The following is a 115,343-nucleotide window of genomic DNA, read 5'->3' on the forward strand; positions in this document are numbered from 1 at the left end:
CTTTGTCAATTTTGGCTTGATTCCATTCAGGATAATCTTTCAGCATCGCAACGGCTAATTCTTTAGCCATTTTTACATTAATACAACCGTGGCTGAAAGTTCTTTTTTCAAAATCGAACAAAGTTTTAGATGGCGTATCGTGCATATAAATATCCTCTTTATTCGGAAACATAAATTTTACTAATCCTAAAGAGTTGTCTGGTCCTGGTTTTTGTCTTACTTGGCCGTTAATCATTTCCATATTTTTCTCTGCAAGATAATTTGGATCTGCAGCGATTTTAGATTTTAACTCGTTTTGTACAATGCTTTGAGGTACTGTCCAATACGGACTAAAAACGATTCTGTCAATTTCGCCATTAAAAATGGTTGTTTTAGTTAAAGGCGCTCCAACAAATACAGGTGAAGTCAATTGAATTTTTCCGTCTTTCACATAAATCAATTCGTAAGAAGGAACATTTACCAAAACATACTCATCGCTAGCGGCAATTTGAGCCGAAATTTCACGGCATCTTTCCATGTTTAGTTTTAAAGTCGCAACCTTATCTTCAATCGGAATATTCATTTCTTTAATATGATCTTCTGCTAAAATATAATTAGGTTTAAAACCATTACGAACTTTATATTTCATTACAGCATCCATCAATTCACGATCATAAACATCGCTTTTAGAATCGCTTTTTAAATCACCTAACAAATATAAACGAGTTCTAACTTGAGCAATCGTACTCGAAACCGCATCTGGACGAAGATCTTGGTAAGGAGTTTCTGCTGGAACGATTGGTTTCCATTTGCTAGATTTTTCTAATCTTTTGTATTTTTTAAGAACGTCTTGCAATTTGTAATATTGATCATATTCTACTTTTGCATTCGCATCAACAGTAGCGGTATTTTCTTCTAGCGTACTGTAGTTTAAGAAATCTTTTAGCATTACATCATAAGCTAGTCTTTTCTTGTCAGCATTGCTTTTTTTAGTGTATACGACATACAAAGAACTTAAAAGCATATCTGCATCAGTTTGAGAAAGAGCACTTTTGTCTGATGAAGAACTAAATAATTGGTCAATTTCTTTTTGATAAGGAATTACCAAATCATTTGTTTTTTTTGCTTTTTCATACAAAACAGATCCGAATTCATTGATTTCTTGCTCATCAAACCAAATTGATCCTAGCGTTCTGTTTTTGTATAACGACATGACATCTGATTTATATTTTTTTAAATCCGAATATCTTTTAAAGAAGTCGTTCGAAATTTTGTCTACATCATTTTGGTTGTTGTTGTAAACAGTTAAATGGTTTGAAGCTTTATATGTAAGTTTATTGTTTTCAATCTTATTAAAAGAAAATACAAAAAAACTCAAACCTAAAATTACGGTGAATGAATAAAATGTTTTCATTTTTTTAATTTTTACGTTACTACTTTTCTACGTAAGTCGTTGGTAAAAATTTGGGGCTTTTCTACAATGCTAAATTACTTTAGGAGTGTTTCAAACACGTTTTCATATTTTATTTAAATGTTGCGAAATTGCCATGTTATTAAGCTTTCTTTAACAATATCAGTTACTTAGCTTAAATATCGGCTCAAGAGGTCACGAAATCGATTTATTTTTGTTAACATAAAGCTAGAACATTAATCAAATATTAAAATATTTTGTACATTGGTCGCTTAAAATTATCATATTCATAAAATGGAACAACAAATACCATATATTCCTAAAAATAAAGTAAGAATTGTTACTGCTGCTTCGCTTTTTGACGGACATGATGCTGCCATCAATATCATGCGTCGTATAATACAGTCTACGGGCGTTGAGGTGATTCACCTTGGCCATGACAGAAGTGTTGAAGAAGTGGTAAATACCGCAATTCAAGAAGATGCTAATGCGATTGCAATGACATCTTATCAAGGCGGGCACAATGAATACTTTAAATATATGTATGACTTGCTTAAAGAAAAAGGAGCAGGGCACATTAAAATCTTCGGTGGTGGCGGAGGTGTAATTCTTCCAAGTGAAATTTCAGAATTGCACGAATATGGTATTACGAGAATTTATTCTCCAGATGATGGACGTTCTTTAGGACTTCAAGGAATGATTAATGATTTGGTGCAACGTGCTGATTTTCCTATTGGAGATAAATTAAACGGAGAAATTGATCACATCGAAAATAAAGTTCCAACTGCAATTGCACGTTTGATTTCAGCAGCAGAGAATTTCCCAGAAATTGCAAAACCTGTTTTTGATAAAATTCACGATAGTAACGCCACTTCTAAAATTCCAGTTTTGGGAATTACTGGAACGGGAGGTGCAGGAAAATCTTCTTTGGTGGACGAATTGGTTCGCCGATTTTTAATTGATTTTCCAGAAAAAACAATCGGATTGGTTTCTGTCGATCCTTCGAAAAGAAAAACCGGAGGAGCGCTTTTAGGAGACAGAATCCGTATGAATGCAATTAATAATCCGAGAGTTTATATGCGTTCGCTGGCAACACGTCAGTCGAATTTGGCTTTGTCTAAATATGTAGCCGAAGCGATTCAGGTTTTGAAAGCAGCAAAATACGATTTGATTATTTTGGAAACCTCAGGAATCGGACAGTCTGATACCGAAATTATGGATCATTCAGACGTTTCTTTATATGTAATGACACCAGAATTTGGAGCGGCAACGCAATTAGAGAAAATCGACATGCTTGATTTCGCCGATTTAGTGGCTTTAAACAAATTTGATAAACGTGGTGCTTTAGACGCTTTACGCGATGTAAAAAAACAATATCAGAGAAACCATAATCTTTGGGATAAAAATCCTGATGAAATGCCAGTTTTCGGTACAATTGCTTCGCAGTTCAACGATCCGGGAATGAACACGCTTTATAAAGCGATCATGGATAAAGTGGCTGAAAAAACGAATTCAGACTTGAAATCGACTTTTCAAATCACTAAAGAAATGAGCGAGAAAATATTCGTGATTCCGCCACACAGAACACGTTATCTATCTGAAATAGCCGAGAATAACAGAAGTTATGATGAGGTTGCGATTTCTCAGCAAAAAGTTGCTCAGAAATTATACGGAATCTTTAAAACGATAGAATCGGTTTCTGGAAAAATTCCTCAAATTACAAAAGCAGGAATCGACGATTCAACTGTTTTACCAAGCGGAATCGCAGAACACGACGAAAATAGAATCTTCTTAAATCTTTTACTGAATCAATTTGATAAAGTAAAAATGGATTTAGATCCATACAATTGGGAAATTATCCTGAATTGGGCTGATAAAGTAGCGAAATACAAAAATCCAGTTTACAGCTTTAAGGTTCGTGATAAAGAAATCAAAATCGCGACACATTCTGAGAGTTTGTCACATTTGCAAATCCCAAAAATTGCTTTGCCTAAATATGAAGGTTGGGGCGATATTTTACGTTGGAATTTACAGGAAAATGTTCCTGGAGAATTTCCTTTCGCTTCTGGATTGTATCCTTTTAAACGTGAAGGCGAAGATCCGTCGAGAATGTTTGCGGGCGAGGGCGGACCAGAAAGAACCAACAAACGTTTTCATTATGTAAGCGCGGGAATGCCTGCAAAACGTCTTTCTACGGCTTTTGACAGTGTAACTTTATACGGAAACGATCCAGATTTGCGTCCGGATATTTACGGAAAAATTGGAAATGCAGGAGTTTCAATCTGCTGTTTAGATGATGCTAAAAAACTATATTCAGGTTTCGATTTGGTTCATGCTTTGACTTCGGTAAGTATGACTATCAACGGACCTGCGCCAATGCTTTTAGGTTTCTTTATGAATGCGGCGATCGATCAGCAATGCGAGATTTACATTAAAGAAAATGGTTTAGAAAAAGAAGTTGAAGCAAAAATCAACAAATTATATAAAGACAAAGGAATCGAAAGACCGAAATACCAAGGCGAACTTCCAGCAGGAAACAACGGTTTGGGATTAATGCTTTTGGGCGTTACGGGAGATCAGGTTTTGCCTTTGGATGTTTACAATGAAATAAAAGTAAAAACGTTAGCTCAAGTTCGTGGAACGGTTCAAGCGGATATTTTAAAAGAAGATCAGGCGCAGAATACTTGTATTTTTTCAACTGAATTTGCGCTTCGATTAATGGGAGACGTTCAGGAATATTTTATTACTAAAAACGTTCGTAATTTCTATTCGGTTTCGATTTCAGGATATCACATTGCCGAGGCGGGAGCGAATCCAATTACGCAATTGGCGTTTACGCTTTCAAATGGTTTCACTTACGTGGAATATTATTTGAGCCGTGGCATGAACATCAACGATTTTGGACCAAACTTATCGTTCTTTTTCTCGAATGGAGTAGATCCAGAATATTCAGTAATTGGTCGTGTGGCGCGTAAGATTTGGGCAAAAGCCATGAAATTGAAATACGGAGCCAACGAAAGAGCACAAATGCTGAAATACCATATTCAGACTTCTGGACGTTCGTTACATGCGCAAGAAATTGATTTCAATGATATTAGGACCACTTTGCAAGCTTTGTATGCGATTTACGATAACTGTAATTCATTGCACACCAATGCTTACGACGAAGCAATTACAACACCAACAGAAGAATCGGTTCGTCGTGCCATGGCAATTCAGTTGATTATCAATAAAGAATTAGGTTTAGCGAAAAACGAAAACCCAATTCAAGGTTCATTTATCATCGAAGAATTAACCGATTTGGTTGAAGAAGCCGTTTTACAAGAATTCGACAGAATTACGGAAAGAGGCGGAGTTCTAGGCGCAATGGAAACGATGTATCAGCGTTCTAAAATTCAGGAAGAAAGTTTGTATTACGAAACCTTAAAACACAATGGAGATTTCCCAATTGTTGGTGTAAATACATTCTTGAGTTCAAAAGGTTCGCCAACGGTAATTCCGGCTGAAGTAATTCGTGCCACAGAAGAAGAAAAACAATACCAGATTACGATGCTGGACAACCTGCATAATTTCCACGAAGCAAAAGTAAACGAGCATTTAAGCCAGTTACAAGAAGCCGCAATTAAAAACGAAAACTTATTCGATTATTTAATGGAAGCTACAAAAGTTTGTTCGTTAGGGCAGATTACTTCGGCTTTGTTTGAAGTTGGTGGGCAGTATAGAAGGAATATGTAATTATTTGCTGTTTTATAATTTATGGAAAAACCTCTCAGGATGACTGGGAGGTTTTTTGTATGGCACTTTATGGTTTTCCTCAATTTTATGCAATTATGATTCTATATATTAGCTGCAAGGAAATACTTTGTTAAATATCTCTACCTAATTGAATTAATCTTTAAGACAAAAAATATTACTATATAATTATGGAAACTTTTAAATTACTTGCTATTCGACCTCTTGAAAATTGTAATAAACTATATTCTAAGAATTTACATTTGGGAGAAGTTTATTCTTTTTACAATGATTACGAATTTCTCTCTGAAAGTAATGAGAAAGTTGCTGGTAATACTGAAACTTCAAAAATAAAATATAGTAAATCTGTTCCTGAAGATTTATATAACATTACAACAGCCGATGGTAAAAGACATAATGTTAATATTTCAGCGATTGTAGGAAAAAATGGTTCTGGAAAGAGCGCTCTAACAGAATTAGTTTTTATAACAATTTATCTACTATCTGTTAATCGTGATATTCTTTTTCCAAATTTAGAAAGTATACCTAAAGCTGTTAAAGAAATTACTGAAAATTTAAATATTATAAATAGACGAAGAGAAAAAACTCTGGAGCAAGACGAAATTTCTTCAGAGTTAGAAAAGTTTAAAAATTTTTTAACTTACGATGTCGATTTTGATCATGTAAAAAATTATTTTAAAAAATATTTAAAAAAAGAAAAAAAAATAATTAGAAAGAAAAGTAATTACGAAGAGAAAATTAGAAGTCTAATAGATAAAGAGAATGAAATTAATACGATTCAAAATGCTTTATTTGTAGAAATTTATTATCAAATATCAAATACAATATTTAAAATCAAAATAGCTGGGATTAATCAAAAAACAAACATTCCTGTATGTGATATTTATTTGGTAAATAGTAATTTAATTGAAACTAATCATGAAATTATTTCTATAGTAAGGGATTTAAAGATTGATAAAATTATTGATAATTCTATTGATATAACTAAATATTTCTTTTATACTATCTCAATTAACTATTCTCAGTATTCTCTAAATTCAAATTTTCTTGGAGATTGGATAAACTCTTTATTTCATAAAAATGATGGTTATCAAACTCCTATTGTTATTAATCCGATGAGAGATAAAGGCAATTATGATATAAATAAAGAAATGAAATTTGCTAAATATCGTTTGTTATCTAATATTTTAATAGAACAAAATAATTTGAAAGATGATAAACCTATTTATATTTCAGAAAATTTCAATATCTCATTTATAAGATTTAGTTTAAATGAAACTAAAATAAAAGAACAAAAGAAAAAAAATCAAGAAGATATTGAAATTGAACGCGATCACAACCTAGTTAAAGATCTTTTATTATATTTTTTAAATATTGAAGAGATAAGGTCAGTCAAGAAATCTAATAGAGACTATTTTGATCTTATTAGTAATTATATTGTTGATAAATTTGATAAAATCTTAAATACTTATGTGGGGTATGAAGGTGATTATCACCCAAATGATACTTTATTCAATGAAAAAATTATTGATAAATTATTTAAAGACGGAAGCCATATAACTTTTAAGTTGCATCAAGCCATAAATTTTTTACAGCATAATAAGATTAAGTCATATTCAAAAAAACTTTTTAACATTCAAGAGGATTATATTGATTTTTCTTTGAAAGAACTAATTGAATGGATGGGAAATCCAAAGTCAGAGGATATAATTAAGAATTTGCCACCACCTATTTTTAATTTTGAAATTTTTTTATCTAATGGAAAAGATAAAGAAATTAGTTTTAATACTCTGAGTTCAGGTGAACAACAATTAATTCATTCAATTCAATCAGTTGTTTATCATATTAACAATTTACAATCAGTTTATTCAAGTTCTGTTAATAGAATTTCTTATAAATATATTAATATTCTATACGATGAAATTGAATTATATTTCCATCCAGAATATCAAAAAAGATTTATAAATGAACTTTTGAAATCATTAGAAAAATTGTATTTAGATAAAATAGAAGGTATTAATATTCTTTTTTCTTCACATTCACCTTTCATTTTATCTGATATACCTTCTTCAAATATTTTAAAATTAAAAAATGGAGAGATACAGTTAAAAAAAATCAATGAACAAACTTTTGGAGCAAATATCAATGATATTTTAGCAAATGACTTTTTTTTAAAAAATGGCTTCATGGGGGAATTTGTAAAAGATAGGATAAACTCTGTCATTGATTTTATTACGGAGGATGAGAATCCTAATAATATTTGGACATTAAATACAGCAAAAGAGTTTATTGAATTAATAGGTGAACCCCTTATCAGAGCCGAATTAAGAGAATTATTTTTAAGATCGTTTTATATTGAAGAAAATGTAGATGTTCAACAATTAGAGCAAGAAATTGAGCGATTACAAAATATAATAAAATCAAAAAACAATGATTTCAATTAATAGCCAAATAATAGAAAATATTTTCATAGATAATAAAATAGATATAGACAATTTAATTATATCAAGAAGGGCTTCGTTATCTAAGTTTTTGATTAGTCCATTACCAATAATAAATTTATTTATTGGAAAAAAGAAACTGAATTTAAATCAAATTAATTATTTATACTATTTACATAGTAATTTTGAAAAAATTGTTAGAGCAAATAGCCTTGAACTAGAAAAATTCAAGAAGGCATTTGACGCTATTATTCCAGTAAATACAATGAGAATGGATTCTCATAAAGCTTTTAGAAATAAGTTGATTGATATTTTAGGATATAAAATTTTACGAGATAATTTTTATCCAGACTATTTTGAAAAAATAGGAATTAGATCCTGCGTTTATTGTAATTCTCAATATGCATTAACTGTTAGAAAAGTTGATGGTATTAAGTGTGCTAAGTTTCAAATTGACCATTTTCTATCTAAGTCAGATTATCCTTGTTTTAGTATTTCTTTTTATAATCTTTATCCTGTTTGTGGATCTTGTAACAATAGCAAGAGCACAAAAACATTAAAATTTAAATTATATTCGGATAGTTTTAAAGATTATAATAAATCTGATTTTAAGTTTTTACTAGATAAAAAATCTTTATTGAAATATAGAGTCAACGGAATTGATTCAGAGTTAAAAATAATATTTAATGATGGTATTAGTGATTTTAATAATGTGCTTGCAGTTGAAGGTATATATAATACTCAAAAAGATATAGCGGAAGAAATAGTTTTAAAATCAATGATTTATAATAGAGCATATACTGATTCTTTAAGAAGATCATTAGAAAAACTTTATCATGACAAATCACCTATGATCGAACGACTATTAGTTGGTAATTATTTAGATGAAAAAGACATTCATAAACGGCCAATGGCGAAATTTATACAGGATATAGCTAAACAGTTAAAGTTAATTTAAAATTAAAGAAATACAAAAATTTAATTTTGTAAAAATAGGTTGTATAATCCAAGGATAATATAAAAAGTAAAAAACTTACTAGTGTACAACCAAAGGAATTAATGCCTATTCTTTTGGGAATGTTTTTTTGATAAAAATCGTAGAGAATTGAAACCACTAAGAGAAGTTTTAAGATATTGTAGAGTTTCTCGCGAAGATTTCTCCTCCGTCGAAATGATAAGATCGTGCGTTAATTGTATATAAAAAGGAATATGAGTTTCAAACCGTGACATTTAATCACGGTTTGAAATATAGCTATTCAACAACCTCCCCAACATACCCTAAAAACTCCATTTCATCCAAAGGGAAAATAGAAAGAACCGTTTCCAGAACTAGACCAACATTTATAGAATCCGATTTTTTCTTTTCTGGATTATGCATATCGTTTTCTAGCGCTAGAATGCAGAGTTTTAGCATATCAGTAATAAGACAGCCGAGTTCGAAATAATTTAAAACTTTAATTTGGGCGATTTGTTTTATGTTTTTTCTGTAGTCTGTTTTTTATAAAAGTATATATTTACATTTCTATAAATCAAATCAGTTTACCATATGAAAATAAAATTACTTCTAATTTTTTTCGCATTTGTAATTGTAAAGGCCAATGCCCAACAAAAAATATATGATTTTTCAAGTTATGCGGGAGGTTTTCAAAAAATTAATAATAAGCTGATATTCGAAGCAAGTACGTCTGATACTGGCCGTGAAATATGGCTAAGTGATGGCACGACTTCAAATACAAAACTAATAAAAGATATATACCCAGGTACAGAATCTTCAGTTGCATGGACGCTGACACGAAGTGCCGAAATTAATAATAATTTATATTTTATAGCAAAAGACGAAAATTCGGCTGGAGAAATATGGAAAACAGATGGAACTGAAGCTGGTACTGTAAAAGTAACAAGTTTTATTAATGGTAGGACTAGAAAGCTTACGGCTGTGGGAAATTTGATTTATTTCTTAATCAAGGAAGATGATTATAAATTGCAAGTTTGGAAAACTGATGGAACAACAGCAGGAACAGTATTAGTTAAAGATAATTTACCTATTTGGAATACACCAACTTTTGAAGGCAAATGCAATTCTACTTTTATATTTACTTTTCAGCCTCAAGGTACAAATAATTCTAAAGTATGGAGAAGTGATGGTACTTCAGCGGGAACATTTTCGATAACTGATGAAATAGATGGAAATGGATCTGATAGTGGAGGTACATCTGGACTATCGCAATATATAGAGCATAATGGTAAATTGTATTTTGTTAGTAGGTATTATTTACATGAAACAGATGGAACATTTGTAAATACAAAAACGATAGGGGAAGTTTGGAGAGCACAAATCAATTTAGTGTCGCATAGCAGTGTTATTGAAGCAGGAAATAATTTATATTTTATGTTTTTTTCTGCTGATTTAAATAAATTGTCTATATGGAAATTTGATTCAGTTAATAGCAAAGTAGGAGAAATTTACAGCAAAACTAGTACGCATTATTTTCCTCCATCTAATTTTACAAAAACGGCTAATTCACTACTTTTTTCTTCAGCAAATGAAACAGGAGGTGCATCTTTAATGTCATTAAATCTTGTAAATTTTACAGAAACAAATTTGGGAGAATTGTCAAATGGTATACCTAAACCTTTCATGTTTATTGATATGATGGATTCTTCTACTTTTGGTAAGATTAATGATAATCAATATTATATAGCATCGATAGATGAAAAACGATTTACGAAAGGATATATTTTTGATTCCAAACTAAATTCTCTACAGCAAATTAGTGCGTTAGATAATGTGCTAAATTTTGTTTCTTTTAATAATGATTTCTACTATGCAAAAGATAATATATTTTGGAAATATGGTAATAACTTAAGCATTCCATTAAGGGAAAATAAATCGGCTTTAACTTTCTATCCAAATCCATCGAGCGATTTTATAAATGTAAAGGCTGAAAATGAAGAAGAGGTTGAAAGTTTTCAAATTTTCGATTTGAATGGAAGATTGATAATGGGTGAGGAATTGGGTTTAAATGATAAAATTGATATTTCGAAATTAAGCCAAGGGGCCTATTTGTTGAAGGCAAAAGTTAATGGAGCTTTAATTTCAAAGAAAATAATAAAAAAATAGATTACTTTAGCGTAGCTATTAAATTTTTAAAAAACCTCCCAGAAATGAGAGGTTTTTTTTATATCTATTCAAGTTCTATCAAACTTTACTTTTTATAGCACTTTTAGGTTTACGTTTTAATTTTTCGATAAGCGCATCGGCTTTTGCATTTTCAGAAATAAAACGTAACGATTCTGCGTAGCGGTAATAATAAACGGGATCTAAATCTGTGGTTAGGGCGAAAAGTTCGCGATACCATTCGGCAGCTTTTTCTAGTTCGCAATTAGAATAAGAAGAATTTCCTAGCTTTTGGAATAAGTCAATAGATTTGTAACCCTTTGCAGCAACTTTTTCGTAAGTTCTTATGACATCAACATACGCGTACTTTTCGCCGACTTTGTCAGTTTTATAAAAGGTTTCCTTTTGCGCAACAGCACGAAAGGAAAATACGATTAACGGGACTAAAATAGCTAGTTTTTTCTGCATAGGTTTTAGTTTGGGTTGTGGTATTTAATCGTATTCATAATTGTTTTTGAGAATCTTTTTTTACTGTAAAAAACAGCTTTAAGCAATTATAAACTTTAAAATTTTGTTTTTATTATATGCTAATGCAATTTTTGATGTACAAATATATGGAAATCAATGATATGAGTTGCTTTTTAACGATGTTTTTTTGATTTTATCGATTATATTTTATTCTTTAAAGTAATTGATTACGTGTGTTTTATGATTTTTATATAAATAGAAAAACGATTTTTAAATGATATTTTTATTTATAAAAAAATATCATTTAAATTTATATCACTTAAGGCTTTTCAAGATGACAATACAGGAATATTTAGACAAAATAGAGGCTTTGCAACGCGAAAAAACTAAGATTGTATTTTCTAATAATGCGAATCTGGAGCTTTGTATTCAAAAAATAAAAAGTATAGATACAAACCTGTCTTTCAATCTTAATGAAATATTACGAAAATTAGATTCTAAAATGATAACTGTGAATAAAGATGTAATAAAACGGTTTTCAGATCATTTAGGATTGTTGTTTTTGGAAGAACAAAAATCAGAAAATGTATGTTTTGCTAATAGCGATGAGGTTAGGCCAGAATACAGGCAAAGCTTCAAATTGATCGATTTGCTGGATTATGTTTATGCTTTTGCACATTCTTTTGCTTTTAAAGAGTCTGAAAGAATTTTACTGGCATCTGAAACTGATCTTTTTTGGGAATTGGTAAAAATCGGCTTTACCTTTAGAAAAGAGAATATATAAAAAAAGCAGCTCCTGGTACGAGCTGCTTTTAATTCTTTGGGGGCAAAAAATTAACGACGGAAAGAAGGACTCTGGTTAACAGATTGGTCTAACTTTACAGTCTTTACTTTTTTAGCAGCGACTTTAATTTCGTGTTTCGCAACTTTGTCGTTTGCTTTCACTTCAAGAACATAAGTTCCAGCAGGAAAACTTTCTAAACTAATTGTTTTTGAAACTTCTAATTTGTCCGCTGCAGATTCTCCCGCATAAAGTAAGTTGTGATTCTCGTCGTAGATAGAGAAAGATGCATTTTCTACAGTGTCTAAAGTAAAGCTAACTACTTTTCCGTTTCCTGTTTTGATATTTAAAATGTAATCACCTTTTCCGTCTAGGGCGTAGGTAAACACAGTCGCTAAAAAAAAGGCAGCAACTAAACCAGCTTTGGTAAATTTTGTCATGTTTTTTTTAAATTGTTAATTACTAAATGTGGAACGTGTAAAACTACAAATACAAATTTAATTTTTAGCAATAAAAAGGCATTTTTAAATGCTTAAGTTGTTGAATTGTAATTATTTCTGTATTTTGTTTGAACTATGTACGTAATTACTGGGCTTACGGATTTATTTTTGTCAATAATTTTTAGCGCTTAAAAATCAAAGAGTTGGAATTAATAAGAATAATTTTCAGAAAATTTATTGTTTTATGATTTTACTTCAAACCTTAAACAAAAAAAACAGCTCTAAACCACAAAGAGCTGTTTCTTAAAACGTAATTATTAACTTTTTCTAACCTTGATTTGTAACTTTTCTACGCACAAATTCTTAGCGTGCAGCAACAGTTGAATTTTTAGCAAAACCTGATTTGTAAACTGAAGAAACTGCATTTCTTGATAAAACAGCATTATCAGTTATTGAAATTTCATATTTTGCTTTTTTCACATTGTCTTCTACTTCTAAGAAATAAGTTCCTTCAGGAAATTCTTCTAAACTGAAAGTTCTCAAAATTCCATCTTTTCCAGAGGCGCTTTCAGAATAAATTAAAGTTCCATCATTGTCATAAATAGCTAAATTGGCTTTCTGTACTTTATTAAGTGCGAAAGTGATCAGTTTTCCATTAGCTTTTAATACATGAAGATTAAATTCTCCATTTCCATCAATTGCGTAAGTGCTTATTCCTGTGAAAAGCAACGCTGCTACTAAACTCAATTTTGCAATCTTTTTCATGGTACTTAGTTTTTAAATTATTAGTTCTAATTCTCTGATGCTAAATTAGTTATATAGTACTTTGAAAAGAGCAACTGTATTTTCCTATTTCTATGCTATATTCTCATTTACGAAACCGTTATAGGTTAAAACGTGAATTATATTTATTGTATTTGTTAATTCAGTTATTATTTTTCAATGTTTCGCTTGATTTTAACTTTACAATGAGTTAGGGATTTCTTTACAAAATTCTGTATCGAATTTAACCGCAAAGCGCGCTAAGATCTACGCAAAGCACACGAAGTTGTTTTAAAATAAAAAAGTTCACAAAGCATAAAAATAAACTTTGCGAACTTTGCGAACCCTTAGCGTCTTTGCGGTAAAAAAATCTTTGCGGTTAATTAGGGGCAAAAAAAAACAGCTCTATAACCACAAAGAGCTGTTTTTAAAACTTTTGAAAGTTTTTAAACTTACTAACTATCTAACCTCACTTTTATACTTTATGAAAGCATAAACTTTTTTAGCGCGTTGCCACACTTGTATTTTTATCGAAACCTGATTTGTAAACTGAAGAAACTGCTTTTTGAGTTAAAACAGAAACATCATCGCTTACTATTATTTCGTATTTTGCTTTTTTTGCATTGTCTTCTATTTCTAAGAAGTAAGTTCCTTCTGGAAATTCTTCTAAACTGAAGGTTCTTAAAATTCCATCTTTACCTGAAGCAGTTTCAGAATAAATTAAAGATCCGTCTTTGTCATAAATAGCTAGGTTGGCTTTTTGCGTTTGGTTAAGACCAAAAGTGATCGCTTTGCCATTAGCTTTAATTACATGCAGATTAAAATCTGCTACTCCATCAATTGCATATGTGCTTATTCCTGTGAAAAGCAACGCTGCTACTAAACTCAATCTAACAATCTTTTTCATGGTATTTAGTTTTTAAATTAATAGTTCTAATTCTCTGATGCTAAATTACTTCTGTTGTAAGTAAAAAATCACAACTGTGTTTTCCTATTTATATGCTGTATTCTCATTTACGAAACCGTTATAGGTTAAAAATTGAATTATATTTATCGTTTTTACCAAAACGCATATTATTTTTCAACATTTTTGATAATTTTTAATTTACATTGCCATAAAGATTTCTTTAAAAATGTAGGAATTATTTAAAGATTCTAAGATGCTGAGATACTAAGGTTCTGAGTTTTTCCTTTTGGGGTTTAATTGTAGAGGTACGCAGTAGTGCTTCTTATGCTGATTTAATAACAATGGATAAAAAGAACTTAGAACCTTAGTATCTCAGTATCTTAGCATCTTTGAAAAAAGTATAAAGCAAAAAAAAACAGCTCAGTAACCACAAAGAGCTGTTTTTAAAACTTTTGAAAGTTTTTAACTTACTAACTATCTAACCTCACTTTTTATACTGTATTAGAGTATAAAGTTTTAAGTGCCGTGAAGAATTGCACTTAACGTTTGTATTTTCTTAGTTAACAGAAACTGTTCCTTTTGAAGACAAAACAGAACTGTTAGCATTTACATTAATATCGTATTGTACTTTTTTGAAGTTATCAGAAACTTCTAAAATGTATTTTCCTTGTGGAAACTCTTCTAAACTGAAAGTTCTTAAGATTCCAGTTTTACCAGAAGCATTTTCAGTATAGATTAAATTACCATTTGTATCATATATACTGATAACTGCTTTTTGTAATTGATTAATTCCAAAAGCAATTACCTTGCCATTTCCTTTTAATACGTGAAGATTTAACGCTTCATTTCCATCAATTGCATAAGTGCTCATTCCTGTTAGAAGTACTGCACATACTAAACTTAATTTCATTATCTTTTTCATATTCTATAGTATTAAATTTTTTTCGTTCATTTCTCTGATGCAAAGTTATAGCAGCATGTGTGGTATTTTAACATCTATATTTTCCAATTTATATGCTATATTCTCATTTACGAAACCGTTATATGTTAAAATTTGACTTTAATGTTGTGTTTTTGTTAATTTGATTGTTTTTCTTCAAAGTTTTTCAAAAACTTGATACATCATAAAATTTCTATATTTCCTACAATTTTTAATATATTTATATAAAATCAGGTTTTAAATAGGATAAATAAAAAAAAAGCAGAGAAAAAAAATAAGACCCTAAAAAAAAACGGATTTTGATGTAGATTATTCAGTGTTAAGTGCGTTATTTTAATGTAAAATTCGCATTTACGAAACCGTTATAGGTTAAAATTTAAATTATTTTAGGTGTTTTTGTTAAATTTGCTATTATTTTTTAAAGAAATTATCATGAAGACTATTGCCCCAGCTCTTGAAGTGATAACTAACTCATACGGAAGTTCTTTTACCTACACTAAACACGCCGAAAAGACCAATAGTAAAGCTCATTTATGGCACTATCATCCAGAAATTGAGTTGGTTTATATAAATGGTGGGGCTGGAAAAAGACAAATAGGAAGCCATGTTTCTTATTATACCAATGGTAGTTTGCTTTTAATAGGAGCTAATTTGCCACATTGCGGTTTTACAAATGAACAAACAGGAAATACAACTGAAACCGTAATTCATATAAAACCTGAATTTTTAGGAAGCGATTTTTTTGTTGCTCCTGAAATGAAAAAGGTGCAAAATATTTTGAAACAAGCTAAAGGCGGAATCGCTTTTGGCGGTGAAGCGAAAAAACGTATCGGAAAGAAAATTGAAATGATGGAGAATGAACCGCCATTTCAAAGATTGATGACACTTTTGAGTGTTTTAGATGAATTGGAATCGGTTGAAGAATATACGATCTTAAATGCAGACGGATTTTCGATGGAACTTCAAACTCAGGATAACGATCGTATGAATGTGGTATTTAATTTTGTAAAAGATCATTTTCAAGAATCTATTTCTATAGATGAAGTTTCGAGTTTGGTTAGCATGACTACACCTTCGTTTTGCCGTTATTTCAAAAAGATTTCAAACAAGACATTTACTGAGTTTGTGAATGAATATCGTTTGGTGCACGCTTCTAAACTTTTGGCAGAACAGCCAATTAGTATTAACGAAGTTTGTTACGAAAGCGGTTTTAATAACTTCAGCCACTTTAGTAAATCATTCAAACAATATACAGGTAAAAGCGCCTCGCAATACCGTCACGAACATAAGATTATAATTAGCTAGTTTTTAGCTGAGTTATTTTTTAGCCACGAATTCACGAATTTTATTAATATGATTTGTGAATTCGTGGCTATCTTTTTTAGCGCAAATAGTAGTCGGATTTTTCATATATTTTATTCTGAAAAAAAGTATATTTACAAAACCTAATCAGAAAAAGAATATCAAAAAATGAAAAAAATTAAAATGCTATTGTCTGCATTTTTGCTTTGTCTTACCACCATGACATACGCTGCAAAAGTAGACACCTTACAAGTTGCCAGCGCAGCTATGGGAAAAACCTATAAAGCTGCGGTAGTTTTACCCAATTCTTATGCAAAAAGCAAATCGACTTTTCCTGTAATGTATTTGTTGCATGGCGCATACGGACATTTTAGCGATTGGTTAAAAAATACTCCAAACAAAAAACTAGTTCATAATCTGGCAGACCAATATAATATGATTATTGTAATGCCAGAAGGAGAGACCTTCAGTTTTTACTTAGACAGTCCTGTAAATAAAGAAAGCCAGTTTGAAACTTTTATTACTCAAGAAGTATTGCAAAAAGTAGATAAAACATATCGAACAATTGCAAATAAAAACGGAAGAGTAATTACAGGTCTTTCGATGGGCGGACATGGCGCATTGTATTTATCGACAAAACATCCTGATTTATTTTGTGCTGCCGGAAGTATGAGCGGTGCCGTAGATATGAGTACGATGCTGAACAGAGATTCTTCAGCACAGATTGTAAAATTGATGCAACCTGTTTTTGGAGATAAAAGTGGCAATACAGAATTATATGAGCAGAATTCTGTTTTGAGAATGGCTGATAAAATAAAAGCAAATAAGCTTCCTTTAATTATAGACTGTGGTGTGGATGATTTTTTAATTGAACCAAACAGAGAATTACACAGAAGATTGGTTTATAACAAAGTTGACCACGATTATACAGAAAGACCAGGAGCGCATACTTGGGATTATTGGGAAAATTCGCTTCCATATCATGTGTTATTTTTTAATAAAATATTAGCTAAGAATCAGCTTACTACAAAAAAATAAAGGAGTTTTTATTCTAAATTAAACCAAATCGTTTTTTTTGGTTTAATTTTTGGAATACCTTTATAGTATAATCCTTAAAAAAAATAATTATGAAAAAGATACTTACCTTATTTGCAGTTATCGGTTTAATTGCATTTTCTAGCTGTGAAGGGCCAGAAGGACCTCCGGGACCTGTTGGGCCAGAAGGGCCAGTTGCTGAAGTTTTTGAAGTTACTATGAATTTTACAGCAGCTAATAGTTATGGTCAAACATTTCCTTTAAGTCCAAAAATATATTCTGGAGACGTTCTTTTGGTTTATGAATTAGTAAATACTAATAGCGGAATTGATACTTGGGCATTATTGCCACAGTTGTATTATTTCGCTGGAGGTTCAGCTCAGTATAATTTTGATTTCTCATATGATCAATTTCAAATTTTTATTGACTCAAATTTCCCTTTAAATCAATTACCAACAACTTTTTTAAACAACAAGACGTTTAGAGTTGTTATTGTTCCAGGTGATGATGGAGTAAATTCAGGAGGGCCTAATTCTAAAATGAAAGCTGATTATTCAGATTATAATGAAGTAATTAAGAAATACAATATCGATGACAGCAATGTTAAGAAATTAAACTAAGTTTTAATTCAATTATAAATAAAAAAAGGAAATCTTACGATTTCCTTTTTTTGTATATCTATGTTTTTGAAAACTATTCTTTCTCAGAATCTGTCAATACTTTTTCTGATCCAAATTTAAGTGAAACCAAAATTCCAATTAAAAGAGACAAAGCAATAAATCCTAAAGAAGCCCATTCTGGAACCTCAATAAAATCGTGCAATAACATTTTTAATCCAACAAATGCTAAAATGGCTACTAAGCTGTATTCTAAATAACTGAATTTTGCTAGCATATTAGCCAAGAAGAAATACATAGAACGTAATCCTAAAATGGCGAAAATATTAGAGCTAAATACTAGAAAAGGATCTTTTGTAATAGCTAAAATTGCAGGAACACTATCTACTGCAAACAGCACGTCCATAACTTCAATTACGATCAAAGCAACAAATAATGGTGTAGCAGCTTTTTTTGCAGTTTTGGTTGCGATAAAGAATTTTTCGCCATCCGTTTCTGAAGTAATTGGGATAATTTTTCCTAATGTTTTATATACAAAAGAATCTTTTGGGTGAAAATCTTCGTCTTCGCCAGAAAATAACATTTTTATAGCAGTAAAAATCAAGAAAACACCAAATACGTATGTTGTCCAAGTGAATTTACTAATAAGCATTACACCAAAGAAAATCATTAAACCACGGAAAACTATAGCTCCTAAAATTCCCCAAAATAAAACGCGGTGCTGGTATTTTTGCGGAATTTTAAAAGAAGCAAAAATAATAGCAATAACAAAGATATTGTCGACACTTAGCGAAAGCTCAATCAAATAACCGGTAATAAACTTCATTGAAGCTACAGCTGGTTTTAGATTATCTGGGTTTGCAATATAATCTGTGGTATACAACCAATAAATTACTCCTGAAAAAAGGAACGATAAAGTAACCCAAACTAAGGTCCATTTACTGGCTTCTTTAGTGCTGATAATATGGGGTGTTTTGTTAAAGACGCCTAAGTCTAAAGCAAGAATAAAAATTACAGCAAGTAAAAAGAGAGTCCAGACTATCATAATGATTTTGTTTAAATGATTTACAAAGATAAGTTTTGACGCTTAACTTAAAAATTAAATTTAGCTCTAAAATTAAGTAATATTTGTTATTTGTAAAATGCTAAGTGTTATAAAGTTATAAGGTTTGTTGATGTTGAAACAATAGTTTTAAGTTTTAAAAGATGCATTTTAGAACTTTCTAAGAGTTTGAAACTTTGACAAAGATGTGCATGTAAATATTTAGGGCATAAAAAAAGTGCCAGCAAATAAATGTGGCACTTTTTAGAATATAATTTATGCTTTGAATTATAGCGCTGAGTTAACAGTTTTGATAATTCTTGCAGCAATTTTGTAAGGGTCTCCGTTTGAAGCTGGTCTTCTGTCTTCTAACCAACCTTTCCATCCTTTTTGAACAGTCATTAAAGGAATTCTGATAGAACATCCTCTGTCTGAAACTCCATAAGAGAAATCGTGGATAGAAGCAGTTTCGTGCTTACCAGTTAAACGTTGGTCATTGTAAGCTCCGTAAACCGCGATGTGCTCAGCAGTAACAGGACGGAAAGCTTCACAAATTCTTTCGTAAGTTGCTTGGTCTCCACACGTTCTTAATACTTCGTTAGAGAAGTTAGCATGCATTCCAGAACCATTCCAGTCAGTATCTCCTAGAGGTTTTGGGTGATATTCAATATAGTAACCATATTTCTCAGTCAAACGGTCTAATAGGTAACGAGCAACCCAGATTTCGTCTCCAGCTTTTTTAGCTCCTTTAGCGAATAATTGGAATTCCCATTGTCCGCAAGCAACCTCTTGGTTGATTCCTTCAAAGTTGATTCCAGCAGCGATACATAAATCAGCATGCTCTTCAACTAATTTTCTACCGTGTGTGTTTTTTCCACCTACTGAACAGTAGTACATCCCTTGTGGAGCAGGGTATCCTCCAACTGGGAAACCAAGTGGAAGTTGAGTTTTAGTATCCATGATAAAATACTCTTGTTCGAAACCAAACCAAAAATCATCATTATCATCATCAATTGTAGCTCTACCGTTAGAAGGGTGAGGTGTTCCGTCAGCATACATAACTTCGCACATTACTAACCATCCGTTGATACGAGTTGGATCTGGATAAATTGCAACAGGGACTAAAAGACAGTCAGAAGATCCACCTTCAGCTTGTTTAGTTGACGAACCATCAAATGACCAGTTTCCAAGTTCTTCTAATGTTCCTTTGAAGTTTTCGTGTTCTTCAACTTTAGTTTTACTTCTAAGATTTTGAGTTGGTTCATATCCGTCTAACCAAACGTACTCTAACTTAATTTTAGCCATAATAATATAAATTAATTTTTTTGTTTTTTTTCGTTGGGTCAAATATAGATTTATTTTTCCAGTCCCAAAAATTAGGGGGCTATTTTGTTTTATGAAGTATAATTTTTTGGATAAGCATAATTTTGATGGGGGTATATTTAAAAAAAAGCAATTTTAGCAACCTTTAAAAAACAAATTCGTAATAATTACGGCACTTTTTTGAATTTCTGAGTTAAGGAATTATGAAAAAATGTTTATTTAATCAATATTACCGTACACTTTTGTTATATTTCTGTGATTTGAATTCATTATTCTTTGAAAAAAGCATTTTCTGTTGAGAAATTCTATTTCAAAAATCTAAAATTTATATTCTAAATAGGTTCTTTAATTGTTTATATTTGCTGATCTTTTTTTAATGAAAATTATTACGAATTTAAAATATATATAACCATGTCAACATTACGTTTCCAAGCTTTACAACAAGCTGCTAACAGAAAGCCGGTGCCTTTTGAAGAAATAGGCAGAAAATCAAATATTTTCGGATCAAATGTGTTTAATGACAAAGCAATGAAGCAATATTTGACTTCAGATGCTTTTAGAGGAGTAAGAGATGCTATTCAGCATGGTACAAAAATAGACAGAAAGCTTGCAGATTATATTGCAATGGGAATGAAAGAATGGGCTCTTGCAAAAGGAGTTACACATTATACACACTGGTTTCAGCCTCTTACAGGAACAACTGCAGAAAAACATGATGCTTTTTTTGAAACTTCTTATGATGGAAGTGATCCTGTAGAAAAATTTGGAGGAGCACAATTAGTTCAGCAAGAACCAGATGCATCAAGTTTTCCGAACGGTGGAATCAGAAATACTTTTGAAGCAAGAGGTTACACAGCTTGGGACCCGACTTCTCCAGCTTTTATATATGGTACAACTTTATGTATTCCAACTGTATTTATTGCTTACACAGGTGAAGCTTTAGATAATAAAATACCTTTATTAAGAGCATTATCTGCAATTGATGAAGCTGCAACAGAAGTTTGTAAATATTTTGACAAAAACGTAAAAAAAGTAACCGCTACTTTAGGATGGGAGCAAGAATATTTCTTGATTGACAAAGCTTTAGCAAATTCTCGCCCAGATTTAATGATGACAGGAAGAACATTATTAGGACACACCTCTGCAAAAGGTCAACAGTTAGACGATCATTATTTCGGATCTATCCCGACTCGCGCTCTTACTTATATGAGAGATTTAGAGCAGGAATGTATGTTATTAGGTATTCCGGTGAAAACGCGTCATAATGAGGTTGCGCCAAATCAGTTTGAGTTGGCTCCAATTTTTGAAGAGACAAATTTAGCGGTTGACCATAACTCTTTATTAATGGATGTAATGCAAAGAGTGGCAGAGCGTCATGATTTTAAAGTTTTATTTCACGAAAAACCATTTAAAGGAGTAAACGGTTCTGGAAAACACAACAACTGGTCGTTGGCTACAGATACAGGAGTTAACTTATTGAGTCCGAGCAAAACGCCAATGAGCAATTTACAGTTTTTGACTTTCTTTATTAATACAATAAAAGCGGTAAACGATAACGAAACTTTATTAAGAGCTTCTATCGCAACTGCAAGTAACGATCACAGGTTAGGAGCAAACGAAGCGCCGCCAGCAATTATGTCGGTATTTATTGGTGCTCAATTAACTAAAGTTTTGTCTGAATTAGAAAGCGTAACAACAGGAAAACTTTCGCCAGAAGAGAAAACAGATTTGAAATTGAACGTTGTTGGTAAAATTCCAGACGTATTATTAGACAACACAGATCGTAACAGAACTTCGCCTTTTGCTTTTACAGGAAATAAATTTGAGTTTAGAGCAGTTGGTTCAAACTCAAACTGTTCAAATGCAATGACAACTTTGAACGCGATTGTAGCAAAACAATTAATCGACTTTAAAAATGAAGTAGAGAATTTGATTGATTCTAAAGACATGAAAAAAGATGATGCGATCTTTAATGTTTTGAGAGAATACATCAAACAATCTAAAAAAATCCTTTTTGAAGGCGACGGTTATAGCGAAGCTTGGGAAAAAGAAGCGGCAAAAAGAGGATTAAGCAATTTTAAAACTACTCCAGAAGCTATTAAAGCAAAAGTTTCTAAACAAGCTTTAGACTTATTTGAGCAATTAGGAATCTTCAATCACGTAGAAGCTGAAGCTCGTTACGAAATCGAATTGGAAGAATACACTAAAAAAATCCAAATCGAAGGAAGAGTTTTAGGAGATATTGCTAGAAATCATGTTATTCCGACTGCAATTCGCTACCAAAATACATTAATTGACAATGTAAAAGGATTAAAAGAGATTTTTGCAAAAGAGTTTGAAGCTTTAGCTAAAGAACAAATCGTTTTAATTAAAGAAATTTCAGGTCATATTGAAGGGATCAATTCAAAAGTATTGGCGATGACTAATGAAAGAAAGAAAGCAAACCAATTGACTGATGCTCAAAAAATGGCAGAAGCGTATTGCAATAATGTAAAACCATATTTTGATGAGATTCGTATTCACTGCGATAAATTAGAATTATTAGTAGACGACGAAAGTTGGACATTGACTAAATACAGAGAATTATTGTTTACGAAGTAATATAATCGTAACAATTTGTTAAAGCCTGTCTCAAAAAGACAGGCTTTTTTTTGAGATTATACTAAAATTATCTTCTTATAGCCTCATTTTTATTGTTTATAGAGCCATAAATGTAAATAAATTGTAATGATTCGGTTTTTTCTTACTAATTATTTTTGAGGTTTTGGCAGTTCATCGATTTAGTTTTACAGTTTATCGAAAAGAAGTTACTATGTTGTAAAATAGGTATTTATACTTGAATTTGTTTTGAATAAAGTTTTCTAATTTTGATCTCGAAGTTGAGAAAAGAGATTTTATAATTTGTATTTCACAACTTGTTTTAAGCCCCCTTTTCCCCAAATTGAAAACCTGCATTATTCTACCTACATAATAATTTGTATTAATAACCAATTAAATATATTTATTATGAAAAAAGTAATTTTAAGCATCTCCGCGATGCTATTTGCAGGCGCTGCCTTTGCTCAAGCTAACACTAGTGATGTTGACCAATTAGGTTTATTGAATGGTGCATTAGTTGTTCAAGTTGGAGAACAAAACGTTTCAGATGTTGATCAAATTGGTATTGCAAACGTTTCTATTGTCGGACAATATGGAGACAACAATGATTCTCAAATTCTACAATTAGGAGCAGGAAATCTTGCTGTTGTAACACAAATTGGAAGTGACAATGATTCAGACATTTTCCAAGGATTTTGGGTTGGAAACCAAGCTTATGTAACTCAATTTGGAGCAGACAACTCTTCTGATATTTTCCAATTAGGAAATTTCAATACTGCGGCTACTACTCAAGTAGGCTGGCTTAACAACGCATCGACTATTCAAGTAGGTGAAGGAAACTGGGCAAGTACAGAGCAATATGGAATTTTCAACAACGCACTGACTTTCCAATTAGGATACGACAACATGTCAAGCATCCAACAGTATGGAGCTGGAAACTTCGCTGCAACAGCACAATTTGGAGATTCTCATAATAGCACAGTTACACAAACAGGATTCCTTAACGGAAGCTTAGTAATCCAGTCTAACTAAAACAAACCAGGAAAAGGAAGAACTAGATCTATCAGTTCTTCCTTTTTTTATTATCTCAAAAATTATGAAAAGCACAGTACTAATCATTTTATTTCTATATATCGGAAATATGTTCTCCCAATCTATTGGAGGGAATATGAATGATTATGTAATAGCTTTAAATGAATCAAACAATCCCAATCAAAGCAAAAATACTAACCAATATATTGTAAGTCACAATATAGTTAAAATCACACAAATTGGTAACTTCAATCAGGCCAATTTCAATATTATCAGTAATAATGCTTATGTAACTGCACAGCAAACTGGTAACAATAACTACATGAATGTCTATAAAAGAGCAGACGAAATAAATCAATCCTATATACAGTCTGGTAATAATAATTATATAAGTGATGTTTCATCCTATTCTCGAGGCGTAGAATCGATGAAGGTCAATCAAGAAGGCAATAATTTAACGGTTTTTAGCACAGGATCAAATTCAATATCAAAAGATATGATCATTAATCAGTCTGGAAATTCTGGTATAATTTACGTATTCAATCGCTAAGACCATGAAAAAGTATCTAAACATAATTATTGCATTTTTTTTATTTTTTTTTTCTGAAAATGGATTTTGCCAAGCAGAGTACAACAAGGAGGTAAAAGCAAAAATTGAAGTCAAAGAAATTGAGAATTTATTATTTATAACCGGAACTGCAGAAAATTTAAAATCAGAGTTTAAGAATATTTCATACAAACTAAGCGTATTCAAAAAAAACAAATCAAGTTCAAATAAATCTACCAGTGCTCAAGACGGAAGAGTAACATTAGAACCCATTCAAAAAGTGGAATTATCCAAAACACAGGTCAATTACACCAAGCAAGATGAAGTAATTGTAATGTTATTGATTTATGATGAAAGTAACACCATAATTGGCAAAGATCGAATTGTTTTTAATGAAGAAACAGAATCTGACGCAGGAAAATCTGTTCCTGTTGATGGTATCGAAATGGTTGGAATTGTAGCCAATGATACCAAAACCAAGCTTGGAAATGATTATTACGATATGTTTTATGCACAATATTCTAAACTGAAAGTTCATACCACTAAAATTGTAACGGTTCAAGAAGAATTGACTTTTGGAAGAACTACAAAAATTACAATATTGGTAGACAGTGATATTATAGAGGAGTTTATTTCACGTCCTGACGAAGATTTTTTAAAATACATGGCCGATTCTGCGGCTCAAAAGTTATTCAAGTATTTTAAAGATCTAGAAAAGCAAAACAAAATGATTACTCAATACTAAAATTCAAGATTGAGTATGTTTTTTCGATAAAGCGATTACTATTTAATGTTCAAAACTAAAAAGTATCTATATGAAAACTATAGCGTTACTCGTTTGCTTGTTTGGTTTTAGTACAATTTCGATTGCACAAAATCTTGCCTACAAGGCTGCAAATCCAAATTTTGGAGGAGAGACCTTCAATTATCCGTGGCTATTAAGTTCTGCTCAGGCACAGAATGATTACAAAGAACAAACCAATACAGGCTATAAACAGCAGACAGATTTGGAGCGTTTCAAAAGCAATTTGAACAATCAATTGCTGAACAGGCTTTCAAACTCCTTGTTTGAAAATCAATTTGGGAGCAGTACAGGTACAGGAGGCGGAACTGGCACAGGTACGGGAACTGGCACAGGAAGCGGTTCGCTTTCGCCAGGAACTTATGTTTTTGGAACCTTATCGGTTGATATTTACCATTCTAACTTAGGACTGGTGGTCGATGTTTTAGATACAGATACGGGTGAACAAACACAAGTAATTCTTCCGGGACAATAAATTTTTCGGTTGTTCGAGTAAAAAGTTAGATACTGTCTTATTGTAAATAATTGTGATATGAATAAAAGTCCCCTTTTTCTATTTTTAATAATTTGCCTATTCTCAGGATGTGGAGCATATTTTAATCAGCCTGTTGGAGTGCAAAACGCGGTGTATGGAGAAAGAACTCCAGCCACAGCCAAATTGGTAGAAATGCCAAAACCCAAAGAGCAGATAGTCGTAGGTGTTTATAAATTTAAAGATCAGACGGGGCAGTACAAGCCGACTGAACTAGGAAGCACTTTTAGCACGGCTGTTACCCAAGGAGCAACTTCTATTTTAATAAAAGCCTTGCAGGACTCAAAATGGTTTGTGCCTATAGAACGTGAAAACTTAGGAAATCTTTTAAACGAAAGAAATATTATTCGCTCTACTCGCCAAGAATATGCAGCTAAAGCAGATCCTAATGAAGCAGTTTTAACTCCTCTTTTGTTTGCTGGAGTTTTACTTGAAGGCGGAATCATTTCTTATGACACCAATATTATTACAGGTGGTTTTGGTGCCAGATATTTTGGTGCAGGCGGTTCTACACAATACAGACAAGACAGGGTAACTGTTTATTTAAGATTAGTTTCGACTTCAAACGGAAAAATATTAAATACGGTTTATGTTTCTAAAACTATTTTATCGCAAAGCATTGATGCAAGTTTATTCAGGTATGTCAATTTAAACAGACTTTTAGAGGTTGAAACGGGTTTTACTCGAAACGAACCAATTCAGATGGCGGTAACTGAAGCCATTGAAAAAGCAGTTGAAGGACTTATTGTTGACGGAATTAAAGATAAACTTTGGGAAGTAAATGCACCTCAAAAACAAGTCGATGATTTTGTTGCCGAATATGACAAAGAAAAAAGCGAAGCAGATTTAGCAGAGTTGTACAATAGAAATATAAGCGAAAATAAAAGAGGCAGATTTGGATTGGAAGCTTCTGGAGGAATAGCGGTAATGCAAGGAGATTATCCAAGTCCAGAGCCAAAACCAATGGTGAGGGGAGCTGTAAAATTCTTTTTCAATCCGGCTTTTAATTTAAGTGCTTCTACCAATGCATTTAAAGTAGGCAACACAGGAAGATTGGATGCAGGATATGTTTCTTTGGATCTGAATCTAGAGTGCCTCATATTGCCACGAGACGTTGTGACCCCATTTGTTTTTGCTGGAACCGGTATAGAGTTCAATAAAAAAGCCGAAAATCTTCATAGTAAAGCTCAATTTGGAGCTGGAGTCGAATATTTAGTCTCGTCCAATTTTGGTGTCAAATTATACGGGGAGTATAATATTGCTTTTAGTGATAATGTTGATTATATCGTTAGCGGTGTCCGGGACGATTTTTATTATCGCGTTGGATTAGGTTTGACATATTACTTTCCAAAAGCCACCAATTACAAAAAGAAATAAGCAGCTTTTTAATTTTTTATAATCAATTATTAAAGAATTAAGTTCAATATAAGTTTAACAAAATTCAGTCTCAAATGAAAATAGCATTAAGAATTTTAGCGTGCTTTATTCTTCTCATTTCTTGCAGCGAAGATCCAATTGAAGATGTAGGAACAGGAAGAATAAAAGGGAAAGTTGTCGACGTTCGATCATACACAGGAATAGAAAATGCTCGTGTGTCTTCGAACCCTACTACAAGTACAGTTTATACTGATAAAGATGGCTACTTTACAATCGAAAATGTGCCTGCAGGAAAATATGCTTTTCAGGCCCAAAAGGATGGTTTCATTGCCAGATTTGTGCCCGCTACAATTGCAAATGGTGTTGAAATAGAGGTGATTTTTGAATTGGAGGTATCAACTGCAACAAACAAACCGCCAGAAATACCAGTGCTTACTGCGCCAGCAGATAATGCTATTGGTCAAGCTTTAAGTCTTGATCTTACTTGGACAGCCAAAGATCCAGAAGGCGATCCGCTTACTTATACTGTTACAGTAAAAAACGGAACTACTGATGAAGTTAAAACATATACGGACCTTAAAACAACAACTTTAAATATTAAGGATTTGAGTTTTAGCACCAAATATTATTGGCAAGTAACCGTTAGTGACGGAATAAATAAACCTATAAATAGTGTGACAAATTCGTTCAGAACATTGGCTTTTCCGAACCCAAGATATATGTATGTTAAAAAGATAAAAAACAACAATGTTATTTTTACCGCAGATGAAGAAGGAAATGAACTTCAATTATCTTCGGCAGAGGTAAATAGCTTTAGACCAAGAAAAAATCTAAGTATTAACAGAATTGCCTATATAAGTTCTGACGGATCTTTGTATCAAATTTTCAGTATGAATCCTGATGGTACAGATGTTAGAAAAATCACCAATTTTGTACCTATCGCGGGCTTTAATATGGATAATGTAAGTTATTCTTGGAGCAACAATGGTAGCCAGATTGTTTATCCGAATTTTGATAAACTTTACCGCATAAACGCCGATGGATCAGGTTTAATTCAGTTGTTTAAAACTCCAAATGGTAAATTTATTTCTGAATGCGAATGGAGTCGCGATGGAAGTCAGATTGTTTTAAAAGTAAATGATGTTTCGGGGTATAGTGTAGAAATTTATACCATAGACATGAATGGTAATATTTTGTACCAAGTGCTTTCAGGTATGACTGGAGGAGCAAGCGGAATTGATATTTCGATCGATAATTCAAAAGTAGTATATACAAGAGACGTGTCTGGATTTGAAAATGCAGATTACAGAAGATTAGATTCCAGAATATTTATTTATACGGTAGCGACAAATACATCGGCAGAATTAGCTTCAAACAAAGAAAATGGTTTCAATGATTTAGATGTCAAATTCTCGCCAAATGAAGCCAAAGTCATTTTCGTAAATACTTCAAATGATGGACTTTCGGCTAAAAATATTCAAACGGCTAATGCATCAGATAATAGTACAAGGGAAACTTTGTTTGAGAACGCATCAATGCCTGATTGGGAATAACAGTAACCAGACCACATTTAATAACCAATTTTATTTCAGGAGATCGGCAGAATACAAACTTCTGCCGATTTTTTTATCAATCAAATAATCGAATAAGCCAAAGAATTAAAAAAAGGGATTATCTTTGCAACACATCAACACAAACTAATTTTCATGAGTTCAGATTCTAGCAAAAGATATGCACAAAGAGGTGTTTCGGCATCAAAAGAAGACGTACATAACGCTATAAAAAATATTGACAAAGGTTTATTTCCGCAGGCATTCTGTAAAATTGTTCCTGATTATTTAACTCAAGACGATGCACATTGCCTTATTATGCATGCTGACGGAGCGGGTACAAAGTCGTCTTTGGCATACATGTATTGGAAAGAAACTGGAGATCTTTCTGTTTGGAAAGGAATCGCTCAAGATGCTCTAATCATGAATATTGACGATTTATTGTGCGTTGGTGCAACAGACAATATCTTGCTTTCTTCAACTATTGGAAGAAATAAAAACCTTATTCCTGCTGAGGTAATTTCAGCAATCATCAACGGAACAGAAGAATTAATCAACGAATTAAAATCTTTTGGCGTTACAATTCACTCAACTGGTGGAGAAACTGCTGATGTTGGAGACGTAGTTCGTACCATTATTGTAGATTCGACAGTAACTGCACGTATGAAACGCAGCGATGTTGTAGATAATGCAAATATCAAAGCTGGAGACGTAATTGTAGGTTTGGCTTCTTTCGGACAAGCAACTTATGAAAAAGGCTATAACGGCGGAATGGGAAGTAACGGACTTACTTCTGCACGTCACGACGTTTTCGGAAAATATTTAGCTAAGAAATACCCAGAAAGTTACGATGCAGCAGTTCCAGAAGAATTAATCTATTCAGGACAAGTAAATTTAACTGACGAAGTAGAAAATAGTCCAATCAATGCAGGACAATTAGTGCTTTCTCCAACAAGAACTTACGCCCCAATTATCAAGAAAATTTTAGATAAATACACTCCAGAAGAGATTCACGGAATGGTACACTGCAGCGGCGGTGCACAAACTAAAATTTTACATTTCGTAAAAGATTTACACGTTATAAAAGACAATTTATTTCCAGTTCCACCATTGTTCAAATTAATTCAAGAACAATCAAAAACAGATTGGAAAGAAATGTATCAGGTTTTCAACTGTGGTCACAGAATGGAGCTTTACGTTCCAGAAAATATTGCGCAAGATATTATTGAAATTTCGAAATCATTTAATGTTGATGCACAAATCGTAGGTAGAGTGGAAGCTTCAGATTCTAAAAAGCTGACTATTACAAGCGAATACGGAACATTCGAATATTAAAAATATTTAACCATATAAGTTATATAAGTTCATTTTAATTTAGCAGCAAGCTTAATTTACTTATATAACTTATATGGTTTCAAAAACATACCGATTATGTACGAATTACTTTTTTGGAAATATCTAGACGAAATCTACCTTAATAATCAAGAAGTTTATGAAGCGCTGCTTGAAAAAGAAGAAGTAGAAGGTCTTGCTGTTCTTCAAGTTGAAGTAATCGTAAATAGAATTAATTCAGTCTTTTCAGAATGGGAAAGAGTGGATGAAAACAGCTGGAAAAACCCAAAAGGGAAAGGCGCATTTCAAGTTATTACCACACCTCAAAGCGTAAAAATTGACTGCTACGGGACAGAAGGAAAAACCATGAACAAATTAGTAGGGATCATGGAAGAATTCAAATGTCCGCTTTACGACCCGCAAGTTCCAGAACGTTATGATGAAATGAATGAGTAGTTTTTTGTTTCAAGTTTAAATCATCATCAATTATGTTTTTTAAAAATAGATTTTGTTGTATTTTTCTACATTAAAACAACAAGGGAAATTTCTAAGAAAAACTATAAAAATGATTAAAACAAAATGCAGTCATAATTTTCTTTTCGGAATATTAGTTTTAGTACTTTTTACTAATAAGACATTCGGTCAGAAGAAGTTGAACGAAAAGCAAAATCTTATTCAGTATGTAGATCCGATGATTGGTACAGCCAAGATGGGACACACATATCCAGGCGCAACGGTTCCATTTGGAAGCGTACAGTTAAGTCCAGAAACAGATACAATAGCTTACAGTTTAAACGGAAAATACAACGGAGAAGTTTATAAATACTGCGCAGGATATCAATACGAAGATAAAACGATTGTAGGTTTTAGCCACACACATTTCAGTGGTACAGGACATTCCGATTTAGGCGATTTTTTAATTATGCCAACAACAGGAAAATTGCAATTGAACCCAGGTGTAGCATCAAAACCTTTGTCGGGTTATAGATCGGCATTTTCGCATTCTACAGAAAAAGCAGAACCAGCTTATTACACCGTTTTTCTAGAAGATCATAAAATTAAAGCAGAATTGACAGCAACAACCCGCGTGGGAATGCATCAATACACTTTTCCAAAATCGGGTCAAGCGCATATTATTTTGGATCTAACTTCAGGAATTTACAATTATGATAAAAAGAATGTTTGGACATTTGTTCGAGTAGAAAACGATACTTTGGTAACGGGATATCGCCAGACAAATGGCTGGGCGAGAACTAGAACAGTTTATTTTGCAATGTCTTTCAGCAAACCAATTAAAAGCTACGGACAAGCTGCTCAAGAAAAAAGTGTTTATAGAGGCTTTTGGGGAAGGTTTGATCAAACGAAAAATTTCCCAGAAATGGCAGGACAAAACCTAAAATTGTTCTTTGATTTCGATACTAATGAAGGAGAGAAAATCAAAATTAAAATGGCATTGTCGCCAGTAAGTTCTGCCGGAGCATTAGAAAACATGAAAAAAGAAACTCCAGATTGGGATTTCGAAAAAGTAAAAAATCAAAGTCAGGAAGTTTGGAATAAAGAATTGAATAAAGTTCAGATTGAAACGATTCAAAAAGAAGATTTGGTTAATTTTTACACGGCAATGTATCATGCATTTTTAGGTCCGACAGAATACATGGATTTAGACCGAAATTATAAAGGTCTTGACATGAATGTGCATAAAGCAGAGAATTTTACAAATTATACAAGTTACTCGCTTTGGGATACGTATCGTGCTTTACATCCATTGTTTAATATTGTTCAGCCCAAAAGAAATGCCGACATGGTAAGTTCAATGCTGGCACATTCGGATCAGAGCGTTCATAAAATGTTGCCAATCTGGTCGCATTATGCTAATGAAAATTGGTGTATGATTGGTTATCACTCGGTTTCAGTTGTCGCAGATGCAATTGTAAAAGGCAATATCAGTTTTGATGCTGAAAAAGCGCTTCAAGCCTGCGTTAATACTGCAAAAGTGCCATATTACGACGGACTTGAATTTTATATGAATAAAGGATATGTTCCAGAAAATAAAAATGGTGCTTCGGTTTCTAAAACTTTAGAATATGCTTATGACGATTGGGCAATTGCGCAGGCCGCAAAGAAATTAGGAAAAACAGATGTTTATAATGAATTCATTAACAGATCGAAAAATTATAAAAATGTTTATGATGAAAAAACGGGTTTCATGCGTCCGAAATTAAACGATGGAACATTCAAGAAAGAATTTGATCCGCTAGACACGCACGGACAAGGTTTTATTGAAGGAAATTCATGGAATTATAGTTTATACATTCCGCAAGATCCTGCTGATATGATTAAATTAATGGGAGGAAATGAGAAATTTAAAGTTCGTTTAGATTCTCTTTTCAATATGCATCTTCCAGATAAATATTTTGAAAATACAGAAGATATCACAAGAGACGGAATCATCGGGAATTATGTTCACGGAAACGAGCCTTCTCACCACGTAGTTTATCTGTACAATTGGACAGATTCTCCTTGGAAATCGCAAGATAAAATTAGAATGATTTTGAAGAAAATGTACAGAAATGGCGCTGATGGTTTAGGTGGAAATGACGATTTCGGGCAAATGAGCGCTTGGTATATTTTTAGCAGTTTAGGATTTTATCCGGTCGCTCCAGGTTCTGACGAATATGCTTTGGGAAGCCCATTATTGAAAAATGCTGTTTTAAATTTAGAAAACGGAAAGACATTTGAAGTCGCAACAGTTAATCAATCCGATAAAAATGTATTTGTTTCAAAAGTGCTTTTAAACGGAAAAGAACTTTCTAGGCCTTTCTTAAAACATGAAGATGTGATGAATGGCGGAAAAATCACTTTTTATATGAGTAGTAAACCCAATAAAAAGAATTATAAAAATTAAACTTATGTCAACCTGAGCGAAGTCGAAGGGCTTTTAGAGAGCAAAAAGGCTTCGACTTCGCTCAGTCAGACAAAAAATAAGTATTTAAATTTGAGAAAATTTGTGCAATTCGTGACAAAACAATAAAAAACTTCACGAAATTTGCATTTCAAATAAAGAAAACGACCTATGAAAATAAATCTAAAATCAGGAATTGATAAGCTTCTTTTTGGAATGAAGCAGAATGATGTAACCGCTGCTTTAGGAAAACCTGATAAAAACTATAAAGACGAAGATGACAATGTGATTTTTGTTTACAATGCACACAAAATCAGATTGACTTTTTATGAAGAAGAAGATTTGAAATTAGGTTATTTAGTAGCATCAAGCAATGATCTAGAAGTTTTCGGATTCAAATTAATTGGTAGAAAAATTGCAGATGTTAAGAAAGATTTTGCTGCGAAAGGAATCACAAAATACAATCAGGAAACTTTTGATACGTTCGAAAATTACTTCAACGAAGACAACTGGTTTATCCTTCAAACAGAATTTGATGAGGTAGTGAAGTTTGAAATCGGAGCGATCATCAACAGTAAAGATGAGTTTGATTGGAAATTTCCTGTGAAGAAATAAAGATTTAAATCAAGATAAAGTTTGTCAGGCTGAGCGAAGTCGAAGCCCCACAAAGTAATTCAAACAAAGCATAAAAAAACCGACAATCACTTGTCGGTTTTTTTATTATTGTAAAAAAGAAATTATCCTTTTAACCATGCATTTTTAAGTTTCTCTTTTGAAGCGTCTGTTGCTTTAAAAGTTTCAGTTTCTTCGAATGGTAACTTTACAGTTCCTTTAATCGTTTCTTCTTTAGTGCCGCGTTTTACTTTAAGTGTAATTGGGTCATTTTCTTTCCAGTTTTCACTTTCAGTAATTAAATCATAAATATTATCCAAATTGTATGATTTATTATTTACTGCTAAAATTTTATCGCCACCTTTTAAATTCAGGTTTTTGAAAAAATCTTTTGATTCTGACTCAGGACGTACAGTGATTTCTTTCGTTGCTTTGTCAACAGAAATATTTGGGGTTTGTCCTTTAATGAACGGATTTCCAGATTTTTTCTCTGTTGCTTTTGTAACACCAACTTTAGCTAAATAAAAATCATAAGGAATTGGAGTAGTTCCTTTAACATATTTATTTAAAAAGTCACCAACTTCTGGATATGTTAATGAAGTGATTTTTGCGAATAATTCATTGTCATTAAAAGGTTTTTCAATACCATATTCATCAGATAGTTTATGCATTAAATCAAGAATTCCTCTTTCTCCATTGCTTTTTTCTCTAATAATAATATCGATACACATACCAATTAAAGCTCCTTTTTGGTACACATTTAAGTACTGATCTTTATAAGGCTGTTCTAATACATTTTTACTCATTACTGTAAACGACATTGTATCGTCTAAACTTTTTGACTGTTCAATTTTATCAGCAATACGAGTGTAGAATTCAGCTTCGTCAATCAAACCTTGGTTGATTTGGAAAAGATTAGCAAAGTATTCTGTTACACCTTCATACATCCATAAATGCTCAGACATTTGCGGCGCATTGTAATCAAAATACTGAATTTCTTTTGAGTGAATAGTTAATGGCGTAACGATATGGAAGAATTCGTGAGAAACTACATCTTTCATAGATTCTACCAATTTTTCTTTTGGCATTGATTCTGGTAAAACCACAGTTGTTGCAGTTGGATGTTCTAAAGCACCAAAACCGTGCGCGTCATCTTTTGCCATACTTGATAAATACAGTAACACAGTATATTTTTTAGTAGAATTTACTTTTCCTAAAAAGTTTTTCTGCGCTGTCATCATCGTTTTCATTTCTGGAGTAATGCTCTCGGCAGTATATTTTCCAGTAGGAGAGTACACCGCGATTAAGATATCCATTCCATTTACATTAAAAGTAGTGTAATCAGGTTTAGAATACATAATTGGGTTTTCTACCAAAATAGCATAACGAGAAGTTGTAAATACATCAGAAGTGTTGCTAGCATCTTGATCTGTCATAGAAGTAGCTCCCCAAAGTGTTTCAGGATGTGTGATCGTAACTTTGTATGGAACGTCTAATTTATCTTGAAAATATCCAACAAAACCATGCGTGTTAACCATGAAGTTTTTCCCGGCATCGATGTTTGTTCCGGCAGGAGAGAAAACGTCATCATTTCCAAAACCAGTTCCTTTTTCAGTATCAAAAGTATCGTTTACCAGATAAGTGATTTTCTTTAATGCTTTTGCGTTTGAAATAGACCAAGAATTATCGTCTAATCTTTTTACAGTAAGCGGATTTCCTTTAACATCAAATGCTCTAAAATCTTCTGAATATTTTCCGTAATTATCTGTTGAATAAGTACCAGGAACAGTTTTCGGAATGCTGTAAACAATTTCTTCACTTTTAATAGCTGGTGGCGTAACTGTTACTAAGACTTTATCATCTTTAACATCAGTTAGATTGATATTAACTTCAACAATATTGCTTTTTGCGGCTCCTGTGCTCCCTGTTTTACAGCTCCAAAAAGTTACCGCTAGAGCTAAGGTGTAAAGTATTTTTTTCATTTCTATATGTTTAGTTAATTGTATTTGACACAAAAAATGTCAAAAAGTTACTTAAAAGTAACATTAATTTTAAAAATAAAAAAAACTCCTGTAAAAACAGGAGTCTTATGTTAGTCTAATTTATTCTTGATATAATATTTTCCGTCCAAATCTTCATCAAAATCATCTATTTTTACTGGTTTGGGCTTTGGTTTATTTGCGATTGCCTTCTTTTTCCACATCTCAAATTTTTCAAGAGGCATTTTCTTTTTCATGATGTCCAGGACTTCTTTTTCTGCCAATCCAAATTCTTTCTTTATAATTTCAAATGGATTTCTTTCTTCTAAAGCTAACGAAACAAGTCTTTCGGTCTGTTCCGGAGTTAATTCTTTGCGGCTACTCTTTTTCATCTCGTGAAAATTAATTCAAAATAGGGTGTTAATGATTAATAGATTGATTTTCAATTCTAGTATCAATATTAAAAAAAAAAATAATACGTTGGTTCAGTAGAGTGCACTTTTTTTAATGATTTTAACTGTTTTTGAAGGATCGTGATTTTTGAAATGGAATTTTTAGCAGATTCTTCAATTCGTTGTTTTCTTTAGGCTCCATATGCGTATCTACACCGTATATGAGCTGATTTTTGGGTAAATAGGTGAAGGTTCCGAAAAACCTGTCCCAAACAGAAAAAATGTTTCCATAATTGCTGTCTGTGTAAGGCAGAACATAATGATGATGCACTTTATGCATGTTTGGAGAAACAATAAAATAGCTTAAGAAAAGATCTAATTTTTCTGGAAGCGAAATGTTAGCGTGATTAAATTGCGACGCAATAACAGATAATGACTGATACAGAAAAACCATCCACATGGGAGTTCCAACAATTAAAACGCCCAAAGTAGTAAAAACAAAACGCACCACACTTTCTCCAGGATGATGTCGGTTTGCCGTTGTGGTATCAATCCAAGTATCTGTATGATGTACCAAATGGAATTGCCACAGAATTTTTACTTTATGCTCTACCAAATGAGCTAAATAAGCGCCAATTAAATCCAAAAGCAATAAGCCGATTATAGTATATAGCCAGATTGGCATTTGTGGAAGCCATTGCAATATTCCAAAATTATGATCGATTGTCCAAGCAGCAGTTCGTATTAAAATAAAAGCCAAAATAAAGTTGACGACAATTGTGGTAAACGTAAAGAAGAAATTTATTCCTGCGTGAGGCCATTTTCTGTACTGCATTTTAAACAAAGGAAAGCTGTTTTCAATGAGCCAGAAAATCGTAATACCGCCAACCAAAATCAAACTTCTGTGCGAAGAAGGAATCGTAGAAAAATAATTAATAATATCATTCATGATGCATAAATATTTGAATTAATTAAAGATTTCTTTCGGTTTTATTCAATAAAAAAAGAGAAAACCTAATATAAATATATCTGATTTTCTCTTTAGAAATTATTATTTATGCTATTATTTTTTGATGAGGCTTATTATAAATAATAAAACCCAAGCGCCTCCTACAGCAATTAAAATCTGCCAAAGAAGTCCGCCACCGCCAATACCAAGTTTTCCGGCAATCCATCCGCCGATAATTCCGCCAACGATTCCGACTACGATATTGCCAATTAATCCAAAACCGCCACCTTTCCAGATTTGACCAGCCAGCCAACCAGAAATTGCGCCTATAAGTAAGAAATATAAAAATCCCATATTTATATATTTAATTTATTTTGTGAATGATTTTTCTAAAGTAGAATTAGGCTTCAGCGTTATTTTGCAGTAATGTTTTATAAAGGAAACCTCCTGCTAGCGCGCCAAGAATAGGAGCGGCCCAAAAAAGCCAAACCTGAGACAATGGTTCTCCGCCAACAAAAATAGCTTGAGATAAAGATCTTGCTGGGTTTACAGACGTATTTGTAATTGGAATACTAATTAGGTGAATTAAAGTTAATCCCAAACCAATTGCAATTCCACAAAAAGGCGTATTTGATAATTTGTCTGTTGCTCCTAAAATGATTAGGATAAAGAATAATGTAAGTACAAATTCGGCGATGAAACAAGCTTGTAATGAATAACCATCTGGAGAAAAAGCTCCAAAACCATTAGATGCAAAGGCTCCAGCTTTTGTGTTGTCAATTGCAAAACCAGCTTTTCCAGAAGCAATTGTGTATAAAGTTCCTGCCGCTGCCGCCGCTCCAACACATTGTGCAATGATATACGGAATAAGATCTTTGGCAGAAAATCTTCCGCCAGCCCATAAACCAAAAGAAACAGCTGGATTAAAATGACCGCCAGAAATGTGCCCAACCGCGTATGCCATTGTAAGTACTGTTAAACCAAAAGCTAGCGCAACACCTGCAAATCCAATTCCTAAATTTGGAATTCCTGCAGCAAATATTGCACTTCCGCACCCTCCAAAAACAAGCCAATAAGTTCCGAAAAACTCTGCAAATAATTTTTTCATAATAAATAATTTAATGGTTAATGTTAGAATGTATATTGGTAAGCCCAATAAATTAAAACAATTTGTAAGGGCAAACGTACAAATAAAATCCATTTTGGTAAACCGAAACCTGCTTTTTTATTTTGAAACATGTACAAATTGGCAGGGAAAACAGCAATTAATAGCATTATAATTCCCCAGGCGGCAAAATGTGTTGTAAAAGGCAGGATTAGAAAGGTGCCTAGAATAATCTCAGCGGCACCACTTAAAATATTTATTAATTTGGGGTTTGTAAATGCGGGCGGAATGATTTTTATATACATTCCAGGCTTTCTAAAATGATTTATCCCAGCAAGAATATATAAAGAAGCCATTAAATATAAATGCCAAGGTAAAATCATGATATTTAGTTGTTTATCACGAAATTATAAAAAAATTAACAATTATTGCATTACAGATCTTATTTTTTTAATAATGCATATTTGGCGTTATTTTTTTGATTTGAAATTTACATTCATAATAATTATGGCAAGTATAATTAATACAATACCAATCCATTGAGAAAGGATTACTTTTTCGTTTAATAAAACATAAGCCATTGTTACAGAAACTGGAAGTTCAAGAGCAGAAACAATACTTCCAAGTCCGATTCCTGTTAAAGGAAAACCTGCAGTCATTAAAAGTGGCGGAATAATTGTTCCAAACAAAGACAAGACAATTCCCCATTTTAAGAAAATTTCAAGATTGAAAGCGGTTACTTGTGTTACAAAAGCAAAAGAAAATACAATAACAGCACCGCCTAAAAGCATATAAAGGCTTCTTTGAGCTGATGAAATTTCGGTTGCCACACTATTTGCAGTAAACATAGTAGTAGTGAAAGACGCTGCTGCAAGCATTCCCCAAACCAAACCTCGCCAGTCTAGTTCGATATCATTATTGATAAGATTTGTGGCTAAAACGGTTCCGAAAAGCACTATAAATACAGCAATAACTTTTTGTTTTGAAGGCAATTTCTTTTCCAAAATCATTTCAAGTAAAACTCCCATCCAAACGGTTTGCATCAATAAAACGATTCCGATAGAAACAGGAATATATTTCACAGCCAAATAATAAAATAAGCTTGTCATTCCTAAAGAGGTTCCAGCAAGCATTAAATTGAAAATATTTTTAGGAGAAGCTTTTACAGCTGTATTTTTGTTTTTAACACGCTGAAAAAGATTGATTACAAGAATACCTAGAATTCCGTATATAAACTGTGATGTCGTTACTTCTGCAGTTGTGTATCCTTCAGAATAAGCCATCTTTACAAAAGTAGCCAACATTCCGTAAGTAGTTGCTCCCAAAGCAACCAAAAAAACACCCTTTAATACATTATTTTGCGACGTCATAAATTATCTGTTTAAAAAAATTAGCCGGCAAAGGTAAGTTATTTTGTTTAGGATTTTATCGTACTATGTTGAAAATAGTAATTAAATGATAATAAAACTGAATTTTGAAGTCTTGAATTAGGAATTATTTAAAAACCGAAAATATTTAAAAAAGAGAAAAGCCATCAAAAATAAATCTGATGGCTTTTATTTATAAAGAATAAATATTCTCTGTACTAATTACTTAGGTTGATTTTGATACGTTTCAATTTCAAAAATCAAAGTTGCATTCGGTGGAATTACACCGCCAGCACCTTTTTCACCATAAGCTAAATTTGAAGGCAAGAAGAAAGTTGCTTTTTCTCCGTCTGTCATCATATCAAGAGCTTCAAGAAACCCAGGAATCATTCCGTCTTTTTTACCAACTGTAAAAGGGAAAGCTTTGTACCCCCCTTGAGCATCTCTGTTAGCATCGTATTTTCCATAAACTTTTGCTACAGAAGGCATACTGCTGTCGAACAAAGTACCATCTTCAAAATATCCAGCGTAGTGGAAATAGATTGTAGAACCTTCAGCACCTTTTACCCCAGTACCTTTCTGAGTAATTACATATTTTAAATTTGTAGTAGTTGTTGTTGCTTTTGCTTTTAAGTCTTTAAAATAAGCAGCTTTAGCAGTGATTACTTTTTTAGCTTCTTCTTTTTTAGCCGCTTCTTTTTTAACATCATCACTTAAAACTTTTAAAGCATCAAATTTCTTTGCTGCAGCTCCTTTACGTGTGATAACAATTTTTGTCATTACGTCGTCCTGAACAATTTTATTTACATTATCCATTCCAGAAACTACGTGACCAAAAATAGTGTGTTTTCCGTTTAACCAAGGAGTATCTTTATGAGTAATGAAAAATTGGCTACCGTTTGTTGCTGGGCCAGAGTTTGCCATTGCAAGAACACCGCCTTTTTCGAATTTTAAATCGTCTACAAATTCATCTTTAAATGAATAACCTGGACCTCCAGAACCATTTCCGTCTGGATCACCACCTTGAATCATGAAATCATTGATAACTCTGTGGAATTTTAATCCGTTATAAAATGGTTTTCCTTTAAGTGATGCTTTCACATTAGGATTTGTACCTTCTGCCAAAGAAATAAAGTTTGCTACCGTTACAGGAGCTTTTACATATTCTAAAGAAAGAACAATATCTCCTTTTGTAGTAGAGATTGTAGCGAAAATTCCATCATCTGGATTTGCAGTTGCCGCTGCTGTAGTTGTAGGTTTAGCTGCTGGTTTTGCAGCAGGTTTTTTAGTTTGAGCTTGTATATTTACTATTGCTAAGCAAAATAAAAATAGAAATTTAAATTTCATTGCTTTTTAAATTTTAGGTCTGTAATTCGATTATTGTTTATCTGAAATCTGGATTTCGAAAATAATATTTGCGTTTGGCGGAATCACACCTCCAGCGCCAGTTGCTCCATAAGCTAAGTGAGATGGAATGAAAAGTACTGCTTTATCTCCGTAAGACAATTGCTTAACTCCTTCGATAAAACCAGGAATTAAACCGTCTTTTTTACCAGCTTGAAATTGAATTGGCTGATATCCGTGCTGTTGTGCTCTTGCAGGATCAAATTTTCCGAATTGTTGTGCAACTTCTTCAATGCTAGTATCAAATAAAGTTCCGTTTTCAAGGAAACCAGCGTAGTGAATGTAAATTTGATTTCCAGCAACAGGTTTTTTACCGCTTCCTTTTTCTGTGATTACATATTCTAAACCACTTGTAGTTTTAGTAGCTTTTGCTTTTAAAGCTGCATAAGAATCTACTTTTTCTTTTTGAACTACAGCAAATTTCTGTTGCTCTTTTGCGATGTCAGCAAAATAATCGTGGAATATTTTTACAGCATCAAATTTTTTCGCTGCTTCACCATTTCTGATAATCGTTACAGCAACAATATTATCTCCTTGAACTACTTTGTTTACCACTTCTTGATCTTTTGCATCTACAACATGACCAAAAATAGTATGTAAATTATCCAACCAAGGAGTTTCTACGTGAGTGATAAAAAACTGGCTGCTGTTTGTTCCAGGGCCATTGTTTGCCATTGCTAAAACTCCAGCTTTGTCAAATTTCAAATCTGAGAATTCGTCTTTAAATTTATATCCAGTATCTCCAGAACCAGTTCCTAATGGATCACCAGTCTGAATCATGAAACTTTCTATTACTCTGTGGAATTTTAAACCGTTAAAAAATGGTTTGTTTTTTAATTCTTCATGCGTTACAAACTCGTTTTTACCTTCAGCTAAAGTCACGAAGTTAGCCACTGTTATAGGCGCTTTTTTGTAATCAAGCTCTACAATGATGTGACCTTTGTTTGTCTCGATATCGGCATATAAACCATCAGGTAGGTTACTGTGGTCGTCTTTACAAGAATAAAATGAGCTTACGGCTATTAGTAATAATAAAATACTCTTTTTCATTTTAAGATATTGTTTTATTGAGTTAATGTAATGTGTCTTTTTTGGCTGGCGCAGCAGGTTTTGCAACTGCAGGTTTTGGCGTTACGGCTGATGGTTGAGCAGTAGCAGGTTTTGCTATTGGTGCAGCAGGATCTGGAACAAAATTTCTAAGCGTTACCGTAACCATTAAAGATTCGTTTGGACCAATTTTTTTGTTATCTCCGTGATATCCGTATGCCATGTGTGATGGAAATAAAAACGTAACCGTTTCATTTTTGTGCATTCTTTTAATTCCGTCACGTAAACCCATCATAATATCTTGTTTGTCTACATAATAAGTTTGCGGACCAAGATCTGAATCTGAATAGATTGTAGCGCCTTTTATATCTTTCACTTCCATATTAAAGTAAGCGATATCGCCTTTTCTTGGAGCTGCAGTTTCATTTACGTTTTTTTCATCGTAACAAAACCAATAGCCTTTTGGAGTGGCATAATACTTTACTTTCGGATTGCTTTTGATTATTTTTTTAATGACATCTTCTTCATTTGCCACTAATTTTTTGTTTCGGTCAGCCGATTTTTTCATGAATGTTCCCGAAGTTCTAGAAATAGGTCTTCTGGCTTCTTCATGATGCTTACAGCTGCTTAGTAAAACTGTAAAAAGCAAAGTGGAAATGCTAAGTTTTAGGTAGTTCATGATTTGGACTATAATTTTAGTTTTTTTACTAAATCTTCAAATTTATTGACAGTTTCTTCCATCGAAACTTCAGATCTTCCTCCAGCTGCATTGCTATGCCCGCCGCCATTGAAATGATCTCGTGCAAACTGATTTACATCAAAACCTCCTTGCGAACGGAATGAAATCTTGATAATACCTTCGTCTTTATTTTCGATAAAAATAGCAGTAAAAAGAATATCTTTTATACTTAAGCCATAATTAACAATTCCTTCAGTATCACCTTTAACATAATTAAAAGAATCTAGCTCTTCTTGTGTTAACGTCATATACGAAGTTTTATGATCTTCAAGGATCTTCATATTTTGCAAAGCACGTCCTAATAACTGTAATCTGCTGAACGAACTATTGTCGAAAAGCAATACGGGAATCTGAGTGTTTTCAACTCCTAAATCAATTAATTCGGCTATGATTCTATGTGTGTTTCCAGTTGTTCCAGGAAAACGGAAAGAACCAGAATCTGTTAAGATTCCTGTGTAAATGCAAGTTGCAATGTCTTTATCAATATCTTCTTTTTTATTTAAGAAGCTAATGAAGTTGTAAACCATTTCACAAGTTGATCCGTATGAAGTGTCTGAATAAGTGTATGCAGCATAATCATCAGGTTTTTGATGATGATCGATCATAATGAAAGTCGCTTTCAATTTTTGTAAAGCTTTTTCCATCATTTCGCCTGTACGGTGAAAAGCATTGAAATCAAGCGTAAAAATGATTTCAGCTTCTTCTAAAATCTGTGTGCAGATTTCGGTTTCTTTTTCGAATATTTTTACTGTTTCAGATCCTGGAAGCCAAGCTAAAAAATTAGGAAAATCATTCGGAGCAATTACTGTTGCCTGATGATTGTTTTTAATTAAAAAATGGTATAAACCCAACGTAGATCCCATTGCATCGCCATCTGGTCCTCTGTGCGGAATAATGACGATTTTCTTTGGGCTGGCGAGTAACAATTGAATCGCTTGAATATCTTGTATTTTCATAGTGTGCGAATTTACATTTTTTTCATGTAATGCTGAAAATATTTTTAGTTTTCAGTCGCAGTCTCAGTTCTCAAACCAGTTTGAAATTTTACTTTATAAATTCTGAAGTTCTTTCTTTTGAAACTTTTGATACAATTTGTATTTCGCACCTTTTACAATCTGAGATTTGTAAATTCCGATAGAGCCAGAAGAAAAATATGCAATTGTACAGGCAATTGCGATGAAAATTCCTGGAGCGATTCCGAATAATTCCATTCCCATAATGGTGCAGGCGATAGGAGTGTGGGTTGCGCCTGAGAAAACGGCAACAAATCCGATTCCTGCTAAAAGTGCAATTGGCATCGGAATTACAGTTGATAAAGCACTTCCTAAAGTTGCGCCAACAAAGAATAATGGAGTTACTTCACCACCTTTGAAACCAGCTCCTAAAGTAAATCCAGTAAATAAAATTTTAAGCAGAAAATCGTACCACTGATTTGGATTTGAAAAGGAATCAACAATCACGGGAACGCCTAATCCAGAGAATTTAGTAAATCCTAAACCTGCAATTGCAATAGCTAAAATAACTCCACCAATTACTGGACGAAGCGGCGGATATTTTATGTTTTTAGAAAAAAGAGAACCCCAGAAATGAGTGCTTCTAGAAAATAATAAAGCAGCAAAACCTGATAAAACTCCAACAATTATAGTGTATAAAATGTTGTTTAAACTAAGTTCTGGAATTGTTGGAATATTGTAATGCGTATGTTTTATTTCCCAAAATTCTACTGTGAAATAGGCAGCATAAGCAACCAAGAGAGAAAGTAAAATGCTTTTGAAATTAATTTTACTGAAATATAAAACCTCCAAAGCGAAGATTGCACCAGCCAAAGGAGTTCCGAAAACAGAAGCAAAACCCGCACTGATTCCGAGGATGATTAAAATTTTGCGTTCTGAATTATCTAGTTTAAAGAGTTTTGTAAACTGATCGGCAATTGCGCCTCCCATTTGTACTGCAGTTCCTTCTCGTCCTGCAGATCCTCCAAATAAATGAGTTAATAAAGTCCCTAAAAGCACTAAAGGCGCCATTTTAAGCGGAATCACTTTTTTGGGATTTTCGTATTCTTCCAATAAAAGATTATTTCCTTTTACAACAGATTCTCCCCAATAATAATAACTCAAACCAACTAGAAATCCGCCGAAAGGCAAAAGCCAAATAATCCAGTCATGCTGAATTCTAAACTGCGTAACCCATTCTAAAGAAACTAAGAAAAATGCTGAAGCTGATCCTGATAAAATGCCGATTAAAGCACAAATAACAATCCATTTTGGAAGATCAAGAAAAAATTGTTTTGAATTTAGGGAATTCATTAAAAAGTAAAAATGTTTTAGCCACGAATTTCGCTAATTTTCACGAATTAAAAGAAAAAATAATCATTTTTAATCCTTTAATCAGTGGCAAAAGGAAAAATAATTAGTGGCAATTAGTGAAATTCGCGGCAAAAAATATTACTGAACCACAGCAGTAAATTCTATTTCAACCAAATATTCTGGAGCAACCAGTTTACTGATTTCATAAAATCCTGTTGTTGGTTTTATATCTTTAAAGAAAGCAGAATGCGCTCTCGCCACTTCTTCGAAAGTAGAAACATTTGTAGTGAAAATTCTAGTTCTGATAACATCTTTCATTCCCACATTTAAATCTTCTAAAACCTTTTCAACTCGCTCCAAAATATTATACGTTTGAGCATAAGCGTCATCAGCTTTTACTTTTTCGCCGTCAACAATGGCTACAGTTCCAGAAACTTCAACGATGTTACCAATTCTTACCGCTCGGCAATATCCCATTTTGTCTTCCCACGGAGATCCAGTTAAGATGTTTTCTCTTTTCATTTTTTATAATTTTTGCGAATTTGTCTGTATGGTTTTAAAAGCAAATTCAGGTTAATTAAAGATGCTGCAATTTAAGGATTATGCTTTTTGCGTGCATTAAAAAAAGCTTGAAATCAATTCAGAAATCAAGCTTTTTTGTGATATTTAACTGTTAGTCGGTTTGTTTTTCTTCGTAAAGGCGAAGCTTATTTTGGACAATATTTAAATTTTGCTGTAAGGCTTCAATTTTATTCAGAAGATTTGAGATTGCATCAATTCCTTCTAAATTAATTTTGAGATCATAATGCATTCGAATCATTTTTTCTACCGTTGGAAGCTGTTCTGGTTCTAGAAATTCATCATTTTCTTCTGTTATAATATGAATGAGTCCGTAATTATGAAGTTCGGTTATAAACGTGTTTTCAATTTCGTGATAAATACAAAACTGTTTGATCTGGATTAAGTTTTTATTTTTCATGACTTTCTTAGTTTTGCTAATTCTTCAAATAATTCTTTTTCTTTGTCCGACAGTTTTGTTGGAATTTTTATCGTGTACGTGATGTATAAATCGCCAAATTGATTCTCTTTTTTGTAAACCGGAAAACCTTTTCCTTTCAATTTTACTTTAGTTCCTGGCTGAGTTTCTGCTGGAACTTTAATTTTTACTTTCCCATCAAAAGTATTGATGTGAGTTTCTCCGCCCAAAATAGCAGTATACAAATCAATCGGTGCTTCGGCATACAGATTATTTCCTTCACGTTTAAAATCTGAATTATTAGAAATGATAAAAGTGATGTACAAATCGCCATTTGGGCCGCCGTTTACACCAGGTCCGCCATGATTTGGAATTTTGATAATTTGTCCGTTTTCAACACCAGCAGGAATAGTGATTCGAATGTTTTTTCCGTTTACAGACAAGTTTCGTTTATGCGTTGTGTACGCTTCTGCTAAATCTAATTCTAGTTCAGCATTAAAATCTTGTCCTCTATATTTAGATTGCGATCTGCTTCTTCCGCCACCGCCATACATCGAATTGAAAAATTCAGAGAAATCACTTCCAGAAAAGTCTCCGCCAAAACCAGAAAAATCACCCTCAGAATATTGAGAACCGCTTTGTTGTCTGCTTTGCTGCTGATTCGGATTATAACCTGCTTTTTCAAATTCGTCGGCATGTTGCCAGTCTTTTCCGTACTTGTCGTATTTTTTTCGATTTTCTGGATTGCTTAGAACTTCGTTGGCTTCATTTATTTCTTTGAACTTTTTTTCGGCTTCCTTGTCATTCGGATTTAAATCAGGATGATATTTTCTCGCCAGTTTTCGATATGCCTTTTTGATGTCCGCCTCAGTAGCAGATTTTGTAACGTCTAAAACTTTGTAGTAATCTATATAATCCATTTCTTTTGAGTTTTATAAATGGTTAAATAAAGTCTTGAAGTTAAGAATAAGTTGTTAATAATCAAAACGGTAGTTTGTTTTTTGAAGCAAAAAGAATATTTTTTGTGATAGTTTTTGAAATTTGATCCCGACACTTCGGGATCGAAAATTGAAATTTATTTTTTGTAAAGTAAAAAAGCAGTTTGGCAGGTTTTTTGATTCCAAAAAATAGCTTAATTTAATGTTATAAAACTCCTAAAGTTGTAGAGGCTAACTAAATTATACTATTTTTGTGATGCTAGACTTTTGGTTTATATTAATTATAAAAGCCGATTCGATAATACTTTTTCAATGAAGCACATTTTATTTTTCATATTATTTTTTACTGCAATGTCAGTATCTGCCCAAGTCGAATTTAATTCTAAATTCAAAGCTATTCCTGGGGGAAAGTTTACGGCAAAGCCTAAAAAAACTCCGATTCCTGACGTAAAAGACCCGCAGGCAAATACTCTTGATGTTCCAAGTATTAAAACGCCAAATGTTTTTGAAAATACGACTATAACTCCAAAATCAAAATTTCAGATTGGAGAAGAAAAAAGCAAATTTACTATGTCTACAGAAACCGATTTTGCCAATCCTGGCGATCGATATGTAGCAAAAATGGAAAAAGACTTGGATAAAAGTTTAAAAGATGCTGGTTTAAGAGAAGGACGCGGTGTATTGGTAAAGAAAAATATTTCGTTGGGTGATTTTAAAACGAAATCAGAATATTTTATTGTGAAGTTTCGAGATTTTGGAGCAATTGATGGCGATTTGGTAAAAGTATCTTGTAATGAAACTGTAATAAGAGAACGAATTTTACTAGATGCTAGTTTTCAGCAAGTAAAAATCAACCTTGCGCAGGGTTTTAATAAATTAGATTTTGAAGCCTTAAACATTGGTTCGCTAGGAGGAAATACCGCAGAAATACAAGTATATGACGATAAAGGCAATCTCGTAACGAATGATTACTGGGACAATCTTGCCGCAGGTTTTAAAGCTTCGATTGTTGTTACAAAAGAGGAATAAAGAAAAAAGATAAGACCATTTTTGATCTTATCTTTTTTTTTAGATAACAACTTTACCAGAATTTGCTGGTTTTCCTTCGCCTGTTTCTTTCAGCAGAAAACTAATTAAAACTGCTATCGAAATACCAATAATCCAAAATAAGCCAGCTTGCTGAAAATGAACTGTTTTATCAAGAGGATCATTTAAAGTTTGGCCAAATAAACGACTGAATAACGGACTTAAAAGCGTTGTTACTCCAAAAGTTATAAAATTAATTGCTCCTGTGGCACTTCCTTTTACTTTATCAGGATTCGCTTCTTTAATTATGGAGTAAGGAATCATAGCTGCTCCAGAAGCAACTCCTAGTAAAAACATACTATATTTAGTAGTCAATATATCAGGGAAATATAATAATTGAATTAAGGTTATGATCATTAATAAAGCGCCAGCTACCAAAACTGGTTTTCGCTTTTTTAGTTTGTCCGTAATATATCCTAAAAGCGGACATCCGAATACCCACCCAAAAGCGACCATTGCGCTTGATATAGTTGCGGTATGAAAATCTAAAGCACGGTCTTTTTGAAAAAAATCAACAGCCCAAGTCATTGCGAATATAGTGGTTGGAGCAAATAATAATCCCGATATTATACCGCAAAACCAAGATTGCGGATTACTAAAAACGATTTTGTAAGGTTCTAGAATACCTTGCTTTTTTACTATACTTTCTTCTTTTTTTTCTGCTAAATCAGCTGGAGTTATAAACCAAAGACCAAAAGCAACGATTATGGTGAAAATTCCAATTAAAAGCCAAAAAGTATCGATATGCATTCCCTCTTCGATCCAAGGTCCAACCACAAATTGTCCGGCAGAACCGCCAAGCATTCCGAGACATTGTGTAAATCCAATTGCTGTTGCCAATGATTTTGCTGAAAATCCTTTACTTGCAAGATATACACAGCCTGGAAAAGCAAAAGCACATCCAGCACCTTGAAACAATCGACCTGTTACGCCACTAAACTGACTCGAAATCATAAATAATAAACAGCCAATTCCTAAAATAAATGCGCCGGCAAAGAGCGAATATTTGGCTCCAAATCGATCGAGTGCGATTCCAGCAATTAAACTGCAAGTCGAATACGTATAATAATAGGTACCGATAATGGTAACTAATCTAATTTCGTTTACCGAAAAAGTCTGCGAAAGTTCGGGAAGCATTACCGCAGGAGCAGAGCGAATAACATAATCTAAAAAATAAAATAAAAGTCCAAATACCCAAGCAATGACGTAATATTTTGTATACGATTTAGTGTTGTTTATGTCCATAGGATTACTCTCTTTTTTTAATTTGCAACTAATTTTATAAACCTTCTTTTGGGTCTAAATGAGGGGGTATAAAATTAAGGAAAAGATTTGGTTTTCTTTTAAAGGTGCTGAGAAACTAAGCCACTAAGATGTTAAGATGTTCATTCTGTGAAAATATAAAAGAGAGGTTCTACTATTTTTAGAACCTCTCTTTTATATCTAATTAAAATCTTAGTTTATTAGAACCTTAGATTAAAACGGATCTGCAGTAACTTTAAATTTCATGTCTGCTTTTACAGTCACATCTTTCGTTAAAGTCTCTTTCAGAGTTACTTTAGTTCTAATTTTATAACTATCTGCTTTTATATATTCATCTAGTTTTTTATCTGTACAAATCAAATCGATTGTGTTGCTTGATACGTTGATGTTATCTTGATAAGCTAATTCGATTTCTTCTGAATTGGCTGTTGAAATATACAAATGAACCGATTTTAAAAATGTAAAAGTCTTATCAGACGGATCTGTAATCGATAACTTCAATGATCTGATTTTAACATCTTTTACTAAACTAGCCTTTGTTTTATTATTTTGGAATTCAGATGAAGAATTAGTTGTAACTTCTGGCGTAATAATTTCAGAAGGCAAATTAATCGGTGAAGTGCTTTGAATTTTAATCGAAGTATTATTCGAAATAGTAAAAGTCAATAAATCATCTACAGCATTACAAGAAGAGAAAAAGATCGACATAAAAACGGTCAAGGCAATAAGTTTTGATTTCATAGTTAATTTAAATGGGTTTTTCTGTAGATACGAAATTTGAGATGGATTGGATTTTTATTTTAAGGTTCAAAGCAACAAAGGTTCAAAGCAACAAAGTTTTTATGCTTCATTTACCTTTGAGCCTTTGTAAATCTGTACCTTTGAACCTTAGAAAAAAAAGCTATTCATAATGTAATGCTTCAATTGGATCCAGTTTTGAGGCTTTTAATGCAGGATAATAGCCAAAGAAAATCCCTGTAATAGCGCAAACTAAGAATGAAAGTATTACAGAAGATTCAGAAATTAGAGTAGGCCAGTGCAGAAAATATTGTATTAGTTCTGATGCTATAATTCCCAACACAATTCCGATTAATCCTCCTGTTAAACTGATTAAAATGGCTTCGACTAAAAATTGCAATAAAATATCTCTTCCGTTTGCGCCTATAGACATACGCAAACCAATTTCTTTGGTTCTTTCTGTAACCGAAACATACATAATATTCATAATTCCGATTCCTCCAATCAAGAGTGAAATTCCTGATATCGCAGTCAATAAAACCGTTAATAATTGACTTGTAGAACTAAAAGTATTAATTAACTCCGCTTGTGTTCGTACCGAGAAATCATCGTCGTCGTTGGCTTTTAATCGGTGTGCTGTGCGCATAATTTGCTCGATTTCATCTGTTGCCAATTGTGTCTGACTTTCGTCTATTGTTGAAGCATAAATATTTTGGAGATAAATAGAGTTGGTTATTCTTTTTTGTACAGTTGTATAAGGCGTAATAATAATATCATCTTGATCTTGTCCAAAAGCATTTTCTCCTTTTGATTGTAAAATACCAATAATTCGAAACGGAATTTTATTAAATCGAATGATTTGCCCGATAGGATCAACTCCATACGGAAATATATTATCTACAACGGTCTGACCAATCAAACAGACTTTATTTGCGGTATGAATATCAGATTCTCTAAAAACAATTCCTTCTTTAAGTGGCCAGTCTCTAATTTTAAGATAATCAACACTAACGCCCTGCATGCTTGTTGGCCAGTTTAATGCGCCGTTAATTGCTTGCCCCTTGCTTGATACTGCTGGAGAAATTGCATTTAGGTGTTGCGATTCTTTTTTAAGTGCGTCAACATCGGCAAGCGTTAAAGTTTGAACACTCGAAATATCCAAACGTGCTCCTGCAGTCACATTGCTGTTTGGTCTAATGGTAATCATATTTGATCCCATACTGGATAACTGATCCTGAATACTTTTTTTTGATCCCTGACCAATGGCGACCATTGCGATTACGGAGCCAACACCAATAATAATTCCGAGCATAGTCAACAATGCACGAAGTTTATTGCGTCGGAGCGCTTTTAAGGCGATTAGAAAAAGATTAGCTATTTTCATATTTATAATCTTCATCTACATGAAAATCAGCCAGCATTTGTACAGCCGATTTTATGTTTTGGTTATTAAAGTCTTTCGTAACTCTTCCGTCGCGAAGTGTGACTGTTCTGCTGCTAAAGGCTGCAATATCGGGTTCGTGAGTTACGAAAATTATCGTTTTTCCTTTTGCATTCAATTCCTGAATCAGAGCCATAATTTCATATGAAGTTCTCGTGTCCAGATTTCCTGTCGCTTCATCTGCAAGAATCATCACAGGGTCATTTACTAAAGCTCTAGCGATCGCCACACGTTGCTGTTGTCCGCCCGAAAGCTGGTTTGGAAAGTGATCCAATCTATCAGCAAGTTTTACAGCTTCTAAGGCATTTATGGCTCTTTCGCGTCTTTCTTTGGCAGAAATTTTTGAATTGTATAATAATGGCAATTCAACATTTTCTATTGCCGAAGTACGAGCCAAAAGATTATAGGATTGAAAAATAAAACCAATCTTGGTATTTCGTAAAGCTGCCAATTCATTTTTGGATAATGATTTAACATTGACACCATCCAATATATAATTCCCATCTGATGGTTTGTCCAAACATCCCAAAATATTAAGCATAGTTGTTTTTCCAGAACCGCTGCTTCCCATAATGGTAATAAATTCCCCTTCCAGAACATCAAAAGAAACGCCTTTTAAAGCTCTTACGGTTTCAGATCCCATGGTGAATTCTCTTTTAAGGTCTTGTATTTCAAGAATCTTTTTTTTCATTGCAATTGCTTTTGTATGCTCTGTTGTTATTGTCTTCTTCCGCCGCCACCGCCGCCACCTCGTTTTGGCATAAACGGACTTGAATCTGTTGCTTTTGCACCTTTAGTTTGCTTTAATGCATTTGCTCCCGTAATGATTTCATCTTGAGTGGTTAGTCCTTTAATGACTTGAACATTAATATCATCATCTAATCCGATTCGTATGTGTTTTGGAATTATCGAATCGCCTACTTTTTTCCAAACAATTGCTTTTTTATGGTCAATGGTATCGGTTGTTTTATTGTTTAATCCTGAATTGCCACCGTATTTATTTCCATTTTTGCCTTTGTGCTCGCCTTTATGATTTCGTAAAGACAATTTCCTTATTTTAAATTGTTTTCCTAATGTAGAATCGGGCTGAAAAGCAATTGCTTTTGCTGAAATGAGCAAGGTGTTTTTTACTTCATTCGTATAAATGATAATATTGGCGGTCATTCCGGGCTTCAGCTTTAAATCGTCATTTGGAGCATTGATAATAGTGGTGTACGTAACAACATTTGAAGAAATAGTAGGTTCTAAACGTATTTCGATTACAGTACCTTTAAATACATCATCAGGAAAAGCATCAACGGTAAAAGTTACATTTTCGCCCACTTTTACATTACCGACATCTGCTTCATCTACAGACGCTCGAACTTGCATTTTGCTTAGATCTTTGGCGATACTAAATAAAGTTGGTGTATTTAGACTTGCAGCAACGGTTTGTCCTTCACTTACTTTTCTAGACAAAACGGTTCCATCAATAGGCGAATAAATATTGGTGTAAGAAAGGTTTTTTTGTGAAGATCGCAATTGTGCGGCAACACTGTTTACATTGTCTTTAGCAACGTAGTAGAGGTTTCTTGCCGTTTCAAAATCAGCTCTACTGATTCCTCCAGCTTTATACAATTCATTCTGTCTGTTAAAATTAGATTCCTGATAACTGAGATTATTTTTTGATAATTGAAGATTGGCCTCAATTTGCTGTACCTGAGCCAGAAAAAGAGACTGATCTATTTGTGCCAATAGTTGTCCTTTTTTTACAACTGAATTAAAATCAACAAATACTTTTTGGATGGTACCCGAAACTTGTGTTCCAACTGCAACGGTATCTACTGGCTGTATTTTTCCGGTTGCTGTTACACTCGTTGCGATATCTCCGTAATGTGGTTTTTCTGTAATCAGTTCTACTTTATTACCATCTTTATGAAAAATAAAATATCCTATAGATCCTATTACTACAACTCCAATGAGGATGATAATTGCTAATTTACTTTTTTTCATTTTGCTCTTTTTATAGTTTGATTGGATCGCCTTTATAGAAATCATATATTTTTAGACTTACAACAGAATTGTATTTTGCCTGAGTGAAATTTTGAAATGCCTGAACATATAAGTTTTTTTCAAGCAAATAATCTACAGTGCTAATGCCTCCTAATCGTAATTGTTCGTTTGCAATTCGATAATTTTCGGTATTGGCATCAAGTTGTTCCTGAGCTGCCGTATATTGAGATTGTGCATTGAGTACATTAATATACGCTTGTTCTACTTTTTGAGATAGTACTGTTTCGGTATTGGTAACATTGAGTTTAGACTGATCGATAGCAATTTTTGATTTTTCGACTCCAGTTTTAGCGATTCGATTCGTGAATATCGGAACTGTAAGAGAAAGCCCTAGACGCTGATAAAAGTTGTTGTCTATTTGAGTTGGATAAGGGATGCTTTGATTGTCTGAGTATCCCGAAGCCAAAGTTCCGCTTGCGCTAAGTGTAGGCAGAAAACTAGCTTTAGATTTTTGTAATTGAAGGTCAGCCGCTTCTTTTTCTAACAAACTGCTTTTTATTTCTGGTCTTTGTTCTAAAGCTGTTTTTTGCGCTTCCTCAAGATTTACTACTGGTAAAGTAGCGTCTAGAGTTTCGGGTTTTTTGATATTTAATTCATATCCTGACGGAAGCTGAAGCAATTGTTTTAGAGTTAAAATGTTTTGACGTTCAGTGTTTTGAGAGGTGATCAGGTTAAAATTATCCGTTGCCAATTGTGCTTTTAGTAATACATAATCTTTTTTTGCAATACTTCCGACATTGTATTTTAATTCGCCTAATTGGAGTTGCGCTTTCGAAGTTTCGACAATTTCGTTTAAATACAAGCTGTTTTCCTGCGCTAACAAAATTGCTAAATAAGCTTGTGTGATTTGAATTGTGATTTCATTTTCGGCTGCTTCAGCATTAAATTGTGCCGATTTGATGTAAAGCTCTTTCTGTTTAATATCATTATTCAGATAGCCGCCATTATACAACACCATAGATGATCCTAATGAATAATTGCCTGCAAAGCTCGATTGGGTCTGAAAGCCTCCTACAACTAAATCGGCATTTTTTGCATTATTAAAAGTTTGCGTAGCGTTTCCTGAAAGATTAGGAAGCTTTGCGGCTTTTGACAATAGCAAATCCTGTTCAGTCGATTTGGTCGTTAGACGTAAGGTATTAATTTGGATGTTTTGCTCTTTTGCATAAGCAATACATTGTTCAAGGTTCCATACTTTAGGCAATTGGTTTTGTTCAGTTGTTTGTGCTGCAATATGTGCCGACTGAATACTAAAAATTGCCATTAAAGTATTTATCATAAATGACCTCATATTTGAATTTAATTTAAATTAAAAAAATAAATTATAACCTGAGACTTAAGATAATAAAATGCTTTAAGCGTATTACGGACTTGATTTTAAAGGGAGGGTTGGTGTGTTATTCCTAATTATTGGTAGGTAATTGGAATAACTATATCAAATATAGCGATTATTTTAACATTTTAAACGAAGTATATCCTATTTTAATCTTAAATAAATTGAAAATAAAACTTAATGTTTTTTCAGGATAACGAGAGTAGTTTTCGATATTTTAAAGGCAGGGAATCTTTCGAAAAAAAAATCAAAAATCAATTTTTCAATTTCAAATATAAAAAGTACTTTTGCGCATGCAACACAACGTACTTATTTTAGATTTCGGATCGCAATATACTCAGCTTATTGCGCGTAGAGTTCGCGAATTAAATATATTCTGCGAAATTTTTCCTTACAATCACATTCCAAGTGATTTATCAAGTTATAAAGCCGTAATTTTAGGAGGAAGCCCTTTCTCTGTTAGAGGAGAAGATGCACCACATCCTGATTTATCGCAAATTAGAGGTAAAATGCCTTTACTTGCCGTTTGTTACGGAGCTCAATATTTAGCGCATTTTAGCGGTGGAGAAGTAGCGGCTTCAAACACAAGAGAATACGGAAGAGCTAACTTGTCTTACATTAAAGAAGATGAAACTTTTTTTGAAGGAGTTTCTCCAAACAGCCAAGTTTGGATGAGCCATAGCGATAGTATCAAAGCGCTTCCAACAAATGCTGTAAAATTAGCAAGTACGCATGACGTAGAATTCGCAGCTTACAAAATTGAAGGCGAAACTACTTATGCAATTCAATACCACCCAGAAGTTTACCACTCTACAGAAGGTGCGAAAATGTTAGAGAACTTTTTAGTGAAAATTGCTGAAGTTCCTCAAAACTTTACTCCAAATGCTTTCGTAGAAGAAATGGTAGTAGAATTGAAAGAAAAATTAGGAAACGACAAAGTGGTTCTTGGTTTATCTGGAGGAGTAGATTCTACTGTAGCGGCAGTTTTATTAAACAAAGCAATCGGAGATAATTTATATTGCATATTTGTTAACAACGGACTTTTACGTAAAAACGAATTCCAAAATGTATTAGATCAATACAAAGGAATGGGATTAAATGTAAAAGGTGTTGACGCTGGAGATCGTTTCCTTGACGAATTAGCTGGAATCAGTGATCCTGAAACAAAACGTAAAACAATTGGTCGTGTATTTATCGAAGTTTTTGATGATGAATCACACTTATTAGAAGATGTAAAATGGTTGGCGCAAGGAACAATTTATCCTGACGTTATCGAATCTGTTTCTGTAAAAGGACCATCTGCTACAATTAAATCGCACCACAACGTTGGTGGATTGCCAGATTACATGAAATTAAAAATTGTTGAACCACTTAGAATGCTTTTTAAAGACGAAGTAAGAAGAGTTGGAGCTTCATTAGGAATAGATCCAGAATTATTAGGAAGACACCCTTTCCCAGGACCTGGATTATCAATTAGAATTTTAGGAGATATTACTCCAGAGAAAGTTAGAATTTTACAAGATGTAGATTCTGTTTTCATCGAAGGATTAAAATCTTGGGGATTATACGATAAAGTTTGGCAGGCTGGAGCAATTTTGCTTCCTGTAAACAGTGTTGGTGTTATGGGCGATGAGCGTACTTACGAAAAAGTAGTAGCGCTTAGAGCTGTAGAATCAACAGATGGTATGACGGCTGACTGGGTTCATTTACCTTACGACTTCTTGATGAAAGTGTCAAACGACATTATCAATAAAGTAAAAGGCGTGAACCGTGTAGTTTACGATATTAGTTCAAAACCACCTGCAACAATTGAGTGGGAATAGTAGCATAATTTAAAATTAAGGTCTTACATTTGTAAGGCCTTAATTTTTTATAACCTACTATTTATGAGAGAACTTTTAACGATTTCTCTTGTGTTTGTTTTGTCTTTTAACAGAATAACTGCACAAGATGCAATAATTGAACACAAAATTCAAAAAGGAGAAACCGCTTATTTCATTGCCCAAAAATATAAGGTTTCTTTAGATGAGATTTACAAACTCAATCCCGAATCTCAAAATGGAATCAAGGACAATCAGATTATAAAGATTCCAGTTCATCCCTCAGAAAATACAAATTCAAAGCAACAGACTCATATTGTTGCTCCTAAAGAAACATTGTTTGGTCTGTCTAAACAATATCATGTTTCGGTAGAGGTTATTCAAAATGCAAATGAAGAAACTCTGATCAATGGACTTCAAATAGGTCAAGAATTAGTAATTCCTCAAAATTCAGATCATGCAGTTAAATCAGAAAGTGTTGTTTCTTCAAAAAGTTCGCACCAAGTTGTGGCTAAAGAATCTTTATTTAGTATTGCGAGACAATACAACGTTTCGGTTCAGGACTTAGAAAATTTAAATAAAGATATTTTAATTAACGGATTGCAGATTGGTCAGGCCATTTCAATTCCGAACAAAAGAAAAACTTTAGACGGAAGAGTTCGCGTAATCAATCAAGAAACTGTTTTTCATATTGTAGAACCAAAAGAAACGAAGTTTTCGATTGCTAAGAAATACGGAATTTCAATAGATCAGTTAGAATCTCAAAATCCAGAAATCGTAAACGGATTAATTGTTGGGAACAAATTAGCCATTAATACCAAAGGAATTCATCCATCAAACGAAAGCGAAGAATTGATGTTGGCTTTGGCCGAAAAACAAGTTGTGGTTGAAAAAACAAAAGCCAAAACAGTTGAAATTGAAGATCTGAAAGATCGTTTGGTTGTTCAGAAAGAAATGAATCAGAAAATTATAAAAATTAATGATCTGAAAGTGAATCTGAACGATATGAATGGTTCTAAAGAAAATTCGGTTGAAAAACTTCGTTTGGTTTTAGAAGCAAATAAAAATGTTCAGGATATTTTAATGGCAAAATTAGATTCGCTTGTCGTTGCAATGAACAATGATTTGAAAGAATTAAAGCGAATGGATATTTTGAATATTGAAGAATCTAAAAGGCTTGAAAAACAATCTTCTGAAGGAATCAATAAGACAAATGAGTTATCGTCTCAGCTGAAAAAAGAATTGGCAGAAAACAGAAAAGTTTACGCTGGTTTAATGAATAAGGTTGAAAAAATTGCAGTTGAAGAAAATCAGGAATACAAGAAGAAAGTTCGTGAAAACGAAAAAAACAGCAATACAGCATCTCTGCAGCAGCGTTTGTCTTTAGAAGAAATAAAAAAATATAAAATAGAGCAGGAGCAAGGAGATAAGCAGAATCAGCTTTTGATTGCAAAAATCGATTCGCTAGATACTCAGAAAAAAATTGAAGTAAAAAGACACATCAGCAAAGCTTCTTATTATAGTATGGAAGCAAGAAAATTTGATGATAAATTGGCTTTGGTTAAATTGAAAAAATATCAGGATGAAGCTTTAAAAAAGCAGAAAAAAAGTGATACAGGAGAAAATTCAAAAACAATTTCATTGGAAGAAATGAAACAAGAATTGAAAGACAATCCGTTGAGACGTGATAAAACAGTAAAAGTAGAAGTTTATGATAATCTTAGAGAAGTTTCAAACGGGTATTACTTAGTTTTAGGTATATTTACAGACGCAGTTGACCGAGATAAGCTTATTATGAAACTCATTGATTCTGGCGAATTTAACGCTAGCTTCTTTTTCAACATCAACAGTCTTTCGTATTATGTCTACTCTGATAAGTTCGAAAATATGGAAGAAGTGCTTTACAAATGCAAGAAAAAAGAAGAAGATGAGTTATATAAAGAAATCATTATTGCTAAAGTAGAAATCGATTTGAGGTAATTTTTACAGCGATAAACAAACGGCGCGAATTTTGCTTTTAGTAAAATTATAACTTATTTTAGAATTAGAAATTAAATTGTTTTAAGCCTTATTATGAAATATTATTTAACAGTATTGTCCTTCGTATTTTTTATGACTTCAAGCGCATTTTCGCAAGAAAAAGTAGTGAAGTATAAAGTGACGAGCGGTGAGACGATTAATCAGATTGCACAAAAATTTAAGGTTACGCCTTATGATATTTACCAGCTTAATCCAGATGCTAGAGCAGGATTGGTGCCAAATTCTGTGCTTTTAATTCCTACAAAAGGAGGAGAAGCAAAAAAAGAAGAAGCAAAAAAAGAAGTTTCTGAAACTAAAACTGCGGTGGCTACAGGAAAAGAGATTATCCATGAAGTACAGCCAAAAGAAACTTTTTATAGCATCGAAAAGAAATACGGAATTTCAGATGAAGCTTTGAAAGCTGCCAATCCGACATTAGAAAAAACTGGTGTTCAAATCGGGCAAAAATTAGTTATTCCTGCAAAAGGATCTACACCTAAAGCAGCAGCAAAACCAGCTAAAGAAAAAGGTCCCGAAAAATACGTGTATCACGATGTGCAGCCAAAAGAAACAAAATTTGGTATTGCAAAGCAGTACAATACAACTGTTGAGGATTTAGAAAAACGTAATCCAGATATTGTAAACAGTTTGCCAGTTGGTTATAGATTGACCATAAAAGGGACAGCTCCAAAAACAGAAGCTGCTCCTGTAGAAACGGCAAAAGCTGTTGAAAATAAAAAGCCTGCTGAAACTTCTAAAAAAGCGGTGACTTATATGGAGTATCAAGTAAAGCCAAAAGAGACTTTTTATAGTTTAGGAAGAGTTTTTCATTTAACGCAAGATGAATTAGTGGCATTAAATCCGTCACTTTCTGAAGGTGTAAAAGAAGGAATGGTTTTAAAAGTTCCAACGGGATATGTTGCTCCGGCTCCAATTGTTGCTGCACAAGTTCCAGATAAGCCAGCGGATTCTTCAGTAAATAAACCAGTTGAAAGTACTGGCGGCGGAATTAAGATTGTTGATAAAGTAAAATCGACTGAAAACGAAGATGCAGAAATTGTAGAATTAACCAAAAAGAAAGGAATTAATGAGCGTAAAAAAGTAGTTTTATTGCTTCCTTTTAATATGGCAAAAGTTCAAAGCGATACTTCTGGAACGGCTAACAGAATTAAAAACGATAAGTTCTTAAACATGACTTTAGATTTTTATGCTGGAGCTATGATGGCTATCGATTCTGCAAAAGTTTTAAAACTGCCAATTGATGTTGCTATTTACGATTCTCAGGAAACTAAAACAACTTCTAATGTTGTGGGTTTAACTCCTAAACTTCAAGATGCAGACGCTGTAATTGGGCCATTTTACCAAAGCAATGCAGAAACGACAGCAAATATGTTGCGTTCGTACAATGTTCCTGTAATTTCGCCTTTATCTAAAGATAGCGCGAATCCGATTGATAATTTATACCAAACAATACCTTCAAATGATGTAATCAGAAATTCAGTTTTCGATTATATGCGTTCTAAAAACGGAAATATTGTTGCGGTTGTAGATAAGAAAAAAGAATCTGTTATTAATTATATCAAGCAAAACCAAAAAGGAGTTGCGTTTGCTACTTTAACAGAAACAGGTGGTTTGGATGTAGCTAATTTAAAAAGCTTATTGATTCCAAATCGCTTGAATTATGTGGTGATGGAAACTGGTAATACTGCGATGGTTAAAGCTACAATTAAAGCTTTGCTTGATTCTCAGAAAACATGTCAGGTTCAATTGGTAATTTTAGAACCAAACAGCACATTAGATACGGACGAAATCAGTTTTGATAATTTAGTAAAATTGAAATTGATGTATCCTTCTGTAACACGTGAAAGTGACGAACAACCGGTTTTAATTTATGAAAAACAATACCGTTTGAAAAACAAAGCAAATCCGACAACTTATGCAACGAGAGGATTTGATGTGACTTTCGACACGATGATGCGTTTGTCTCAAGGGAAAACATTTCAAGAAACAGCTGATTTGATGACGACTCAGCAAGTAGATAATAAATTTCAGTATTATAGAAAAGAAGATGGCGGACACGCAAATAAAGGTGTTTACATTTTGTATTATGATAGTGACTTAACTTTAAAAGTAGCAAATTAATGACATCAAAAGTAACCTATTTAGGAGATTTAAGAACAAGTTCAATTCACGTGCAATCAGGAAGCGAAATCATTTCTGACGCACCATTAGATAATAACGGAAAAGGTGAAGCATTTTCTCCAACAGATACTGTAGCAAACGCATTGGCAAGCTGCATGATGACGATTATGGGAATTAAAGCTCGCGATATGGAAGTAGATTTTGTTGGTTCTACTGCAGCAGTAACAAAAATTATGAATGCTGAGCCAAGAAGAATCGGAGCAATCGAAATTGTGTTTGAAATGCAAGGTGTTGCTGACGAAAAAAGCAGAACTATTTTAGAACGTGCTGCAATGACTTGTCCGGTGTTCTTAAGTTTAAGCAGTGAAATCGAAAAGAAAATTACTTTCAACTGGAACTAATTTTTTTTCATCAAAATAATAAAAGCCATCTGAGAAATCGGATGGCTTTTTTTTTGTAAAAGAAAATTCGAATACTGCTGTCGGAATTCCATTTTCTTAGCCTGTTACAGGCTTAATGACCAAAGAAGATATTGCTGATGTAAAAACATATTTGGTAAAATATTACCCTGATTTAAACTGGAATAGCAAAAATTAACAAAACTTTCATATCTAAATTAGAAAATAAGGAAATTTAATGTAGTACTTTTGTTTTGCAAAAAAAATGCAGATATTTGCATAAATTACGCAATCAATAATGTGAGAGTTGATTCTAATTTAGATTTTGAATTAAATAAATCTATAACTAATCAACCAAAAATTATGACAAACATTCAAAGTACATTACAGGTAGAGAAAAAAAGTGCCATTGTTCCGATGGTAATTTTAACCTTATTGTTTTTTATTCTAGGATTCGTAACCTGGCTTAACGGACCGCTAATTCCGTTTTTTGAATTAGCTTGCGAACTTACTTCTTCACAAGCTTATTTTGTGACTTTCGCCTTTTACATTGCTTATTTCGTAATGGCAGTTCCTTCTTCTTATATCATTGAAAAAGTGGGGTATAAAAACGGAATTTCTCTAGGATTATTGATTATTGCTGCTGGAGCTTTTATGTTTTATCCAGCGGCTTCAAGTCGTACATTTCTCTTGTTTTTATTGGCATTATTTATAATGGGAACTGGTTTGGCAGTTTTGCAGACAGCATCAAATCCGTATGTTGTGGTAATTGGTCCAAGAGAAAGTGCTGCAGCGAGAATCAGTGTTTTAGGAATTGCCAATAAACTAGCTGGATTTGTAGCGCCAATCGTGCTTACAGTTCTGGTTCTTTCTAATATGCAGGACTTTACAGCAGATAAAATTGCTTTAATGGATGAAGCTGCAAAAACGAACGCATTAAATTCTCTTGCTTTACAATTGCAAACACCGTATCTTTATATGGGGTTGATTATTACAGTTTTAGCTTTGATTGTGAAGTTTTCTCCTTTACCAGAAATTGATTTGGATGAAGAAGGAAATGTATCGAATTTAAGTGTTTTTCAACAAATTAAAAATGCTTTCAGATATCCACAGTTGGTTTTAGGAGTAATTACTTTGATGTTGTATTTATCTGCCGAAGTTTTGGCGGGAGATTCTATCGGAGCTTTCGGAAAACAGCTTGGAGTTTATGGCGAAGAAGGAAATTTCTACCTTAAATTAACTTCATTTACGATGTCAGCGATGGTAATCGGATACGTTCTTGGAATAGTACTGATTCCTAAATATGTTTCGCAAGTGACTGCTTTAAAAGTATCTGGAATACTTGGTTTAGTGCTGGTTTTAGCAATTGTTTTGATTTCGCCAAAAATAATGATCGCATTGCCAGGAACTCCAAATATACCTTTAGTGATATTTTTAGTAGCACTTTTAGGATTAGCAAATGCATTATGCTGGCCGGCAATTTGGCCAATGGCTTTGCAGGATTTAGGAGGTTATACAAAAATCGGAAGCGCTATTTTGATTATGGGAATTATCGGTGGAGCAGTTTTTCCACTTTTTTACGGAATGATTACTGAAAGTATCAATTCTGCAAATATTGCAAAAAATCTGCAAGAGGTTTCAAAAAGCGGAAATCAGTTAGCGTATTTAATGTTATTGCCGTCTTATGCAATGATTTTGTTTTATGCTGTAAAAGGGCATAAATACAGGAAATGGAATAGTTGAACAAAAAATAAAAATTAATATATCATGTTAAAAAGTAAAATAGACAAAGCAACAGGTTTCGAAAAACGATTCGAAAACATTAATACAGTTGTTTTTGAAAACTCAACAGATGCTTCAAAAGAAGTAGCGCAAGAAATTGCAACTTTAATTAAAGAAAAACAAAAAGCAGGGCAACCATGTATTCTTGGTTTGGCAACAGGTTCTTCTCCAAAAGGATTATATGCTGAATTAGTGCGTTTGCATAAAGAAGAAGGTTTGAGTTTCAAAAACGTAATCAGTTTTAACTTGGATGAATACTATCCAATGGAACCAAATTCGATCAACAGTTATGTTCGTTTCATGAAAGAACTTTTGTTTGATCATGTTGATATTTTACCTGAAAACGCTCACGTTCCAGACGGACTTTTGACAAAAGAGCAAATTGCAGATTACTGCCATGAATATGAAGCTAAAATCGAAGCTTTAGGCGGAATCGATCTTCAAATTCTTGGAATTGGAGGTAACGGACATATTGGTTTTAACGAATCAGGTTCGCTTCAAAACTCTAAAACACGTTTAGTGGCTTTAGATCACATTACAAGAGTTGCTGCAAGTAAAGATTTCTTTGGTTTAAATAATACGCCAAGAACTGCAATTACGCTTGGAGTAAAAAAAATCATGGAGGCAAAAAGAGTAATCTTATTGGCTTGGGGAGAAGGAAAAGCAAATATTGTAAAAAAATCTGTTGAAGATGAAGTTACAAATAGAGTTCCTGCTTCATTTTTGCAAGAGCACAACAATGCAGTTTTTATTTTAGATAAAGAAGCTTCTTCAAAACTAACAAGAATCAATAAGCCTTGGTTGGTAGAGAAAATCGTTTGGACAGATAAATTAACTCGTAAAGCAGTTTTAGGATTGGCATTAGATCTTAAAAAACCAATTTTGATGCTTACAGATGCAGATTATATCGAAAATGGTATGAGTGATTTGTTGGCAGATTCAGGCCCAGCTTACGATATCAATATTAATATTTTCAATAAATTACAAAATACAATTACAGGTTGGCCAGGTGGAAAACCAAATTCAGACGATTCAAACCGTCCGGAAAGAGCAGAGCCTGCTAAAAAACGTGTGTTGATTTTTTCTCCGCACCCAGACGACGATATTATTAGTATGGGAGGAACTTTCATGCGTTTGCAAGAACAAGGTCATGAAGTGCACGTTGCTTACCAAACTTCTGGAAACATTGCAGTTGCCGATGATGAAGCATTACGTTTTGCAAGATTCGTAATTGATTACAACGAAAAATTCGGAATCAAAAGCGAAGAGGCAGATAATATTTACAAAAAAGCAGAAGCGTTTTTACAGAATAAAAAGAATAGCGAAATAGATATTCCAGAAGTTCGTTACATTAAAGGTTTAATTAGAAAAGGAGAGGCGAGAGCGACAAGTTATTTCGTTGGTCTTCCAGATGAGCAAATTCACTTTATGGAATTGCCTTTCTACGAAACAGGAACAATCGAGAAAAAACCAATCGGACCAGAAGATATTCAGTTGACTGTTGATTTAATTGAGAAAATTAAACCGCACCAAATTTATGCAGCTGGAGATTTAGCAGATCCACACGGAACACACAAAGTTTGTTTAGATGCTATTTTTGAAGCAGTAAAAGTTTTAAAACCAAAAGAATTCATGAACGATTGTTGGTTATGGTTGTATCGTGGAGCTTGGCAAGAATGGGGAATTGACGAAGTTGAAATGGCAGTTCCGATGAGTCCAGATCAAGTTTTAGCAAAACGTCACGGAATCTTCAAACACCAATCTCAAAAAGATGGAGTTGTTTTCCAAGGAACAGACGCAAGAGAGTTTTGGCAGAGAGCTGAAGACAGAAACCGCGAAACAGCTGAATTGTACCACCAATTAGGTTTGGCAACTTATGCAGCAATGGAGGCTTTCGTGAGATGGCACTACTAAGAAGGTTCTAAGGTGCTGAGGGACAAAGATGCAAAGGTTTCTAATCTTTGTGTAAATCTTTAGCTTTTTGGTGAATTATAATCTTAAAATATATTTTTGAAGCAGGAAGAGGGAACGAAAATCGGTTCTTTTTCTTGCTTCTTTTTTTTGTTTAGGTTCTAAGTTGCTGAGATGTTGAGTTTTCTTGTTTATTCTCGGAAACTTTAAACTGTGACTGAGACTGAAAACTATTTTTTAATCTCTGGCAAAAGAAAAAATAAATGGTAGTTTTGCGTATAATTGAAGTAAGCGGAAAAGCGAATAAGTCTTTCCTCTTGCTTCTTTCCTCTTTTAAAACTTATGGATCAAGACAAAAAACAACTCATAAAATTAGCACACACCAAAATGCCTTTCGGGAAATATGAAGGGAAATATTTAATTGATCTTCCGGAATATTATGTCGTTTGGTATCATAATAAAGGCTTTCCAAAAGGAGAGCTTGGGCAACAATTGCAGCTTATTTATGAATTAAAACTAAACGGTTTGGAAGAATTGATTCGAAATATTAAGAAGCAATATCCAAAAGGGGTATAGATAAAAAAATAATATTTTTAATTGTTAGTAACTTTGTTTCAGTATATTAACTTCCTTTTAGTGTTTTTATATTTTTACAATAAAATATAAAGCATATGAAAGATAATTTTCAGCCTTCAAAAACAGGAGAAAGCGAAAGTAAATTGGCGCTGTTTCTGGCTGTATTGGCAATCGTCCTTATTTTTATTCCGTATCTTATTGTAATTTCATTTTTCTTAGCGATTTTGGTGATAATTTTTGGAGCAATTGGTTTGTCGCGAGCAAAAAAGGCAAACGCTCCAACTGGACTTGCAAAAATTGGATTAGGATTAGGAATCGGAATAATTGTTATCCCCCCGATGATTTACGCGTCTATTTATTTTGCTGCTAAAACTGACTATGTTAGAAATAAGGTGTCTCAAAGTCAGGTAGAAGCTATTCAGCAAGACATAAAACGCCATCGTGATTCTGTAAATAAAAATGCAAAAACAATTCAGGATACTCTAACCGAAAAATCAAAGCCATAGTTGTAAGTCAAAAAAATCAGTAAAAACGTATTCAAACAGAAAAACTTTCAATCCTATTCTGAATGTTGTTTTTAGCATGATAAAAATTTGAGACTAAATTTGTTGATTGTTTAATAAAATAGGAGCTAAAAAGTTAAAATTGTTAATAATAAAGATGTAATCGTTTCATTTTAAGATTTAAAAATTATCTCATTCTCGAATTGATAAATTGTCTAATTAAATTTGTACTTTTGCCAAGTTTTTTACACAACTACTTACAAACAACAACAGAATGAATCAAACAAAATATATTTTTGTTACAGGAGGTGTGACCTCTTCATTAGGAAAAGGAATTATCGCGGCATCTTTGGCAAAATTGTTACAAGGAAGAGGATACCGCACGACTATTCAGAAATTTGATCCATACATTAACGTAGATCCGGGGACACTAAACCCGTATGAGCACGGAGAATGTTATGTGACAGATGATGGAGCTGAAACTGACTTAGACTTAGGACACTACGAGCGTTTCTTAAACGTTCCTACTTCTCAGGCTAATAACGTTACAACAGGAAGAGTTTATCTTTCGGTTATTGAAAAAGAAAGAAGAGGAGAATTTTTAGGAAAAACGGTTCAAGTTGTTCCTCATATCACAAACGAAATCAAAGACAGAATGCAATTGCTAGGAAAATCTGGCGATTATGATATTGTAATTACTGAAATTGGTGGTACGGTTGGTGATATCGAATCTCTACCTTATATAGAATCTGTTCGTCAATTGGTTTGGGAATTAGGTGAAAATAACGGAATTGTTATTCATTTAACTTTAGTTCCATATTTGGCTGCTGCAGGTGAATTAAAAACAAAACCAACACAGCACTCTGTTAAAACGTTAATGGAGAGCGGTATTAAAGCAGATATTTTGGTTTGTAGAACTGAGCACGAATTGTCTCAGGAATTACGCCAAAAATTAGCTTTATTCTGTAATGTGAAAAAAGAAGCGGTTATTCAGTCAATTGATGCTTCTACAATATATGAAGTTCCAAATTTAATGCTTGAAGAAGGATTAGATGTTGTGGCTTTAAAGAAATTAGATCTTCCTAAAAAAGCATCTCCAGATCTTAAAAACTGGAATACTTTCTTAAAAAGATTAAAAAATCCAAAGCAAACTGTAAATATTGGTTTGGTTGGAAAATATGTAGAAATGCAGGATTGTTACAAATCTATTTTAGAGGCGTTCATTCATGCAGGAGCTGCAAATGAAACTAAAGTAAACGTAATTTCTATTCACTCAGAGCACATTAATGCTGAGAATGTTGAAGAGAAATTAGGGACTCTTGACGGAGTTTTAGTTGCTCCAGGTTTTGGAGAAAGAGGTATTGAAGGAAAAATCGAAGCAGTTCGTTTTGTGCGTGAAAACAACATTCCTTTCTTCGGAATTTGTTTAGGAATGCAAATGTCTGTTATTGAATATTCTAGAAATATTTTAGGTTACGCTGAAGCGAACTCAACAGAGATGAACGATAAAACGTCTCATCCAGTTGTGAGTTTAATGGAAGAGCAGAAAAACGTAACAGACAAAGGAGGAACAATGCGTTTAGGTGCTTGGAAATGTGATATTAAACCAGACACTTTAGCGTACAGAATTTACGGAGAAAAAACTATTTCGGAGCGTCACCGCCACCGTTATGAGTACAATAATAAATATGCTGATGAATTGCAAAAAGCTGGTTTAAAAGCTTCTGGAGTTAATCCTGATACAGGTTTAGTAGAAATCGTAGAGCTTGAAAACCACCCATTCTTCATTGGTGTACAATACCACCCAGAATACAAGAGTACAGTTGCAAATCCGCACCCTATTTTTGTAAACTTTGTGGCAGCCGCTGTAAATGCGCATAAAAAATAATAATTATATTCTAAGAGGTTGTAACTTTTAAATTAAACTAACAACTAATAACCTCAAACGAATAATTTTTTTAATAATAATGGAAGAAAAAAAATTTGACCTTAATTCGATCATCGGTTTTGTATTGATATTCGGAATTTTGATTTGGATTATGTACCAAAATCAGCCTTCTGAAAAAGAAATCGCTGCTGAAAAAGCCAAGAAAGAATTAGTTGCTAAACAAGAAGCACAAGCAAAAGCAGATAAAGCTAAAACTGCATCATTACCAGCTGCGGCTGTAACTCCTGGAGATACAGTTCAATTGGCTCAATTGCAAAAAACTTTAGGAGGATTTTCTTATTCTGCAACACTTCCTTCTGCAAAAGAAGCTTTTACTACAATCGAAAACGAAAAGTTAAGATTAAAAATTGCTAATAAAGGTGGTTATATTGTTGAAGCTACTTTAAAAGAATTCGAAAGATTAAAAAAAGGTTCTGGTCAATTAGTTGAGTTAATCAAAAACAACAACTCAAATTTAAATTTACAGCTTCTTACTACAGATAATAGAACATTAAATTCTAAAGATCTGTATTTCGAACCAACATTAGAGAAAATTGGTGCAGACCAAGTTTTATCTATGCGTTTGAAAGCTGGAGCTAACGAATTTTTAGAATACAAATACATTCTTAAACCAAACGATTATTTAGTTGGTTTTGATATTCGTTCTCAAGGGTTAAACAGAGTTTTGAATTCTACGAAACCAGTTGATTTGCAATGGGATTTAAAAACATACAGAAACGAAAAAAGCGTTTCTTATGAAAATCGTTATGCACAGATTGATTACAAATACGAAGAATCAAAATACAATAACGTAAGTTCTCATGGACAAGGAAAAGAAGAAACTCCTGCAAAAGTTAGTTTTGTAGCATTCAAACAGCATTTCTTTACGACTATTTTGTCTACAGATAAGCCTTTTGAAACTTCAAAATTACAATCTGACGATTTAGTTAAAGACGAAAAAATCGATACTGTTTTTACAAAACAGTTTAGAGCTAATTTGCCTTTAGCATTTTCAAATGGAGAGATCGATTACAAAATGAATTTGTATATGGGTCCTGCTGATTACAAAACATTAAAAGCTTACGATAAAAACTTCGAGAAGATTATTCCATTAGGTTGGGGAATCTTCGGATGGATCAACAAATGGATTTTCATTCCTTTATTCGGATTTTTAAGTTCTAATGTTGGATTGTCATTAGGAATCGCGATTATCATCTTTACAATTATTATCAAATTGGCTATGTCGCCAATTACATATAAATCATTCTTGTCTCAGGCAAAAATGAAAGTTTTAAGACCTGATATTGCAGAGTTGGGAGAGAAATTCAAAAAAGACCCAATGAAGAAACAACAGGAAACAATGAAGCTTTACAACAAAGCAGGTGTAAACCCAATGGCAGGATGTATTCCAGCATTGATTCAGTTGCCTTTCATGTATGCATCGTTCCAGTTTTTCCCTGCGGCATTCGAATTAAGACAAAAAAGCTTCCTTTGGGCAGACGATTTATCTTCTTTTGACTCAGTTGTAAAATTACCATTCAACATTCCAATGTATGGAGATCATATCAGTTTGTTTCCAATTTTGGCTGCAATTGCGATTTTCTTCTACATGAAAATGACTTCTGGAGATCAGCAAATGGCTGCGCCTCAGCAAGAAGGAATGCCAGATATGGCAAAAATGATGAAAATCATGATTTATGTTTCGCCATTAATGATGTTAATTTTCTTCAACAGTTATGGTGCAGGATTGAGTTTGTACAACTTTATTTCAAACTTAATTACAATCGGAATTATGTTTGTTATTAAGAATTATATTGTTGATAGTGACAAAATTCACGCTCAGATTCAAGAAAACAAATTAAAAGAGCCTAAAAAGCCAAGTAAGTTCCAGCAGCGCCTTCAAGATGTGATGGAACAGCAAGAAGCAGCAAAAGCTCAGAATAAAAAGAAAAAATAATTTTCAATAAAAAAATCTCGATTTAATCGGGATTTTTTTATACCGCCATAATTTATAATTAAGATTTTCGTTAAGCTTAAAAAATAGAATTTACCATGATCTCAAAAAAAATCATATTTGGATTAATATTCCTAACAACATTAGTTTCGAATGCGCAATCAGATATTAATAAAGTGGACGCAGCAGGAAAAAAAGACGGACTTTGGAAAGGAACTTATGCTGAATCTAAACGTCCTCGCTATGAAGGAACTTTTGATCATGGAAAAGAAACAGGCGTTTTTAAATTTTTTGATGATACAAAGAAAGGAGACGTTATGGCTACGAGAGATTTTAGCGCAAATGATGGAAGTTCATACACCATTTTTTTTGATCAGAATAAAAACAAAGTAAGCGAAGGAAAAGAGATTGGAAAATCTCGTGATGGTGAATGGAAATATTATCATAAAGCCTCTAAAGTTTTAATGTCGGTTGAGAATTATAAAAACGGAAAATTGGAAGGTTTGAAAACTATTTATTATCCTAATGCGCAAATTGCAGAAGAGATGATGTATAAAAATGGTTTAAAAGAAGGACCATACAAAAAAATAGGACAAGACGGAACTCTTTTGGAAGAATCAATTTTTGCGAATAATGAATACAATGGCGCAGCTGTTTTTTATGATTCAGATAAATCGGTTGCTTCTAAAGGGAAGTTTGTAAATGGTAAAAAAGCAGGAATCTGGCAATTTTATCAAAAAGGAAAACTGGTGAAAGAAGTAAATATGAGTGATCCTAAAAACACGAATAAAGCATCTGAAAAAGTAGGATCGACAAAAAAACAGTAGTTTAAAAAGTTCAGAATTCATCCGTTAAAAAAATAAATGGTTTAAGCATAAATTGTTTACATTTGATTAACCAATTATGCTAACTAATGGATTTAAAAGAGCTTTTAGGACGATTTTTATTGTTGTTTTTCTCGATTTTGGTTTTGTATTTTTTCTCGAACAGAAAAGACAACGCTACCATAAATCCATTGATGGTTATTGTCGGACTTTGCACTTTTTCTCTTTGTTATCTTTTTACGAAAATAGAAATCGGAGTCGGAATTGGTTTTGGACTTTTTGCAATTTTTTCGATACTTCGATTTAGAACACAATCTTTTACGGTAAATGCTATAATCTTTCTTTTTGCGACGATTACTTTGTCAATTCTAGATATTATGTATCCGTTTGAGAAAATTGAATTGCTGTTGTTTTTTCAAATTATTATCATCGGATTTTATATTGCAGCGTCAATTATAGTCAATAAAAAGGCTTCAAAATATCTCAATTCTGTTGATTTGAAAATTCCGCTTGACGATAATTTTTCTTTAAATTCAGAAGCAATTCGAAAATCAATTCAAGAGAAAATTAAAATTGAAGATTTTGATTTTAGAATTGTCTTAATTAATACTGCGAGCAACGAAATAGATTTATTAGTTTTCTATTAATCGTTGAACGGGCGAACTTGTTTGATGTATAAATCTCTTTTTTCGCCCACAATTTTAAATTCAATATCTACAGGATGAAATTGGTTTTTACGCCAGTAACGATACATTTTGCTTTCAATTTTTTTGCTGACATCATAAAGATTACTCATTTCTTTTCGAGTCAAAAGTGGTTCATTATCGTTCAAATTTGAATTGGAAGTATAATCAATATCAAAATCGGTTTCATCTTTTCCGTCATTGAAATGATACGCCACAAACTGTTCGCAGATTTCTCCTTTTTCTGGTTTTACAACTGAGTTTTCGCCTTTTTGAACATTGACTGTAATGCCTGGAAAATTCGCTCTAAATATATTTTTAGTGATGATTACGCCATTTGCCAATTCGTCAGGAAAAGAACGATGGACCAAAACTCCCATTGCGATATTTTGCTGATCAATTCCAAAAAGCTCTCTTTCATTATACGAAGCTTCATTCCAAACACTTGCCCAAACTTGTTTTATGGCTTTTTCAAAAGTCTTGATGCTGTCGCCTAAAATTCCAGTTTTAGAATCGTATAATCCAGCGCCATTAAAATCATCCAAATCTTCTGCATTCGTTGACGAGCGAAATCTGAAGTTTTTGAATTTTGCATTTTTAAAAGTTTCGTTAAGTTTGGCTATTAAAGTAGGATCAACGTTTTCTTTTTTAATGGCATCTCTAATTTTTTTCAATTGTTTATTAATCCAAACCGTTGAATCTTTATGCGGATATGCTAAAAGTTCTGCAATTAGTGGAGAAATAGAAGTTTTCTGAATATGTTGAATATAAAAATAAAACGGAATCGCATGCGCATCTTCTGGAGTTCTAAACGGAGTTTCTTTTGAAATGGCAATCAGATAAGCCATATTTTGCGCTTTTGAACCAATATAATTCACTCCCTTTTTAGGAATTGCAGATAAACTGACTAATTGAGTTACAGAATTATCAATCGTTAGTTTTTTCTTTTTTCCAGCCGATTTCACTGGGATTTTTTTAGTTGTTTCTTTAATGAAAAATGTATCGACTTCGATTTTTAATTCGACTTTTTTAGAAAGTAATCTCTTGATATTGTTATCTTTTTCAATATCAGTGTAAGCCATAATCGGAATCTTTCTATTTTTTCCTAAAAGCACCAAATGACTTAAAGGAGTTTGAAGTTCATTCACAATAATTCCTCGAACATTTGGAAGAATATCTGGTGTGTCATCCAAAATAATAATTTCGTCAGAACTAGGTTTTATGGTTTCTAATTCTTTGATTTTATATTTTTTTAGAATTCCAATATTACTACCATGGACAACTTCTTGATATTTCAATTCGCCAAAAATATAATCCGATTTTACACAAGGAATTTTGAATTCCTCGCGCTGAAACCATTCCATCATTTGAGGATTGTTCAGATAAAATTTCAGTTTTTCGCCAATGAATGTAGATTTTTTAACCAAATTGAAGAATCGCTCAATTAATGAAATTGGCATATGGTCGGACGCAGCGAGTTCAAAAATCCATTTATCGGTTCCTTTAATGTGATTTAAATTTCCAAGAAGAAAATCTCGATTTTTTTCGGTATCGCTATAATTTTCATTATTGAATATTTCTAGATCATGGCCATAACCCAAATAATTGACCACGAAATCGTAATGAAGCAAAATTACACCGCTGTTGAAATAATACATTTTCTGTTTTCGAAGATCGTAAATCACTTTTACCGATTCAATATTAGAAAATTTATCAGACAAAGGTTTTCCTCTAAATGCTTTATAAGCTTCATAATTTGGCAAAGACGCAGTAAATCGCTGCGCACTAAGCGAAGTTAACACGAATAGGAAAAACAAGCTGTAAATGTATTTTTTCATGTTGTAAAAATGTGTGATTAAATGTACTTAAAAATGTGATAAGTTTTATCTACCGTGGGATTACTTAAAGTAATGCAAACCTTTGTGAAATTTTCTATTATTTGGCGTACCTTTGCAACCTTAAAAAATTAAACATTTCAAAATGAAACGAGTAGTTGTTGGACTTTCAGGTGGAGTAGATTCTAGTGTTGCGGCTTATTTATTGCAGCAGCAGGGGTACGAAGTAATTGGCCTTTTTATGAAAAATTGGCACGATGATTCGGTTACTATTTCTAACGAATGTCCTTGGCTTGAAGATAGTAACGATGCTTTGCTTGTTGCTGAAAAACTAGGAATACCGTTTCAAACTGTTGATTTAAGCGAAGAATACAAAGAAAAAATCGTTGATTACATGTTCAACGAATACGAAAAAGGACGAACTCCAAATCCTGACGTGCTTTGTAATCGCGAAATCAAATTTGATGTGTTTATGAAAATTGCTTTAAGTCTTGGAGCAGATTACGTTGCAACAGGACATTATTGTCAAAAAAGCGAAATTGAAGTTGACGGAAAACGTGTTTACCAATTAGTTGCTGGAGTTGACAATAATAAAGATCAGTCTTATTTCTTATGTCAATTGTCGCAAGAGCAATTGTCTAAAGCATTGTTTCCAATTGGAGCTTTAACGAAGCCAGAAGTTCGTGAAATCGCAGCTGAAATGGAATTGGTTACTGCAGAAAAGAAAGATTCTCAGGGTTTATGTTTTATTGGTAAAGTTCGTCTTCCAGAATTTTTACAGCAAAAATTACAGCCAAAAGAAGGTAAAATTGTTCAAGTGGATAAAAACGATTCGATTTATGTTGCTGAAAAATCAGATGAACTTTCTTTGGAAGAGCGATTAAAATTAGAATCTAAAAAGTTAGAATATCTTCCAACAATGGGAAAAGTGGTTGGAAAGCATCAAGGAGCTCATTATTTTACAGTTGGACAAAGAAAAGGTCTGAATGTAGGAGGAACGACAGATCCTTTATTTGTAATTGCTACCGATGTAGAAACGAATACAATTTATACAGGTTTGTCTAGCCAACACCCAGGTTTGTTTAAAAAAGCACTTTTTGTCGGAAAATCTGAAGTACATTGGATTAGAGAAGACATGACGTTAAAAACGGGTGAAAAAATGGAAGTGATGGCGAGAATTCGTTACCGTCAACCTTTGCAAAAAGCTGTTTTACATCAATTTGAGGACGGAATGTATGTGGAGTTTGAAGAACCACAGTCTGCTATTACAGAAGGACAATTTGTTGCTTGGTATTTAGAAAATGAATTAGTTGGTTCGGGAGTAATTTCTTAGCTTTATACTTTATTTGGGAGAAATCCCTAAAAGGTATAAATTGATGAGACATAACTTTACTTTTCTTTTATTACTTCTTTCGTTTACGGTATTTGCACAAGAAGATGCATGGGTTTATTTTAATGGAAAACCTAATGCACAGTCTTTTTATGATAATCCGCTAACCGAACTTTCACAAAGAGCTTTAGACCGAAGAACGAACCAAAATATTGCTTTGGATATTACAGATGCTCCTGTAGAAACTTCTTATATAAATCAAATTTCCGCAAGTACAGGAATCACGGTAAAAGCGCAGTCGAAATGGCTGAATGCGCTTCATATTCAGGGAACTCAGGCTAATATTAATGCTTTAAAAGCGTTAGCTTTTGTTCAGAAAGTAGAATTTGCAGATAGAACTTTAAATACGACGGGAAAAAAAGCTTCTGAAACTGTAACCAGTAATACAAAAAAGCAATCACAAAGCACTGTTGATTATGCTTACGGTAATTCTGCCAATCAAATTCAGATGTTGAACGGACAGGTTTTACATCAGCAGAATTATACTGGAGAAGGTAAAGTTATTGCTGTTTTAGATGCTGGATTTCCGGGTGTCAATACTGCTCAACCGTTTGAAAATCTTAGAAACAATAATAAAATTTTAGGAGGATACGATTACACCACTCGAAATGCTAATTTCTATGCTGGAGGAGACCATGGAACGAAAGTGCTTTCTACAATGGGGGGCTACAAAGAAAATGCTTTGATAGGAACGGCTCCAAATGCTTCCTATTATCTTTTTATAACTGAAATTGTTGCTTATGAGAATCCTCTTGAAGAATCACTTTGGGTCGAAGCGGCAGAGAAAGCGGATGTCTTAGGAGTCGATATTATCACGACTTCGCTCGGGTATTTCCTTGATCGCGATGAAGTTAGGTACAATCATACTTACAGCGATATGAACGGAATTACCAATTTTATTTCGCGTGGCGCTGAAATCGCTTTTAGTAAAGGAATATTAGTTTTGGCTTCTGCTGGAAATGAAGGAACTCAACCTGAAAAGCACGTTGGTGCTCCAGCAGATGCGGTTTCTGTTTTAACCATTGGTTCTGTTACTGCGTCTAAAAACAAAGCGGCTTCCAGTTCAATAGGACCGACTTATGATGGCAGAATAAAACCAGATGTGATGGCACAAGGAGCGTCGGCTGTAGTTTCTGATGCAAATGGAAATATTGGTACAGCAAGCGGAACTTCATTTTCTTGTCCGATTATGGCGGGAATGGCGGCTTCATTATGGCAAGCTTTTCCATCAAAAACAAATAAAGAAATTAGACAAATGATTTTGGTTTCAGCCGATCGATATGCTACTCCAGATAATAATTATGGGTATGGAATTCCGAATTTTGGTAATGCATTAAGTGTCGACAGTTTTATCGCAGAAGCATCATTTGCGGTGTATCCAAATCCTGCTAAGAATGAAGTTTGGTTTTCTTATTTAAATGAAAATAACACAGCTTCGGTAACGATTTACTCTATTTTAGGCCAAAAATTAATCGAAGAAAAAATCAATAATTTAAATCCAGTTCTTTCCTTGCAATCGCTTCAAAGCGGACTGTATATTTATAGTTTTGATGCTGATAATCTGCATAAAACAGGAAAAATAATCAAGCAATAATTTTAATGAATAAAATCACCCAACTCTTCAATATAAAATATCCAATCATTCAAGGCGGAATGATCTGGAACAGCGGTTACAAATTGGCTTCGGCAGTAAGTAATGCTGGAGGTTTAGGACTTATTGGCGCAGGTTCGATGTATCCAGAAGTTTTAAGAGAACACATTCAGAAATGTAAAAAAGCAACTGATAAACCTTTTGGTGTCAATATTCCGATGTTGTATCCGAACATTGAGGAAATCATGAATATTGTGGTTGATGAAGGAGTGAAAATTGTTTTTACTTCGGCAGGAAACCCGAAAACTTGGACATCTTTTCTGAAAGAAAAAGGTATTACAGTTGTGCATGTGGTGAGCAGTAGTGTTTTTGCTTTAAAAGCGCAAGACGCTGGAGTTGATGCTGTCGTAGCGGAAGGTTTTGAAGCGGGTGGACACAACGGGCGCGAAGAAACTACAACTTTGACTTTGATTCCGATGGTGAAAGAAAAAATACAAATTCCTTTAATAGCGGCTGGCGGAATTGCAACAGGAAGAGGAATGCTTGCGGCTATGATTTTAGGAGCAGATGGTGTTCAGGTTGGAAGCCGTTTTGCAGCATCTTTTGAATCTTCGGCACACAATAATTTTAAAGATACGATAGTTAATACTTTAGAAGGAGGTACGCAATTGACATTGAAAGAATTAGCGCCTGTTAGATTGGTGAAAAATAAATTCTATCAAGATGTTCAGGAGTTGTATCAAAAATGCCCTTCTAAGGAAGAATTGGTTCAACTTTTAGGAAGAGCAAGAGCCAAAAAAGGTATGTTTGAAGGAGATTTGGATGAAGGAGAATTGGAGATCGGTCAAGTTGCAGGTCTGATTCATGAAATTTTACCAGTTGAGGAAATTGTTCAACAAATGATAGCCGAATTTAAAGTCGCATCCAAAGAAAAGACTACATTTGAGCTTTAAATTGACTGCAAGAAATAATTTATGAATTCTATACGCACATATATACTATTACTTTTTTTAGGATTTGGATTTCAACAAGTTCAAAGTCAATCATATCATTTTAAAACTTCGGGTTTTAGTGTTCTAGAAAAAAACGAAAGAGGAAAATGGGGAGAATGGTCCAATCTTGATTTAGTTAATCTTTCAGTTGTTTTAGATACCAATAAACATAGAATTGTGGTTTACTCTCAAGAAATTCAACTTTTTAATATTACAGATTATATTGAAAGAGAAGAGAATGATACTGATATCGTGTATTCTTTTATGTGTAAAGACAACGACGGAAAAGAATGCAAACTGTCAATTATTACCCGAAAAAAACAAGACTACAGAAAACAGCTTTATATCAATTACGACGATCGTATTATAGTGTATAATATTATTACTGTGTAGTTAAGATGCTAAGTTTCTAAGATATTGAGATTCTAAGTTTTTTAGAACTTAAACTAAATAATAAACCCGACAGATTTTTAAAACCTGTCGGGTTTGCTATATAAACTCAAAACTTTGAAGCTTAGTATCTCAGTTTCTTAGAAACTCAATTTTCCACATTTTTAATAAACTCGTCATATTCTAAATAGAACATTTCTAGTGCGTGCATATTTTTGTTGAAAAAATCAAAAATAATATCCCAAGTATTTCGGTTGCTAAAGCCAACGCCTAATTTTTCAACCCAAATTCTGCTGATATTTTTACCACTTTCTAGGGTGTGATTTTTCTCAAAAACCAGATCTTTAATAAATTCTTCTTCTAGAATATTTTTTAAAGCTTCCAACTTTTCGAAGTAGGCATAACGTTTTTCATCGCTTCTGTGTTCGATATCAATTAAAACCTGAGCCTTTTTATTGTCAACATAAAACTTAAAAGAAAAGTCTTTAATCTTTGTGTCATAAAGTACCCATTTACGAGGATATTTTTCGGCGAAAGCCACCCAAAATTCTCTTTTTATTCTTTGTGATTCTTCTCTGCTGTACATTTTTTTAGGCTTTAAGATTAGAAAACTTGCGGTACTGCGTTTTCTGAAGTATATTTATGTTTTATTTGAAAGTACAAAAATAAGCTTTGATTATGAATTTTCAAGACTTTTTGAAATATGTTCCCAATATAATTCCTGTAGAGCTGCCAGCTGTAACATCACACTTAAAAATGGCTCCAAAAGAGCGTATAGAGGGATTAAAAAATCTTGATATTGATGCGTTAAACGCCAGAATGGCGGGGGTAATGATGCTGTTTTATCCGAAACAGGAAAAAACACATTTGGTTTTGATTGTTAGAAATGCCTATGATGGAGTTCATTCGGCTCAGATAGCATTTCCTGGAGGAAAATATGAGAAGGAAGATTTAAATTTTGAAACTACAGCACTTAGAGAAACCCAAGAAGAGGTCGGAATTACGAGAGATAAAATAGAAATAATTAAACATTTTTCTCCAATGTACATTCCGCCAAGTAACTTTTTGGTGCATCCATTTTTAGGAATTGCCACAGAAGAACTTTCTTTTTATCCCGATATACGAGAAGTTGCTGGAATTATTGAGTTGCCATTATCTGTTTTTCTAAATGATGATATAGTTGTTGAGGCCAGATTATCAACTTCTTATGGAGCAAATATTTTGGTTCCTGCCTTTAATATTCAAAATCATATTGTTTGGGGGGCCACAGCAATGATTTTGAGTGAATTGCGTGATGTTTTGAATACCGCTATTGCAAAAGAGATTTCGTAAACATTATTTAATGATTTGATATTCATTTGGATAACTATTAATTGGAGAAATTGTTTTATAGTGTTGCTAAAAGAATAATTTTTGTATGTTTGCGACCTAACAAAAAAATAAGATAAATTAGTTATGGGATTGTTTAAACGAAATCCTTTTGGGCATATATTATTCATCAAGAAATGGTTGATCCGAGTTCTTGGTGCGATGACTCATAAGAGATATAGAGGTTTTAATGAATTGCAGATTGAAGGGTCTGAAATTATTAAGACACTTCCAGACACTAATGTTTTATTTATTTCCAATCACCAGACTTATTTTGCAGACGTTGTGGCGATGTTTCATGTCTTTAATGCAAGTTTATCAGGACGTCAAGACACGATTAAGAATATTGGCTATTTGTGGCAACCTAAAATGAATATTTATTATGTGGCTGCCAAAGAAACCATGCAAGCTGGATTATTGCCAAGAATTTTAGCTTATGTTGGTGCGATTACTGTAGAAAGAACTTGGAGGGCTAAAGGTGTTGATGTGACAGAAAAACGCGATGTAAATCCAAACGATACTGAAAATATCAGAATAGCACTTGAAGATGGATGGGTAATTACTTTTCCGCAAGGAACAACAAAATCGTTTAAACCCGTTCGTAAAGGAACTGCTCATATTATCAAACAACATAAACCAATCGTTATTCCTATTGTAATTGATGGATTCCGTCGTTCTTTTGACAAAAAAGGACTTCGAATGAAGAAAAAAGGAATCCTGCAATCTTTCATTATCAAAGAACCTCTTGATATTGATTATGAAAATGATACCATCGATGAAATCGTAGAAAAAGTAGAATACGCAATCGAACAACACCCTTCATTTTTAAAAGTTATTCCTGCTGAAGAAATAAAAGCGCAAGAAGAACTTAACGAAATGAGAAGATGGAGTTACAAGGATTCAGAAAATGAATATTAAGATTTAAAAATCAATTTTTTTCTTGTTTTAGTTTCAGGTTTCAAGTTTGCTTGCTTTGTTTGGCTGAGCGAAGTTGAAGTCTCACCTATGTTTCAAGTTTCGGGTTCTAAGTTGAAAAACCTTTGTCCCTTTGCGCCTCTGAACCTTTGTCCCTTTGATCAAAAATCTATCTTCTTCAACTCTTTATAATTAGCATATAATCTGCGTAAAAGCGTTCCGTAGATAATTCTGTAGAAACACCAGAACAATCCGAAGAAACCTAAAATTACTAGGAACAGTATTCCGATCGTAACAAACATGGCCTTTCCATTAATGGCTAATTTTTCTCTAAGAAATTCCATATCAGGATTGTAAACGAAAGCAATAAAGAAACTTAGAATTGCTGTAATGACGATCATTCCTAGATTATACCAAACATAATACTGAACAGTTTTGCGAGTTTTCAAAATAGCGCCCATCAATGATTTTGTGGCTATTGTGGTCGAAATTGTTCTGTAGTTTTTGTAGAAAATGTAAACAAAAATCAATACTACAACGTAATTGAAATAGGTAAGAAACTCTAAAGCTGCTACTATTTCAGGATGATTCATTTTTCGCAACACATCATCTGTATTGATAAACAAGTTCGAAAAAGTCCAAAAGGAAATCTCCAAAATACTGATAATTAAAATCCATTTTACAATAGAAGATGACTTTCTATGGATCATCTTATAGATTTCATTTTCAGAAATTTGTTGAAAAGAATCAGAGTTCTTTTGCCAGTCTTTTTTTAGTAAATCCAGTTCTTTCATAATAATTTTTAAGGATTTAGTATTTTTTTAAGTTTCCCTTTGATTCTGTTCATTTTCACGCGCGCATTCACTTCGCTGATTCCTAAAGTCTCAGCTATTTCTTGATAATCTTTGTCTTCTAAATACATAAAAACTAATGCCTTTTCGATGTCATTTAATTGATAAACTGCTTTATACATCAGTTTAATCTGTTCTTCTTCTTCATAATTGTAGTCAACATCTTTTACAAAATGCTGATGATTTTCATAATCTACGGTCGATATAGTTCTTTTGGTTTTTCGGTATAAGGTAATTGCTGTATTTAAAGCAACACGATAGGTCCAAGTCGAAAATTTACTGTCGCCTCTAAATTTGGGATAAGCCTTCCAAAGCTGGATAGTAATTTCTTGAAACAGATCTTTATGAGCGTCTTCGCCAGCAGTATATAATCTACAAATCTTGTGGATTATATTCTGATTTGCCTGCAGCTGCGCAACAAATGACTGTTCTAGATTTTCGCTCATACAGTATTAGTAGTTATGAAATCATTTTTGTTACAGTTGAATTATAATTTTCTCGTTTTATAATAATTAATCGTCAAATCGATAAACTTACTATAACTTTCCATTCCGTCTTTCTGGTTATTCGTTTTTAAGAAATTATCCCAAAGAAAGTGAAAACCCTCATCTATAAAAGTGTCATATTTTTTCCAAAAATCATTGCTTTCTTGGTAGTTTTTTAAAATCCCAACGTGAACGGTTTTCTTCAATTCATTAAATATTTTTTCATCTTTATATTTCCAAATTCCTAAACAATAACTTAAAGTAAAGCTATATCCTGAATATTGATAATAAAGGTTTTCGTTTTTAACAGAAGCTAATACGCCAATAAAATTACATTCGCTTTCGCTAGCAAAACCAATCTGATGCGCCATTTCGTGAGATGTCGTCAGAGGGAAATTATACATTGGTAATAAGTAATTAAGCTGAGCTTCGTTGGTAAAAGGGTTCAAGTAACCGCCAAAGCCCATATAAGTTAACGGAAGGCTGAACAATGATTTCTTTACACTTAAAGTTTTGTATTTAAAATAAGGATGTTCTTTCGCTAAATTATCATAACCATTTAAAATCAGTTGAAATGATTCTTTTTGCGAATACGGAAAAACAACTTTAGCGCTGTCATTTTTGGTGATTTGAAACTGAACTTCATTTGTCTTTGCGATTAATCTTTTAGTGAAAGCAAGAAGATCAGCATCTGTGTATTCTCTTTTGATTTCCATTTTCTCAAAAAGAGGTTTTCGGTAATAATTGAAAGCCCAAAGAAGATGGAAGAAAAAGTAGAAAACAGAGATTTTGCCCAAAATTTTAAGAAGATGATCTTTCCAATCAGTTTTCCAAGTTTTTCTAATTTTCCAAAACCAACTAATTATGGAAATTAATAAAAGGGCATAAATAATATCGCCAACAGAAAACGGAATTTTACCTAAAACTGTTCTTGAAAAAAGAGAAATTCTAACGAATAAATTTTTGCTGTAAAAGCCCTCCACAAAGTCTGGGAAGAATGGTAGGATTTTATAAAATATAATTTGAACTAAGAGAAATAAAGGTAAAACGTATTTTGATTTCACAGCGTAATTTTTAGATAAGTAAATATAAATACAATTATTAACGGATAAAAAGAGTTTGCTGGAAATTCTGAGAATTTTCGCTAATTAATAGCTTTCTAATGGTGTATGATAAAGAAATATTCGAGAAAATGTATTTTAATTTCGATAAGATTAGTGCTAATTCGTGGAATTCGTGGCGAAAAAGACTTTGAAACTTTGTAACTTTGGGACTCTTAATTGTTAAACATCAAACAAAATATAATGAGTCAAGAAATAAGAAATCTGGAACCAAAAGCACTTTGGAACAAATTCGCAGATTTAAACGAAGTTCCTCGTCCATCTAAGAAAGAAGAGCGTGTAATTGAGTTTATGAAAAACTTTGGAAATAGCTTAGGTTTAGAAACTTTTGAAGATGAAATTAGAAACGTAATCATCAGAAAACCGGCAACTCCAGGAATGGAAAATCGTAAACCGATCGTAATGCAAGGGCATTTAGACATGGTGCATCAAAAAAATGCAGATACTGTTTTTGATTTCGACACACAAGGAATCGATATGTATGTTGATGGTGACTGGGTTCGCGCGCGCGGCACAACACTTGGGGCTGATAATGGGCTAGGAGTGGCGACTATTATGGCTATTCTAGAAAGTAAAGATATTCCGCATCCTGCAATCGAAGCTTTGTTTACTGTTGATGAAGAAACAGGAATGACAGGTGCTTTAAACTTAAAAGGAGGTATTTTACAAGGTCAGATTTTATTGAACTTGGATACAGAAGAAGATGATGAAATTGATATTGGATGTGCTGGAGGAATTGATGTAACAGCAACTAGAACATATCATGAAGAAGAAGTTCCTGAAGGTTCTGTTGGTTATACAATCACAGTAAAAGGCTTAAACGGTGGGCATTCAGGAATGGATATTCATAAAGGTTTAGGAAATGCTAATAAAATCATGAACCGTTTGTTATTTGATGCGTTTGAAAACTTTGGTTTGCAGATTGTAGAAATTAACGGAGGAAGCCTTAGAAATGCAATTCCGAGAGAAAGTGTTGCTAAAGTGATTATTTCTCAAATGTTTGATGAAGCTTATGTTTATGATATGCAGGAAATTATTTCTGATATCAAAGCCGAATATAAAACAACAGAACCAAACTTATCTATTGAAATCGTAAAAGGTGATTTACCTCAAAAAGTGATGGATTTAGGAGTTCAGGAAGGAATTATTAGAGCGATTTATGCGGCTCAGAATGGAGTTTACAAAATGAGCGCTGATATGGCTGATTTAGTAGAGACTTCAAATAATATTGCTCGTGTTGTTATTAAAGATGGAGAAATCTTGGTAGGATGTTTAACACGTTCTTCTGTTGAATCTTCAAAATTTGATTTGGCTAATTCTTTACGTTCTGCTTTTGAATTAGTTGGTTGTGAAGTTGAACTTTCTGGTTCTTATCCAGGATGGACTCCAAACGTAAATTCTGAAATTTTAGAAGTTTTAAAAGAGATTTACGAAAAACAAAATGGCGAGCAACCTAAAGTTGTAGCTTGTCACGCTGGTTTAGAATGTGGAATTTTAGGAACAAATTACCCAGATATGGATATGATTTCTTTTGGACCAACAATTCACGGAGCTCACTCTCCAGATGAAAGAGCAAGCATTTCTTCTGCACAAAAATATTGGAAATTTGTATTAGAGATTCTTTCTAATATTCCGGTTAAATAAAAAAGAGTTTTCAGTCGCAGTCGCAGTTTTCAGTCAGCTAACTGAAAACTGTGACCGAAAACTGAGACTATAAAAAAAAATCCCCAATTGAAAAATTGGGGATTTTTTTATTTAAAATTAATTTCGTTTTAAAACTTTATATTGTTCGTAACAAGCGCTAATTGCATCCATAATCTGGAGATCATTTGCGGTTTGGATGAAAGAATCTGAATAGTTGCAGCGTTGCATAATTTCAGGAATTTCATCCTTGCTGATTCCTAATAAAACGGCAACTGTTTCGCGGTCGTATTTTGATTCTAAAAGCGTTCTTACAGTATCGTCTTTTTTCATTTCCTTCAACTTCTTGAGCTCTTTACCATTTTTTCCGAAGAAATTATAAAGCATATCGGCAGGGTTAAAGATTGAACCGAGGACTTTTCCAAAAGCATTTGGAGCATATTCTCCAGCTTCGTAACCTTGCGTAAGTCCAGAAATGCTATAACGATAGTTTTCTTTTGTTGGAATCAATTTAGAATCGATTTCAAGATATCCAGTTAGAGAAAAAGGAGCAATAACAACTTCTTCCAAAGCAATTGCTTTTTCGGTAAGTTGAATTCTTGTTATTTTATTTTTAATCCAGTCATTTGTAACTCTGATTCTTAAAGATTGAAATCCAAGAATAGAGAAATGAAGCGTATCGTTGACTTGTACGTCAATTTCAAAATAACCTTTTTCATCAGATTTTGCACCACGTACTTTATTGGTGTTAATGATATTTACTCCAGCAAGTGGTTGTTTGCTGTTGTCGTTAATAACATAACCTGAAACTCTTTGTGGAACCGTTGGTTGTGCATCTTGCGTATCTTGCGCAAAACCAATGTTGGCGAGAAGTGTAAAAAAGAAAACTGCGAAATATTTCATATCCTGATTTAAAGTTCTAAAAGTAGTAAATCGGGATTAAATATCTCGCAGTCTTGGAATTTAATTATAAGAAAATTAACAAAGCAAAAAAGTATTGCTTTTAGAGTTTTGCTAAAAAGAGTTAAGTGTAAAAAAAATCCCAAATTCCATTATGTTTGGAATTTGGGATTTGTATTTCAGGAAATTAAATTATTTAATCTCTTCTTGGTCTTCTTGGTCTTGAGCTGTCGCCGAAGTTTTCAGAACGTCTTGGAGCTCTATCAGAACCTCCATTTTCATTTCTTGGAGCAGAACTTCTAAAACCACCTTCTCTTCTTGAAGATGAATTTCTGTCGCTTCTGAAACCTCCGTCACGAGATCCGCCATCGCGTGAACCTCCGTCTCTTGAAGAATTTCTATCACCTCTGAATCCGCCTTCGCGTCTTGGAGCAAAATTTCCTTCTCTTCTGTTAGAGTCGCGTCTTCCTCCACCACGGTTGTTGTGATCACGTCTTCCTCCACCATCATTTTTAGAAATCTCAACATTAATACGACGACCTTCTAATTGAACGTTGTTTAAAACATCCATTACTTTGTCAGTAAATTGAGGGTCAGTATTAAAGAAAGAGAATCCTTCTTTTACGTCAACTTTGAAGATATCATCACGACCTAAATCTAATGTCTCTTTCAAGTAATCTTTTAATGACATCCAGTCGAAGTTGTCTCTAGAACCAATGTTTACGAAATAACGAACTGCTCCATTATTACTGAATTCTCTTGGTTCAGAATCACCTCTTTCACGTCTTTCGCCACCAGAAACAGAAATATCTCTGTTCTTTTTGTAGTAAGCGATGAAACGGTTAAATTCTACTGAAACCATTTTCTTAATCAATTCTTCTTTAGATAAATCTTCAAGAACATTGTTGATTGCTGGTAAGTAGTTGTCAATTTCGTGATCAACCTCAGTATCTTTAATTTTGTTAGCTAAGTGTAATAACTGAATTTCGCAGATTTCGATTCCAGAAGGAATAGATTTTTCTTCGAATTTTTGTTTGATGATTCTTTCGATAGAAGAAATTTTACGTAACTCACTTTTTGTAACGATTACAATAGAAGTACCTAATTTTCCAGCTCTACCTGTACGGCCAGAACGGTGGTTGTACGTTTCGATTTCGTCAGGTAATTGGTAGTTAACAACGTGCGTTACGTTATCAACGTCAATACCACGTGCAGCAACGTCAGTAGCAACAAGCATCTGAATTTGTCTTCCACGGAACGATTTCATAACTCCATCACGTTGTGCTTGAGATAAATCTCCGTGTAACGCAGCGGCGCTATATCCATCTTCAATTAACTTCTCAGCAATAGCTTGCGTGTCTCTTTTTGTACGACAGAAAACTACAGAGAAAATGTCTGGATTAGCATCAGCTAAACGTTTTAAAGCTTCGTAACGGTCACGAGCGTTAACTAAATAAAATTCGTGAGAAACTGTAGATGAACCAGAGTTTTTAGCTCCTACAGTAATTTCTAATGGTTCGCTCATGAATTGTTTTGCAATTCTAGCAACCTCTTGTGGCATAGTGGCAGAGAACAACCATGTGCTTTTTTCGTCTGGAGTATCTGATAAAATAGATACAATGTCATCATAGAATCCCATGTTTAACATTTCGTCAGCCTCATCAAGAACACAGTAATCTATGTTTTTAATGTTTACTAAACCTCTGTTAATCATGTCTTGCATTCTTCCTGGAGTTGCCACAATAATTTGTGCACCTCTCTTTATTTCTCTTGCTTGCTCTGTTATACTAGCTCCTCCGTAAACTGCTACCACATTAATACCTTTTTCGTATTTTGAGTAGTTTTTAAGTTCGTTAGTAATCTGTAAACATAACTCGCGTGTTGGCGATAAAACTAATGCTTGTGTATTTCTGTTGTCGGCATCAATTTTTTGAATTAGCGGAAAACCGAAAGCTGCCGTTTTCCCTGTCCCTGTTTGAGCCAACGCAACCATATCCGTGTCTTTTTCCAATAATAGGGGAATCGCCTTTTCCTGTACCTCTGACGGATTTTCAAATCCTAGATCTAAAATCGCCTTCAGTAACGATTCATTCAATCCTAATTGTTCAAATTTATTCATATGTGTTTTAAAATAGGGTGCAAAATTACTGTTAATTATTCAGATAAACTAATGCAATTTTAAGAATTATGTATTTGTTAAGATTTGATTATCAAAAAGTTACAGTTTTATTAAAATTATTTTTTCATAGAAATGACGAAATCAACCAAAAAATACGTCGTGAAATGTAAAATTTAGGCTCTAAATTGTTGTATTTTAAACAATTATTTTGTGGCGTTCAGAAAATCAATCAGTTGCTTAACCGCTTTTCCGCGGTGGCCTATAGTGTTTTTGGTTTCTAACGGCAGTTGTGCAAAGGTTTCATCGAAATTTTCAGGTTTAAAAATAGGATCGTAACCAAATCCGTTTGTACCTGTTTTTACAGGTGTAATTTCTCCTTTTGCAATTCCGGTAAATAAATATTGTTTTCCTTCAAGGTTTAAAGTGATGACGGTCTTAAACTGAGCGCTTCGATCTTCTTTATTTTCTAAAGCATTTAAAAGTTTGTTCATGTTGTCATCTGCATTTTTTTGTTCTCCTGCATATCGTGCAGAATAAACGCCAGGTTCTCCGTTTAAAGCATTTACTTCTAAACCTGTATCGTCAGCAAAACAGTCATAACCGTATTTTTGAGTTACATAATCGGCTTTTAAAATAGCGTTTCCTTCAATTGTATCAGCGGTTTCTGGAATGTCTTCCAAGCAATTAATATCTTCCAAACTTAAAATTTTAATATTTTCAGGAAGCATACTTTGAATTTCTGCGATTTTATTTTTGTTGTTTGATGCGAAAACGAGATTCATGATTGTACTATTTTAAAAATGATTTTTCAGTAATAAAGGCAATTGTAATTCCGAATGTGTAAGCAAGAATGTCAGACCATAAAAATCCTTGACCCAAAACATATCTTCCGAAAAGTGTTTTCCTAAGTTCAACCATCCATTCGCCTTGATAAAGCTGTAAAAACTCAATACAATAACAAATAAAAAGAGAAAGTAGTATAATAAAGACAAACTTTTTTGCTGGAAAAAAGATTCTAACTAAAAAGTAAATCATTACTGCGTAAAGAAAATCGCCAATCCATAAAGGGATAAAAGGGATTTTCCTTGAAAGTATTCCGAAGAAAATAATGCTGAGAAAAACTAAGAAATAGTAGATTCTTGCTTTGTTCAAAATAGGTTTTTGCTGTAACAATTGTACATTTTTAGTCCAACAAAAATACAAAGATTCGAATACATTTGGTTTATTTTATAAATTTATCAGTTCAATTAACTATCTATCAAAATAACCACATGAAGGCAAAATTTTTTACCCTGATTGCAGCTTTGTTTCTTTTAGGAAATCAAAGTTATTCTCAAAAAGACAATTCGTTTAATATTAAAAAGCAATTGGAATATTGCGCAGAACAAGCTTCAAAAACGTTACAAGTAATTCCGAATGACGGAACTTCTCCAAGAACAGTTCCGAACGGAAGCAAAGAATGGAAATTTGTTGGTTACAAAGATTGGACAAGCGGATTCTGGCCTGGAGAATTATGGTTTTTGTATGAAGCTACGAAAGATAAAAAATGGGAAAAAGAAGCCGATAAATTCAGTCGTTTTTTAACACCTTTATCTGTTAGCAAAGCAGGAGATCACGATTTAGGATTTCAGGTTTTCAATAGTTTTGGAAACGGATATCGTTTAACAAAAAATCCAGAATACAAAGAAATCATTTTAAAAACCGCAGATACGCTTGCAACACTTTTTAATCCGAAAGTAGGAACAATCCAATCTTGGCCTCATAATAAAATGGGCGGTCACAATACGATTATTGATAATATGATGAATTTGGAGCTTTTGTTTTGGGCTTCAAAAAATGGAGGAAATAAAAAACTATACGATATTGCTGTAAAACATGCCGAAACTACAATGGCAAATCATTTTAGACCAGATAATACTTCGTATCATGTAATCATTTACGATTTTGAAACAGGAAAAAAGATAAAGGGAAGAACGGCGCAAGGATATAGTGATGACAGTATGTGGGCGCGCGGTCAGGCATGGGCTATTTATGGATTCACAATGACATATAGAGAGACAAAAGATACTAAATTTTTAGATTTTGCTCATAAATTAGCTCGTGTTTATTTGGATAAATTGACGACAGAAGATTTAGTTCCGTATTGGGATTTTAATGCTCCAAATATTCCGAATGAACCAAGAGATGCTTCTGCGGCGGCGATTGTTTCTTCTGCACTTTTAGAATTAAGTTCTTATACGAAAGACAAGAATTTAAAAGCTGAATATTTGACAAAAGCCAAAAAGATGATTGTTTCACTTTCAGATCATTATCAAAGCCATGATGTAAATTCAGCATTTTTATTGCATTCAACAGGACATAAACCTGCAGGAAGTGAGATCGATTGTTCTATAAATTACGCAGATTATTACTACCTTGAAGCACTTTTAAGACTTCAGAAACTAAAATAAAAGAGTATGCTAAAGAAAATAAGCCAAATTGCCTTTGCAATAATGATGGTATTAATGCTTGCGAGCTGTAAAAATACCAAACAAAAACTTCAAGAATATGTGGTTACGTACAACAAAACCATTGCGCCAAGCTTTAAATCTAAAAATGTAACGCTTACAACGGCAAGAGGTTATATTAATGACAATAAAATAGAATTGCGTTTTGAAACTAATTTAAAACAAAACGATGGCAATAAAGCGACTACTTCTGTAGCATTTGCAAGAATGAGACAATCTATGATTAAAAAAGGAGAGATTCCAACAGAATTAATAGAAGAAGGAGTAGAATTTCATCTTTATTATTTAGCTGATGATAATACTGTTTTAAATAAAGAAGTGCTCACAAAGGAATCGCTTCAGTATTTAAAATAATCAATTAAATTTTTATAATATTACACGATTAAATTCTTACATATTAAAAGTCTCTTTAAAATTTGTTTAAAGAGACTTTTTTATGTTTAAGGCTAAAATTAAGTTTGGAAGAAACGTTTTTATTCTTACAAATATTCCTTTTTTAAGAAGATAATCTGTTTGTTTTCAAAGAATTACTTATGCGCTTTTTGTAGTTGAATGTTGTTTTTATGTTGTTAATTAATTATGTTTGAGTTAAAAAATAACTATTAAACCAAAAAATTATGAAAAAAATTACCCAAATCGCATTTGCTTTAGCTTTTGCATTATTTTTAGTAAGCTGCAAAAATACCAAGCAGAAAATTCAGGAACATGTAAGTAATTATAACAATTCAGTTTCTATAAAAGGAAGCGGTATTACAAGCACGTCGGCAAAAGCTTTTTTAAATGATAATAAAATCGAAATTAGGATTGAAACCAATTTAGAAGAAAACGATGCAAACAAATTAGCCTACAAAGAATCTTTTCCAGATTTATTGAAAGAGATGATCAAGAAAGATCAAATTTCTTCTTCTCTTATTGCTGAAGGAGTAAAGTTCGATGTATATTTCTTAGCTTATAATAATGCTATTTTAGCCCAAGAATTAGTTGATCAAGAAGAATTAGCAGTTTTAGAAGGAGAGGCGAGCGCAGGTAAAGAAACGGCAAAATTATAATCGAATTAAAGTATAGATAAAAAAAATCCTCTTCATCTGAAGAGGATTTTTTTTATGAAAACTGAGTAACGTTTTTCAAATTATCTGGGAAATATTGATCAGATAAATTGGCAAATTCGTCACCACGCATAAAAATATTGATATCGACATCAGCAAAACTGCTTTTTCCTGCGGCTGCCAAAAGTTCATTTGCAGCATGAAGTGTGTTTTTATGGAAGTGATAAACTCTTTCAGACTTATCTGTAACTACCAATCCTTTCATCAGCATTTTGTTTTGTGTAGCAACTCCAGTCGGACATTCGTTATTATGGCAGCGTAAAGCCTGAATACAACCTAAAGAAAACATAAATCCTCTCGCACTGTTGCACATATCTGCACCCAATGCAATTGCGTGCAAGATAGAATAACCAGAAATGATTTTTCCGCTTCCAATGATACGCATTTTATCGCGAATGCCTAAACGAACCAAAGTTTGATTAACGAAAATTAAAGCTGGCTCAAACGGCATTCCGACACCATCAGCAAATTCTAGCGGAGCAGCTCCAGTTCCTCCTTCAGCACCATCAACGGTAATGAAATCTGGATAAGTATCCTCATTAATCATTTCCTGACAGATATTTTCAAATTCAGCTGTGTTTCCAATACACAATTTAAATCCGATTGGTTTTCCGTTAGATAAATCGCGTAATTGTTTTATGAAATGGATTAATCCTTTTGCATCAGAAAAAGCATGATGTCCAGGAGGAGAAAGAATCATAGTATGCGGTACGACACCTCTAATTTTAGCAATCTGTTCTGTGTTTTTCTTTGCCGGAAGAACACCTCCATGACCAGGTTTTGCACCTTGAGAAAGTTTAATCTCAATCATTTTTACGTTCGGAAGATTGGCTTTTTCTTTGAAGTTTTCTGGACTGAAATTCCCTTCTGCATCACGGCATCCAAAATATCCCGTTCCAATTTGCCACGTAATATCTCCGCCGCCAGCAAGATGATATTCTGTCAGACCACCTTCTCCTGTATTTTGGTAGAAATTCCCTTTTTGGGCTCCAATGTTAATCGCACGAACGGCATTTTCGCTAAGAGAACCAAAACTCATTGCCGAAACATTAAATAAAGAAGCAGAATAAGGTTGTTTGCAATCTTTTCCTCCCACTAAAACGCGAGGCAATTCTTCGTTTACTTTTGCAGGAAAAATAGAATGTTTGATTCCTTCGTAACTTTCTGTATTTAAGTTTAGTTGTGTTCCGAATGGAGTGCTAGAATCAATATTTTTAGCTCTTTGATACACTAAAGAACGCTGGTTTCTAGAAAAAGGTTTTCCATCTGTAGATCTTTCAATAAAATATTGTTGGATTTCTGGAGCAATCATTTCAAACAAATATCTGAAATAACCCAAAACAGGGAAGTTACGTAGAATAGCGTGTTTTTGTTGAATAGCATTATAAATTCCAACTACTAATAATATAGGTAGAATTATAACTAATAAAAATCCGCGCTCGGTGTAATAATAAATTGTGGCAACAAGTAGAAACAATAAGAATCCGTATATGAAGAATTTTTTTCTCATGTTTTTTAAAATTAAATAGGTAATAAATGCAATAATTAGTTGAATCTTAAACGTACATAAACGTGTTTGATTCCTTTTTTGTCCGATTCTCTTTCGTCAATTTCCAAAATATCAGTTAACGATTTAAGCATCGGAGTCAGTTTAGAATAACCATAATTTCGAGGGTCAAATTCGGGTTTTTTCTTCACAATCAAATTCCCGACATCTCCCAAGAATGCCCATCCATCATCATCTTCAATATCTTCGATTGTAGCTTCAATCAGTTCAATAGTTTGTTTGTCAACTTTATGAAGTGCTTTTTCAGCTGGTTTTTCAATTGGTTTTTTGGTGTCGGCAGCAACTGTTTTTGGTTTTTTCTTTTGCGTTGCTCCATCCAAAACTTCAATATAAATAAATCGGTCGCAGGCAACGATAAAAGAATTTGGGGTTTTCTTTTCTCCAATTCCAATCACTTTCATGCCCGATTCGCGAAGTCTTACAGCAAGTCTGGTAAAATCGCTGTCGCTAGAAACAATACAGAATCCGTCTAATTTTCCAGAATAAAGCAAATCCATTGCATCGATAATCAAAGCCGAATCTGACGAATTTTTTCCAACCGTATAACTATATTGCTGAATAGGAGTGATGGCATGTTCCAATAAAACGCCTTTCCAACCATTGGCATTTGGTTTTGTCCAGTCGGCATAAATCCTTTTCGTAGTTGGGGTTCCCAGTTTGGCAATTTCTTCCATCATGCCTTTTACATTGCTGTAGGGCACGTTGTCAGCATCAATAAGAACAGCCAGTTTTAAATCTTTTGAATTGCTTAAAGGCATTATTTTAATATTTGAAATTAAATACTCTCAAAGTTAAAATTAAAATTGGTTTTTATGAGAATCTAATGCTGAATAAGTGTTTTTGCTGACACTAATTAGTTTCATTATAAATAATGTTAGATGTAGTGAAAATTAATTAAAGATAAATTTGTCTTTTATATAAAACCTATTTATCTTTGTATAGAATTAATAAAGGATCTATGTTTTCAAAAGCGTGTGAATACGGAATAAGAGCTTCAATATTTATTGCGACCAAATCTTCTAAAGGAATTAGAGTCGGAATAAAAGATGTTGCGAAAGAAATTGATTCGCCAGAGCCATTTACAGCCAAGATTATGCAGATTTTAACCAAAAACGGAATCATTCATTCGGCAAAAGGAGTAGGAGGTGGTTTTGAAGTTTCTCCAGAAGCATCCAAATCCATAAAATTGATTCAGATTGTCGATGCGATTGACGGAAACAAAATTTACAGCGGTTGCGGAATCGGATTAAAAGAATGTTCAGAAGCGCACCCTTGTCCCGTTCATCACGAGTTTAAGAAAATACGAGGTCTGCTTTTAGAAATGCTTGTTAAAACTACCTTAGAGCAGCTTGCTTCAGACGTAAAATCGGGCGATTTCTTTTTAAAAACATTAAACACAAACGATTAAAATAAATAATAAATTATCTTAAAAATGAATACAAAAACCAAAATTTCAGTATTAATCCTAATGGGATTTTTAGCAGTTACTTCTTGCGGTAAAAAAGAAACAGCTCCAGCAGATCAAACAGAAGCAACTGAAACATCTACTGAAGGAGAACCAGCGCCAACAGCTGTACCGACTGAAGAAAATGTATTAGTTATTGAAGGAAATGACCAAATGCAGTTTAGTGCAAATGAGCTGAAAGCTGTTGCAGGAAAACCAATCAAATTGACTTTGAAACACGTTGGTAAAATTCCAAAAGAAGCAATGGGACACAACTTAGTGATTTTACAAGAAGGAACAGACCAAGCAGCTTTTGCTTTAAAAGCAAATGACGCAAAAGCAACTGATTATATTCCGGAATCTGAAAAAGCTTCAATTATAGCACACACTAAATTAATTGGTGGCGGAGAAGAAGATACAATCGAGTTTACAATTGATAAAAAAGGATCTTATCCATTTATTTGCTCTTTCCCTGGTCACGTTGCCATGATGAAAGGTGTATTAATTGTTGAGTAAATAATTTAAAGCTCCAAATGCTGTAATAAGATTTGGAGTTTTTTTAAAAACTAATAAAGGATAAAATTATCTTTTATTGATAAATTTCCCCCAAGAGAAATGAAAAGAGAAAAAAAATTATGGATAGTTTTTGCATTGGTGATGAGTATATCATTTGCAGTGCTTGGTTATTATGGTTACGAGATCTATCAGCAGGCACCACCAGTTCCGAAAGAGATTGTAACCGATTCTGGAAAAGTTGTTTTTAGCGAAAGCGAAATAAAAGACGGACAAAACATCTGGCAAAGTATAGGAGGCCAGGAAGTAGGATCTATCTGGGGACACGGCGCCTATGTGGCCCCAGACTGGACCGCAGATTGGTTGCACAGAGAGGCAGTTTTTATACTGGATATTTATGCCCAAAAAGATTTTAATAAAAAATATGAAGAATTAGATGCTGAGAAACAATCTGCATTGAAGATTCGTTTGCAAAACGACGTTAGAACCAATCGGTACGATGCAGATAATGGAGTTCTTACCATTTCTGAAAACCGTTTGGCGGCGATTGAACATTTAAGTGAATATTATAAAGGTCTTTTTACGAATGATCCGAAATTTGATAAACTGAGAGAAGAATATGCCATTCCGAAAAACTCTATTACAGATGTTGAAAGAATGCATAAAATGAATGCCTTTTTCTTCTGGGCGACTTGGGCGACAGTAACCAATCGTCCTGATGGAGATATTTCATACACACACAACTGGCCGTCTGATGAATTGGTTGGAAATGTGGCCACAACAGAACTTTTAGCTTGGTCTGGAGTAAGTATTATTTTATTGATTTTAAGTGTCGGAATCTTAGTTTTCTATCATGCAAAATCGGGTGAAGAAGAAGAGTTTCCGCTTCCAAAAGAAGATCCAATTATCAAGCAAGGGAAAACAAAATCTATGGGATTGGTGACCAAATATTTCTGGATTGTGAGTTTGCTGATGGTTTTACAAATGGTTTTCGGAATCATCACAGCGCATTATGGAGTAGAAGGAAATGGTTTGTATGGAATTCCAATTGATAAAATTCTGCCTTATGCCGTAACACGTACATGGCACACACAATTAGCAATTTTCTGGATTGCAACGGCTTGGCTGGCAACAGGATTGTATATTGCTCCAGCGGTTTCTGGTAAAGATCCGAAATTTCAATGTTTTGGTATCAACTTCTTATTTGTTGCGCTTTTGATTATCGTTTTAGGATCAATGGTTGGACAATGGTTTGGAGTAATGCAAAAACTGAATTTAGTTCAAAACTTCTGGTTTGGACATCAAGGTTACGAATATGTTGATTTAGGCCGTTTCTGGCAGATTTTCCTTTTAGTGGGATTGTTTTTATGGTTGGCTTTAATGATTCGTCCGTTGCTTCCAGTTTTAAAGAAAAAAACAGAAGAGAAAAACCTAATCATTTTGTTCTTAGTTTCTTGCAGCGCGATTGCAATGTTTTACGGAGCAGGATTAATGTGGGGAAGACAAACCAACTTAGCAATCGCCGAATATTGGAGATGGTGGGTAGTGCACCTTTGGGTTGAAGGTTTCTTCGAAGTATTTGCAACGGTTGTAATTGCGTTTTTGTTTGTTCGTTTAGGATTATTAAAAACGAAAACAGCGACTTTAAATGTGCTTTTTGCTACAATTATATTCATGGCTGGAGGTATTTTAGGAACATTCCACCACTTGTATTTCTCTGGAACGCCGACAGCAATTATGGCTTTGGGAGCAACGTTCAGTGCATTAGAAGTTGTGCCTTTAACTTTAATCGGATTTGAAGCGTACCAAAACTATAAAATCTCAAAATCAACGCAATGGATTGCCGATTACAAATGGCCGATTTATTTCATGATTTCTGTAGCTTTTTGGAATTTCCTAGGAGCCGGAATCTTCGGATTCATCATTAATCCACCAATCGCACTTTATTATGTACAAGGTTTAAATACAACACCTTTACACGGACACACAGCTTTATTTGGAGTTTACGGAATGTTAGGAATTGGGTTGGTATTATTTGTATTAAGAAGTTTATACCGAAATGTAAGTTGGAATAACAAATTGCTAAAAATTACTTTCTGGTCTTTAAATATTGGTTTATTCCTAATGGCAATTTTAAGCTTGCTTCCAATTGGGGTTTGGCAAGCGATTGAAAGCATCAATCACGGAATGTGGTACGCTCGTTCATCAGAATTAATGCAACAGCCAACGATGATTACTTTAAAATGGCTTCGTGCAATCGGAGATTCAATTTTTGGAATCGGATTTATAACAATGGCTTGGTTTGTATTTGAACTGACATTAAAAAACAAAAAATAAAACACACAAAATATAAAATAGATTATCATGGAAAATTTAAAAAACAAAACAATCGGATCGTTTGTAGCTGAGGATTTTAGAACAGCTGCCGTATTCTCAAAATATAGAATTGATTTTTGCTGCAAAGGAAACCGAACAGTGACTGAAGTTTGCGAAAAACAAAATATCGATGCCGATATCTTATTAGAAAATGTGCTTCAGGTTGTACAATCAGAAAATGGCGGAAGCATTGATTTTAATTCATGGCCTTTAGATTTATTGGCAGATTATATTGAAAAAACGCATCACCGTTATGTAGAAGAGAAAACAAATGTTTTGCTTCCGTTTTTGGATAAATTATGCAAAGTGCATGGAGCAAATCACCCCGAATTATTTAAAATAAACGAATTGTTTATTGGTTGCGCAGGCGAATTGTCTCAACACATGAAAAAAGAAGAATTGGTTCTATTCCCATTTGTAAAAAGAATGGTAAAAACGAAAGAATCTGATGGAATTCTATCTCAACCTTCTTTTGGAACCGTTTCAAATCCGATTGCGATGATGATGCATGAACATGATAATGAAGGCGAACGTTTTAGAGAAATCGCTGCTTTAACCAATAATTACACTCCGCCAGCAGATGCTTGTACAACGTACAGAGTAACTTTTGCGATGCTGAAAGAGTTTGAAGCAGATTTACACAAACACATTCATTTGGAAAACAATATATTATTTCCAAAAGCTGTGATTTTAGAAAAAGACTTTGTTGAAGTAGAATAAAGGTTAATTTTAATAGTGGAAAAAGCACCGATAAAATATCTAAACATGATAATTATCGGTGTTTTTTATATGATTCAAATTTTAAAACCATATAAGTTATATAAGTTCATTTCAGCAAAACTTATAATTTCTTATATGCTTATATGGTTTAATTTTTCTATATCTTTAATATATGAATTCTCAAAAAAGCTGGATACTTTGCTGTTTTTTTAATTTTCTGATTGCCTGTGTTTTCGGATTGTTAATGCGTTTTATGTATCTCTTTCCTTTAGATTTTCTAAACTACAGTTTTCTGCTTCACGCGCATTCGCACGTGGCGATATTGGGCTGGGTTTATATGATCGTTTTTGTTTTGGTTGTTCATTTTTTTATTCCAAAAGAGAAAAGCCAGAAACCTATTTACAACCGTTTATTTTGGTTGACAGAGTTTTCGGTAATCGGAATGATTATTGCTTTCCCAATTCAGGGATATGCTTTGTTTTCGATTGTTTTCTCAACGATGCATATTTTGTTGAGTTATATTTTTTGCCGTTTGGTCTGGAAAGATTGTTCCAAAGATAAATCGCCGTCGCAAAGACTTTTATTGGTTTCGATTCTGTTTATGATTTTATCGACTTTCGGAGTTTGGTGTCTTGGGCCAGCCGTAAGCACTTTAGGAAAACAAAGCGCTTTCTATCAAATTGCGATTCAGTTTTTTCTTCATTTTCAATTTAATGGATGGTTTATCTTGGCGATTTTGGCTTTGTTTTTGAAACAATTTCAAGATAAAATTGATGAAGTAAAGTTTAAGAAGTTTTACTTTTTGATGATTGTCTCTACAGTACTGACAGTCTGTTTTCCAGTTCGCTGGTTTATCGAAAAAGATATTTTAAGCTATATTAATGCTTTGGGAGTTTTGTTTCAATTGGGCGCTTTTATTTATTTCTATAAAATGCTAAAGCCTCAAATTCATCATTTCAAAAGCACTTTAGATAAAACGACTAAAATAGTTTACAGTTTGGCTTTGTGTTCTTTATTTTTGAAAGTCGGAATTCAATTGCTGACCATTTTTCCAAATTTAGCTGAAGTTTCACATCAAATCAGAAATTTTGTAATCGGATTTATTCATTTAACGACTTTAGGAATCATAACCGGATTTTTGTTTGGAATTATACTTCAAAATAAAATGCTTTCTGCCAATTCTTCAACATTAAAAATAGGAGTGAAGTGTTTTATTTCAGGATATATTTTGACTGAAGTTTTGTTATTTCTTCAAGGCTGGTTTTTCTTTTTTGGAGAAGGAAGCATTCCAGGCTATTTTCAAAGCATTTTGATTTTTAGTATTCTTTTGGTTTTGGGATTGATTTTAATTATGTTATCAATGATAAAATTAAAGTTTGATGATTTAGAAAATAAATTAATGATTAAGTAAAAAGTCCCAGAGGGACGACATATTTATAGAAAAATAAGATAAGTAGAAACAAAGCTCCAGCGGAGCGAAATATTTATAGAAAATGTTTTAATAAAGAGTAAAGAGCCCAGCGGGGTGAAATATTTATCGATTTATGATGTTTTTTAATATGTCGCTCCGCTGGAGCTTTAAAACTCGACGTATAATGTTATCTATGAATATTTCGCTTCTCCGAAGCTTTACAATGTTTCTTTTTAACTTATTATAAATATAAAAAAACAAGAGTCGATCATAAATCTGCTCTTGTTTCTTACTAATTAACCTATTTAAAATATCTATATTTTCCCTGCTTCCATATTTATTGTTTCAATTGTTTTATCATTATTTACGCCTAAACCTTCCTGTTGAAAAACCAATTCGCCTTCAGGATTGAAAACACTGATAATATTCGAATGCGAAAAATCTATCGGAGAGATTTTTTTATAATTTACCGCTAAAACCGCTGCAAATTCGCGAGTGTTTTCTTCTGTTGAACGAAGGAAAATCCACGGATCTTGATTCATTTTATTTTCAATAGCGAATGATTTTAATCTTTCAGGCGTATCTGTATTTGGATCTATGCTTACCAAAATCAATTTTACGTGCTGTTTGGTTTGTTTCTCCAATTTTGATTCAATATCTCGCATATCAGCAACCAATCTTGGGCAAGCCGATTTGCAACTGGTGTAAATCATAACCATTACCAAAACATTTCCCCTAAGCGATTTCAATTCAATGTCTTTGCCATCTTGCGTTGTCCATTTTGAAGGAAGATTATAAATTGATAAATCGCTGATTTCCTTTTTTGTTTCTGCTTTGACTTCTTTTTTATCTGCTTCTTTACAGCTGTAAAATGAGAATAAGAGAAGAAAAGCAATCGCTATTTTTTTCATTGTAAACTAATTTAAATTAGATTTTTGGTTTTGTTGTGTTGGCGCATCTAAATCCAAGATTTCTTGTAGAATATTGTGCTTTTAAGCTTCCGCGAAAAGCGTAACGCATAAAAGCAGCATAATCCATTAGATCAGATGCATTTACTGATCCGCTTCCGCAGAAGAGATTTTTATCAGTGCTTTTGTCTTTTCTAGATTCTCCAGATAAAAAAATGCTGTTAAAGTCAGAAGTCCATTCCCAAACCAAACCGTGCATGTCGTAAACTCCCCAATAATTTTTGAAAGTTTTTCCAATTTCATTTTCGTACGTTTTCGATTTCTCGTACCAAGACAAAATATATTCATTGAATTCTTTCTTGGTTCTAGCGTCAATTTTTTTGGTATCTGCCATTGCTACATATTCCCATTCATCCATTGTGGCTAACCGTTTTCCTTCGCATTCGCAATATTTTTTTGCTGCAAACCAAGAAACGCTTGTAACTGGCGAATTGGGTTTTGCATTTCCAAAATCAAAATCAGTTGGCCAATATGACAAATAGCTTTTATCAGCGAAAATTCCCTTAATTTTTGATTTTTGATAAGAAGGATTTTTTTTGACAAATTCTAAAAATTCACGATTTGTAACGGGGTAAATGTCAATGTAAAAAGATTTTACTTCAACAGGTTTTTTAGAAACGGCTCCATAAAGAGGGACAAAAGATCCCTCTTTTATGAAAACCATTCCTTTTTCCTGAGCTTTCATGACACTAACCGCAGAGAAAAAGAGAATTGTAAGTATGAAAATGTATTTTTTCATGCTAGAAGTTTTGCTGTTATCTTAATGCTTTTACCATTTCTGGTGTAATTTCTGTTTTATTATTTCCCCAGCTATTATAAATGTAGGTTAGAACATTTGCAATTTCATCATCAGATAAATTCTGAGCTGGCATTACATTATTGTATTTTTTACCGTTAACGGTTACTTCTCCAGTTAGACCATGAAGAATCGTATTAATAGCACGTTTAGAATCAGCATTTAAATAATCTGATTTTGCTAAAGGAGGGAAAGTACTCGGAATTCCTTGCCCTTCAGATTGGTGGCAAGCGAAACATGTTGTTCCGAAAATTTCTTTACCAATTTTAACTTTCTCCTCGACAGTACGTTTTGGCACTGCAACTTTTGCTGTTGAAGTTCCAGGCATTTTCTGGATTGTTCCACCTTCAGGCAAATAAATACCTTCCTGAATAGTTCCTGAGTAAATGTTTTTATTTTCTTTTCCTTCCACTTTCAGCATTCCCAAAGCTCCTTTATTAAATGCTCTAAAAATAGAGTGGTCAACCAAGATGAAAGTTCCCGGAGTTTCAACTTTAAAATCTACAATAGCAGCACCACCAGCAGGAATTAAAGTAGTTTGAACATTTTTATTTACAGTACTTCCGCCTTCAACATGTACGCTGTCAAAAATTTCTCCAATAACGTGGAAAGAAGAAACCAAATTTGGCCCACCATTTCCAACATACAAACGAACTGTTTCACCTACTTTTGCTGTTAATTCGCCACCATTTGTTAAAGAGCCAACTTTTCCATTAAAAACAACATAATCTGGAGTTTCTTTTACCGCTTTATTCATATCAAATGGCTGTAGACCTTTTGCTCCATATTCACCTTGAGTGTAAAAATCACCCTGCATTACGTAGTATTCTTTGTCAACAGGAGGAAGTCCGCCTTCTGGTTCAACCAAAATTAATCCGTACATACCGTTTGCAATGTGCATTCCCACAGGAGCAGTAGCACAGTGATAGACATACAATCCAGGATTTATAACTTTGAAACTGAAAACTTTTTCATGTCCGGGAGCTACAAGAGATGAGGTTGCTCCACCACCTGGACCGGTTACAGCGTGTAAATCGATATTATGCGGTAATTTGTTATCAGGATGGTTTTTTAAGTGAAATTCTACTTCATCACCAACACGCGTTCTAATAAAACTTCCAGGAACAGAACCTCCAAATGTCCAATACGTATATTTTACACCATCAGTCATTGTACCTTCTTGCTCTTTGATTTCCATGTTTAGCTTCAGTTTCATAGCAGTTCTGTTTCCAACTGGTTTTGGAACATGAGGAGGCGATGTAAGTTCAGCATTCATTTCACCTTCAGTCATAATGTCTGCATAATCTTTCGTTTCATTTTTTTTACAGCTTCCCAAGACGAGGAGCATACAAAATGCACATAAAAGAACATTTAGTTTGTTTGTAATTTTGTTGATCTTTTTCATAATTCATTGATTTTGTTTTAGTTGTAATCTATTTAAAGGGTAATTAAATTATTATTCAAATATAAAAGACAATGTTGTCTTTTATTATGATAAAAATCATGTTAGATATTGAAATAGAGGATTAAATTGCATTTTGTAAGATTATTTTAAGAGTTATGGCCTATTAAAAATAATCTTTTGAATATTTTTCAATAAAAATAATTGAGGCTCTTCATTTTAAATTAATAATGATTATTTTTGCTCGCTGATAAGTAAAAAAAATTACTACATATATTATGGTAAAAGATTTATTCGAAAGAATTCAGGACAATAAAGGACCTTTAGGAAAATGGGCTTCTCAAGCAGAAGGTTATTATGTTTTCCCAAAGTTAGAAGGAGAGTTGGGTCCTAGAATGCAATTTCACGGAAAAAATATTTTAAACTGGAGTTTAAATGATTATTTAGGTTTAGCCAATCATCCAGAAGTTCGTCAAGCAGATACAGATGCGGCAATTCAGTTTGGTGCAGCTTATCCGATGGGAGCTCGTATGATGTCTGGACACACTACGTACCACGAGCAATTAGAAAATGAATTGGCTGAATTCGTAATGAAAGAATCTGCTTATTTATTGAATTTTGGTTACCAAGGAATGGTGTCTATCATTGATGCTTTGGTTACTAAAAATGACATTATTGTTTATGATGTAGATTCACATGCTTGTATCATTGATGGTGTTCGTTTGCACATGGGTAAGCGTTTCACATACAAACACAATGATTTGGAAAGTATGGAGAAAAACTTGCAACGTGCTACTAAAATGGCTGAAGAAACTGGAGGAGGTATTTTATTTATCACTGAAGGTGTTTTCGGAATGCGTGGACAGCAAGGAAAATTAAAAGAAATTGTTGCATTAAAACAAAAATACAATTTCCGTTTATTAGTTGATGATGCACACGGTTTTGGTACTTTAGGTAAAACAGGTGCTGGAGCAGGTGAGGAGCAAGGAGTTCAAGCAGATATTGATGTTTACTTCTCTACTTTTGCAAAATCTATGGCTAATATCGGTGCTTTCGTAGCAGCTGATAAAACAGTTATCGATTACTTGAAATACAACTTACGTTCTCAAATGTTTGCTAAAGCTTTACCAATGATTCAAACAATTGGTTCTTTGAAACGTTTAGAGTTATTGCGTAAATCTTCTGCTATTAAAGATAAACTTTGGGAAAACGTAAATGCTTTGCAAAACGGTCTTAAAGAAAAAGGATTTAATATTGGAGATACAAATACTTGTATTACACCAGTTTACTTAGAAGGAAGTATTCCTGAAGCAATGGTAATGGTGAACGATTTAAGAGAGAATTATGGTATTTTCCTTTCTATCGTGGTTTATCCAGTTATTCCAAAAGGAATTATCTTATTAAGAATGATCCCTACAGCTTCTCATACATTAGCAGATATCGAAGAGACTTTAACAGCTTTCGAGGCAATTCGTGAGAAATTGACTAACGGAACTTATAAAGAAATTGCTGAACGTACAACTGTTGACGTTTCGTAAATTCTAATAAAAAAATAGATTTCCTTAAGTGGGAATTATGTAAAAAAATCCATTTGTTCTACGAATGGATTTTTTTTTATTTGAGGTAACTTTATATCATAATCACAAAATAAAAATGAGGAAATATGAAAAAAGTACTAACACTAACAGCTGTACTTGCCTTGTCAATTTTTGCTTCTTGTAAAAAAGAAACAACTACAACAGAGCCAGTACAAATTACGCCAAGTCCGCCAAAAGAAGCTGAACTTGTTGAGCCTGCAGGAGATCAATGTTACGCTTGGAAATCAAACGGAAGCGTAATAGAAATGAGTTTTAATGTTAATTCTCATCAAGAAGTAAACGGAAAACTAAGTTATAATTTGGTAGGAAAAGATAAAAATGAAGGAACCTTAATTGGAAACATGAAAGGCGATACTTTAATCGCAGATTATACTTTTAATTCAGAAGGGGTTTCATCTGTAAGAGAAGTTGCTTTTCTGCAAAAAGACGGAGCTTTTATTGAAGGATATGGAGATATTGTAACTGCCAATGATAAGGTTTCTTTTAAAGATAAATCAAAATTAAAATTTGATCAAAAAAATACTCTGGTAAAAGTAGATTGTAAAGTAGAGTAATATGTGTTTTATAAAATGAAAAATCCATTCGTTTTGGGGACGAATGGATTTTTTTATGTGTTATTTTTAATTCCTGTTCAAAAGTTGAGACGAATTCAGTGACTTTTAAGAACTGAAAACTGCGACTGTGACTGAAAACTAAAATTAAAGATTCTTCAGATATGTCTTTCTCTGACAGTGAATAATTGGATCAAAGTTTTTCCAAAGTAAATGAATCGCATTATTTTCCAATAATTCAGGAGTTCTAATACAAGTTTGAATTCCTTTTGCAGAAAAAGTCTTGTAATATTCATCAAAAATAAGCGCTGTTACGCCTTTGTTTTGATATTCTGGATGAACTCCGATAAGGTAAAAAACAACGTCTTTACTGTGTTTTCTTGCTTTTAATAAATGAAGAAAACCAAACGGAAATAATTTACCTTTCATTTTCTGTAAAGCCTCAACAAAACTTGGCATTACAATACTAAAAGCTACTAAATTATCGTCTTTATCAACCACAAATTTGATATATTCAGGATTGATGAAGCTGATGTATTTCTTTTTAAAATATTCTTTTTGAACATCTGAAATGGCTACAAACGAAGCAAGCTTTTCATAAGATTCGTTAAACAAATCGAACATTTTGTCTACGTGAGGCATAATGTCTTTCGTTTTTGTGAAAGTCAGAGATTTAAGTCCGTAACGTTTTTGAATTAAAGTAACAGCCTTTTGGAAAAACTCAGGTTTTACATTAGAGAAAGGAAATATACTTTCAATAAATTGTTTTTCAATCTGAAATCCTAATTGCTCTAAATGAGTTACATAATAAGGATGATTGTACCAAGTAATCATGGTTCCAATTTGATCATAACCTTCCGTAAGAACACCAACTTTATCTAAATTCGAAAATCCCATTGGCCCTTCAGCATGCTCTAAATTATGTTTTCTTCCTAATTCATAAACTTTTTCAAGCAGTGCTTTCGTAACTTCAATATCATCAATTACATCAAACCATCCAAAACGTACTTTTCTCTTGTGCTGATTGTTAACTTCAGACCAATTGATAATGGCAGTGATTCGCCCAACAATTTTATTGTCTTTGTAAGCTAAATAAAAATAGGCTTCTGCATTATCAAACGCAGGGTTTTTGGTTTTGTCAAAAGATTCCAATTCATCTGAAATAATGGGTGGCACCCAATACGGATTATCCTTATATAAAGAAAAAGGAAATTTGATGTATTCGGTTAATTCTTTCTTGCTTTTGGCTTCTTTAATTGTAATCATTAAAATGGTATTGAGAGTCTTTTCTGAAGGCTCTGGTTATTTTGCGCTTTATTCGTATTTAGCTTTACGTTTTCTTTCTTTTTCTTGATAATCAACTTTTTGCTCCTTGTTGTCATCATTCTTTTTTGCTCTGTCAGCTGCTTTGTTCGCAACTTGTTTTTCTTTGTACCAGCCATCGTAACGCCATGATACTCCGACTCCGCCATATAAAACAGATGGTGTATTTTTGAAATTCGTACTTATAGAAGCGTCAACTTGCATGTTGGAAGACAGCAAAAAAGCAGCTCCAGTACGAAGGATAGAATCGCTGTAAAAATCGCTTTTATATCCTTGATTTTCAATAAAACCAGACCATCTATCATTAAATCCGTGCGTCAAAGTTAATACATATCCGTAACTTGGATAGTCAGTTCCGATATAATCTGCAATAATATTGGTTACAAAAACCCAAGATCCGCCTCCTAAAAGGTTTTGCGTGATCAACGAAACTTTAGGAGAAATTGCGCCATCAGGAGAAAAATAATACGGATTGTTTGCTCCGACAAAATTTGCTCCTGCAAAAACAGAGACAGCCGGAATCAATTCGCGCCATTGAAAATTACGATTGGCTTTATAGCTGTAAATGTTTACTTCTCTTTTGTAATTTTTATAAGGATCATAAATAAGGTATTTAGCTCCTAAAACCGTTTGTCTGAAATTGTTCTTTTTGTAACTAGTATACGGAGTATCAAAACTTTCCGTTTGATATTGTAAATCTAGAACAAATTCCAATTGTTCCAGAAAAGCTCCGTATCTAACGGTTAAATCTGTACCGAATCCGGTAGCATCGTAATCTAATAAATCGTGTTTTTCTTTAATGCCATAAACACCTAATTCAGCTTGAATAACAGATTTTCCGACAGCATAGGCTGACATGGTTTCTCCGGGGCGGTTGGAATTAATAACGTCGGTATATTGCGCAAAAAACAGTTGTGGAATAAAAAAAAGTACCGGGGCAAGTAAGTTTTTAATTTTGAACATATAATTTTTTTTGGGTTAAAAAATAATAACGCATTTCAAATGTACATATTTTATTATTTATTTAAGATTCATATTTTATTTTTAAAGAATGGATTTATTAATTTTGGAAAAAAATATATAGTTATGCAAGAAGCATCATTTTCAGGTTTGTTTAAGACCATCATGTGGGTTATAGCTTTTTATTACATTTTTAAATTTTTAGCTAGAATCTTTTTGCCAGTTTTGGTTAAAAAGGCGGTAGAAAATGCTAGTGAAAATTTTCAAAGACAACAACAGCAATATAATCAAGGCAATACGTATCAGAACAATCACCATACAAATAATAATGATGAAATAATCATTAATACCGCTAATGCGAAAAATCCGCGCGAAACCAAAAAAGTGGGAGAGTATGTCGATTACGAAGAAATAGATTAGATTTGTGTCCTGAAAATTTAGGATTCATTTTAACCCAAACTAGCCAAAATTGAAAATAGTAAATAAGTTCTATCCGCATGCCCTTGTTATCTTGGGCTTTATTTTTGTTTCGTTAATTTATTTTTATCCAGTTCTACAAGGAAAACAAATTTTCCAGTCAGATATTGCTCAATACACCGGAATGGCAAAAGAGCAAAATGATTTTAGAGCAATGGAAAATGCTGAACCTTATTGGACTAACTCTGCTTTTGGAGGTATGCCAACATATCAGTTAGGAGCAAATTATCCGAACGATTTTATTGGTAAGGTAGATGACGTATTGCGTTTTCTTCCGCGCCCTGCAGATTACTTATTCTTATATTTCCTTGGTTTTTATGGCTTATTATTAGTCTTAAAAACAGATCCATTAAAAGCTTTTATCGGCTCTATTGCGTTTGGTTTTTCAACTTATATGATCATCATTTTAGGAGTTGGTCATAATGCCAAAGCACACGCTATTGCTTATATGCCTTTGGTAATTGCTGGTTTTATACTCGTCTTTCAGAAGAAATATATAAAAGGAGGTTTGCTCACCATGTTTGCAGTGGCATTAGAAATTAGTGCCAACCACTTCCAAATGACCTATTATTTATTGATTTTCTTATTGATTCTATCAGGTTATTTTGCATTTAATTTTATCAAAGAAAAAGACTTTAAAGGGCTTTTAATCTCTTGTGGAGTTTTACTAGTTGCAGGAATTTTTGCCTTAGGAGCCAATGCTGGTAATTTAATGGCAACAAATGAATATGCTAAATACAGTATCAGAGATAAAAGCGAGTTGACTTTTAATCCTGACGGATCTAAAAATGAAACGACTGCATCGATGACTACAGACTATATTACAGAATATAGTTATGGTATTGCAGAAAGTTTAAATTTAATTGCTCCAAGAATATTTGGAGGTTCAAGCCATGAAAATGTTGGTACAGACAGCCGTATGTACGCGTTTATGGTAGAGCAGGGTGTACCTGAATCTCAAGCTAAGGATTTCGTTTCTGGAATGCCAACCTATTGGGGAGATCAACCAATTGTTTCGGCGCCAGCTTATATCGGTGCTGTAGTTTTCTTCTTGGCTGTTTTGGCTTTATTTATAGACGAAAGAAAAATTAAATATGTTTTCCTTGGAGGAGCGCTTTTCACTTTAGTGCTTTCTTGGGGTAAAAACTTCTCTTTATTGACTGACTTTTTTATCGAATATGTTCCTTTATACGATAAATTTAGAGCGGTATCATCAATTCAAGTTATTTTAGAATTATGTTTCCCTGTTTTAGCTGTCATGGGATTACAGTCATTCTTTAAAGCTAAAGATGAACCAAAATTACAGCAGAAAGCATTAGTGCAGACTGGAGTTTTTGGTTTAGGAGTTCTCGTTATTCTTTTAATTGCGAAAAGTTTCTTCCATTTTACAGGAGCAAGCGATCAATATTTCTTAGAAAGCTACGGACCAGGTTTCGTTGATGCTTTAAAAGAAGATAGAATGACAATGTATTACGCAGATATATTGCGATCTGGATTCTTAATCGTAATGACTTTTGTGATATTATGGTTGTTTATTAAAAATAAATTTTCTCAAAGAACAACTTTGATTTTTATTGGAATTGTAATGATTTTCGATTTGTTTTTTGTGGATAAAAAATACGTTTCTGCTAAAGATTTTGTTAGTCCAGTTCAAATTGCGGCGCCTTTCCAAGAAACACAAGCAGATGCTCAGATATTAAAAGATACTTCAGTTTACCGTGTATTTGATCTTCAAGGGCAATTGCAAGGTAGATCTTCATATTTCCATAAAACAATTGGAGGTTATAGTGCTGTTAGACCTAGAAGAATGCAGCAATTGTACGATTATCAAATTGCTAAGAATAATTTAGAAGTGCTTAATATGCTTAATGTTAAGTATGTAATTCAAGTGGATAAAGATGGAAATCAAATTCCAGCTGTTAATCCAGATGCTAATGGAAATGCTTGGTTTGTAAGCTCTGTAAAACTGGTAAACAAGCCAGACGATGTAATGAAAGCATTGAATAATTTAGATACTAAAAAAATAGCAGTTTTCAATGTTCATGAGCACGAAACTAAATTCCAAAATGCTCGAATGAAAAAAGCTTTTGATACAACTGGAACTATTAAGGTTGTTACTTATAAGCCAAATTATATCAAATACAAATCTGAAAATAATGGAGACGGTTTAGCTGTTTTCTCTGAAATGTATTATAAAAATGGCTGGAATGCTTATATCGACGGTAAATTGACAGATCATTTCCCTGTTGATTATGTTTTAAGAGCAATGGAAATTCCTGCTGGAAAACACACAATTGAATTTAAATTTGAACCTCAGATTATTAAAACTGGAGGAACAATTACTTTAATGAGTTCAATCGGAATGTTATTGCTTTTAGCTGGAGGAATTTATTTTGAAAGTAAAAATTCTAATAAGAAAAAAGAAGCCTAGAATTTCAAAATTCTAAATTTGCACTTTAAAAATAGTAAACTCATTTTCGTTGGAACAAAAAAAACTTTTAATAATTACCTATTATTTTCCGCCTGCGGGTGGGCCAGGAGTACAGCGTTGGCTGAAATTTGTAAAATATCTGCCAGAGTTTGATGTACAGCCAATTGTTTATGTTCCAGAAAATCCAACTTATCCAATTGTAGATGAAGGATTGGTAAGTGAGATATCAGATAAAGTAATTGTTTTAAAAAATAAAATTTGGGAGCCTTATCAATTGGCTTCCATTTTTTCGAAAAATAAAACCAAGAAAATCAGTTCGGGGATTTTTCCGCAAAAGAAAAAGCAGACCTTTTTGGACAAAACGTTTCTTTGGGTTCGAGGAAATCTTTTTATTCCAGATGCACGTGTTTTTTGGGTAAAACCATCGGTTTCTTATTTAGAAAAATACATTCAAGAAAATAATATCGATACCATTGTAACTTCTGGACCGCCGCATAGTTTACACTTAATTGGTTTAGAATTACAGCAAAAATTAAAAGTAAAATGGTTTGCCGATTTTCGTGATCCTTGGACAACGATTGGATATCATAAAGCACTTCGTTTATCTTCTTATGCTGAAAAAAAGCATAAAAGCTTAGAGCACAAAGTACTGAATTCTGCCGATGAAATTATTGTAACCAGTAAAACTACTAAAACTGAATTTGAGGCTATTACGAATAAGCCAATTACTGTAATTACAAACGGTTATGATGTAGAAACGGTAGAAAAACAAACTTTAGACACTAAATTCACTTTAGCTCATATTGGTTCTTTCTTGTCAGATCGAAACCCTCCATTTTTATGGGAAGTTTTAGTTGAATTACTACAAGAAGTTCCAGAATTTAAATCTCATTTAGAAATTAAATTAATTGGGGCAGTAAGTCAAGAAGTTTTAGATGCGATACAAGAGCATCAATTAAATGATTATTTGAATTTGGTAGGTTACGTTTCTCATAAAGAAGCTGTTGCGCACCAAAGAAAATCTCAAGTTTTACTTTTGATAGAGATTAATTCTGAAGACACGAAAAGTATTATTCCGGGAAAATTGTTCGAATATATGGTTTCAAACCGTCCAATAATTGCCATTGGACCTCAAGGTTCTGACTTTGCCGATATCGTTACGCAGACCAATACAGGAGTATTTTTTGATTATTCTGAAAAAGCGAAGCTAAAAAGTGTAATTTTGGACTTTTTTAATCAGTTTTTGGAAGGGAAATTGCAATCGCATGGAATTGGTTTACAGCAATATTCAAGAAAAAATCTAACCAAACAATTAGCACAGCTGATTAAAGGATAATCATTTAAAATTAAATACAATCTAAACTCAAGAAATGGGTATTGTCTTAAATCAGTCTTTTAAAAACACTATAATTACATACATTGGTTTTGGTATCGGAGCCATTAATACATTATATCTTTATCCCGTTTTTCTTGGTGCAACTTATTATGCATTAACAAATTATATTACATCTGCAGCAAACGTAATCATGCCTTTGTTTGCAATCGGAATGCAGAATACGCTTGTAAAGTTTTATTCGCAGTATGAAACAGAGGAAGAAAGAGAACAGTTTTTATCTTTTACGGCTTTGTTTCCTATTTTAATGTGTATTCCGTTAGGACTTATTGGAATCTTCTTTTACGACGATATAACTGATTTTGTTTCTAAAGAAAATCCGGTTGTTCGTGAGTTTATGCTTCTTATTCCGTTTATTGGAATTTGCATGGCTTATTTTGAGATTTTTTATGCTTGGGCGAGAGTGCACATGCATTCTGTTTTTGGAAATTTCATAAAAGAAGTCGGTTTAAGATTGCTTTCTACAATTGCTTTAATTGGGCTGTATTTTCACTGGATCAGTTTGGTTCAGTTTGTTTATGTGACTGCCGCTATTTATTTCTTAGCTTTTATTGTAACGATGTTTTATGCGTTCTACATCAAAAAGCCTAATTTTCAGATTACAATACCTGATAATGTAAAAAGTGTCATGGAATATACTTTTTATATTATTCTTTCAGGAAGTGTTGCCAATTTGCTTTTAGATGGTGATAAACTGATTTTGAATCAGTACATGAAAATTGAAAATATTGCTTATTATTCTGTTGCAACTTATATCGCTTTAGTAATTTCAGTTCCAAGCCGTGCGATGCATCAAATTGTGTATCCGATTACGGCCAAATTAATGCATGACAATAAGCATGATGATTTAAATCAGCTTTACAAAAAGACTTCTATCAATCTGCAGATTGTTGGCGGGTTTGTAATGCTTTGTATCTTTGTTAATATTGACCAATTGTATGAATTGGTTCCTAAAGAATATAGCGGTGGAATTCCAGTAGTTTTCATGATTGGTCTTTCGAAGTATTTCGATTTGATTTTAGGAAATAATAACGCTATTATTTTCAATACAAAATACTACCGAATGGTATTGTATTTAGGATTAATGCTGGTTGTTCTAACAGTAATTTTAAACATTATTTTTATTCCAATTTTAGGTATTTTCGGTTCTGCATTTGCAACCCTTCTTTCGATTACTTTGTATAGTTTGGCGAAATTGCTTTTTGTGGTTAAAAAACTTGATTTATATCCATTTACAAAACAAACAATCCATTCGATTGTTCTTACTTTTGCATTGTTTTTACTGTTTTATTTCTGGGAATTTCCATTTTTCCAGTTGATTAGCATTGCTTTAAAATCAATTTTAGTGACTATTTTATATGTTTACTTGAATTACAAATTCAAGATTTCAACAGATATCAATAATGTAATTGATTCACTTTTGAAAAAGATAGGAATTAAAATTTGATCTGATTTTTCTGTAAAAAAGAAAGGCATTTAAAAAATCGTAACTTTTTTGTTTTTATATTTGTTAGAAAGGGTAACTAATTTATTTCTAATTGAATATGAAAATAAAAGTACTTAGGTTATTAGCTTTCTTTTTTGTTTTGTTTTCTTTCTCCGTATTTGCGCAGACTCCGAATCTGAAAAATTCTGATAAAGAAACTTCAACAGTAAAAATAAAAGGTTATCCTGTCAAACCTTTCAAAGACACTCTTTTCTTTGTTTATAATAATGTCGGCTCTTTTTCTGCAAAAGAAAGGGCGGAATATATAACCAATAAAATTAAAAGACTTTACAATGAATCTTTCTTTGAGAAGGATTCTATTAAAATCGTTCCCTCAGATGCTTCGATGGATATTGTTTATCAAAGTGATTTGGTTATAATGTCTGTTTTTGATGCCGATGCAAAAGTAGAAAACAGCACAATAATAAAGATTGCCAATCGAAATTTGGCTAAGATTAAAACCGCGATTTTATATCAGAATGAGAATTATTCGCAGTTGCCCAAGCGAATAGGCTATACCACACTATTGGTTCTTATAATAGGCTTGGTTTTGTTTTTGGTTGGTAAGGTTTTTAATCTGATTAGAAATTATATTGTCAAAAATAAAAACAGATATTTTAAAGGAGTTAATTATAATACAATAAAAATATTATCGCCAGAAAAACAGCAATTTTTGTTTCTTCGGTTTTTCGGTTTCATAAAAATAGTGACACTTATTTTAATAGTTTACCTGTCGCTGCCTGTGTTATTCAGCATTTTTCCAGCTACAAAAGACTACACTACAATGCTGCTCAGATGGATTTTAACGCCTGCAAAATCTGCTTTAATGGGTTTTGTTGGTTTTCTGCCAAGTCTGTTTACGATTATCGTGATTATCATTATTTTTAAATATTCACTCAAAGTAATTAAGTTTTTCTTTGACGAAATAAAATCAGAAAACATAAAAATTGATGGGTTTTACAGCGACTGGGCACTACCTACATTCAACGTAATCAGATTGTTGATGTATGCTTTTATGCTGGTAATTATTTTTCCATATTTGCCAGGTTCAGATTCGCCTATTTTTAAAGGAGTTTCGGTTTTTGTTGGGGTTTTATTTTCATTAGGATCTTCAAATGCTATTGCAAATATGGTCGCTGGTTTGGTTATTACTTACATGCGTCCATTTAAAATTGGTGATTATATAAAAATTGGAGACGTGAGCGGCGAGGTAATCGAGAAAACGGCATTAGTTACACGAATTAGAACGCCAAAATTTGAAGACATTACGATTCCAAATGCGACCGTTTTGTCCAGTACTTCAACCAATTATTCGGCAAATACAAAACAATCAACCACAGGATTGCTCATTCATACTACAGTTTCTATTGGTTACGATGTGCCGTGGGTAGCTATTCATGCCGCCTTGATCAATGCTGCTTTGAAAACCGAAATGACCGAAAAAGAGCCTAAACCATTTGTGCTACAAACCAGTTTAGATGATTTTTATGTTTCATATCAAATTAATGTTTACACCAAAGAGCCGACAAAACAACCAAGGATTTATTCGTCACTTCATCAAAACATTCAAGATTCTTTTAATGAGGCTGGTATAGAGATTATGTCTCCGCATTACAGCGCTTTAAGGGATGGAAATGCGACTGCAATGCCTTCTGAAAATCTGAAAAAAGAATAGTTAATATTGTGTTTTAATTTCTGTTTCAAAAGTTAAGTAATTGAAAATTAGTTATTAAAAAATAAACTTTAACACATGTATATTTTGTAATTAGTGTAATAAAAATTAACTTTATCATGAAAGTTTAGCACTACTTTGAAGAAATTGCAGAATTATTTCTAATAAAATCCCCAGATCTAGGTATTGTTTTCTTTTTTTGGGTTGGATAGTTTTGCAAGAAAATGTAGACGAAAGAAAGTTATTTGATTAATTGTAGAATGAAGTTAATTATGAAAAACAATCATCTCAGCCAGGAACAAAGCATGCAAGTATTCTCCAATATGATTTCAAACAAAGTTCATAATGGATTTACTTTAGAAGAAAGAAATGATGAATTGCTTTTCGCGGTCTTATCGAAAGGAGGAAAAGTGGTTAATCACAGTTTGAATTTTCTGATTTTTTGTTTAACTCTAGGTTTATGGTCATTTGCTTGGCTGTATCTTACTTTTGAGGCATCAAAACAGAAAAAGATTTTAGTAGCTATCGATGAAGATGGTCTTCCTTTTGAGGAAAGATGCTTGGTAGCTTAAAACATTAAAAAGAGAAATAAAATATAAAGCCATAAATACAAACTAATCAATTGTATTTATGGCTTTGTTATTTAAAAACGAGTGATATTACAATTTGTCTTTTAAGTAAACTCCCGTTACAGATTCTTTTACTTTTACAATCTCTTCAGGAGTTCCAGATGCAAGCAAATGACCTCCATTTTCTCCACCTTCTGGGCCTAAATCAAGTATCCAGTCAGCACATTTTATTAAATCCAAATTATGTTCGATTACAATTATCGAATGTCCTTTTTCTATTAAAGCATCAAACGAAGCTAAAAGTTTTTTAATGTCATGAAAATGAAGTCCCGTTGTAGGTTCGTCAAAAACAAATAAAGCTTTATCTTTTGTTGCTCCTTTAACTAAAAAAGAAGCCAATTTAATACGCTGCGCTTCTCCACCAGAAAGCGTAGAAGAAGATTGTCCTAATTGAACATATCCTAAACCAACATCTTGTAAAGGCTGTAATTTCTGAGTGATTTTTGCTTGCTTATTTTTTTCGAAAAAAGCAATTGCGTCATCAATGGTCATTGTAAGAATGTCATTGATATTTTGATTGTCGAAAGTAACCTCTAAAATCTCTTTTTTGAATCTTTTTCCTCCGCAAGTTTCACACGGAAGAGAAACATCGGCCATAAAGACCATTTCAACATTTATAGAACCTTCACCTTTACAAGTTTCGCATCGACCTCCATCAACATTAAAAGAGAAATGTTTGGCTTGGTAACCTCTTATTTTTGATAATTTTTCTTTAGCATACAAATCACGAATATCATCATAAGCTTTGATATAGGTAACAGGATTCGATCTAGAACTTCTTCCAATCGGATTTTGGTCTACATATTCAATATGTTTAATTTGTGAAAATGATCCAGAAATTTCAGTAAACTGTCCTGCTTTTTCAGCAGCACTTTCTAGTTTTTTCTGTACCGCTGGGAACAAAATTTTCTTGATCAAAGTACTTTTTCCGCTTCCAGAAACTCCTGTTACAACGGTTAAAACATCTAATGGAAAAGTAACATTGATATTTTTTAAGTTGTTTTCGCGTGCGCCAATAATGTCAATATGATTTTTGAATTTTCTTCTTTTCTTAGGCACGGAAATTTCTAAATCACCATTTAAATATTTAGCAGTTAAAGAATCAGATTGCAAGATTTCATCATAAGTTCCTTGTGCAACCAGTTTTCCTCCAAAAGT

102 protein-coding genes (1 of these 102 running past the window's edge) are annotated in these 115,343 nt (G+C 33.1%); 55 read left to right on the forward strand and 47 right to left on the reverse strand.

Annotated elements, in window-relative coordinates:
• A partial coding sequence (locus ACE01P_RS07215) for a L,D-transpeptidase family protein (RefSeq protein WP_379695731.1) occupies nucleotides 1-1,393 on the reverse strand: 1,393 nt, incomplete at its 3' end.
• 291 nt (nucleotides 1,394-1,684) lie between these two features.
• Here ACE01P_RS07215 and ACE01P_RS07220 point away from each other — a divergent pair.
• The 3 genes from ACE01P_RS07220 (at nucleotide 1,685) to ACE01P_RS07230 (ending at nucleotide 8,542) form a co-directional block, all read left to right on the forward strand.
• Nucleotides 1,685-5,125, forward strand: a complete 3,441-nt coding sequence (locus ACE01P_RS07220; RefSeq protein WP_379695733.1) for a methylmalonyl-CoA mutase family protein — start codon at nucleotides 1,685-1,687, stop codon at nucleotides 5,123-5,125.
• Nucleotides 5,126-5,313: 188 nt separating this feature from the next.
• A complete protein-coding gene (locus ACE01P_RS07225; protein WP_379695735.1) occupies nucleotides 5,314-7,587 on the forward strand; it encodes an AAA family ATPase in 2,274 nt (757 codons plus the stop codon).
• On the forward strand, nucleotides 7,574-8,542 hold the full coding sequence (locus tag ACE01P_RS07230) for a hypothetical protein (protein WP_379695738.1): 969 nt from the start codon (nucleotides 7,574-7,576) through the stop codon (nucleotides 8,540-8,542). Before ACE01P_RS07225 ends, ACE01P_RS07230 begins: the two co-directional genes overlap by 14 nt.
• 294 nt (nucleotides 8,543-8,836) lie before the next feature.
• Here the strand turns inward: ACE01P_RS07230 and ACE01P_RS07235 are convergent, their stop codons facing one another.
• Entirely contained in the window at nucleotides 8,837-8,998 is a 162-nt protein-coding gene (locus tag ACE01P_RS07235) for a hypothetical protein (RefSeq protein ID WP_379695740.1), read from the reverse strand.
• A gap of 132 nt (nucleotides 8,999-9,130) precedes the next feature.
• Here ACE01P_RS07235 and ACE01P_RS07240 point away from each other — a divergent pair, with 132 nt between their 5' ends.
• A complete protein-coding gene (locus ACE01P_RS07240) occupies nucleotides 9,131-10,705 on the forward strand; it encodes a T9SS type A sorting domain-containing protein (protein WP_379695742.1) in 1,575 nt (524 codons plus the stop codon).
• A 78-nt stretch (nucleotides 10,706-10,783) separates the two neighbouring features.
• Here the strand turns inward: ACE01P_RS07240 and ACE01P_RS07245 are convergent, their stop codons facing one another.
• The gene (locus tag ACE01P_RS07245) at nucleotides 10,784-11,170 is read right to left on the reverse strand and encodes a flagellar motor protein MotB (protein ID WP_379695744.1); all 387 of its coding nucleotides are present in this window, start codon (nucleotides 11,168-11,170) and stop codon (nucleotides 10,784-10,786) included.
• A gap of 274 nt (nucleotides 11,171-11,444) precedes the next feature.
• Here ACE01P_RS07245 and ACE01P_RS07250 point away from each other — a divergent pair, with 274 nt between their 5' ends.
• On the forward strand, nucleotides 11,445-11,954 hold the full coding sequence (locus ACE01P_RS07250; RefSeq protein WP_379695746.1) for a hypothetical protein: 510 nt from the start codon (nucleotides 11,445-11,447) through the stop codon (nucleotides 11,952-11,954).
• A 50-nt stretch (nucleotides 11,955-12,004) separates the two neighbouring features.
• Here ACE01P_RS07250 and ACE01P_RS07255 read toward each other — a convergent pair whose 3' ends face one another.
• From ACE01P_RS07255 to ACE01P_RS07270, 4 genes are all read right to left on the reverse strand, one after another.
• Nucleotides 12,005-12,391 carry a secretion protein gene (locus ACE01P_RS07255; protein ID WP_306156779.1) on the reverse strand — a complete coding sequence of 129 codons (387 nt, stop codon included), beginning with the start codon at nucleotides 12,389-12,391 and terminating at the stop codon, nucleotides 12,005-12,007.
• A 363-nt stretch (nucleotides 12,392-12,754) separates the two neighbouring features.
• On the reverse strand, nucleotides 12,755-13,156 hold the full coding sequence (locus ACE01P_RS07260; RefSeq protein WP_379695748.1) for a T9SS type A sorting domain-containing protein: 402 nt from the start codon (nucleotides 13,154-13,156) through the stop codon (nucleotides 12,755-12,757).
• A gap of 499 nt (nucleotides 13,157-13,655) precedes the next feature.
• On the reverse strand, nucleotides 13,656-14,060 hold the full coding sequence (locus ACE01P_RS07265; RefSeq protein WP_379695750.1) for a T9SS type A sorting domain-containing protein: 405 nt from the start codon (nucleotides 14,058-14,060) through the stop codon (nucleotides 13,656-13,658).
• A gap of 556 nt (nucleotides 14,061-14,616) precedes the next feature.
• Nucleotides 14,617-14,982: a DUF3244 domain-containing protein gene (locus ACE01P_RS07270; protein ID WP_379695752.1), complete on the reverse strand. Its 366-nt coding sequence runs from the start codon at nucleotides 14,980-14,982 to the stop codon at nucleotides 14,617-14,619.
• A gap of 450 nt (nucleotides 14,983-15,432) precedes the next feature.
• Between ACE01P_RS07270 and ACE01P_RS07275 the strand changes: the two genes are divergently transcribed.
• The 3 genes from ACE01P_RS07275 (at nucleotide 15,433) to ACE01P_RS07285 (ending at nucleotide 17,957) form a co-directional block, all read left to right on the forward strand.
• Entirely contained in the window at nucleotides 15,433-16,305 is an 873-nt protein-coding gene (locus ACE01P_RS07275) for an AraC family transcriptional regulator (protein ID WP_379695754.1), read from the forward strand.
• A 165-nt stretch (nucleotides 16,306-16,470) separates the two neighbouring features.
• A complete protein-coding gene (locus ACE01P_RS07280) occupies nucleotides 16,471-17,340 on the forward strand; it encodes an alpha/beta hydrolase (protein ID WP_379695756.1) in 870 nt (289 codons plus the stop codon).
• Between the two features lie 89 nt (nucleotides 17,341-17,429).
• A complete protein-coding gene (locus tag ACE01P_RS07285; protein ID WP_379695758.1) occupies nucleotides 17,430-17,957 on the forward strand; it encodes a hypothetical protein in 528 nt (175 codons plus the stop codon).
• A gap of 73 nt (nucleotides 17,958-18,030) precedes the next feature.
• On the opposite strand, the gene ACE01P_RS07290 is transcribed toward ACE01P_RS07285, so the two are convergent.
• Both ACE01P_RS07290 and ACE01P_RS07295 read right to left on the reverse strand, forming a co-directional pair.
• Nucleotides 18,031-18,999 carry a TerC/Alx family metal homeostasis membrane protein gene (locus ACE01P_RS07290; protein ID WP_379695760.1) on the reverse strand — a complete coding sequence of 323 codons (969 nt, stop codon included), beginning with the start codon at nucleotides 18,997-18,999 and terminating at the stop codon, nucleotides 18,031-18,033.
• Nucleotides 19,000-19,284: 285 nt separating this feature from the next.
• A complete protein-coding gene (locus tag ACE01P_RS07295) occupies nucleotides 19,285-20,301 on the reverse strand; it encodes a glutamine synthetase beta-grasp domain-containing protein (protein WP_379695762.1) in 1,017 nt (338 codons plus the stop codon).
• A gap of 429 nt (nucleotides 20,302-20,730) precedes the next feature.
• Between ACE01P_RS07295 and ACE01P_RS07300 the strand changes: the two genes are divergently transcribed.
• The 11 genes from ACE01P_RS07300 (at nucleotide 20,731) to ACE01P_RS07350 (ending at nucleotide 33,606) form a co-directional block, all read left to right on the forward strand.
• On the forward strand, nucleotides 20,731-22,920 hold the full coding sequence (locus tag ACE01P_RS07300; protein WP_379695764.1) for a glutamine synthetase III: 2,190 nt from the start codon (nucleotides 20,731-20,733) through the stop codon (nucleotides 22,918-22,920).
• A 405-nt stretch (nucleotides 22,921-23,325) separates the two neighbouring features.
• Complete coding sequence (locus ACE01P_RS07305; protein WP_379695766.1) at nucleotides 23,326-23,949, forward strand: hypothetical protein; 624 nt, start codon at nucleotides 23,326-23,328, stop codon at nucleotides 23,947-23,949.
• 64 nt (nucleotides 23,950-24,013) lie between these two features.
• Nucleotides 24,014-24,499 (forward strand): hypothetical protein, encoded by a 486-nt coding sequence (locus ACE01P_RS07310; RefSeq protein WP_379695768.1) that lies wholly within the window; start codon nucleotides 24,014-24,016, stop codon nucleotides 24,497-24,499.
• Between the two features lie 4 nt (nucleotides 24,500-24,503).
• Nucleotides 24,504-25,241: a CsgE family curli-type amyloid fiber assembly protein gene (locus ACE01P_RS07315; RefSeq protein WP_379695770.1), complete on the forward strand. Its 738-nt coding sequence runs from the start codon at nucleotides 24,504-24,506 to the stop codon at nucleotides 25,239-25,241.
• Nucleotides 25,242-25,311: 70 nt separating this feature from the next.
• On the forward strand, nucleotides 25,312-25,773 hold the full coding sequence (locus ACE01P_RS07320) for a curli assembly protein CsgF (protein WP_379695772.1): 462 nt from the start codon (nucleotides 25,312-25,314) through the stop codon (nucleotides 25,771-25,773).
• 57 nt (nucleotides 25,774-25,830) lie between these two features.
• Nucleotides 25,831-27,207: a CsgG/HfaB family protein gene (locus ACE01P_RS07325; protein WP_379695774.1), complete on the forward strand. Its 1,377-nt coding sequence runs from the start codon at nucleotides 25,831-25,833 to the stop codon at nucleotides 27,205-27,207.
• 74 nt (nucleotides 27,208-27,281) lie between these two features.
• Nucleotides 27,282-28,760, forward strand: coding sequence for a carboxypeptidase regulatory-like domain-containing protein (locus ACE01P_RS07330; protein WP_379695776.1), 1,479 nt, complete (start codon nucleotides 27,282-27,284; stop codon nucleotides 28,758-28,760).
• A 153-nt stretch (nucleotides 28,761-28,913) separates the two neighbouring features.
• The gene (locus ACE01P_RS07335) at nucleotides 28,914-30,092 is read left to right on the forward strand and encodes an AIR synthase related protein (RefSeq protein ID WP_379695778.1); all 1,179 of its coding nucleotides are present in this window, start codon (nucleotides 28,914-28,916) and stop codon (nucleotides 30,090-30,092) included.
• A 96-nt stretch (nucleotides 30,093-30,188) separates the two neighbouring features.
• Entirely contained in the window at nucleotides 30,189-30,545 is a 357-nt protein-coding gene (locus tag ACE01P_RS07340; protein ID WP_379695780.1) for a hypothetical protein, read from the forward strand.
• Between the two features lie 109 nt (nucleotides 30,546-30,654).
• Nucleotides 30,655-32,994, forward strand: coding sequence for a GH92 family glycosyl hydrolase (locus tag ACE01P_RS07345; protein WP_379695782.1), 2,340 nt, complete (start codon nucleotides 30,655-30,657; stop codon nucleotides 32,992-32,994).
• A 168-nt stretch (nucleotides 32,995-33,162) separates the two neighbouring features.
• Nucleotides 33,163-33,606 carry a hypothetical protein gene (locus ACE01P_RS07350; protein ID WP_379695784.1) on the forward strand — a complete coding sequence of 148 codons (444 nt, stop codon included), beginning with the start codon at nucleotides 33,163-33,165 and terminating at the stop codon, nucleotides 33,604-33,606.
• A 122-nt stretch (nucleotides 33,607-33,728) separates the two neighbouring features.
• Here ACE01P_RS07350 and ACE01P_RS07355 read toward each other — a convergent pair whose 3' ends face one another.
• The 15 genes from ACE01P_RS07355 to ACE01P_RS07425 all read right to left on the reverse strand — a co-directional run bounded on the left by ACE01P_RS07355 (nucleotide 33,729) and on the right by ACE01P_RS07425 (nucleotide 46,787).
• Complete coding sequence (locus tag ACE01P_RS07355; protein WP_379695786.1) at nucleotides 33,729-35,585, reverse strand: peptidase M61; 1,857 nt, start codon at nucleotides 35,583-35,585, stop codon at nucleotides 33,729-33,731.
• 110 nt (nucleotides 35,586-35,695) lie between these two features.
• Nucleotides 35,696-35,974 (reverse strand): DUF2805 domain-containing protein, encoded by a 279-nt coding sequence (locus ACE01P_RS07360; RefSeq protein WP_008462445.1) that lies wholly within the window; start codon nucleotides 35,972-35,974, stop codon nucleotides 35,696-35,698.
• Between the two features lie 121 nt (nucleotides 35,975-36,095).
• The gene (locus ACE01P_RS07365; RefSeq protein WP_379695788.1) at nucleotides 36,096-36,923 is read right to left on the reverse strand and encodes a sterol desaturase family protein; all 828 of its coding nucleotides are present in this window, start codon (nucleotides 36,921-36,923) and stop codon (nucleotides 36,096-36,098) included.
• Nucleotides 36,924-37,037: 114 nt separating this feature from the next.
• Entirely contained in the window at nucleotides 37,038-37,277 is a 240-nt protein-coding gene (locus tag ACE01P_RS07370; RefSeq protein ID WP_379695790.1) for a GlsB/YeaQ/YmgE family stress response membrane protein, read from the reverse strand.
• 46 nt (nucleotides 37,278-37,323) lie between these two features.
• Nucleotides 37,324-38,031 (reverse strand): aquaporin Z, encoded by a 708-nt coding sequence (gene aqpZ, locus ACE01P_RS07375; RefSeq protein WP_379695792.1) that lies wholly within the window; start codon nucleotides 38,029-38,031, stop codon nucleotides 37,324-37,326.
• 23 nt (nucleotides 38,032-38,054) lie between these two features.
• Nucleotides 38,055-38,411: a DoxX family membrane protein gene (locus tag ACE01P_RS07380; RefSeq protein WP_379695794.1), complete on the reverse strand. Its 357-nt coding sequence runs from the start codon at nucleotides 38,409-38,411 to the stop codon at nucleotides 38,055-38,057.
• Nucleotides 38,412-38,498: 87 nt separating this feature from the next.
• Complete coding sequence (locus ACE01P_RS07385) at nucleotides 38,499-39,398, reverse strand: EamA family transporter (protein WP_379695796.1); 900 nt, start codon at nucleotides 39,396-39,398, stop codon at nucleotides 38,499-38,501.
• Nucleotides 39,399-39,617: 219 nt separating this feature from the next.
• Complete coding sequence (locus tag ACE01P_RS07390) at nucleotides 39,618-40,742, reverse strand: peptidylprolyl isomerase (RefSeq protein WP_379695798.1); 1,125 nt, start codon at nucleotides 40,740-40,742, stop codon at nucleotides 39,618-39,620.
• A gap of 30 nt (nucleotides 40,743-40,772) precedes the next feature.
• Complete coding sequence (locus ACE01P_RS07395) at nucleotides 40,773-41,849, reverse strand: peptidylprolyl isomerase (protein ID WP_379695800.1); 1,077 nt, start codon at nucleotides 41,847-41,849, stop codon at nucleotides 40,773-40,775.
• A 22-nt stretch (nucleotides 41,850-41,871) separates the two neighbouring features.
• Entirely contained in the window at nucleotides 41,872-42,525 is a 654-nt protein-coding gene (gene gldI / locus ACE01P_RS07400) for a gliding motility-associated peptidyl-prolyl isomerase GldI (protein ID WP_379695802.1), read from the reverse strand.
• Nucleotides 42,526-42,533: 8 nt separating this feature from the next.
• Entirely contained in the window at nucleotides 42,534-43,541 is a 1,008-nt protein-coding gene (locus tag ACE01P_RS07405) for a bifunctional oligoribonuclease/PAP phosphatase NrnA (protein WP_379695804.1), read from the reverse strand.
• 93 nt (nucleotides 43,542-43,634) lie between these two features.
• On the reverse strand, nucleotides 43,635-44,891 hold the full coding sequence (locus ACE01P_RS07410) for a voltage-gated chloride channel family protein (protein WP_379695806.1): 1,257 nt from the start codon (nucleotides 44,889-44,891) through the stop codon (nucleotides 43,635-43,637).
• A gap of 138 nt (nucleotides 44,892-45,029) precedes the next feature.
• A complete protein-coding gene (locus tag ACE01P_RS07415) occupies nucleotides 45,030-45,413 on the reverse strand; it encodes a RidA family protein (protein ID WP_095929905.1) in 384 nt (127 codons plus the stop codon).
• 151 nt (nucleotides 45,414-45,564) lie between these two features.
• Nucleotides 45,565-45,870, reverse strand: coding sequence for a chaperone modulator CbpM (locus tag ACE01P_RS07420; protein ID WP_379695808.1), 306 nt, complete (start codon nucleotides 45,868-45,870; stop codon nucleotides 45,565-45,567).
• Nucleotides 45,867-46,787 carry a DnaJ C-terminal domain-containing protein gene (locus ACE01P_RS07425; protein ID WP_379695810.1) on the reverse strand — a complete coding sequence of 307 codons (921 nt, stop codon included), beginning with the start codon at nucleotides 46,785-46,787 and terminating at the stop codon, nucleotides 45,867-45,869. Before ACE01P_RS07425 ends, ACE01P_RS07420 begins: the two co-directional genes overlap by 4 nt.
• A gap of 369 nt (nucleotides 46,788-47,156) precedes the next feature.
• Here ACE01P_RS07425 and ACE01P_RS07430 point away from each other — a divergent pair, with 369 nt between their 5' ends.
• Nucleotides 47,157-47,834, forward strand: coding sequence for a hypothetical protein (locus ACE01P_RS07430; RefSeq protein WP_379695812.1), 678 nt, complete (start codon nucleotides 47,157-47,159; stop codon nucleotides 47,832-47,834).
• Nucleotides 47,835-47,873: 39 nt separating this feature from the next.
• Here ACE01P_RS07430 and ACE01P_RS07435 read toward each other — a convergent pair whose 3' ends face one another.
• The 6 genes from ACE01P_RS07435 to ACE01P_RS07460 form a co-directional block, all read right to left on the reverse strand.
• Entirely contained in the window at nucleotides 47,874-49,136 is a 1,263-nt protein-coding gene (locus ACE01P_RS07435; protein ID WP_379695814.1) for an MFS transporter, read from the reverse strand.
• A 231-nt stretch (nucleotides 49,137-49,367) separates the two neighbouring features.
• Nucleotides 49,368-49,895 (reverse strand): hypothetical protein, encoded by a 528-nt coding sequence (locus ACE01P_RS07440; RefSeq protein WP_379695816.1) that lies wholly within the window; start codon nucleotides 49,893-49,895, stop codon nucleotides 49,368-49,370.
• A 160-nt stretch (nucleotides 49,896-50,055) separates the two neighbouring features.
• Entirely contained in the window at nucleotides 50,056-51,276 is a 1,221-nt protein-coding gene (locus ACE01P_RS07445; protein ID WP_379695818.1) for an ABC transporter permease, read from the reverse strand.
• On the reverse strand, nucleotides 51,263-52,024 hold the full coding sequence (locus tag ACE01P_RS07450) for an ABC transporter ATP-binding protein (protein ID WP_379695820.1): 762 nt from the start codon (nucleotides 52,022-52,024) through the stop codon (nucleotides 51,263-51,265). Before ACE01P_RS07450 ends, ACE01P_RS07445 begins: the two co-directional genes overlap by 14 nt.
• Before the next feature lie 26 nt (nucleotides 52,025-52,050).
• A complete protein-coding gene (locus ACE01P_RS07455) occupies nucleotides 52,051-53,325 on the reverse strand; it encodes an efflux RND transporter periplasmic adaptor subunit (protein ID WP_379695822.1) in 1,275 nt (424 codons plus the stop codon).
• Between the two features lie 10 nt (nucleotides 53,326-53,335).
• Nucleotides 53,336-54,664, reverse strand: coding sequence for a TolC family protein (locus ACE01P_RS07460; protein WP_379695823.1), 1,329 nt, complete (start codon nucleotides 54,662-54,664; stop codon nucleotides 53,336-53,338).
• A 347-nt stretch (nucleotides 54,665-55,011) separates the two neighbouring features.
• On the opposite strand from ACE01P_RS07460, the gene guaA reads away from it, so the two are divergent.
• The 12 genes from guaA to ACE01P_RS07520 all read left to right on the forward strand — a co-directional run bounded on the left by guaA (nucleotide 55,012) and on the right by ACE01P_RS07520 (nucleotide 71,221).
• Entirely contained in the window at nucleotides 55,012-56,541 is a 1,530-nt protein-coding gene (gene guaA / locus ACE01P_RS07465) for a glutamine-hydrolyzing GMP synthase (protein WP_379695825.1), read from the forward strand.
• Between the two features lie 63 nt (nucleotides 56,542-56,604).
• Nucleotides 56,605-58,518 (forward strand): LysM peptidoglycan-binding domain-containing protein, encoded by a 1,914-nt coding sequence (locus ACE01P_RS07470; RefSeq protein ID WP_379695827.1) that lies wholly within the window; start codon nucleotides 56,605-56,607, stop codon nucleotides 58,516-58,518.
• Between the two features lie 93 nt (nucleotides 58,519-58,611).
• Nucleotides 58,612-60,699 (forward strand): LysM peptidoglycan-binding domain-containing protein, encoded by a 2,088-nt coding sequence (locus tag ACE01P_RS07475; protein ID WP_379695829.1) that lies wholly within the window; start codon nucleotides 58,612-58,614, stop codon nucleotides 60,697-60,699.
• Nucleotides 60,699-61,100 (forward strand): OsmC family protein, encoded by a 402-nt coding sequence (locus ACE01P_RS07480; protein ID WP_379695831.1) that lies wholly within the window; start codon nucleotides 60,699-60,701, stop codon nucleotides 61,098-61,100. Before ACE01P_RS07475 ends, ACE01P_RS07480 begins: the two co-directional genes overlap by 1 nt.
• A 360-nt stretch (nucleotides 61,101-61,460) precedes the next feature.
• Nucleotides 61,461-62,840 carry a sugar MFS transporter gene (locus ACE01P_RS07485; protein ID WP_379695833.1) on the forward strand — a complete coding sequence of 460 codons (1,380 nt, stop codon included), beginning with the start codon at nucleotides 61,461-61,463 and terminating at the stop codon, nucleotides 62,838-62,840.
• 24 nt (nucleotides 62,841-62,864) lie between these two features.
• Entirely contained in the window at nucleotides 62,865-64,793 is a 1,929-nt protein-coding gene (nagB, locus tag ACE01P_RS07490; RefSeq protein ID WP_379695835.1) for a glucosamine-6-phosphate deaminase, read from the forward strand.
• A gap of 339 nt (nucleotides 64,794-65,132) precedes the next feature.
• Nucleotides 65,133-65,366 (forward strand): DUF3820 family protein, encoded by a 234-nt coding sequence (locus ACE01P_RS07495; protein ID WP_379695837.1) that lies wholly within the window; start codon nucleotides 65,133-65,135, stop codon nucleotides 65,364-65,366.
• 95 nt (nucleotides 65,367-65,461) lie between these two features.
• On the forward strand, nucleotides 65,462-65,872 hold the full coding sequence (locus ACE01P_RS07500; protein ID WP_379695839.1) for a hypothetical protein: 411 nt from the start codon (nucleotides 65,462-65,464) through the stop codon (nucleotides 65,870-65,872).
• 271 nt (nucleotides 65,873-66,143) lie between these two features.
• Nucleotides 66,144-67,757: a CTP synthase gene (locus ACE01P_RS07505; protein ID WP_379695841.1), complete on the forward strand. Its 1,614-nt coding sequence runs from the start codon at nucleotides 66,144-66,146 to the stop codon at nucleotides 67,755-67,757.
• 79 nt (nucleotides 67,758-67,836) lie between these two features.
• Nucleotides 67,837-69,753 carry a membrane protein insertase YidC gene (gene yidC / locus ACE01P_RS07510; protein WP_379695843.1) on the forward strand — a complete coding sequence of 639 codons (1,917 nt, stop codon included), beginning with the start codon at nucleotides 67,837-67,839 and terminating at the stop codon, nucleotides 69,751-69,753.
• A 95-nt stretch (nucleotides 69,754-69,848) separates the two neighbouring features.
• Nucleotides 69,849-70,577, forward strand: a complete 729-nt coding sequence (locus tag ACE01P_RS07515) for a hypothetical protein (RefSeq protein WP_379695845.1) — start codon at nucleotides 69,849-69,851, stop codon at nucleotides 70,575-70,577.
• An 86-nt stretch (nucleotides 70,578-70,663) separates the two neighbouring features.
• Complete coding sequence (locus ACE01P_RS07520) at nucleotides 70,664-71,221, forward strand: DUF4956 domain-containing protein (protein WP_379695847.1); 558 nt, start codon at nucleotides 70,664-70,666, stop codon at nucleotides 71,219-71,221.
• Here ACE01P_RS07520 and ACE01P_RS07525 read toward each other — a convergent pair.
• Nucleotides 71,218-73,095, reverse strand: coding sequence for a PEP/pyruvate-binding domain-containing protein (locus ACE01P_RS07525; protein WP_379695849.1), 1,878 nt, complete (start codon nucleotides 73,093-73,095; stop codon nucleotides 71,218-71,220). The genes ACE01P_RS07520 and ACE01P_RS07525 overlap by 4 nt on opposite strands.
• Before the next feature lie 142 nt (nucleotides 73,096-73,237).
• Between ACE01P_RS07525 and mnmA the strand changes: the two genes are divergently transcribed.
• The 4 genes from mnmA to ACE01P_RS07545 are packed head-to-tail and all read left to right on the forward strand — an operon-like array spanning nucleotide 73,238 to nucleotide 77,458.
• Nucleotides 73,238-74,425: a tRNA 2-thiouridine(34) synthase MnmA gene (gene mnmA, locus ACE01P_RS07530; RefSeq protein WP_379695850.1), complete on the forward strand. Its 1,188-nt coding sequence runs from the start codon at nucleotides 73,238-73,240 to the stop codon at nucleotides 74,423-74,425.
• A gap of 43 nt (nucleotides 74,426-74,468) precedes the next feature.
• Nucleotides 74,469-76,076 carry a S8 family serine peptidase gene (locus ACE01P_RS07535; RefSeq protein ID WP_379695852.1) on the forward strand — a complete coding sequence of 536 codons (1,608 nt, stop codon included), beginning with the start codon at nucleotides 74,469-74,471 and terminating at the stop codon, nucleotides 76,074-76,076.
• A gap of 5 nt (nucleotides 76,077-76,081) precedes the next feature.
• Nucleotides 76,082-77,026 (forward strand): NAD(P)H-dependent flavin oxidoreductase, encoded by a 945-nt coding sequence (locus ACE01P_RS07540; RefSeq protein ID WP_379695854.1) that lies wholly within the window; start codon nucleotides 76,082-76,084, stop codon nucleotides 77,024-77,026.
• A 21-nt stretch (nucleotides 77,027-77,047) separates the two neighbouring features.
• Nucleotides 77,048-77,458, forward strand: coding sequence for a hypothetical protein (locus tag ACE01P_RS07545; protein ID WP_379695856.1), 411 nt, complete (start codon nucleotides 77,048-77,050; stop codon nucleotides 77,456-77,458).
• Nucleotides 77,459-77,603: 145 nt separating this feature from the next.
• Here the strand turns inward: ACE01P_RS07545 and ACE01P_RS07550 are convergent, their stop codons facing one another.
• Nucleotides 77,604-78,041 (reverse strand): DUF4268 domain-containing protein, encoded by a 438-nt coding sequence (locus tag ACE01P_RS07550; RefSeq protein ID WP_379695858.1) that lies wholly within the window; start codon nucleotides 78,039-78,041, stop codon nucleotides 77,604-77,606.
• Nucleotides 78,042-78,133: 92 nt separating this feature from the next.
• On the opposite strand from ACE01P_RS07550, the gene ACE01P_RS07555 reads away from it, so the two are divergent.
• Both ACE01P_RS07555 and ACE01P_RS07560 read left to right on the forward strand, forming a co-directional pair.
• Nucleotides 78,134-78,787, forward strand: a complete 654-nt coding sequence (locus ACE01P_RS07555; RefSeq protein ID WP_379695860.1) for an NUDIX hydrolase — start codon at nucleotides 78,134-78,136, stop codon at nucleotides 78,785-78,787.
• 123 nt (nucleotides 78,788-78,910) lie between these two features.
• Nucleotides 78,911-79,741, forward strand: a complete 831-nt coding sequence (locus ACE01P_RS07560; protein ID WP_379695862.1) for a lysophospholipid acyltransferase family protein — start codon at nucleotides 78,911-78,913, stop codon at nucleotides 79,739-79,741.
• A 158-nt stretch (nucleotides 79,742-79,899) separates the two neighbouring features.
• On the opposite strand, the gene ACE01P_RS07565 is transcribed toward ACE01P_RS07560, so the two are convergent.
• The 3 genes from ACE01P_RS07565 to ACE01P_RS07575 are packed head-to-tail and all read right to left on the reverse strand — an operon-like array spanning nucleotide 79,900 to nucleotide 82,138.
• Nucleotides 79,900-80,532: a hypothetical protein gene (locus ACE01P_RS07565; RefSeq protein WP_379695864.1), complete on the reverse strand. Its 633-nt coding sequence runs from the start codon at nucleotides 80,530-80,532 to the stop codon at nucleotides 79,900-79,902.
• Nucleotides 80,533-80,540: 8 nt separating this feature from the next.
• Entirely contained in the window at nucleotides 80,541-81,035 is a 495-nt protein-coding gene (locus tag ACE01P_RS07570) for an RNA polymerase sigma factor (RefSeq protein WP_008462500.1), read from the reverse strand.
• Between the two features lie 41 nt (nucleotides 81,036-81,076).
• On the reverse strand, nucleotides 81,077-82,138 hold the full coding sequence (locus ACE01P_RS07575; protein ID WP_379695866.1) for a DUF3810 domain-containing protein: 1,062 nt from the start codon (nucleotides 82,136-82,138) through the stop codon (nucleotides 81,077-81,079).
• A gap of 240 nt (nucleotides 82,139-82,378) precedes the next feature.
• On the opposite strand from ACE01P_RS07575, the gene ACE01P_RS07580 reads away from it, so the two are divergent.
• Nucleotides 82,379-83,839: an aminoacyl-histidine dipeptidase gene (locus ACE01P_RS07580; RefSeq protein WP_379695868.1), complete on the forward strand. Its 1,461-nt coding sequence runs from the start codon at nucleotides 82,379-82,381 to the stop codon at nucleotides 83,837-83,839.
• 117 nt (nucleotides 83,840-83,956) lie between these two features.
• Here the strand turns inward: ACE01P_RS07580 and ACE01P_RS07585 are convergent, their stop codons facing one another.
• The 4 genes from ACE01P_RS07585 to ACE01P_RS07600 form a co-directional block, all read right to left on the reverse strand.
• Nucleotides 83,957-84,739, reverse strand: a complete 783-nt coding sequence (locus ACE01P_RS07585; RefSeq protein WP_379695870.1) for a carboxypeptidase-like regulatory domain-containing protein — start codon at nucleotides 84,737-84,739, stop codon at nucleotides 83,957-83,959.
• Nucleotides 84,740-84,932: 193 nt separating this feature from the next.
• A complete protein-coding gene (locus ACE01P_RS07590) occupies nucleotides 84,933-86,855 on the reverse strand; it encodes a DEAD/DEAH box helicase (protein WP_379695872.1) in 1,923 nt (640 codons plus the stop codon).
• A gap of 203 nt (nucleotides 86,856-87,058) precedes the next feature.
• Nucleotides 87,059-87,637: a non-canonical purine NTP diphosphatase gene (locus tag ACE01P_RS07595; RefSeq protein ID WP_379695874.1), complete on the reverse strand. Its 579-nt coding sequence runs from the start codon at nucleotides 87,635-87,637 to the stop codon at nucleotides 87,059-87,061.
• A 7-nt stretch (nucleotides 87,638-87,644) separates the two neighbouring features.
• Entirely contained in the window at nucleotides 87,645-88,028 is a 384-nt protein-coding gene (locus ACE01P_RS07600; protein WP_379695875.1) for a DUF2809 domain-containing protein, read from the reverse strand.
• A gap of 98 nt (nucleotides 88,029-88,126) precedes the next feature.
• Here ACE01P_RS07600 and ACE01P_RS07605 point away from each other — a divergent pair, with 98 nt between their 5' ends.
• The 3 genes from ACE01P_RS07605 to ACE01P_RS07615 all read left to right on the forward strand — a co-directional run bounded on the left by ACE01P_RS07605 (nucleotide 88,127) and on the right by ACE01P_RS07615 (nucleotide 90,411).
• Complete coding sequence (locus ACE01P_RS07605; RefSeq protein ID WP_379695877.1) at nucleotides 88,127-89,305, forward strand: glycoside hydrolase family 88 protein; 1,179 nt, start codon at nucleotides 88,127-88,129, stop codon at nucleotides 89,303-89,305.
• 6 nt (nucleotides 89,306-89,311) lie between these two features.
• Nucleotides 89,312-89,716, forward strand: a complete 405-nt coding sequence (locus ACE01P_RS07610) for a hypothetical protein (RefSeq protein ID WP_379695879.1) — start codon at nucleotides 89,312-89,314, stop codon at nucleotides 89,714-89,716.
• Between the two features lie 263 nt (nucleotides 89,717-89,979).
• Entirely contained in the window at nucleotides 89,980-90,411 is a 432-nt protein-coding gene (locus ACE01P_RS07615) for a hypothetical protein (protein WP_379695881.1), read from the forward strand.
• 52 nt (nucleotides 90,412-90,463) lie between these two features.
• On the opposite strand, the gene ACE01P_RS07620 is transcribed toward ACE01P_RS07615, so the two are convergent.
• Both ACE01P_RS07620 and ACE01P_RS07625 read right to left on the reverse strand, forming a co-directional pair.
• A complete protein-coding gene (locus ACE01P_RS07620) occupies nucleotides 90,464-91,978 on the reverse strand; it encodes an FMN-binding glutamate synthase family protein (protein ID WP_379695883.1) in 1,515 nt (504 codons plus the stop codon).
• A 35-nt stretch (nucleotides 91,979-92,013) separates the two neighbouring features.
• Nucleotides 92,014-92,793 carry an NYN domain-containing protein gene (locus ACE01P_RS07625; RefSeq protein WP_379695885.1) on the reverse strand — a complete coding sequence of 260 codons (780 nt, stop codon included), beginning with the start codon at nucleotides 92,791-92,793 and terminating at the stop codon, nucleotides 92,014-92,016.
• A 200-nt stretch (nucleotides 92,794-92,993) separates the two neighbouring features.
• On the opposite strand from ACE01P_RS07625, the gene ACE01P_RS07630 reads away from it, so the two are divergent.
• The 5 genes from ACE01P_RS07630 to ACE01P_RS07650 all read left to right on the forward strand — a co-directional run bounded on the left by ACE01P_RS07630 (nucleotide 92,994) and on the right by ACE01P_RS07650 (nucleotide 98,499).
• Entirely contained in the window at nucleotides 92,994-93,443 is a 450-nt protein-coding gene (locus ACE01P_RS07630; RefSeq protein ID WP_379696157.1) for an RrF2 family transcriptional regulator, read from the forward strand.
• A gap of 24 nt (nucleotides 93,444-93,467) precedes the next feature.
• A complete protein-coding gene (gene azu / locus ACE01P_RS07635; RefSeq protein ID WP_379695886.1) occupies nucleotides 93,468-93,995 on the forward strand; it encodes an azurin in 528 nt (175 codons plus the stop codon).
• A 99-nt stretch (nucleotides 93,996-94,094) separates the two neighbouring features.
• A complete protein-coding gene (locus ACE01P_RS07640) occupies nucleotides 94,095-96,329 on the forward strand; it encodes a nitric-oxide reductase large subunit (protein ID WP_379695888.1) in 2,235 nt (744 codons plus the stop codon).
• Between the two features lie 27 nt (nucleotides 96,330-96,356).
• On the forward strand, nucleotides 96,357-97,088 hold the full coding sequence (gene ric, locus ACE01P_RS07645; protein ID WP_379695890.1) for an iron-sulfur cluster repair di-iron protein: 732 nt from the start codon (nucleotides 96,357-96,359) through the stop codon (nucleotides 97,086-97,088).
• A 172-nt stretch (nucleotides 97,089-97,260) separates the two neighbouring features.
• Nucleotides 97,261-98,499 carry a hypothetical protein gene (locus ACE01P_RS07650; protein WP_379695892.1) on the forward strand — a complete coding sequence of 413 codons (1,239 nt, stop codon included), beginning with the start codon at nucleotides 97,261-97,263 and terminating at the stop codon, nucleotides 98,497-98,499.
• A gap of 314 nt (nucleotides 98,500-98,813) precedes the next feature.
• Here the strand turns inward: ACE01P_RS07650 and ACE01P_RS07655 are convergent, their stop codons facing one another.
• The 3 genes from ACE01P_RS07655 to nirK are packed head-to-tail and all read right to left on the reverse strand — an operon-like array spanning nucleotide 98,814 to nucleotide 101,668.
• Nucleotides 98,814-99,410 (reverse strand): SCO family protein, encoded by a 597-nt coding sequence (locus ACE01P_RS07655; RefSeq protein WP_379695894.1) that lies wholly within the window; start codon nucleotides 99,408-99,410, stop codon nucleotides 98,814-98,816.
• 16 nt (nucleotides 99,411-99,426) lie between these two features.
• Nucleotides 99,427-100,206: a formylglycine-generating enzyme family protein gene (locus ACE01P_RS07660; RefSeq protein WP_379695896.1), complete on the reverse strand. Its 780-nt coding sequence runs from the start codon at nucleotides 100,204-100,206 to the stop codon at nucleotides 99,427-99,429.
• A 16-nt stretch (nucleotides 100,207-100,222) separates the two neighbouring features.
• Nucleotides 100,223-101,668: a copper-containing nitrite reductase gene (gene nirK, locus ACE01P_RS07665; protein WP_379695898.1), complete on the reverse strand. Its 1,446-nt coding sequence runs from the start codon at nucleotides 101,666-101,668 to the stop codon at nucleotides 100,223-100,225.
• A gap of 275 nt (nucleotides 101,669-101,943) precedes the next feature.
• On the opposite strand from nirK, the gene ACE01P_RS07670 reads away from it, so the two are divergent.
• Entirely contained in the window at nucleotides 101,944-103,203 is a 1,260-nt protein-coding gene (locus ACE01P_RS07670) for an aminotransferase class I/II-fold pyridoxal phosphate-dependent enzyme (RefSeq protein ID WP_379695900.1), read from the forward strand.
• A gap of 125 nt (nucleotides 103,204-103,328) precedes the next feature.
• A complete protein-coding gene (locus ACE01P_RS07675) occupies nucleotides 103,329-103,817 on the forward strand; it encodes a hypothetical protein (protein WP_379695902.1) in 489 nt (162 codons plus the stop codon).
• 144 nt (nucleotides 103,818-103,961) lie between these two features.
• On the opposite strand, the gene ACE01P_RS07680 is transcribed toward ACE01P_RS07675, so the two are convergent.
• Both ACE01P_RS07680 and ACE01P_RS07685 read right to left on the reverse strand, forming a co-directional pair.
• Nucleotides 103,962-105,080: a GTP cyclohydrolase gene (locus ACE01P_RS07680; RefSeq protein WP_379695904.1), complete on the reverse strand. Its 1,119-nt coding sequence runs from the start codon at nucleotides 105,078-105,080 to the stop codon at nucleotides 103,962-103,964.
• Nucleotides 105,081-105,128: 48 nt separating this feature from the next.
• Nucleotides 105,129-106,100 carry a transporter gene (locus tag ACE01P_RS07685; RefSeq protein WP_379695906.1) on the reverse strand — a complete coding sequence of 324 codons (972 nt, stop codon included), beginning with the start codon at nucleotides 106,098-106,100 and terminating at the stop codon, nucleotides 105,129-105,131.
• A 123-nt stretch (nucleotides 106,101-106,223) separates the two neighbouring features.
• On the opposite strand from ACE01P_RS07685, the gene ACE01P_RS07690 reads away from it, so the two are divergent.
• The 6 genes from ACE01P_RS07690 (at nucleotide 106,224) to ACE01P_RS07715 (ending at nucleotide 114,128) form a co-directional block, all read left to right on the forward strand.
• A complete protein-coding gene (locus ACE01P_RS07690) occupies nucleotides 106,224-106,517 on the forward strand; it encodes a DUF4834 family protein (protein WP_379695908.1) in 294 nt (97 codons plus the stop codon).
• A 49-nt stretch (nucleotides 106,518-106,566) separates the two neighbouring features.
• Nucleotides 106,567-109,005: a YfhO family protein gene (locus tag ACE01P_RS07695; RefSeq protein WP_379695910.1), complete on the forward strand. Its 2,439-nt coding sequence runs from the start codon at nucleotides 106,567-106,569 to the stop codon at nucleotides 109,003-109,005.
• A 49-nt stretch (nucleotides 109,006-109,054) separates the two neighbouring features.
• Nucleotides 109,055-110,341 carry a glycosyltransferase family 4 protein gene (locus ACE01P_RS07700; protein ID WP_379695912.1) on the forward strand — a complete coding sequence of 429 codons (1,287 nt, stop codon included), beginning with the start codon at nucleotides 109,055-109,057 and terminating at the stop codon, nucleotides 110,339-110,341.
• Nucleotides 110,342-110,375: 34 nt separating this feature from the next.
• Nucleotides 110,376-111,845: a polysaccharide biosynthesis C-terminal domain-containing protein gene (locus ACE01P_RS07705; protein WP_379695914.1), complete on the forward strand. Its 1,470-nt coding sequence runs from the start codon at nucleotides 110,376-110,378 to the stop codon at nucleotides 111,843-111,845.
• A 97-nt stretch (nucleotides 111,846-111,942) separates the two neighbouring features.
• Nucleotides 111,943-113,559, forward strand: coding sequence for a mechanosensitive ion channel family protein (locus ACE01P_RS07710; protein WP_379695916.1), 1,617 nt, complete (start codon nucleotides 111,943-111,945; stop codon nucleotides 113,557-113,559).
• 269 nt (nucleotides 113,560-113,828) lie between these two features.
• Entirely contained in the window at nucleotides 113,829-114,128 is a 300-nt protein-coding gene (locus tag ACE01P_RS07715) for a hypothetical protein (RefSeq protein WP_379695918.1), read from the forward strand.
• Between the two features lie 87 nt (nucleotides 114,129-114,215).
• On the opposite strand, the gene uvrA is transcribed toward ACE01P_RS07715, so the two are convergent.
• On the reverse strand, nucleotides 114,216-115,343 hold the end of the coding sequence (gene uvrA / locus ACE01P_RS07720) for an excinuclease ABC subunit UvrA (RefSeq protein ID WP_379695920.1). Its footprint extends 1,668 nt past the window's final position; 1,128 of the gene's 2,796 nt are visible here — the last part of the coding sequence; its start codon lies off the right edge, out of view; the stop codon is at nucleotides 114,216-114,218.

It is taken from the genome of Flavobacterium sp. HJSW_4, from assembly GCF_042436695.1.
Taxonomy (GTDB): Bacteria; Bacteroidota; Bacteroidia; order Flavobacteriales; family Flavobacteriaceae; genus Flavobacterium.

Excerpts from the sequence above, each read along its gene's own strand:
- ACE01P_RS07300 (WP_379695764.1), top strand. The coding sequence starts at position 20,731 with ATGTCAACATTACGTTTCCAAGCTTTACAACAAGCTGCTAACAGAAAG.
- ACE01P_RS07545 (WP_379695856.1), top strand. The coding sequence starts at position 77,048 with ATGAATTCTATACGCACATATATACTATTACTTTTTTTAGGATTTGGA.
- yidC (WP_379695843.1), top strand. The coding sequence starts at position 67,837 with ATGGAAGAAAAAAAATTTGACCTTAATTCGATCATCGGTTTTGTATTG.
- nirK (WP_379695898.1), bottom strand. The coding sequence starts at position 101,668 with ATGAAAAAGATCAACAAAATTACAAACAAACTAAATGTTCTTTTATGT.
- ACE01P_RS07425 (WP_379695810.1), bottom strand. The coding sequence starts at position 46,787 with ATGGATTATATAGATTACTACAAAGTTTTAGACGTTACAAAATCTGCT.
- ACE01P_RS07245 (WP_379695744.1), bottom strand. The coding sequence starts at position 11,170 with ATGCAGAAAAAACTAGCTATTTTAGTCCCGTTAATCGTATTTTCCTTT.
- ACE01P_RS07275 (WP_379695754.1), top strand. The coding sequence starts at position 15,433 with ATGAAGACTATTGCCCCAGCTCTTGAAGTGATAACTAACTCATACGGA.
- ACE01P_RS07540 (WP_379695854.1), top strand. The coding sequence starts at position 76,082 with ATGAATAAAATCACCCAACTCTTCAATATAAAATATCCAATCATTCAA.
- ACE01P_RS07430 (WP_379695812.1), top strand. The coding sequence starts at position 47,157 with ATGTCAGTATCTGCCCAAGTCGAATTTAATTCTAAATTCAAAGCTATT.
- ACE01P_RS07525 (WP_379695849.1), bottom strand. The coding sequence starts at position 73,095 with ATGAAAAAATACATTTACAGCTTGTTTTTCCTATTCGTGTTAACTTCG.
- azu (WP_379695886.1), top strand. The coding sequence starts at position 93,468 with ATGAATACAAAAACCAAAATTTCAGTATTAATCCTAATGGGATTTTTA.
- ACE01P_RS07565 (WP_379695864.1), bottom strand. The coding sequence starts at position 80,532 with ATGAAAGAACTGGATTTACTAAAAAAAGACTGGCAAAAGAACTCTGAT.
- guaA (WP_379695825.1), top strand. The coding sequence starts at position 55,012 with ATGCAACACAACGTACTTATTTTAGATTTCGGATCGCAATATACTCAG.
- ACE01P_RS07460 (WP_379695823.1), bottom strand. The coding sequence starts at position 54,664 with ATGATAAATACTTTAATGGCAATTTTTAGTATTCAGTCGGCACATATT.
- ACE01P_RS07405 (WP_379695804.1), bottom strand. The coding sequence starts at position 43,541 with ATGAAAATACAAGATATTCAAGCGATTCAATTGTTACTCGCCAGCCCA.
- ACE01P_RS07605 (WP_379695877.1), top strand. The coding sequence starts at position 88,127 with ATGAAGGCAAAATTTTTTACCCTGATTGCAGCTTTGTTTCTTTTAGGA.
- ACE01P_RS07615 (WP_379695881.1), top strand. The coding sequence starts at position 89,980 with ATGAAAAAAATTACCCAAATCGCATTTGCTTTAGCTTTTGCATTATTT.
- ACE01P_RS07325 (WP_379695774.1), top strand. The coding sequence starts at position 25,831 with ATGAATAAAAGTCCCCTTTTTCTATTTTTAATAATTTGCCTATTCTCA.
- ACE01P_RS07440 (WP_379695816.1), bottom strand. The coding sequence starts at position 49,895 with ATGAAATCAAAACTTATTGCCTTGACCGTTTTTATGTCGATCTTTTTC.
- ACE01P_RS07260 (WP_379695748.1), bottom strand. The coding sequence starts at position 13,156 with ATGAAAAAGATTGCAAAATTGAGTTTAGTAGCAGCGTTGCTTTTCACA.
- ACE01P_RS07625 (WP_379695885.1), bottom strand. The coding sequence starts at position 92,793 with ATGCCTTTAAGCAATTCAAAAGATTTAAAACTGGCTGTTCTTATTGAT.
- ACE01P_RS07620 (WP_379695883.1), bottom strand. The coding sequence starts at position 91,978 with ATGAGAAAAAAATTCTTCATATACGGATTCTTATTGTTTCTACTTGTT.
- ACE01P_RS07705 (WP_379695914.1), top strand. The coding sequence starts at position 110,376 with ATGGGTATTGTCTTAAATCAGTCTTTTAAAAACACTATAATTACATAC.
- ACE01P_RS07290 (WP_379695760.1), bottom strand. The coding sequence starts at position 18,999 with ATGATAGTCTGGACTCTCTTTTTACTTGCTGTAATTTTTATTCTTGCT.
- ACE01P_RS07335 (WP_379695778.1), top strand. The coding sequence starts at position 28,914 with ATGAGTTCAGATTCTAGCAAAAGATATGCACAAAGAGGTGTTTCGGCA.
- ACE01P_RS07455 (WP_379695822.1), bottom strand. The coding sequence starts at position 53,325 with ATGAAAAAAAGTAAATTAGCAATTATCATCCTCATTGGAGTTGTAGTA.
- ACE01P_RS07630 (WP_379696157.1), top strand. The coding sequence starts at position 92,994 with ATGTTTTCAAAAGCGTGTGAATACGGAATAAGAGCTTCAATATTTATT.
- ACE01P_RS07320 (WP_379695772.1), top strand. The coding sequence starts at position 25,312 with ATGAAAACTATAGCGTTACTCGTTTGCTTGTTTGGTTTTAGTACAATT.
- ACE01P_RS07340 (WP_379695780.1), top strand. The coding sequence starts at position 30,189 with ATGTACGAATTACTTTTTTGGAAATATCTAGACGAAATCTACCTTAAT.
- ACE01P_RS07585 (WP_379695870.1), bottom strand. The coding sequence starts at position 84,739 with ATGAAATATTTCGCAGTTTTCTTTTTTACACTTCTCGCCAACATTGGT.
- ACE01P_RS07305 (WP_379695766.1), top strand. The coding sequence starts at position 23,326 with ATGAAAAAAGTAATTTTAAGCATCTCCGCGATGCTATTTGCAGGCGCT.
- ACE01P_RS07230 (WP_379695738.1), top strand. The coding sequence starts at position 7,574 with ATGATTTCAATTAATAGCCAAATAATAGAAAATATTTTCATAGATAAT.
- ACE01P_RS07385 (WP_379695796.1), bottom strand. The coding sequence starts at position 39,398 with ATGACGTCGCAAAATAATGTATTAAAGGGTGTTTTTTTGGTTGCTTTG.
- ACE01P_RS07435 (WP_379695814.1), bottom strand. The coding sequence starts at position 49,136 with ATGGACATAAACAACACTAAATCGTATACAAAATATTACGTCATTGCT.
- ACE01P_RS07550 (WP_379695858.1), bottom strand. The coding sequence starts at position 78,041 with ATGTACAGCAGAGAAGAATCACAAAGAATAAAAAGAGAATTTTGGGTG.
- ACE01P_RS07240 (WP_379695742.1), top strand. The coding sequence starts at position 9,131 with ATGAAAATAAAATTACTTCTAATTTTTTTCGCATTTGTAATTGTAAAG.
- ACE01P_RS07515 (WP_379695845.1), top strand. The coding sequence starts at position 69,849 with ATGATCTCAAAAAAAATCATATTTGGATTAATATTCCTAACAACATTA.
- ACE01P_RS07255 (WP_306156779.1), bottom strand. The coding sequence starts at position 12,391 with ATGACAAAATTTACCAAAGCTGGTTTAGTTGCTGCCTTTTTTTTAGCG.
- ACE01P_RS07650 (WP_379695892.1), top strand. The coding sequence starts at position 97,261 with ATGAATTCTCAAAAAAGCTGGATACTTTGCTGTTTTTTTAATTTTCTG.
- ACE01P_RS07595 (WP_379695874.1), bottom strand. The coding sequence starts at position 87,637 with ATGAATCTCGTTTTCGCATCAAACAACAAAAATAAAATCGCAGAAATT.
- ACE01P_RS07345 (WP_379695782.1), top strand. The coding sequence starts at position 30,655 with ATGATTAAAACAAAATGCAGTCATAATTTTCTTTTCGGAATATTAGTT.
- ACE01P_RS07590 (WP_379695872.1), bottom strand. The coding sequence starts at position 86,855 with ATGAATAAATTTGAACAATTAGGATTGAATGAATCGTTACTGAAGGCG.
- ACE01P_RS07445 (WP_379695818.1), bottom strand. The coding sequence starts at position 51,276 with ATGAAAATAGCTAATCTTTTTCTAATCGCCTTAAAAGCGCTCCGACGC.
- ric (WP_379695890.1), top strand. The coding sequence starts at position 96,357 with ATGGAAAATTTAAAAAACAAAACAATCGGATCGTTTGTAGCTGAGGAT.
- ACE01P_RS07295 (WP_379695762.1), bottom strand. The coding sequence starts at position 20,301 with ATGGCTAAAATTAAGTTAGAGTACGTTTGGTTAGACGGATATGAACCA.
- ACE01P_RS07680 (WP_379695904.1), bottom strand. The coding sequence starts at position 105,080 with ATGATTACAATTAAAGAAGCCAAAAGCAAGAAAGAATTAACCGAATAC.
- ACE01P_RS07225 (WP_379695735.1), top strand. The coding sequence starts at position 5,314 with ATGGAAACTTTTAAATTACTTGCTATTCGACCTCTTGAAAATTGTAAT.
- ACE01P_RS07655 (WP_379695894.1), bottom strand. The coding sequence starts at position 99,410 with ATGAAAAAAATAGCGATTGCTTTTCTTCTCTTATTCTCATTTTACAGC.
- ACE01P_RS07485 (WP_379695833.1), top strand. The coding sequence starts at position 61,461 with ATGACAAACATTCAAAGTACATTACAGGTAGAGAAAAAAAGTGCCATT.
- ACE01P_RS07470 (WP_379695827.1), top strand. The coding sequence starts at position 56,605 with ATGAGAGAACTTTTAACGATTTCTCTTGTGTTTGTTTTGTCTTTTAAC.
- ACE01P_RS07220 (WP_379695733.1), top strand. The coding sequence starts at position 1,685 with ATGGAACAACAAATACCATATATTCCTAAAAATAAAGTAAGAATTGTT.
- ACE01P_RS07390 (WP_379695798.1), bottom strand. The coding sequence starts at position 40,742 with ATGAAATTTAAATTTCTATTTTTATTTTGCTTAGCAATAGTAAATATA.
- ACE01P_RS07410 (WP_379695806.1), bottom strand. The coding sequence starts at position 44,891 with ATGAATTCCCTAAATTCAAAACAATTTTTTCTTGATCTTCCAAAATGG.
- ACE01P_RS07360 (WP_008462445.1), bottom strand. The coding sequence starts at position 35,974 with ATGAAAAAGAGTAGCCGCAAAGAATTAACTCCGGAACAGACCGAAAGA.
- ACE01P_RS07270 (WP_379695752.1), bottom strand. The coding sequence starts at position 14,982 with ATGAAAAAGATAATGAAATTAAGTTTAGTATGTGCAGTACTTCTAACA.
- ACE01P_RS07450 (WP_379695820.1), bottom strand. The coding sequence starts at position 52,024 with ATGAAAAAAAAGATTCTTGAAATACAAGACCTTAAAAGAGAATTCACC.
- ACE01P_RS07715 (WP_379695918.1), top strand. The coding sequence starts at position 113,829 with ATGAAAAACAATCATCTCAGCCAGGAACAAAGCATGCAAGTATTCTCC.
- ACE01P_RS07285 (WP_379695758.1), top strand. The coding sequence starts at position 17,430 with ATGAAAAAGATACTTACCTTATTTGCAGTTATCGGTTTAATTGCATTT.
- ACE01P_RS07415 (WP_095929905.1), bottom strand. The coding sequence starts at position 45,413 with ATGAAAAGAGAAAACATCTTAACTGGATCTCCGTGGGAAGACAAAATG.
- ACE01P_RS07235 (WP_379695740.1), bottom strand. The coding sequence starts at position 8,998 with ATGCTAAAACTCTGCATTCTAGCGCTAGAAAACGATATGCATAATCCA.
- aqpZ (WP_379695792.1), bottom strand. The coding sequence starts at position 38,031 with ATGAAAAAATTATTTGCAGAGTTTTTCGGAACTTATTGGCTTGTTTTT.
- gldI (WP_379695802.1), bottom strand. The coding sequence starts at position 42,525 with ATGAACTACCTAAAACTTAGCATTTCCACTTTGCTTTTTACAGTTTTA.
- ACE01P_RS07685 (WP_379695906.1), bottom strand. The coding sequence starts at position 106,100 with ATGTTCAAAATTAAAAACTTACTTGCCCCGGTACTTTTTTTTATTCCA.
- nagB (WP_379695835.1), top strand. The coding sequence starts at position 62,865 with ATGTTAAAAAGTAAAATAGACAAAGCAACAGGTTTCGAAAAACGATTC.
- ACE01P_RS07265 (WP_379695750.1), bottom strand. The coding sequence starts at position 14,060 with ATGAAAAAGATTGTTAGATTGAGTTTAGTAGCAGCGTTGCTTTTCACA.
- ACE01P_RS07710 (WP_379695916.1), top strand. The coding sequence starts at position 111,943 with ATGAAAATAAAAGTACTTAGGTTATTAGCTTTCTTTTTTGTTTTGTTT.
- ACE01P_RS07690 (WP_379695908.1), top strand. The coding sequence starts at position 106,224 with ATGCAAGAAGCATCATTTTCAGGTTTGTTTAAGACCATCATGTGGGTT.
- ACE01P_RS07355 (WP_379695786.1), bottom strand. The coding sequence starts at position 35,585 with ATGAAAAAAATACTTTACACCTTAGCTCTAGCGGTAACTTTTTGGAGC.
- ACE01P_RS07660 (WP_379695896.1), bottom strand. The coding sequence starts at position 100,206 with ATGAAAAAATACATTTTCATACTTACAATTCTCTTTTTCTCTGCGGTT.
- ACE01P_RS07505 (WP_379695841.1), top strand. The coding sequence starts at position 66,144 with ATGAATCAAACAAAATATATTTTTGTTACAGGAGGTGTGACCTCTTCA.
- ACE01P_RS07395 (WP_379695800.1), bottom strand. The coding sequence starts at position 41,849 with ATGAAAAAGAGTATTTTATTATTACTAATAGCCGTAAGCTCATTTTAT.
- ACE01P_RS07310 (WP_379695768.1), top strand. The coding sequence starts at position 24,014 with ATGAAAAGCACAGTACTAATCATTTTATTTCTATATATCGGAAATATG.
- ACE01P_RS07580 (WP_379695868.1), top strand. The coding sequence starts at position 82,379 with ATGAGTCAAGAAATAAGAAATCTGGAACCAAAAGCACTTTGGAACAAA.
- ACE01P_RS07670 (WP_379695900.1), top strand. The coding sequence starts at position 101,944 with ATGGTAAAAGATTTATTCGAAAGAATTCAGGACAATAAAGGACCTTTA.
- mnmA (WP_379695850.1), top strand. The coding sequence starts at position 73,238 with ATGAAACGAGTAGTTGTTGGACTTTCAGGTGGAGTAGATTCTAGTGTT.
- ACE01P_RS07520 (WP_379695847.1), top strand. The coding sequence starts at position 70,664 with ATGGATTTAAAAGAGCTTTTAGGACGATTTTTATTGTTGTTTTTCTCG.
- ACE01P_RS07420 (WP_379695808.1), bottom strand. The coding sequence starts at position 45,870 with ATGAAAAATAAAAACTTAATCCAGATCAAACAGTTTTGTATTTATCAC.
- ACE01P_RS07560 (WP_379695862.1), top strand. The coding sequence starts at position 78,911 with ATGGGATTGTTTAAACGAAATCCTTTTGGGCATATATTATTCATCAAG.
- ACE01P_RS07370 (WP_379695790.1), bottom strand. The coding sequence starts at position 37,277 with ATGGGATTTTTATATTTCTTACTTATAGGCGCAATTTCTGGTTGGCTG.
- ACE01P_RS07535 (WP_379695852.1), top strand. The coding sequence starts at position 74,469 with ATGAGACATAACTTTACTTTTCTTTTATTACTTCTTTCGTTTACGGTA.
- ACE01P_RS07250 (WP_379695746.1), top strand. The coding sequence starts at position 11,445 with ATGATATTTTTATTTATAAAAAAATATCATTTAAATTTATATCACTTA.
- ACE01P_RS07555 (WP_379695860.1), top strand. The coding sequence starts at position 78,134 with ATGAATTTTCAAGACTTTTTGAAATATGTTCCCAATATAATTCCTGTA.
- ACE01P_RS07480 (WP_379695831.1), top strand. The coding sequence starts at position 60,699 with ATGACATCAAAAGTAACCTATTTAGGAGATTTAAGAACAAGTTCAATT.
- ACE01P_RS07475 (WP_379695829.1), top strand. The coding sequence starts at position 58,612 with ATGAAATATTATTTAACAGTATTGTCCTTCGTATTTTTTATGACTTCA.
- ACE01P_RS07495 (WP_379695837.1), top strand. The coding sequence starts at position 65,133 with ATGGATCAAGACAAAAAACAACTCATAAAATTAGCACACACCAAAATG.
- ACE01P_RS07380 (WP_379695794.1), bottom strand. The coding sequence starts at position 38,411 with ATGATTTTACCTTGGCATTTATATTTAATGGCTTCTTTATATATTCTT.
- ACE01P_RS07675 (WP_379695902.1), top strand. The coding sequence starts at position 103,329 with ATGAAAAAAGTACTAACACTAACAGCTGTACTTGCCTTGTCAATTTTT.
- ACE01P_RS07640 (WP_379695888.1), top strand. The coding sequence starts at position 94,095 with ATGAAAAGAGAAAAAAAATTATGGATAGTTTTTGCATTGGTGATGAGT.
- ACE01P_RS07280 (WP_379695756.1), top strand. The coding sequence starts at position 16,471 with ATGAAAAAAATTAAAATGCTATTGTCTGCATTTTTGCTTTGTCTTACC.
- ACE01P_RS07570 (WP_008462500.1), bottom strand. The coding sequence starts at position 81,035 with ATGAGCGAAAATCTAGAACAGTCATTTGTTGCGCAGCTGCAGGCAAAT.
- ACE01P_RS07350 (WP_379695784.1), top strand. The coding sequence starts at position 33,163 with ATGAAAATAAATCTAAAATCAGGAATTGATAAGCTTCTTTTTGGAATG.
- ACE01P_RS07365 (WP_379695788.1), bottom strand. The coding sequence starts at position 36,923 with ATGAATGATATTATTAATTATTTTTCTACGATTCCTTCTTCGCACAGA.
- ACE01P_RS07500 (WP_379695839.1), top strand. The coding sequence starts at position 65,462 with ATGAAAGATAATTTTCAGCCTTCAAAAACAGGAGAAAGCGAAAGTAAA.
- ACE01P_RS07315 (WP_379695770.1), top strand. The coding sequence starts at position 24,504 with ATGAAAAAGTATCTAAACATAATTATTGCATTTTTTTTATTTTTTTTT.
- ACE01P_RS07610 (WP_379695879.1), top strand. The coding sequence starts at position 89,312 with ATGCTAAAGAAAATAAGCCAAATTGCCTTTGCAATAATGATGGTATTA.
- ACE01P_RS07330 (WP_379695776.1), top strand. The coding sequence starts at position 27,282 with ATGAAAATAGCATTAAGAATTTTAGCGTGCTTTATTCTTCTCATTTCT.